This is a genomic window from Candidatus Polarisedimenticolia bacterium, assembly GCA_036001465.1.
Taxonomy (GTDB): domain Bacteria; phylum Acidobacteriota; class Polarisedimenticolia; order Gp22-AA2; family Gp22-AA2; genus Gp22-AA3.
Genome location: DASYUH010000056.1, coordinates 57,672 through 173,014 on the forward strand (window position 1 = coordinate 57,672; position 115,343 = coordinate 173,014).

Here is a 115,343-nt window from a genome sequence, read left to right on the forward strand (position 1 = left end):
GAGCAGCCCCTGCGCGTCGCCGCCCGCAAGCACGACGTGATCGCGGTCACCATCACCGATCCGCGCGAGGAGGACCTGCCTCCCATCGGGCTCATCGATCTGGAGGACGCGGAGACCGGCGAACGCGTCCTGGTCAACGCATCGGATCGGCAGACGCGCGAGCGCTTCCGGACCTGGGCGGCCGGGAGGCGGGCGGCGCGCGCCGCCCTGTTCCGCGCCAACGCCATCGACGCGCTGGAGCTGTTCACCGACCGCTCCTACGACGCGCCCCTGGTCCGCTTCTTCCACAGGCGGGCGCGACGGATGAGCCGGTGAGCCGCGGGCGGGTGGCCGCGATCGCCTGCGCCTGCGCCCTGTGGGCGGGCGCCGAGGGGGTGGTCGCCGAGGAGCCGGGTCCGCCGCAGGAAGCCGGCCAGGTCCGAATCGACGTGGCGGTCGATCGGACCGAGGTGACGATCGGCGATCCCATCGCCGTGACCGTCCGTCTGACGCACCCCGAAAACGTCCGGATCACGACATTCGATCCGGAGCGCTCGCTCGGAGAGCTGGCGCTCCTCGATCGCGGAGAAGGGAAGCCGGAGAAGCTCCCCGACGGACGGATCCGGGAGACGCGGATCCTGCGCGTGGCGCGCTACGAGACGGGCCCCGCGGAGATCCCGTCGTTCGGGGCCGAGTTCGTCGGTGCGGACGGCAAGCAGGGCCGGGTCGCAAGCCGACCCATGGCCTTCACGGTCTCCTCCGTCCTGGCGGAAGGTGACAAGGGGCCGGCGGACATCAAGAAGCCGGCCACCATGCAGGAGCGCGCCCTCTGGCCCTTCGCGGTGGCCGCCGCGGTGCTTGCGGTGGCGCTGGCCCTCTGGCTGCGGCGAAGGTGGCGGGCGCGCCGGGCGCAGGTCGTGGCCCCCCCGGAGCCGGCGGCGCCGCCGCGGCCGCCGCACGAGATCGCCTACGCCGAGCTGGAGCGACTGCTGTCCTCCGGTCTTCTGGAGAAGGGCCGGCTCAAGGAGTTCTACATCGAGCTGGCGGAGATCATGAAGCGCTACCTGGAGGTCCGTTTCGGCGTCGACACGTTCGAGCGGACCACCTCCGAGATTCTGGAGGCGCTCCGCCTGGCGCGCCTCCCGGTGCGAGGCATGGCGTCCACGGCGGAGTTCTTCGGCGCGTGCGACATGGTGAAGTTCGCCCGTCACGCGCCCCCATCCGAGGAGACCCGCGCCACGGTCGAGCGGGCCTATCGACTGATCGACGAGACGCGCGCGCCGAAGCAGTCGGCGGAGGCCCCCGCCGCAGCCGCCGCGGGAGGGGGAGGATGATCCTTCGCTTCGCCGCCCCGTACGCGGGGGGCATCATGGCGTTGGGGCTGGCGCTCCTCGTCTGGCACCTGGTGCGCGGCCGGCGGAGGCGGGCGAGCCTGATCTATTCCCTGACCTCGCCCTTCAGGGCCATGCCGCGCGGCTGGCAGGTCCGCCTGCGCCACCTCCCCCTCGCCCTCCGCGTGCTCGGCCTCGCGCTCCTGGTCGTCGCCTTCGCGCGGCCTCAGACGGCGCACCGCGAGGAGGAGGTCCTGACCGAGGGGATCGACATCGTGCTGACGGTGGACATCTCCGGCAGCATGCGCACCGAAGACTTCAAGCCGAAGAACCGCCTGGTCGTCGCCAAGAACGTGGTGGGACAGTTCGTCAAGGGCCGGCGGAACGACCTGATCGGCCTGGTGGTGTTCGCCGCCAACGCCTACACGCGCTGCCCCCTGACGCTCGATTACGCCGTGCTCGTCGATCTCCTGGATGGGGTGGACTTCGCGACGCGCGAGGAGGACGGCACCGCCATCGGCATGGGCCTGGCCACCGCGGTCGGCCGTCTGAAGGACGCGAAGGGGAAGAGCAAGGTGATCGTCCTGCTCACGGACGGGCGGAACAACCGCGGGCAGATCGACCCGCTGAGCGGCGCCCGCCTGGCGCAGGCGCTCGGGATCAAGGTGCACACGATCGGCGTGGGGACGGAGGGGGAGGCCCCCTACCCGGTCGACGACCCGATCCTCGGACGGCGCTACATCAACGTGCAGGCGGACATCGACGAGGAGACGCTGCAGCAGATTTCCGACGCGACGGGAGGCCGGTACTTTCGCGCCACCGACGCGCAGGCCCTGCAGCAGATCTTCGCCACCATCGACCGGATGGAGAGGACGGAGATCAAGGTGCGGGGGTACACGCGCCACACGGAGCAGTTCGCCTGGTTCCTCTATCCGGGCGCCCTGCTGATTCTTCTGGAGCTGGCGCTGTCCGGCACCGTCTTGAGGACGATACCCTGATGCGCTTCGCGGCCCCCGAGTACCTGTGGCTCCTCTTCGGACTGCCGGTCCTGGCCCTGGCCTTCGTCCTGTCGTTCCGGCGCCGCCGGCGCGCCCTCGAGGCGCTGGGCGAGCTGCGTCTGGTGCGCCGCCTCACCGCCAGCGCCAGCACCGAGCGGCGGATCATCAAGGCGGTGCTCGTGGGGGGGGCGGTCCTGTTCCTCGTCCTGGCGCTGGCGCGGCCGCAGTGGGGGGCCAAGCTCGAGACCGTGACCCGGCGCGGGGTCGACGTGATCATCGCCGTGGACACGTCGACGAGCATGCTGGCGGAAGACGTCAAGCCGAGCCGCATGGCGCAGGCGCGGGCCGCGGTCGCTTCGTTCGTCGACCTGCTGCGCGGCGATCGCATCGGGCTGGTCGCCTTCGCGGGCACGGCCTACGTGGCCTGCCCGCTGACGCTCGACTACACGGCCGCGGCGATGTTCGTCGAGGTCCTCGACACCGACCTGATCCCGATCCAGGGGACGGCCATCGCCGCGGCGATCCGGGCCGCCACCTCGGCGTTCCGGCAGGGGGAGAGGCGCCACAAGGTGCTCGTCCTCCTGACCGACGGCGAGGATCATGAGGGGGACGTCATGGCCGCCGCCCGCGACGCCGGCGCGGAGGGGATCACGATCTTCACGATCGGCGTCGGCAGCTCGCGTGGCGAGCCCATCCCCCTGCGCAACGAACGGGGCGATATCATAGGGTATAAAGAGGACCGGAAGCACCGCAAGGTGACCAGCCGGCTCGGCGAGAGCGACCTCGAGGCGATCGCCCTTCAGACCGGCGGGAAGTACTTCCGCTCGACGCCGGACGGAATCGAGCTGCAGCGCGTCTACGAGGAGATCTCCCGGATGGACCAGAGGACGATGTCGGGCCGGATGATGAGCGTGTACGAGGAGCGCTACCAGATTCCGCTCCTGGCCGCGCTCATCCTGCTGGCGATCGAGGCGGCGCTGCTCGACCGGCGCCGGAACGCGGCCGCCCCGGAGCAGCGCGCGCCCGAGAAGGAGGCGGCCTGATGAAAGGGTTCGGCTGCGCCTGCGTCCTGCTCCTGGCGCTGTTCCGGCCGGCGTTCGCCGATCCGGCGGCCTCCCGGAACAACGAGGGGAACCGGCTCTACAACCAGAAGCTCTTCGACGAGGCGCTCAAGATGTACACCGACGCGCAGACGTCCCGCCCCGACGCACCGGAATTGCACTACAACATCGGCAACGTCCTGTTCCGGAAGAAGGAGTATGACAAGGCGGTGGAGGAGTACCTGCGGGCCCAGGCGGCGCCGGACCGTGCCCTGTCGCAGGCGGCGACCTTCAATCGCGGCAACGCGCTCCTGATGCAGGGCCGGCCGGAAGAGGCGATCCAGGCGTACGTGCAGTCGCTGCGCGCCCGGCCGGACGACGCCGACGCCAAGCGCAACCTCGAGCTGGCGCTCCGGCTCCTGCAGGAGAAGAAGAAGCAGCAACAGAAGCCGCAGCAGGACAAGGACCAGAAGCCGAACCAGCCTCCTCCGCAGCAGACGCCGCAGCAGGAGGGTTCCGGCGACAAGAAGCCTCCGCAGAAGCGTCCCGGGGAGATGTCGGAGCAGGAGGCCCGGCAGGTCCTGCAGGCGCTGCAGCAGGAGGAGAAGGAAGGCATCAAGAAGCACGCCCGGGCGGCGGCCGGCGACCGGCCCGAGCCGGAAGAGGACTGGTGAGGAGCATGAAGCGGCTTGCCGCGTGGGCGGCGGTGGCCGGCGCGTGGCTCGCCATCGCGACCCCGGCCGCCCTGGCGCAGGACATCAGCGTCCGCGCGCGCGTCGACCGGGCGCGCGTGGGGGAGGGCGGCCAGGTCATCCTCACGGTCGATATCGCGGGCCCGACCCTGGGCGAAGTCGCTGCGCCCGATGTGTCGGGCCTGGTCGATTTCGACATCGTCGGCGGCCCGATGCCCTCGTCGCGGTTCCAGTGGATCAACGGCAGGACCTCCGCGACCAAGTCGTTCGCCTACGCCCTCCGCCCGCGCTCGACCGGGACCCGGACGATCCCCGCCCTGGGGCTTCTGGTGGGCGGCCGGACCTATCGCACCCAGCCGATCGACATCGAGGTGGTTCCGGGAGGCGCCGGCCCCTCGCCTCCGCAGGGCGGCTCCCCTCCGGGACCCGGCGTGGGGGGGCGGCCTGGGCGGCCCGGCGGCACGCAGCGGCCGCCGACGGAGCCCGAGGCCGCCCCGCGCGTGTGGGTGGCCGCCGAGGTGGACACGCGGACCGCGTACGTCGGACAGCAGGTGACGCTGCGCGTCCTGCTCGACACCCAGACGGAAATCCTCAACCTGGGGACCAAGGATGCGCCGACCTTCCCCGGCTTCTGGGCGGAGGAGATCAAGCTGCCCGAGAACCTCGAGCTGCGGCGCATCCAGCGCGACGCGGAGGCCTACAACGAGTACACCCTGATGAAGCGGGCGCTCTTTCCGACCGGGAGCGGCCCCCTCGTGATCCCGCCGATGACCTATCAGGTGCAGGTGCGGCGGCGCAGCCAGGACCCGATCGAATCGTTCTTCTTCACCCCGACCGAGACCCTGACCCGCCGCACCGAGCCGATCACCCTTCACGTGCAGCCGCTCCCGGCCACGTCCCGGCCGGACGACTTCACCGGCGCGGTCGGGGCCTTTTCGTTGAGCGTGATCGCCGATCGCAACGAGTCGCGGGTCAACGACGCCATCGGGTTGAAGGTCAAGATAGCCGGTGAGGGGAACCTGAACGCGGTGAACGCCCTGCCGCTCCCCGAGCTGAGCGACTTCAAGCAGTTCGCCCCGAAGGTCTCGATGTCGACGGCGGTCGTGGGCGACCGGCTGCGCAGCGAGAAGGTCTGGGATTACGTCCTGATCCCGCTGGCGCCGGGGACCCAGACCATCCCGCCGGTGCGCTTTTCGTTTTTCGATCCGAGGGCCGGCGCCTATCGCGCCGTCGCGAGCGCGGCCGTCCCGATCCAGGTGGCCCGTGGGGGAGAGGGGACCGGCGGCGGCCCGGGCACGGCGGTGGCTCAGAGCGACGTGCGCCAGCTGCGGAGGGACATCCATTTCATCAAGCAGGCGCCGGACGGGCTCAAGGACCGGTCCCGGCCGTTCTACCGCACCCCCCTGTTCGCCGTGCTCCTGCTCCTGCCGGTGGCCGCGGACCTGGGTGTCTTCGTGGTGGCGCGGACGCGCGACGCCCAGCGGGCCAGCGTGGGCCAGAGGCGCCGCCGGCGCGCCCGCTCCCTGGCCCTGAGGCGGTTGAAGGAGGCCAGACGGAGGGGAAGCCACTCGAGCGCGAGGGCGTTCTACGCCGAAGTCGCCAGCGCCCTCAGCGAGTACGTGGCCGCCAAGTTCGACATCCCTGCCGCCGGACTGACCCACGACCGGATCGAGGAGCTCCTCGCCGGACGGGGAGTGCCGGAAGACGCCCGCAGGGCATTCCACCGCTGCCTGGAGGCCTGTGACTACGCGCGCTTCGCTCCCGCCTCCTCGGGCGCCGAGGAGATGCGGCGCACGGTCGCCGACGCCGAGGAGATCGTGGCGCGGCTCGAGCGGACGCTCGGCGCATGAGGCCCCCCGCTCTTGCCATCACGCTCCTGATCCTCGCCTGCGGCGTGACCACGGCGCATGCCTCGACGGCGCGGGAGCTGTTCGAGAAGGGCAATGGAGCCTACGAGCAGGGCCGCTATGAGGAGGCGGCGGCGGCCTACGAGAAGATCCTGGGATACGGAGTGATCGATCCGCGCGTGTTGTACAACCTGGGCAATGCCCATTTCAAGATGGGGCGACTCGGGGCGGCCATCCTCAACTACGAACGCGCCCTGCGTCTCGACCCCGCCGACCGGGACGTGCGCGACAACCTCGAGTACGCCCGCGGCCTCATCAGGGACCGGGTCGCGGAAGCGGAGATCCCGTACCCGGTGCAGGTGGTGAGGAGCTTCATCGATGGCCTTCCGGCCGATCTGCTGACCGTGCTGTTCCTGATCGTCCTCTACGCCGCGGCGGGGCTTCTCGGCCTGCTGCCGCTCACGGAGTCGTACGGGGCGCGGCGGGCGCTCGGCTATGGCGCCGCGTGCGCCGCCCTCGCGACCGTCGTCATCGGCACGGCCCTCGGTTACAGCATCGATCAGAAAACCGCGGGGCGCGCGATCGTGATGGAGGACAAGGTCGACGTCCTGAGCGGGCCCGCGGCCGACAACACCGTCCTGTTCACCGTCCACGAAGGGGCGAGGCTGGAGCTGAGGAACCGGCGCGACGGCTGGTACCAGGTCAGCCTGCCGAACGCCATGAGCGGCTGGGTTCCGTCGGCGGCGGTGGAGAAGGTGTGATCGGCCTCTACGTCCACGTCCCCTACTGCAGCGTGCGCTGCTCCTATTGCGACTTCTACCTGGTCACGACGCGCGGGCGCGATCTGGGGGCCTTCGTGGACGGCCTGTGCGGAGAGATCGCCGCGGTCGGCCCGCCGCTTCGCGGCCGGGAGGCCGACACGGTTCATTTCGGGGGCGGCACGCCATCGCTCCTGACCGTCGACGCGCTCGACCGGGTGCTTCACGCCCTCCGCGCCTCGTTCGTGATCGCCGGGGAGCCTGAAATCACCCTGGAGGTCAATCCCGAGGACGTGTCCGATGCGCGGCTCGAGGGCTGGCACGCGCTCGGGGTCAACCGGCTGTCGATTGGCGTGCAGTCCCTGGACGACCCCCTCCTGGAACAGATGCGCCGGCCGCATGACGCGCGCCGCGCGCTGGCTGCGGTGGCGGCGGCGCGACGCTCCGCGGTGCGCAGCATCGGGGTGGATCTGATCCTGGGCCTCCCGGGCCAGACGACCGCCGGGACCCTGGAGGGGGTGGCGCGAGTCCTCGATCTCGGCGTGGACCATGTTTCCCTCTACGCCCTCGAGGTGCACGAGCGGACCGCCCTGGGGAGGGCGATCGCGCTGGGGCGGCGCGCGGCGATGGGGGACGACGCGCTGGCGGCGCTCTCCGACGCGGCCGCCGACCTGCTCGCGGCTGGGGGGCTCGCGCAGTACGAGATCTCCAACTTCGCCCGTCCCGGCCACCGGAGCCGGCACAACCTCAAGTATTGGACGGACGAGGAGTACGTCGGTTTCGGTCCGTCGGCGCACTCGTATGCGGGGGGCGCCCGCTGGTCGAATCCCGCACGACTGGACGACTACATCGCCGGGAGGGGCGCGGCCCTCGGCCGGGTGGACGAGGATCCCTCGCGCGTGCACCGCGCCTCCGAGGCGCTCCTCGCGGGCCTGCGGCTCGTGGACGGCGTGGACCTCGGTTTTCTGCAGGCGCGCTACGGGACCGACTTCAAGCGGCCGGGCGGGAGGACCCTCGACGACATGGAAGGGGCCGGCCTTCTGGAGAGCCGTGGCGATCGACTGCGGCTCACCCGCCGGGGCCGCTTGGTCTCGAACGAAGTCCTGGCGCAGCTCATCTAGGAGTGCGTCCGAGTCACAGGGTGGGTCGCGTTCCGGACGCCCTGGCGTCCCGGCGTCAGTTGACGTAGCCGAGCGAGCGGAGCCTCTGGAGCTCCTCCGGATCGATGTCGCGCGGCGCGCCCTGTTCGCCCGTCCCATAGTCGACGAAGCGCTGCAGCTCGCCGAGGAGCCGCACGCGGATCCCGGACTCCCTTCCTTCCTGGACCAGGTTGCGCGATTCGGTCGGATCCCGCTCCAGATCGTACATCTCCAGGAAGGCGCCCCCGGGCTTTGGAATCTGGATCAGCTTGTAGCGGCCGTCGAACGCCGACGACCACCTGCCCGCGGGCCCCGGAATGAAGAAACGGGGGTTTTCCGGGTGGATGAGCTGGTAATCGCTCTCGGCGAACACGACCCTCCGTCCCGGGGCAGGGGCGAATCGGACCCCGCTGCCGGTCCCCGTCGCCGCGCCGGCTACCAGGAGCGGCCGTCCGTCCACCCCCTGCATCCGGCTGATCCCGGCGAGGGCGAGGAGGGTCGGGGCGACATCGACGTTCTCGGCCAGGGCGTCCGCGCGGGTCCCGGCGGCGAGGCTCCCGGACAGGGCGAAGATCAACGGGATGCGCAGCGTGTCCTGATACAGGAACTCTCCGTGGGCGAAATGGTAGTCGTGCTCGCCCAGGCTCTCACCGTGATCGGAGGTGAAGACGGTCAGGAGGGGCCGCGTCCCGGTTCCCCGGAGGGCCTCGAGAAGCTCGCCGATGGCCGCGTCGGACTGGGCGATCTCGCCGTCGTACAGCGCCTTGACGTGCTCGACCTGGCGGGGTGGCAGACGGTTCTCGAAGATCACCTGCCCCTTGGTGATCCGGTTCGACTCGAGATCGTCGTACAGCGTGAAGGGGCCCGCGAAGTCCGGGTCGAACCGGCGGTCGAACGGGGGAGGAGGCTGGTAGGTCCAGTGGGGATCGAGGTAGTGCACCCAGAGAAAGAAGGGACGATCGGTCGGGCGCGAGCGCAGCCATTCGACCGCCGCCCGGCTGATGGCGGCGGACGAGTTCCCCTCCCAGCGCTGCGGCGGGTTGTCGTAACGGTCAAACCCCTGCTCGAAACCGCGTCCGGGGCGCAGGAAGAGGTTGGAGGAGAATGCGGCGGTGTCGTACCCGTCCTCCCGCAGGATCTCCGCCACGGTGAGATTGGCCGGCGACAGGGACGCAAAGAGCCCGCGTGCTCCATGCACCTTGGGGTATCGGCCGGTCATGATCGAGGCCACGGACTGGGTGGTGCGGGGGAGGGTGGTGAATGCGCGCTCGAACAGGACGCCGCGCGCCGCCAGACGATCGATGTTCGGAGAGGTGGCCCGGGCGTAGCCGTAACAGCCGAGGCGGTCGGCGCGCAGCGTGTCGACGGTGATCAGGAGGATATCCGGCCTGGGGGCGCTGGAATGACAAGCGGCCAGGAGCAAGGCCGCAGGCGCCAGAAGCCGCAGTGTCAACATGCGGGGCATTATAGAGCGCCCACCCGATGCGGGCCGCGCGCAGAGTGCGGTCCAGCCCGGAGTCATGTAGGATCCGCGCCATGAAGGACGCCCACGGACCTCCCATCGATCTCCGATCCGACACGGTCACCCGGCCGACCCCCTCGATGCGGCGAGCCATGGCCGAGGTGGGGGCGGTGAGGGGATCGCGCGGGCGTGCGCCAGCCTGGAGCACATCCTGGGCGGGCACAAAAAAGGCGCCGGCCCGAGGGCCGGCGCCGTCTGAACGAAGCGGCGTTACTTCGCGGCATCCGCGCCGAGGATCTTGATCTTCTTCGGCTTCACCTCGTCCGCCTTCGGAACGACGACCTCGAGGACGCCGTCCTTGCAGGTCGCCTTGATCTGCTCGGGATTGATCCGGGTGGACAGGACGAAGCTGCGGGAGAACGTGCCGTAGAAGCGCTCCAGCCGATAGGAGTTCTCGCCGTCCACGACGTTCTCCTGCTTCTTCTCGCCACGCAGGGTGATCGTGTTGTTCTCGACGCTCACGTCGATGTCGTCGCTGCGGACGCCGGGAATCTCGGCCCGCAGGACGATCCGGTCCGCTTCCTCGTGGATGTCGACCGGGGGGAACCAGCCGCTCACCGGCTCGGCTGGCGTGAGGACGCGAAACGAGGCGTCGCCCAGCATGCGGTTCATTCTGTCGGAGAGAGTCAGCACATCGCGGAACGGGTCCCAACGAGTCAGGTTCATCTTCCAGGCCTCCTTCTGTGAAATCTGGCTCACGGCCGGCTCCATTGAAGCCTTCCCGATCACCAGGGACGCTGGGAATATATAACTTGAGTGTATTGATGTCAAGTTATCTTAGTTTAATTAGATAATATTTATTAAGTATCGTATTATCATAATGTTATAGGTGTACGCGAGTAATGATTGCGGCGCAGCGTGAACATTCTGGGTGAGTTGGGCCCCCGTCTTCTTGATCGGGGATCGAGGCTGAACTAGAATCGCCCTCTCGTCCCGGTTTTCCTCCGGAGGATGGATTGGATTTCCTTCTGACCGAAGAGCAGAAACTCACGCGCCAGACCGTCCGTGAATTCGCCGAACGGGAGATCGCCCCCGGGGCGATCGAGCGCGATGAGTCCCAGGAATTCCCGCGCGACATCATGAAGAAGCTCGGAGAGATGGGGATGCTCGGCGTGGTCTTCCCGCCCCAGTACGGCGGATCCGGCCTCACGTATCTCGATTACATCCTGATCATCGAGGAGCTGGCGCGCGTGGACGGCTCCATCGGACTCTCGGTGGCGGCGCACAATTCTCTCTGCACCAACCACATTTTCATGACGGGAAGCGAGGAGCAGAAGCGGCGCTTCATGGTGCCTCTGGCCAGGGGAGAGAAGATCGGCGCCTGGAGCCTGACGGAGCCGACGGCCGGCAGCGATGCCTCCGGGACCCGCTCGACCGCGGTGCGCGCCGCTGGCGACTGGGTCCTGAACGGCAGCAAGACGTTCGCCACCCACGGCTCGGTCTGCGACGTCGCCGTGGTGTTCGCGGTCACCGACAAGGGGCGGGGCAAGCACGGGATCTCCGCCTTCATCCTGGAGTCCGGGATGAAGGGATTCCGGGCCGGCAGGAAGGAGAACAAGATGGGCTGCCGCGCCTCGGACACGGCGGAGATCGTCATGGAGGGGTGCCGCGTGCCCGACGCCAACCGTCTCGGCGAGGAAGGGCAGGGATTCATCGACGCCCTGCGAATCCTCGACGGGGGCCGCATCGGAATCGGGGCGCTCGGCGTCGGCATCGCCCAGGGGGCATTCGAGCAGGCCACGGCCTACGCCAAGAGCCGGCACCAGTTCGACCGCCCGATCGCCGATTTCCAGGCGGTGCAATGGATGCTCGCCGACTCGGCGACGGAGATTCACGCCGCGCGGCTCCTGGTCCAGCGTGCCGCGTTCCTGAAAGACACCGGCCAGGACGTCACCCGGGCGGCGTCGATGGCCAAGCTGTACTCTTCGGAGACCGCGGTGCGCGTCGCCGGCCGGGCGGTCCAGATCCACGGGGGGTACGGATACGTGAAGGAGTACCCGGTGGAGCGCGCCTATCGCGATGCCCGCATCTGCACCATCGGGGAAGGGACCTCGGAGATCCAGCGCCTGGTGATCGCGCGCCTCCTTCTGGGAGAGCCGCGCGAACGGGCGACCTGATGGACGATCTGGCGCGTGCGGTGATCGCCGGAGACCCGGCCTCGCTCGCGCGCGCCATCTCCCTGGCCGAAGAGGGGAGCGCGCGCGGGGAGCGCATCCTTGCCGAAGTCTACGCGTCCACGGGACGCGCCTCCCTGATTGGCATCACCGGTCCTCCCGGAGCGGGCAAGAGCAGCCTGGTCAACCACCTTCTCGCCTTCTACCGCTCGCGCGGCGCCTCGCTCGGCGTGGTGGCGGTGGATCCCTCGAGCGCGTTCAGCGGCGGCGCCGTCCTCGGCGACCGGATCCGCATGCAGCAGCACACGCTCGACGAAGGAATCTTCATCCGATCCATGGCGACCCGCGGTCAGTTCGGAGGGCTGAGCCGGGCGACGCGCGATGCCGTCGATCTGATGGATGCCGCGGGGCGCGATCCGATCCTGATCGAGACCGTCGGTGTCGGGCAGGACGAAGTGGACATCGTCCGGCTGGCCGACACGGTGCTGGTGGTCCTGACACCCGGCCAGGGGGACGACGTCCAGGCGATCAAGGCGGGGCTCCTCGAGATCGCCGATTTGTTCGTGGTCAACAAGGCGGACCATCCGGGCGCCGACCGCCTGGCGTCCGACCTGGAGGGCATGCTGGCCCTGGGAGGGGTGCGGGCCTGGACTCCCCCCATCGTCAAGACGGTGGCCACGGAAGGGAAGGGGATCGAGGATCTGGGGCGCGCCGTCGAGGGGCACGGCCGGTTTCTTCGAGAGGGAGATCGGCTCAAGACCCGCCGGCGCGCCGCCGTCTCGGCCCGATTCGCCGAGATCCTGCGCGATCGGCTGATGGCGCGGCTGATGGCGGGAGAGTCGGACGGGGCCGCCTGCGAAGCGTACGCCGGGCGCCTCCTGGACAGGGTGATCGATCCGTACAGCGCGGCGCGGGACGTCCTGGCCACGCTCGGCGATCGGAAGCGTGGGGCCGGCGGGGCCGGAGCCGGCGTCGTCCTCGACCATCTCGGCGTCGCGGTGCGGCGCATCGAGGACCGCCTCGCCCTGTACCGCGACGTCCTGGGCCTCGACCTGGAGGAGATCGAGGAGGTGGCCGGGGAGGGCGTGCGGGTGGCGCTCCTGCCGGCCGGCCGCGCGCGGATCGAGCTCCTCGAGCCGCTGGCGGGCGCCACCACCAACGTGGCGAAGTTCCTCGAGACGCGGGGCGAAGGGATTCACCACGTGTGCTTCGAGGTGGAGGATCTGGACCGGACGCTCGAGCGCTTCAGGAGCGCGGGACTCCGGGCGACGGGGAGCGGCTCGGGCGCAGGAGACGATGTGCGGACCGGGGCGGAGGGCTCGCGCATCGCCTTCATCCATCCCCGCTCCGCCGGCGGCGTGCTGATCGAGCTGCGGGAGACGGGCAGGGGGAAGCGATGAACAAGGTGGTGCGGGACGCCGACGAGGCGATTCGGGACATACCGGACGGCGCGACGATCATGGTCGGAGGGTTCGGACTCTGCGGCATCCCCGAGAACCTGATCGAAGCCCTGCGGCGCCGGGGAACGAAGAACCTGACGGTCATGAGCAACAATGCCGGCGTGAGCGACTTCGGTCTCGGTGTCCTCCTCAGGACCCGGCAGATCCGCAAGATGATCGCCACGTACGTGGGGGAGAACGACGTGTTCGAGAAGCAATTCCTCTCCGGCGAGCTGGAGGTCGAGCTGGTCCCCCAGGGGACTTTTTCCGAGCGCATCCGGGCCGGCGGGGCCGGCATCGCCGCCTTTTACACCCCCACCGGCTCCGGGACCCTCGTCGCCGAAGGGAAGGAGACGCGCCGATTCGGCGACCGGGACTACGTCCTGGAGTCCGCCCTCACGGCCGACTTCGCGCTGATCAAGGCGTTCCGAGGGGACCGGATGGGGAACCTGGCGTACCGCAAGACCGCGCGCAACTTCAATCCGATGATGGCGACCGCCGCGCGGGTCACCATCGCCGAGGTCGAGCGCCTGGTCGCCCCGGGCGACATCGACCCGGAGCAGGTGCACACGCCGGGGGTCTTCGTGACCCGTATCTTCCAGGGGAAGGACCATGAAAAGCGAATCGAGCAGAGAACTCATCGTGAGGCGGGCGGCCGCTGAGCTGCGGGACGGCTTCTACGTGAACCTGGGCATCGGCATGCCGACGCTCGTCGCCAATCACGTCCCGGAGGGCATGCACGTCACCTTCCAGTCGGAGAACGGCATGCTCGGCGTCGGCCCGTTCCCGCTGGCCGGCGAGGAGGACCCCGACCTGATCAACGCCGGCAAGCAGACGGTCACGGAGACTCCCGGGTGCTCCTACTTCAGCAGCGCCGAGTCCTTCGCCATGATCCGGGGCGGTCACATCGATCTGACCATCCTCGGGGCCCTCGAGGTGGATGCGGAGGGAAACTTGGCCAACTGGATGGTCCCCGGCAAGATGGTCAAGGGCATGGGGGGGGCGATGGACCTGGTCGCGGGCGCGAAGCGGGTCGTGGTCATGATGACGCACGCGACCCGGGAAGGGGAGGCCAAGATCCTGCGGCGCTGCCGGCTGCCTCTGACCGGTGTGCGTGTCGTGCACCGGGTCATCACCGACCTCGCGGTGATCGACATCGGGACCGGAGGGCTCCTCCTGCGCGAGATCGCCCCCGGCACCACGGTGGACCGGGTGCAGGCGCTGACCGAGGCGGCGCTCGTCCCGGACCCGGCGGGCGTCCGCATCATGCTCGAGGCGGGGGCCTCTGCGTGAGCCTGCGCGCCTCCCCGCTCGGCCCCGGCGCCATCGTCATCGCCTATCTCCAGAATCCGCGCGAGCGCTTCTGGGGCGTCGTGCGACGCCTGGATGCGACCGGGCTGGTGATGGAGGGGATCGAGCTCGGCTCGTTCGACGACTGGGTGCGTCAGGTCGGCGAGGGGGGCTCGGGCCTGGACCTGTCGACCGTCTTCTACCCGCTCCTCCGGGTGGAAAAGGTCCTGCTCGATGCGGACGACGGGGCGGTCCCTTCCATGGCCTCGCAGTTCGAGAAACGGGTGGGTCGATCCCTGCGCGAGGTCCTGGGATGGTCGGGAACGGACTGATCCGGCCCCACGGCGTCCGGAACGCGGCCCGGCCCGCGACCCGGACACACCCTTATCGGGCGCGGCGCGCGGGATCCGACTGGGCGCCGGTGGAGATGACGCGGTCCCGCCCCGTCTGCTTGGCGAGGTACAGCGCCTGGTCCGCCTTCTCGATGAACCCCTGAATCGTTCCGGGATAGTCGGCCGGATAGGCGGCGATGCCGACGCTGATGGTCGTCTTGAGGACGTCCTCTCCGGCGCGCGCCTCGAGCTGGCTGACGCGGGAGCGGATCCGCTCCGCGATGCGCATGGCTCCGTCCAGGTCGGTCTCGGGAAGCAGGACGCAGAATTCCTCGCCGCCGTACCGGCAGGGAATGTCCGCGGCGCGCATCGTCTCGCGGATCACTTCGCCGACGCGCTCCAGGTAGCGGTCTCCCGCCAGGTGCCCCATCCGGTCGTTGATCTCCTTGAACGAGTCGAGGTCCAGCATCAGCACGGTGAAGGTGCTGCCGTAGCGCCGCGCACGGGCCTGCTCCTCGGACAGCTTGCGGTAGAAGAAATCGCGCAGGTACAGGCGCGTCAGCTGGTCGACCGTCGCCATCTGGAAATTGCGGGCGTTTTCCAGGGCCACGGCCGCCTGCTGCGAGATGGTGCTGAAGACCGAGAGATGGTCCACGGTGTACGCCCCGGATCGCGGGCTCTCGACGCACAGGACTCCGATCGACTCTCCGTTGAACAGCAGGGGCGAGGACATGATGGACCGGACATCCGGGGCCAGGATCACCGGCGCGCATGGCAGGGAGTCCCGATCCAGCTCGAGATCGTGGACCAGGAGGGGCCGTCGGGCCTCGACCACCCAGGAGGTGAACCCCTGCCCGAGCGCCCGGTCGGGGCGCGGCTGCACCAGGCCGTCCCGCGCCACGTATTCGAGGTACGACTCGTGCGGAGCGCGGTGGTAGAGCGACAGGAACAGGTGCGGCGCGTCGAGGATGCGCAGCATGTGGCGTCCGATCTGCGCGAACACCACTTCCGGATCGAGGCTGGAGTTGATCTCCCGGCCGATGGTGTTCAGGATGCGCAGCTCCCGAGATCGATCCTGCAGCTGCTCGTTGGCATGGCTCAGCTCGTTGCGCGCCTGGTTCAGTTTCTTGAGCAGGCCGCTCGCCAGGAGGATGGTCGCCGCCAGGGGGACGAACCCCCAGATCCCGGCCGCCGCATAGAGCAGCGCCAGCCCCAGGGTGAGGGGCATCGTGAACACCTCGAGCGACCCGAGGTAGCGGAAATAGGTCACGAGATGGGAGCGCACCGGCTCCCCCTTGAGGAACATCGCCGTCACCATGATGGCGACGTTCGTCAGGTTGTAGGCCAGGAAGAGCCCGACCACCGCCTGGACGGTGCTCCACGTCAGGACATCGAACGTCCAGTGCCGGGCCATGAGCAGGGACAGGTACTGGCCCACCAGCGCCGTGGTGACCATCCCGCCGGTATTCAGGCTCAGAACCTGAAAGAATGGATTCTGCCCCCGCGATTCGCGCACGCGCAGGTGGCATCCGAGGACCGCTCCGCCAAAGGCCACCATGATCGGCAAGGGGGGGGGCAGCACGCACAGCGCCGTCATCAGGTACGACATGTCCAGAGAAATCGACAGACTGGCGCGCGGGTAGATCGTGAAGCTGAAATACCAGGCGAAGCCGATGAACATCGAGAAGACGAGCAGCGGCAGGAGCTCGGCGCGCATCAGCTCGCGGCTGTAATAGGCGTGCCACGCGACCACCGTCGCGGCGCACGCCCCGAGCGTGTACGTGTAAATCCGGAAGCTTTTTTCGCGGCGCTTGGCGGACAGGCGCTGCTCCATCCTCTCCGTGTCCGTCATCGATCTCGAAACCGACACACGTCCCCCTAAGTCCCTGAAAGCACAAATCTAGGTGCCGCACCCGGGGTGCGCAACCCGGCCGATTGACAGGACCGCCCGGCGATCCCTAAACTGCCGTCGATTCAAACGTTTCAAGCCCCCGGCGCCGCGGGGGCGGGCGACCGGAGACGTGGGGGGGCCATCCTGGATACACGTCGCTGCACCGCCGGATGTCAGGGGGGGGCCGTGAGATCGGCCGGGCGGGAGACCCTGGTCTTCACGCTTCCGGGCGACCCGGCCCTGTCCCGCCTCGCACGGCTCGTGGCCTCCCACTTCCTGCGACAGAACGGGATCAAGACGGTCGCCGCGCGCCGCGGGGCTCTTGCCGTGGAGAAAGGACTCCGGAAGATCCTGAAGAGCGCCGCCCGTTCGGGACGGAGCGGTCGCGGCGTCGTTCTCGTCCTGCAGCCACGGCCTGCCGCCATCGAGGTCACCGGAAGGGCCGTGGGGGGCCCGAAAACCCGTCTCCTGCGGCTCATGCGCCCCCGGCCATCCTGATCGGACCGGCTCATGAGACATGCGGCAGGATTCACGCCGGGGATCACGCTCGTGCTGGGAGCCGGGGGCGCCCGCGGGGTGGCGCACGCCGCCGTGCTGCGCGGTCTGCGCCGCGAGGGGATCCCGATCGACGCCATCCTCGGCTGCAGCGTGGGCGCCATAGTGGGCGGCATGTACGCGGCGGTCGGAATGGAACCGGACGACATGCTCCAGGCGTCCCACAGGCTCACGGCCGGGTCGCTCCTGGCCTTCGCCCTGTCGCGCTGGCGCGTGCCGGGCGTTTCGGCGGCGGCAGGCCGCCGCGCGGGGGCGATCCCCGAGTACCTGGCGCGCCTGGATGCCGCCTCCTTCGAGACGCTGCACCACGGCGTGCGGCGTCTCGGGATCCTGACCTTCGACATGGTGCGCCGCGAGGAGGTCCTGGCCCTGGGTGGCCCCGGCCTCCCCGCACCCCTGCCGCTCGCGTCGGCCGTCAAGGCGTCGGCGGCCATCCCGGTCCTGTTCCCGCCCCTCCGCGCGGACATCGGCGGGAGGCGGCGGTATCTGGCGGACGCCGGCTGGTTCACCGCGGTCCCTGTCGAGCGCGCCTTCGCGCCTCCGCTCCGATCGCGCCGGGTGATTGCGGTCGACCTGTCCCTCCTGGTGTGCCCCAGGCAGGCGCGCCGCTCGTACTGGCAGCGCCTCCAGGAAAGCTGCGGCGACAGACTGCTGGTGCTTCGTCCGAACGTGCGCGGCTGCGGCACGATCTTCTCGCGGTCCGGCGATCCCGCCCGGCTGGCCGAGGCCGGCGAGGCCGCCGTGGCCGGCGCGCTGGGTGTCCTTCGGGCCTGGCGCGTCCCGGCGACGCCCGCCCCGACCCGCGTTCCTTGACTCCCTCCGGACCGCTTGCTAGCATCGGCTCCCTTTCTTGGAGCAGCCCATGAGCGCCCTCGGGGTCATCGGCGGCAGCGGTCTGTACCAGATGGCCGGCCTGGTGGATCGCCGCGAGGAGAGAGTAAGGACTCCGTTCGGCGACCCCTCCGACGCCTATGTCCTGGGCCGGCTGGCGGGCCGCGACATCGCCTTCCTGGCGCGACACGGTCGCGGCCATCGCCTCCTGCCCAGCGAAATCAACTTCCGGGCCAACATGTACGGGTTCAAGGCGATCGGGGCCTCTCGCATCGTGTCGGTCAGCGCCGTCGGCAGCCTCAAGGAGGACATCCGTCCGCTGGACGTCGTCCTGCCGGACCAGTTCATCGATTGGACGCGGCAGCGGATATCAACCTTCTTCGGCGGCGGCATCGTGGCGCACGTCTCGCTGGCGGATCCGATCTGCGGCGCGCTCCACGGGTTCCTGTCCGAGGCGGCCGGAGCCTGCGGCGCCCGGGTGAGGCGCGGCGGAACCTACCTGTGCATCGAGGGGCCGCAGTTCTCCACCCGCGCCGAGTCGCATCTGTACCGGCTGTTCCAGGCGGACGTGATCGGCATGACGAACGTCCAGGAGGCGAAGCTGGCGCGCGAGGCGGAGATCTGCTACGCCACGATGGCGATGGTCACCGACTACGACTGCTGGCGCCCCGAGAGCGTCCCGGTCACGGTCGAGGAGGTCGTGGCGCGGCTCAAGGACAACGCCGACATGGCCGCGTCGATCCTGGCGCACGCCGCCCCGCGCCTGCCCGAGGCGCGCGCCTGTCCCTGCGCCGACGCCCTGAAGAACGCCATCCTCACCGACCCCGCGGCGATCCCCCGCGAGTCCCGCGAGCGGCTCCGCCTGCTCGTCGGGAAGTACCTGGACTGAGGCATGTCCCTCCTGGTCATCGGATCGATGGCGTTCGACACGGTGAAGACCCCCTACGGCGAGGCCAGCGAGGTTTTGGGCGGCTCCGCGACCTACTGCGCCGTCGCGGCCTCCTACTTCACGGACGTGCGTGTGATCGCGGTCGTGGGACGGGATTTCGGGGAGGAGCCGATGCGCCTCTTGCGCGAACGGGGAATCGACGTGTCGGGAATCGAGACGGCGCCGGGGAAGACCTTCCGCTGGTCGGGCGTCTATTCGGACGACCTCAATGAGCGCACGACCCTGTCGACCCACCTGAACGTGTTCGAGTCGTTCAAGCCGAAGATCCGCGAGGCGGACGCCGCCGCTCCCCACGTGTTTCTGGGCAACATCGATCCGGAATTGCAAGCCCAGGTGCTGCGGCGCCTGAATCCGCGGCTGAGCGCCTGCGACACGATGAACTTCTGGATCGAAGGGAAGAACGAGGCCCTGAAGCGGCTGCTCTCCGAGGTGCACGGGCTCCTGATCAACGATTCGGAGGCGCGCCTGCTCGCGGGGGAGCTGAACACCGTGGTGGCGGCGCGGCGCCTGCTGTCCCTCGGGCTCCGGTTCCTGGTGATCAAGCGGGGAGAGTACGGCGCGGCGCTCTTCGCCGGGGGGCACTATTTCGCCGTTCCGGCCTACCCGATCGAGCGGCCGGTCGATCCGACCGGCGCCGGGGACAGCTTTGCCGGCGGCTTCATGGGCCACCTGGCGCGAACCGGCGACCTCTCCGCGAGGAGCCTGAGGGACGCCATGGTGTACGGGAGCGTTCTGGCGTCATTCTGCGTCGAGGACTTCAGCCTGCGGCGTCTCGGCGCTCTGAACGCAAGGGAGATCGAGGCGCGGGCCGCCGAGCTGAGAGACTTCCTCAGTCTCGACGGCCCCGCGGCCCCCCGGTGACCGGGGCGACCCCGTCCGCCCCGGGGCCCCCCTCCGCCTTCGCGGCGGCCATCCTTCCGGCGATCCTGGCCCCTGCCGCCGTCCTGCTGGCACGCGCCTCATCGGGACCTGTCCTTCTCCCGATTCTCGCGACCCTCGCCATCTACCCGGTCCTGGCGCTCCTCGTCGTGCGACGCCGGCGCAGGGCGGCGGCCATCGCGACGCTCCTGTGGGCGGCCAGCCTGTCGGTCTCCGTGATCGGTCTGACGGCGCGCCGGCCCGAAGCCATGGAGCCGATCGTCTTCAACGGCGCGGACTACAGGGACGAGATGTTTGGCTTCATCCGGAGCGGCCACGGAAGGGAGGGCGACCCGAGCCGCTTCCTGCCACAGCATGTCCTGCATCTCGCCGCGTTCTGTCTTCTGGCCTGGCTCTCCGCCGGGCTCCTGGGGATTGCCCTCGGGGCCGTCCTGGTCGCGTACATGTCGTTCTACGTCGGATCCCTGGCGGCCGCGGGAGCGGCTCCCGCCCTGGCCTTCGCGATCGGCTGGCCGCCGTGGGCGATCCTGCGGGTGGTCGCCTTCGTCCTGCTGGGTGTGACCCTGGCCGAGCCACTTCTCCTCGCCGCGATGCGCCGGATGCGATCCACGGCAACAGGGACTCCGAACCGGCCCGCGCGGCCCGAGGGACGCCTCGACCCCTGGTACCTGACCGCGGCGGCGCTCCTTCTGGCGGACGTGGTCCTCAAATACCTGATGGCCCCGGGCTGGGCGGCGCTGCTGCGCCGCTGCCTCCAACCTTGACAGTCCGCTCGGCAGGCCGCTACGATGCCGGTCTCGCTGGAAATCCACAGGGAAAGGTGCGCATGACGGCGCGGGTCGTGAGCGGCAACCTGGACGGAAAGGGGCTCCGGATCGGCCTCGTCGTCAGCCGCTTCAACGATTTCATCAGCGAGCGGCTGCTCGCGGGGGCGCTCGACTGCCTCGGGCGCCACGGCGTGGCCGAGAAAGACATCCTGGTCGCGCGGGTCCCGGGCGCCCTGGAGATCCCGGTGGCGGCTCGCCAGTTGGCACTGTCCGGACGGCACGACGCCGTCGTCTGCGTCGGCTGTGTCATCCGAGGCGAGACCTCGCACTACGAGCAGGTCTGCGCCGAGGTGGCCCGCGGCGTGGCGGCGGTGGCGCTCGAAGCCGGATTGCCCGTGACGTTCGGCGTCCTGAGCACCGAGAACCTGCACCAGGCGATCGAGCGGGCCGGCGCCAAGGAAGGGAACAAGGGCTGGGACGCCGCCCTGGCCGCCATCGAGATGGTCACGCTGTTCCGGAGCCTCAAGCAGGCGTAGGAGCCAGAGATGGGCGCGCGCCATCGGGCGAGGGAGTATGCGCTCCAGATGCTGTACCAGGCGGAGGCCTCCGGTGCGGCCATGCACGAGGTCAAGGCGTCCTTCTGGGCCGATCGGGAGGTGCCTCCGGAGGTCCGGGCCTTCGCGGAGCGCCTGGCCGGGGGCGCAGCCGGGGCGCGACACGAGTGCGACGAGCTTCTGACCGGAAGCCTCGAGAACTGGCGACTGGAACGCCTGGCCATCGTGGACCGGAACATCCTCAGGCTGGCGGTCTATGAATTCCTGTACGAGCCCGAAACCCCTCCGATCGTCGTGATCGACGAGGCGATCGAGCTCGCCCGCTGCTTCGGAGGGGAGGATTCCTGGCAATTCACCAACGGGATCCTGGACGCCGTCCGCAAGAAGCTCGATGCGGCCGGCACATTCAAACGCTGACCCCCCCTGTTACAGTCCTGTAATTCAGTCTCTCGAGTGGCGATAGCCGCAATTCTGCCTAGATTTTATCCCGTGATTTCACCCCGCCGCGGGAACGGCCGTGCGGTCGCCGCCTGCCCGACGGGCGGGGTGCGCCGGATGGAGACACGTTGAGCGAGATCGTCAGCCACGGGGACCTCGCGCTGAAGCGGCGCCTGTCGGAGCGGTCGGCCGCGTCCGGGGGAGGCGGCGCGCATGCCTGACGATGGACTCGGCCGTCCCGAGAACGAGCGCAGCCGGAGCGATTTCGTCTCGGAGGCGGAGGAAATCCTCGAGACCCTGTCGGACCGCCTGCGCGAGCTGGAGAGCGTCTTCGCCGCCGGACGGCCCCACGCCGAGTCGATCAACACCATCTTCAGGGAAGTGCACTCGCTCAAGGGGTTCGCCTCGCTTCTCGGGTTTCCCGACATCGCGGCCATGACCCACGAGCTCGAGGATCTCCTCGCCCGGTTGCGCCTGGGCGGGAGGCTCGAGGGGCCCATCCTCGACCTGCTGCACGACAGCCTGGACGCCCTGCTCGAGGCGCTCCGACGTCTGAGGGCCGGGGGAGGGGCGGATCTCGAAGCCGTCCGGGAGCGCCTGCGGCGGGCGGCCGCCTCGATCCTCGTCCCGACGGTGCCTGCCTCCGCCGACCTCGATGTGCCGGCCGAAGTCCGCGCGGTTCTCACGGAGTTCGAAGAGCGCCGGATAGGGGAGCTCCGTCGGCGGGGTCGCCTGCTGTCACTCGTCAGGCTGCACTTCGAACCGGATCATCTCGAGTCCCAGCTCCAGGAGGCGGTGCGCCAGGCGGGGGAGATCGGCGAGGTGATCGCCCGAATCCCCCTTCCCGGCGTCGGAGGAGGGATCTCCTTCGATCTCATGATGGCCAGCGACCGGCCGCTCCGGGTGGACGATTTCCCCGCGGGGCGGTCGACGTCCATCCGGCCGATCGCGTCGGGGACCTCCGTCGCGGACGTGGCGTCCCGGGGGCCTGCAGGGGCCACGCAGGGGGATCTGGAGGACCTCGTGGGCCTGTCGGGCTCGCTGCGAGTGCCGGTGGCGCGCCTCGACGATGTCCTGGCCCAGGTCGGAGACCTGTCCATCGCCGTCGCGGCGCTGGAGCAGGGACTGCGCGCGGTACGCGAAGTGCATCCGGACGACCGGCGGGTGCGCGAGCTGGCACCGCGGATCCAGGGGATCGTGAAGCGGCTGCGCGGCCTGCAGCGCAGCGCCATCGAAGCGCGCCTGGTCCCGCTCGAGCAGATGTTCCGGGGCGCCGAGCGGCTGGTCGCCCGCACGGCGCGCGCCTCCGGCAGGGAAGTCACCTTGCACACCCTCGGGGCGAATACGAAGATCGACAAGGCGGTGATGGACGGGCTCGCCCCCTCCCTGATTCATCTCGTCACCAACGCCCTCGTCCATGGGATCGAGGCGCCGCGGGAGCGCGAGCGGGCGGGAAAGCCCCGGCAGGGGCGCCTGGTCCTCAGCGCCTTCCGCCGCGGGGGGGCGGTCGTGATCGATGTCATCGACGATGGACGGGGCATTTCCATGCCGTCGGTGCGCGCGGCGGCGGAGGCGCGTGGCCTGCTTCGACCGGGGGAGCCGTTCACCTTGGCGCAGGCCTGCGACCTGATCTTCCTGCCGGGCTTCAGCACGGAGACGAAGGTGAGCCAGCTCTCGGGGCGAGGGGTGGGGATGGACGTGGTGCGCCGCTCCCTGAGGCGCCTCAAGGGGACCATCGGAGTCCGCTCGATCGAGGGGAAGGGGACGACGTTCACGATGACCGTGCCGATCAGCCTGGCCCTGGTGCCTGCGCTCATCGTGCAGGCGCAGGGGCAGCGCTTCGCCATCCCGCTCGGATCGATCCGCGAGAACGTGCGGCTCCAGTGGTCGCGTCGCCGCCGGGACAGCGGCGGGGACGTCTACGACCACCCGGACGGCCCGCTCCGACTGGTCCGCCTCGACAGGCTCCTCGAGGGGGTCGGCGAGGACGGCGGCGACGAGCCCACCGGTCGATTCGCCCTGGTGACCCTGTCGGGCGGCCGGCGTGTCGGCATCGTCGTGGACGGGTTCCTGGGCCGCCAGGACGTCGTGGTCAAGCCGGTCGGGCGCTGGGTGCGCGACGTGACGGGGGTGGCGGGGGCGACCGATCTCGGCGACGCGAGCGCCGTCCTCGTTCTCGATCCCGAAGCCCTGGTGGCCGGAGCCCCGGAGGATCGCGTCGGTGCCTGACGCCGCCGCGGTCGAGACGGGACATCGGGAGCAGGGGAGGATCCTCGTCTTCATGGTCGACGGGCAGGAGTACGGTGTGTCCCTCCAGCCGATCGTCGAAATCGTGCGCCACCGGGGCGCCACGCCGGTGCCTTTCGCCGACAAGGCGATCGAGGGCATCGTGCCGCTGCGCGGGCGCATGGTGACCCTGTTCGACCTGCGCCGTTGTCTGGCCCGCCCGCCGCGTCCTCCCGATCGGCGCGCCCAGGTCGTGGTCGTCGAATCGTCGGGGGACCTCCTCGGGCTGGTGGTCGATTCGGTGTCGCGGGTGACGGCGGTGCCCGGCGACGCCCTGGAGCCTCTGCCGTCCGGGCTGCGCCACGGACCTCCCGGAGTGCTCGGCGGTGTCCTGCGCCACAAAGAGGGGTACGTGATTCTCCTGGAGCTCGATGCCATGGTGAAGAGGCTCTCATGATCGTGGCCTGTCCGGGCTGTGGGCGGCGTTACCGCGTCCCCGACGGCGGAGGGGCGCATGCCGGGCGGCGCCTGCGCTGCTCCGCCTGCCAGCGCGTCTTCGATCCCGTGTCGCCGCCGGGCGGCCAGCCGGACACTCGCGGCGAGCGCGCCGCGGGGCCGGTGCTGGTGCTGGTCGGGGACGAGGATCGCGAGTTCCGGCACCTGGTGCGGCGCACGCTCGAATCGTTCGGGTGCAGGGTCGAGGTGACCGACGATGGGGAGGCGGCCTTCCGCTATGCGGTGGCCCGCCGGCCGGCGCTCATGGTCCTGAATGTCTACCTGAAGCGGCTCCTGGGTGTGGCTGTGTGTGAAGGGGTGAAGGGGAGCCCGGATCTGAGGGGGACCCGGGTCGTCCTGGTCGGTTCGGTGTTCAAGTCCGGCCGGTTCATGCGCACTCCCGGGAACCTTTATGGCGCCGACGATTATTTCGAGGACGTCATTCCGGAGGCGCAGCTGCGCACCAGGCTGCAGGGGCATCTCGGCCGGCGGGCGGCGCCGCCGGGGAACGCGACGGGAGCGGAGACGCTGGGTTCGCCCGCGGTCGAGCCGGCGGCCCTGGCCCCGAACGGTGCCGATGAGCCGATCGACCCGCGCTCGGAGATCCGGCGCCTGGCGCGCATCATGATCTCGGACCTCCGGATCTACTACCCGGACGGGTTCGTCAGGGCGGTCCAGGAGCGACGCTTCTCGGAGGAGTTCCGCGAGGAACTGGCGCAGGCGAAGGATCTCATCGGCAGGCGCTTTCCCAGCCTGCCGGACAGGATGACGGTCCTGACGGAGGCCTTGAAGGAGCAGATCGCCGAAGTGCGCGCCGAGGCCGCGCCGCGCCGCGCGGGCCCGTGACCGTCTCCGACCCGCAGGATCTCATCGTGATCGGCTGCTCCACGGGCGGACCTCCGGCGCTTCAAGAAATCCTCCCCGAGCTGCCCCGCGAGACGACCGCCGCGGTCGTGGTGGCCCAGCACATGCCCCAGCGGTTCACCTCCCTGTTCGCCGGCAGGCTCCACCGCCTTTGCGCCCTGCCGGTCTCGGAGCCCAAGGAGGGGGACCGCCTGGCGGCCGGCCGAATCTACATCGCCGCAGGCGGGCAGCAGACGACCCTCGACAGGAAGGGGCGCGGCATCCTGTTCAGCGTCCGGCCGCGCGAGGCGTCCGAGCGATATGCCCCGTCGGCCGACCTACTGATGACGTCGGCCGCCGGCCTGTTCGGCGCGCGGATTCTGGCCGTGCTGATGAGCGGCATGGGGGGGGACGGGGTCGCCGGCCTGCGCGCCGTGAAGGAGAGCCGCGGCCGGACGATCGTCGAATCGGAGGAGAGCGCCGCCGTCTTCGGAATGCCGCGCGGCGCGATCCGCGCCGGGCTGGCCGATCGCGTGCTCCCCCGCCGGGACATCGCGCTCGAGATGGTCCGCGTCTGCCGCCGTCCCTGACCCCCGGTTACAGGATTGCACCGGCGGGGAGCGGGACCTATATTCTGAGCCATGAACCGGAGCCGCGACGCCGGCCCCCAGCCGGGGGAGCGCGACGACATCTCGGCGCGCGGCGAAGAACTGCGGAACATGTTCAGCCGGGCACGCGCCTTCACCGAGGAGCTCCTGCGCGAGAACGAACGGCTGCGCTTTCGCGTCTCCGGCCTGCAGCGCGAGGTGGAGCAGGCCGCGACCCAGGGATCGGCCGCCGGCTCTCCGGCCCTTGCCCAGTTGAACGAGCGGGTGCGCGCGCTGGAGGAGGAGCGGAACGAGCTTCTGGGCCGTTTCCGCCAGGTGGAGGAGATGAACCGGAGCGTCGCGGCGCGCTATGACGAGATCGACGCCCAGAACAACCACCTCGCGAATCTCTACGTCGCGTCCTACCAGCTGCATGCGACGCTGAACTTCGCCGAGGTCCTGGTCACGGTGAAGGAAATCCTGATCAACCTGATCGGGGCGGATGCCTTCGGCATCTTCTGGGTGGACGAGCGCCACCATCATCTGAAAACGGAAGCCAGCCAGGGGATGGGGGACTCGGTCCCCGAGACGATCCGTCCGGATCGCGGGCCGCTGCAACGGGCCGCCGCGGGCGAGTCCTACTACGCGGATCCGCTGCCGGAGTCCGGAGACATCGATCCCGCCCGCCCGATCGCCTGCGTGCCTCTGCGGATCGGCGCGCGCGTCATCGGCGTGATCGCCATCTACCGGCTGCTGACGCAGAAGGAACGCTTCGAGCCGCTCGACTTCGAGCTGTTCACCCTCCTGGCGGGCCACGCCGCCACGGCCCTGTTCAGCTCGAAGCTGTACCAGCGCTCGGAGAAGAAGCTCTCGGAAATCCAGGGGTTCCTGGACCTGCTGACGGCCCCTTCGCCGCAGAGGGCGGGGACGTCATGAGCGCCGCCACCTTCCTGATTGTCGAGGATTCACCCACCATGCGCCAGCTGCTGGCCTTCTCGCTCCGCCGCCTGAAGGAATGCCGGATCATCGAGGCGGTCGACGGCGTGGACGCCCTGAAGAAGCTGACCACGGAGCGTGTCGATCTGGTCATCACCGACATCAACATGCCGATGATGGACGGGCTGAAGCTGATCTCGCTGATCCGCGGGAATCCCCGCACCAAGACCCTTCCGATCATCATCGTGACGACGGAGGGGGCGGAGGAGGACCGCAAGCGCGGCCTGGCCCTCGGGGCGAACGCCTACATTCCGAAGCCGATTCAGCCCTCCGACCTCCTCAGGACAATCGCGTCCCTTCTCGAGTCGTCCCGCAACTGACCGCCGGCCTCCGCCGCGTCCTTCAGATGGATCCGGTGCGGGCCGCGATGCCAGTAGCACAGCGCGAACAGCGCCCACAGGACGGCGCCTCGATCGTGCAGGCGCAGCCGGTGGTCCTCGAGCCACCCCGCGGCCACCCGGTGATCCGCGCCGGCGAGGATGTCGAGCGCCTGCGGCGTCACCACCTCGCGGTACAGGCCCGCCAGGGGCCCGGCCAGCCAGTGACCGACCGGCACCTCGAAGCCGCGCTTCGGGGCGCGCCTCACGTGGCCCGGCACGATGCCGCGCAGCGCCCGGCGCAACAGGCGCTTTCCCGAGAAGGGAGAGAAGTGCTCGCGGCTCGGAAGCGACAGCGCCAGCTCGACCAGGGCCGGGTCGAGAAAGGGGGCGCGCACCTCCAGGGCGTGGCGCATGCTGGTGCGGTCGACCTTGGCGAGCATGTCGTCGACGAGAGGCAGGTCGATCTCCACCGCCAGGGTCGCGTCGAGTCCCCCCCCGAACCGCCGGTAGCGCTCCTCCACCAGGGCCCGTCCAAGGTCGTGGTCCACCGTCCCGGGGCGCAGGGCGCGACGTGCCGGTGCGTCCGTGGCCGACATCCAGAGCGCATGGGCGGCGGCCAGATCGGACGACAGTCCGGACAGGAGGCGGCGCGCCCGTCGCGCGGCCCCCGCGGCCCCGCCGCCGTGTCGCGCGGGGAAGGGGGCGAGGAGCGCCGCCAGGGCGGAGACGGCCTGGGCCGGCAGGGCGTGCAGGAGCCGGTGCGCCGACAAGGCGCGATACAGGCGGTATCCTCCGAAGACCTCGTCCCCTCCGTCGCCCGACAGGGCCACGGTCAGGTCGCCTCGGGCTTCGCGCGCGATGATCGACGAGGCCAGGGCGGAAGAATCCGCAAAGGGCTCGTCGAGGCGATCGAGGACGAACGGAATCTCCGCCTGCAGGCGCGCCGCATCCACCGGCACCTCGCGATGCACCGTGCCGAGGAGAGAGGCGGTGCGCCGGGCACGCGGCGACTCGTCGAAGTACTCGAGGCCCGGGACCGCCATGGAGTAGGTGCGGGGGGGCGCCTTGCGCAGCTGCGCCATCAGCGCCACGACCGCGGACGAGTCCAGCCCGCCGGACAGGAAGGCCCCGAGCGGCACGTCGGCTTCCAGCCGGCAGGCGACCGCGGCGCGCAGCGTGTCGCGGACCGCCTCGTCGACCTTCGGCGGGGCGGGCAGCCGCAGCCGCTCCTCGAGCCGATAGTAGCGCGCGAGGCGCGGCTCGGCGTGCGGGCGCGCCTCGAGATAGGACGCGTGCGGGAGCTTCCTGATCTCGCGATAGATGGTCCAGGGGGCCGGAATGAAGCCGAACGTCAGGTACAGCTCGATGGCCTCCGGATCCACGGTCAGGGCCAGCCCGCCGTGACGCACCAGCGCCCCGATCTCGGAGGCGAAGATCAGGAGACCGCCGGCGCGCGCGTAGTAGAGCGGCTTCTCGCCGAATCGATCGCGGGCCAGGATCAGCCGTCGTTCGCCGGGCCGCCAGTAGGCGAGGGCGAACATGCCGTTGAACCGTGACAGCGCCTCCGGCCCCCAGGCGGAGAGGGCCTCGAGGACCACTTCGGTGTCGGACCGCGATCGGAAGCGTACGCCGCGGGCCATGAGGTCGCGACGCAGCTCGGAGGTATTGTAGAGCTCGCCGTTGTAAACCAGCCAGCCCGTGCCGCCGGCGGCGCGCATCGGCTGCGCCGCGGCGCCGCTGAGGTCGATCACCCTGAGCCGGCGATGCCCGAGCCCGACGATCGCAGCGACCGATCCGGCAGGCCGGCGCTCGTGGGCGTCGGGACCTCCGGTCACGGCGCCCCTCTCCGGCCCCAGAAGGACCACGGCCCCTTCGTCCGGCCCGCGGTGCAGGAGGGCCTGCGTCATGGCCTTCACGGCGAGGTGCCGCACCGGAGACCCATCCAGGCTGAAGGCGCCGGCCACGCCGCACATGAGCGATCAGCCTCCGTTTCCGAGAGAGCGCAGGCAGCGGGCCGTGGCCTCCCAGGGATGAGAGGCCGCCCAGCGGCGCGCACCGTCGGCAAGCCGCTTCAGCTCCACGGGACGGGAGAGGAGGCGCTCCACCTGGACGGCGAACGTCTCCACGTCCTCCGGAGGGACCAGGAGGCCGCTCTCCCCCTCGGCGACCGCCTCCGATACGCCCCCCGTGCGGCCGGCCACGCTCGGCACGCCGAAGCTGGCGGCTTCCAGGAGGCTCAGGCCGAACCCTTCCAGACCGTCATAGCGCCCCGTTTCGCGGCTGAGCTGCACGAAGAGCGTCGCCAGCGCGTAGTGCGCCGGAAGCGCTCCAGGCGGGACGCGGCCGGCGAAGATCACGCGCGCCGAGACACCGCGGGCCCGCGCCAGATCCTGGAGGGCCGCCCGGTTCGGACCGTCCCCGACGATGAGGAAGGACAGATCCGGGAACCGCCCGAGCAGGCGGGGGAGGGCCTCGATCACGATGTCGTGCCCTTTCATCGGGATCAGGCGGGACACCGAGAGAAGGACCGGCCCCTCGCCGAGCGCGTACTCGCTGCGCAGCGCCCGGACCCGCTCGGGGGAGACGGTCGGAGCGGGATCGACCCCCATCGGCAGGACGATGATCCGCCGCGCCGCCCCCGGGAGGAGCCGATCGACCAGCGAGGCGGTGAAGCGGCTGTTGGCGACCACGGTGTGGGCATGGCTCAGGATGAAGCGCGCCAGACGTCGCCAGGGCTCCCGGTCGGCGTAGTCGGCCAGGTCGGCCCCGTGCACGAGCACGGCATAGCGGACGTGCCACAGGCGCGCCAGGACGGCCATGGGGGCGCCAATCGAGAGGAGCTGGCCGCAGACCAGATAGTCGAACCGCCGCCTGAGGAGAAGCGCCGTCAGGTGGATCCCGCCGAACAGGGCGCGAGCCACTCGTCGGATCCCGCCGCCGTGACCGGGGAGCCAGCGGCGCACGACCTCGATCGGCAGCCCGGCGTCGATCGCCTGATCGCCGGCGGCGCGGGGCGCCAGGACGAGCGCTTCCTCCCGCCCGAGGTGCCGGGCCAGGCCGTGGTAGAGGGTGGCCTCGCCCCCCAGAAGCGGCGGAAAGTCGTTGACCGCCAGGAGCAGCATGCGGCTCACCGGCCCTCGCGGCCCGAAGCGCCGCCGGGTGACGGCGGCGATCGCCGCGATCCGGTGCGCGCGGCCGACCCTTCCAGCACGGCGACCACCAGGAGCACCAGGGCCCCGTGCACCAGGAAGATGAACGCCACGGGGCCGTCGCCCCGGCGCAGGCCGAGCGCCGAGAGCCCGAGGCCGAGCGCCAGGGCCAGGATCAGCGCCAGGGCGCGCTTCTGGTTCCCGAGGAGGTCGGCGAATCGATGGTGGATGTGGTCGCGCCCCACGAAATCGATCCACTGGCGGAAGCTCCGGACCCGCCCCGAGGCCACGCGCGACACCGTGGTCTGGATCATGTCGTAGATCAGGACGCTGAAGATCAGCACCGGGGTGGCCAGCGCGACGAGGGGATCCCCCTCGGCCCAGTCTTCCTTGATCGCCAGGGAGGCGAGGAGGAAGCCGACGCTGGCGCTTCCGGAGTCGCCCAGGAAGATGCTGGCGGGACGGGTGGCGCGCAGGTTGTGCGGGAGGAACCCGAGAAGGGCCCCGGCGAGCGCCGCGCACGCCGCCGCCAGCCCCCCCTGGCCCGAGGACTGGGCGACCAGCCCGAGGAGCATGGCGATGAGCGCCCCCAGGGAGGCCGCCAGGCCGTCCATGCCGTCGATGAAGTTGTAGGCGTTCGTGATGCCGACGATCCACACGATCGACAGGAGGACGTTCGCTGCGGCGCCGGCGGCCCCGGGGAGGAGATTGAGCCGCACCCCCGCGCCGATCACCAGGAGGGCGCACACGAGCTGCAAGCCGAGACGCAGGCGGGCCGAAAGCCCGCGCGTGTCGTCCACCGCCCCCGCCAGCATCAGGGCGAGCGCCGCCGCCGCGATGCAGAGCATGGTGCGGTCGATGGTCGAGGTGCGTCCCATCGCCAGGACGAAGGCCGAGATCACCGCCACACCGCCGAGCTTGGGGGTCGGCGCACCGTGCTTCTTGCGCGCATCCGGAAGGTCGAGGGCGCCGCCGCGCCGCGCCACCAGGCTCACGAAAGGCGTCAGGCCGAAGGCCGCGAGAAAGGCGACCAGGGCGATCTCCGGGGCGCCGCCGCCGGGCGGGCGCGCCAGGAGCCACACCCCGACCGCGAGGAGAGCTAGGACAGGCACTGCCGCACCTCCGTGATGACCCGCTCCACCTCCCGATCGGTCAGGGCGGGGAAGATCGGCAGGGAGACCATCTCCCGCTGCGCCCGTTCGGCGTGGGGGAACGGCTCCCGCAGGCCGAGCAGGACGTGCAGCGGCGTGTGCACAGGTCTTCGGGCCACGATGCCGCGCCGGTTCAGCTCGCGGAGACAGCGATCGGCGTCCGGGAGGCGCACGCCATACCGGTAGACCAGCGGATCGATGCCGGGAGGGGAGGGAGGGCGGGCGAGTCCGAGCGGGGCGAACGCCTCGTCGTAACGCCGGGCAATGGCGGCGCGCCTGTCGCGAAACGCCCCCAAGCGTCCCAGCTGCACCCGCAGAATCGCCGCGTGCAGGTCCCCCATGAGGCCGTTCACCCTTGGACGGTCGTCGGGCTGCTCGTCGTGGGACGCCAGATCGACGACGGACGCCAGGAGGCGAGCCGGCGTGGCCGCCACGCCCCCTCCCGGACCGCCGCAGGTCAGGGGCTTGGTCGGGCCGAACGAGAAGACCGCCAGGTCTCCGCGCGAGCCGACCGGCGCTCGATCGACGGAGGCCCCGATCGCCTGCGCGCAGTCCTCGACGACCCGGATCCCCCGGGCCCTGAACGGCTCGATCCGGACCGGCACGCCGAACGGATGCACCACGATGGCGGCGCCGACCGGCCCCCGGGCGCGCCGATCCAGGTCTTCGAGGGACAGGCCGAGGGTCTGCGGGTCGATGTCGCACACCAGGGGGCGCGCCGGGACGGCCCGGACCGCGTGGAGGAGGGCGGCGCAGGCATAGCTCGGCAGGGCCACCTGATCGCGCGGCTGGACGCCGATCGCCCGCAGAGCCAGGGTCAGCGCCGTGGTCCCCGAGGAGAGCAGCACCGCGCCGGTGCAGCCGGCCAGGCCGGCGAGCCGCTCCGCGGCCGCCGCGGCCTGCGCCCCGGGGGCCAGCCAGCCGGAGCGCAGGACGCCCAGGGCGGCCCCCTCCTCCTCCCGGCCCAGGCAGGGGCGCGCATGGGGCACCGGCGTCTCGGCGTGCGGTACCCGGAGCGCCTGCCGCATCAGCGCCCCCGCCTGCGGCGAGAGAGGGCGCGATGGGCCGCCGGGGTCTCCGTGACGTTGATGAACAATCGCAGCGGCGCGAACCCTTCGGCCCAGCGCACGCGTCCCTGCACGCCGCGGAAATGGGCGGAGGCCTCGGCGATCTCGCAGATGGCGGTCCCCTCGATGCGGGTCTTCATGACCTGGCTCCGGTGAGTCTGGAGCGCGCGGATCTTCCCGCGGATCTCGTCGGCGATGTCGATGAACACGGTGGGGGTGAATTCGACGGTCGTCGGCCCTTCATAGAAGAGGACGTTGCGCGCGTGGCGTGTCGCCGACACGGCGGCGCGCGCCACCTGGCGGTGATCCTGGTGGGTGTCCTCGGGGTAATTGACGAAGATGAAGTCGGGCCGGACCGCCGCCAGGGCGCGCTCGATGCGGTCGATCAGGTGCCGCACCGTCGGGAGCAGGGTGTCGCGATAGCCGCCCCAGTGGACCCGCCCCGCCCCCAGCACGCGCGCCGCCGCGAGCTGCTCGCGGCGGCGGATGCGGGCGTCGCCGCCGCGCGAGCCGTCGGTCATGACCAGGAGTTCGATGCGGGCCCCCTTCCCCGCATACTTCATGAGCGTGCCGCCGCAGCCGAATTCGACGTCGTCGGGATGGGCGCCGATCGCCAGGATGTTCACGCCGCCTCCCGGGTGGCGCGGATGCGCGCGATGCTGCCGGGGCCGCAATTGCAAAGCAGATCGAGGGCGGAGAGATGCGGCTCGAATCCGGGGTACGACTGCGGGTACACCGGATGACGGAAATCCTGGAAGTCGACCCGGACATCCGCCCGCCGCCAGGCCTCCAGATCCATGTAGGCCGCCCCTCCGGCCCCCGCCAGGTACTCGGAGCAGGCGAAATGGCGGCAGAGCGCGATCAGCCTCTCGTCCGCCCCGTCGGGGAGGCCCGGGACGTCCGAGGCGAGGGAGATCGGAGTGCGCGCGCCGAGCAGGTCGGCGAGCAGCCGCACGGTGCGCTGGTTGAGGTGCGCCAGGCTCGGGTGGGTCTCGTCCAGGAGGGCCTCGAGCGCCGGCATCACCGCCGCACGATAAGGGGAGCGGGCGTAGTGGGTGCGCAGCGCCTCGCGGTGCTTCCGGCGCCACCGGCCGCCTTCGTCGTCCAGCGTGACCTCGCGGATCGACATCGGGAAGCGGTAGTGGACCGGGACCGTCAGCCACTGCCAGCCGTCCCGCGTGCGGATCCGGTTGCGGTTCTGCCACTCGTTCTTCTTGTACTGCACGACATCGAGCAGGACGAACCTGTCGACGCGATCCAGCTTGTCGAAATACCCCAGCCACGGCAGATACTGCGGCTGGTGCGCCGCCAGCCTCATGCCCCCTCCTCGGCGCCCCGAACGACGAAGATCGGATTGCTGATCAGCCGGTAGGGATAGGCCCCCTCGACGTCCAGGCGGTACGACGTCGCGCCCGGTGTGTCGTCCTCGACGGCCGCCTCGAACGGGGGGGACGCGCGGTTCGACCAGATGACGCGTCCGTCGCGCACCAGACGCGCCATGGCGGGGGCGCCGTCGCCGCCGGACACCGCCAGGCGGATGGTCACCGGCCCGCGGGAGCGCAGGGTCGCTCCGGCGATCGCTTCCGCTTCGTCGGACCTCACGCTCCACTCCGTCAGGCCGAGGGGAGGCTTCCGGTCGGGCGTCCAGCGCCCGTACATTCTTCCCTCCTTCATGGCTTCCAGGACGCCGGCGTGCGTCCGCTCCTGCACCTGCATGACCGTCTGCAGGATTCCCAGGTCGATCGCCCCGGCCGCGCGGTGCTCGTCGAGCTCCGCCAGAGCGAACGGCGCGCTCCTTCGCCGGCCCTGGAGATGGTCGCGGAGCGCCTGGTCCCACAAGCCCCCGGCCGGCAGGAGCGATTTCACCCCTTCGGGCATGGCGCCGAAGGCGTCCGCGTCCGTCTTCAAGAGCAGACCGCCGTAAGACTCCGTGGACAGGCGGACCCCCAGGAATTCCTTGTCAGCCGCCGCCTCCGGGTGGGCCCAGGCGATGAAGCCTCCGAGATCGTGGACCCGATCCTCCAGCAGGCGGAACGGCGCCTCGCCGGGATCCCCGGCCACCGGGCTGAAGCGCTCCACCTTGAATGGGAAGCCGAGGACGAGCAGCACGAGCGCCGTCGACCCCAGGAGGGTCTCGCCGATCGGCAGCCGCCTCCGCCGCAGGCGGAACTGTCGTATCCGGGTTTCGTGGTAGACGGGCCGCAGGGCGCGCCGGCCCGACCAGGCGAGGGCGATGGCGGGCAGCAGGTAGAGGAGGGACCAGGCGGCATAGCGCCCGCCGGAGAGATTGCCGGCCACGGGAAGGCGCGCCAGCTCGCCGGCGTTCTCGATGCCAATCACCAGAGCGTGGCGGTGCCAGCCTTCCAGGCGCAGCGTGCGCGTCAGGAGCGAGCCGCTCCAGCGGGCGTACGGACTGACTTCGATTCCGGGCAGGACCAGGATGCCGGTCTCCGCTTCGGCCGCGGCGAGGGACTTCAGGTAGCTCGCGATCCCACGCGACTTCACGGAGGGGCGGGACAGGGCGACCCCCGTGACGTTCCCCAGGGGCCAGGGGGCGTAGGCCACTCGCTCCAGGAAATGGTCGGTGACGATCAGAGCGTCGACCCCGGCGAGGCGCGCCGCGCGCGCCATCTCGACCGGCGTGGCGAGACCGTCGCTCAGGGTGGTGTGCAGGTGCACCACGGCCACGAGGTCGGAGTACCTCGCGCCGCCCGCGCGGCCAGGCGCCTCCGCCGCGCGGGCGTCGAACATGGCGCACGCCGTCAGGAGGGCCAGCGCCAGGCCCCGCAGCGCGCGGGGGCGCCGGTCCCGGGGGGAACCGCCGGAGGCAGCGGTCATCGGATCACCTTGCGGTAGATCTTCAGGAGGGCGTGGTTCATTCTGCCGGCGCCGAAGGCCACCGCGCGGGACCTGGCGCGTCGCCCGTAGTGGGCCGCCAGACGCTCGTCCGCCGCCAGCCTCGAGATCGCCGCGGCCAGCGCCTCGGGGTCGCCCGGGGGGACCAGGATGCCGGCCCCTCCCTCCTCCAGGACCTCCGGAACGCCGCCGACCGCGGTGCCGACGACCGGGAGGCCCACCGCCATGGCTTCGATGAGGGCCCTTCCCATCCCCTCGTTTCTCGATGCGAGCACGAACAGGTCGAGGGCCGGGAGGACGTCCTCGGGCCTCACCCACGATCCTCCGACCACCACACGCTCCGCCATGCCGGCGTCCCTTGCCCGCTCCAGGAGGCGGCCCCGCAGGGGCCCGTCCCCGCCGACCACCAGGCGCAGACGGGGCGTGGACGATGCCGCCAGGAGGAAGGCGTCCAGGAGCTCTGCGACCCCCTTCACGGGCTCGAGCCGGCACAGCGTTCCGACCACGAAATCCTCGGGGGAAAACCGCCAGCGACGCCGGCATTCGGGCCGGCGGGCACGGGCGCGTCGATAGGGCCGCAAATCGATCCCGGAGCGCACGACGGTGAAATCGCCGGGACGGCCGATGCCACGGCACAGGTGCTCCTCGGCGCCGCGCCAGGACAGGGCGATCTGGCGACTTGCCAGAGGCGCGAGGAGGCGCTCGGCCAGGACCACGAGCGCCGTCCCGATCGGTCCGTGGTAGCCGTAGAACAGGTGTCCGTGGGGCTGGTGGACGAGCGGCGGGCGGCCGCCCAGGAATGCCGCCAGGCGGCCGAGGGCGCCGGCCTTCGAGGTGTGCGTGTGCACGACGTCGAAGCGCCGGTCGCGCACGAGCCTCCGGATCGCGCCGAGCGCCCTCAGGTCCTGCAGGGGGGACGGCCGGCGCACCAGGAAATCGATCTGGAGAATTTCGAGACCGGGCTGCGTCCGGGCTGCGGCCAGAAGGGGGCTGGGGATCGCGGACGGTCCGGAGACCAGGGTCACGCGGTGACCGCGCCGCGCGGCCCCCATCGCCTGCAGCAGCGTGCAGTCGGAGGAGCCGCCGCGGTCGAGCCGTGTGATGACATGCAGGATGGCGAGGGAACGCGCACGGGCGCGCGGGCGCGGGACACGGCGCGCGGGCACGGCCGACGCGGCTGCCGGGCGGGGCGCGACGGCGCTCATCGGGCCTCCTGCTGCGGCAGGAGGGCCGCCACGACCGCCTCCGCCTGCGCCAGGACATCCTCGGGCTCGATCGAGCGCAGGCAAGTGTGGTGCCAGCAGCGCCCCCTGTGGCACGGGGAGCACGGCAGATCACGGCGCACGACGCGATCGGCCGGCCCGCGCGGCGCGAAGCGCAGGGGATCGGTCGGCCCCATCACGGACACGGTGGGAAGCCCGAGCGCCGACGCGATATGCAGAGGCCCGGAGTTGTTGCCGATGAACAGATCGCAGGCCGAGAGGACCGCCATCATCTCGCGCACGCTCAAGGGTCCGGTGGACAGAGCGTCCGGCGTGGCGGCGCAGATGCGCTCCACGAGGTCCTGTTCATCCGGTCCCGCCACCACGATGCACGCCGCCCCGATTCTTCCGGTGAGACCGCTCACCAGCTCGGCGAAGCGCTCTGCCGGCCAGCGCTGGCTGGGGAAATGGCCTCCGGGGTGGACGGCGACGCGCGGTGCGGCCGCCCCGAGCGCGGCCAAGTGGGCCTGGGCGGCGCCGCGCTCCTCCGGGGTGACGTGGATCACCGGCCGTCGATTTCCCGGCTCGATCCCGAGCGAGGCGATCAGATCGCGATTCAGGTCGACGACGTGCCGGCGCGGATCGGCCCTGGGACCGCGCAGGCTGAAGAACGCCTGCCGCCCGAAGGCGCAGAATCCGGCGCGGAGCGGCGCGCGGGTGGCGCGCGCCAGGAGAGCCCCGCGCAGGTCCTCGTCGGGGGTGAAATCGATGACCAGGTCGAATCGTCCGAGGAGGTCCGCCGGCAGCCGCCGGTCGATCAGGGGCGCCCGCCGGTCGACTGCCGGGTGGGCCTCGAGCAGGGCCAGTGCCCCGGGGGGCGCCAGGACGGTGATCTCGGCGCGGCGAAAATGGTCCTTCAAATCCTGAAGGGCCGGGGTGGTCAGGGCCATGTCACCGAGCCGGTCGCACCGGATGACCAGGATGCGGGAGACCCGCGACGGCGACGGCATGCGGCGGACCCGACGCCGCAGGAGGCCGAGGGGCAGGAGGACGGCCGAGCGCAGAGCCAGCCAGGCGAGGCGCGCCGCGCGCCGCGCGCGGTCGGCGATCATCCGGTCGGGGGGCCGCACGACCTCGAGACGGATCCGGGCATCCGAAGGGATCATCAGGGCCTCCGGCAGAACGCGACCATGGCGTCGGTCAGAAGACGGCGCGACACGATCGACAGGAAGGCCGCCAGGGCATCGATCCCCCGCTTCGGCAGAGTCAGGGCGCAGCGGTCCGGCCGCAGCTCGACGGTGGTGAAGCCCCGGCGCGCGAGGAATGCGGGAAGCGTCCGGGGATCGAAATGGCTGATGTGCGGCTCGCGCGCGCCGGTCTCGTACAGCGGCAGAGGCCGGCCGCGCGCCAGCCGGTAGGCGGCCCGCATCGGAAGGTTGTCGAGGTTGGGCACGGCCACGACCAGCAGACCCCCGGGGCGCAGACGGGCGCGCGCGGCGTCGAGCATCGTCCCCGGATCCACCAGGTGCTCGAGGACGTGCCACAGCGTGACCACGTCGAACGGGCCCCGCAGGCCCCGCTCGCGCGCCAGGTCTCCGACCGCCACCGGCCGCCCGAGACGCTGGGACGATCGTCGCGCCCCTTCGGGGGAGAATTCGATGCCGTCGACGCGCCACCCCGCCTCGCGGGCCACGCTCAGGAAGAGCCCGTCGCCGCAGCCGACGTCGAGGAGCGTCCCGAGACGCGACCGCGCTTCGATCAGGCCCAGGCGCCGTCTCCAGAGACGCAGGCGGGATCGGGCCTCTCGCCCCTGCCACGGCTCGTAGTACACGGGGCCGTAAGACTGGTGCGTGATGGCCTCCGCCGGGACGGGATCGATGTAGACCAGGCGGCATTGCAGGCAGCGGACGGCGTGGCTCTCGGAGGGGAGGGACACGGGGCCGCGCGCCCCGCAGCCCGGGCAGGGGCGCGCGGGGGAGGCCGGCGGTTGGATGTCCGGTACCCGTCGCCCTGCGGCGTCCACGGGCGCGGGCTGTGGGCCCCGATCGGGATCGGTCATGGCATCACCTCCCGGGCCCGGCCCCCGACCTTCCCGCCCGGCCCGGCCAGGGTGGGGGCCTGGCGCGGCCGCAGCAGCTCGTCGTAGACGGCGGTCGTTTCGTCGATCATCCGCTCGATGCCGAAATGGGTCCGCGCCCGCGCGACGCCGGCGGTCGCGAGGCTGCGGCCGAGCTCCGGACTGGAGGCGATCCTCGCCGCGGCGCGTCCCAGGGCATCCGGGTCCCCGGAAGGGACCAGGAGCCCGCTCAGGCCCGGTTCGATGATCTCGGGGATGCCACCCACGGCCGACGCCACGACCGGCACCTCGGCGAACAGCGCTTCGATCACCACCCGGGGAAGCGCCTCGTGACGCGACGGGTGCAGCAGGAGATCGAACGCCCGAAGGAGCCGTCCCGCGTCGGGGCGGTCGCCGGCGAGACGCACCGCGCCGGCCGCCCCGGCGGCGGCAGCGCGCAGCGAGCAGGTGTGGGCCCACCGGCCGTCGACATCGAGCGGGCCGAGGAAGGTGAGAAGGGCAGACGGAGCGACCCGCCGGATGGCGAACAGGGCCGCGAGGGCATCGTCCCGCCCCTTGTCCTCCTCCACCCGGCCGACCACGCCGCAGACGAACGGATCGGGCGGCAGGCCGAGGGCGGCGCGGGCGTCGGCCCGCGGCAGGAAGTGGATGTCCGGAAGCCCGGTGCGCACGACGCGCATCGCGGGGGAGCGCCGCACCGCCGCGCTCCGCTCGGAGGCGGCGCGGGAGACGGAGATGATCCTGTCGGACAGCGACACCAGAAGGCGATCGGACACCGCGGATGAAGGACGCGAAGCGCGCACGTGCCAGACGTGCGGGCGGCGCAGGAATCGCCCGGCGAGGCCGCCGTACACGGCGGTGCGAGGCGAGTCGCTGTGCAGGAGGTCGGCCCCCAGCCGGCGCGCCAGCCGGACCAGGCGCTCCAGGGCGATCAGGGGGCCGAACCCGCCCCGGGACAGCAGCGGCGGCAGGGGCAGGGCCGCCCACTCCGTCCCCTGGCCTTCCAGGGCGTCCGTGAGAGGTCCCGGCCCGGGGACGACCGCCAGCGGCCGCAGGCCGCGGGGGCGCAGCCGGCTCGAGAGATCGCACAGGCTCCGCTGCCCCCCGCCGTAGAGATCGGAGCGCTCGCTCAGGAACAGAATGGTCCTCTCAGGCCGCGCGCCGCTCACTCAGGACCTCCTCGTACACGCTCTCCACCCGCCTCGTCATCGAGGCGGCCCGGAAGCGCGACTCGACCCGTCTCTTCCCCGCCGCCCCCAGCGCGCGGCGTTCCGCCGGACTCGCCAGCAGGCGCCCGATCGCCAGGGACAGGGCCCGGACGTCGCCGGGCGGCACCAGGAGTCCCGTCCGGCCGTCCTCCACGGCTTCAGGCAGCCCGCCCAGGCGGCTTGCGATGACCGGAAGGCCGGCGTCCATTCCCTCGAGCGCCGCCAGACCGAACCCCTCCCGCTCGATGGAGGGCGCGACCAGGAGATCGAAAGCCGGCAGGAGGGCGCGGGCGTCGGGCCGCTCGCCGGCGAAGACAACCCGGACCCGCCCCTGCAGGGTGACGGCCTCCGACTCGAGCCTGGGGCGCTCGGGGCCTTCGCCGACCAGCACCAGGGTCGGGCTCGGCGGCCCGCCGGAGAGCTGTCCCGCGGCGTGCATCAGGATGAGCTGCCCCTTGTGGCGCGACAGTCCTCCCACGCATCCGACGATCGGACCGGCTCCCGGATTCAATCCGAGGCGCTCGAACGCTTGGGCCCGGCTGGCTGGCGGAGGGGGATCGATGCCGTTCGGAATGACCGACAGGAGGTGGGGCGGCGCATCCAGATCCCGCCTCGCGTGGCGGGCCACCGATTCCGAACAGCACACGACACGCCGGGTCAGGCGGAGGAGGAAGTGCTCGCGCCGGCGATGCCTCGCCTCGAAGGTGGAATCGACCGTGTGCAGGTGGTGCACGGCAACCGCTCCGCCCGCCCACCACCTCGCGACCCGTCCCACGACGCCGGCGAAGTGACCGTGGGAGTGCACCACGTCGGCCCCCGATTCCCTGATCGCCCGGGCCGCCGACAGAATGTCGCGCGGACCGTAACCGCGCCCGCCCAGGATCCGCACCCGCGTTCCGAGCGCCTCGATCTCGCGCGCCACGGGGCCCCCCTTCACCGCGCAGAGGACCTCCACTTCGAAGCGACGCCCGTCGGCGTGCCGCACGAGCGCCTGCACCACACGCTCCAGACCGCCCGTCCCCAGCGCCTCCACCAGGTGGACGATGCGCACGACCCTCATCGGGATCCTCCCGCCGCCCCGGACCGCGCCGGGGGCCAGGTGGCCGCCGCCGGGACGAAGTCCTTCGCCGCCGGATCGAGGAGGACGCTCGCCCGGTGCCCGTAGGTGTGCCGGGCCAGTACCTCGGCCCGCCCCGCCCGCGCCACGGCCAGGCGGAGGGCGTCGTCTGCCAGCGCCTGCTCGACGCGGGCGCGCATCTCCTCGCCGCTCGAGAACACGGACAGATGCTCCCCGTCCCGGAACAGGCGCAGGACATCCCCCTGCCGGTTGACGACCTGGAAGGCGCCGCACGCCAGGATCTCGAAGACGCGGGTACTGGCCAGATCTCCCGACGCCTCGATCGGCCCGAACGCGCCGTAATGGATATTCAGGACGACCTTGGATCGCGCGTAGAGCCGGCGCCAGGCGGCGGGCCTCAGGGGGCCGCCCCGGATCATCGGGCGCACGATGGGATCGTCCGCCGCCCGCTCCCAGCCGGGTCCCCAGACGCCGACGGACAGGCCGCGCAGGAACCTAAGGAGAACCTGGCGCTCCGGATAATGTGAGCCGATGAAGACGACCGGCGGCACCGTCTCGGGGCCCCGCCACGCGGGGGCCGCCTCCACCGCTTCGGGACGGTGCGCCTCCGGGTCGCAGCCGAACGGGAGCCAGAAGGAACGCGCGAGGCCGGCCTCGCGATGCCGGGCCGCGGCGAACGACGAGCCGAGAAAGAAGGAGTCGTACGCGTCGGCCATCCGGAGCCCCGCGTGGAATTCGGCCGGATAGTCCGAGAACCAGTTCACGCAGCGGACGCCTTGGTCGCGCAGCCGCTCGATGGTCCTCCGGGTCAGGACGGCCCCTTGATTGACAATCAGGAGATCGGGCCGCACGCGGCGCGCCAGCCGAAGGAGGCGCGCGTTCAGCCGGTCCCGATCGAGCCGATCCAGGGTGGGCCAGCGCTGGCGCAGGCGGCCGGGCAGGAGGAAGTCGCGGTGATCGAACCGCGTCACCTCGTGACCGAGGCGCGACAGCGCGGCGGCGAGATAGTCCGGGAGCGCCTCGAAGCGGGGGTTGGAGGCCCCAGACAGGATGGTCTTCATGTTCGCCCCGCCGCGCCGAGCGCCGCGTGCGGGCCCGCCGGCCCGGAGGCGCGCGGGCCGGCCGCGCGGCCGGCGCCGGGCAGCGCCCCGGCGAGCGCGGCGAGATCGTCGCGCGTGAACGCCCGCAGCCAGACCGCGAGCAGGAACGCGGCGGACACGAGGACGATCCCCTCTGGGAGGAGGCGCGTCAGCGCCGCGGTCCGCGTCGCGACCGGCAGGTGCGCTCCCAGCACGGCCAGGCGCAACGCACCGCCGGCGAGCAGGCCGCCGAGCCCGGCCAGGACGGGAGCGGGGACGGCGAGACCGGTGGGACGAACGAGACGTGGAGCGATCCGGAGCGCGCCCCGGGTGAGCAGGGCCGCGGCCAGCGCCGCCCCGAGAAGCGCCGCGGCGGCCACGCCGGGGGCCCCGTACGGGGCCGCCAGGCCCGCGGCCAGGCCGACGTGCACGAGCGACCCGCCGAGCGCGGCGCGGGCCTCGGGTCCCGGTCGGCCCATCCCCCGCAGGACGAGACGAAGCGGCGACACCATGAAGCTCAGGGCCGCGGCCGCGGCGAGCAATCGCGCCGCGGTGGCCGAGGCCTGCGGAATGTCGCGTCCCGTCCAGGCCCTGAGGACCGCCTCGGCGTCGAGCAGGACCAATGCGAGACAGGGGACGGCCAGAAGCGCCACGTAACGCGTGGCACGCTCGACGAGGGCGCGGACACTCTGATCGTCGCCGCGCGCATCGAGCCGCCCCGCCAGGGGCTGGATGACAGGCAGGGGCAGGGCCGCGATCTGCAGGATCCCGGCGATCTTCGCGCCCAGATCGTAGAGGCCCGCGGCGACGAATCCGGACGCTCCGGCCAGGAGAAGGCGGGGGAGGTGCGCGCCGAGGATCTCCGAGACGCGCACGATCTGGATGCGCATGCCAAACGACAGGAGCTCCCGCCATTCGGCTCTCCCTGCCGCGAACGGCACGGGCCTCAGACCCGGCACGAGACGGTGCGCCGCCGTCGCTTCGAGGAACGACGCCAGCCCGGCGGCCAGAAGCGAGTTGAGCGCCATGCCACGAAGCCCGAAGCCGCCAGAGAGCGCCAGGGCGGCGCCGCACCCCTCCAGCAGAGAGACGGTCGATCCGATTCGTCCGAGCCGGTCCAGGCGCTGCGCCCCGGCGACCACGCCGCGGTAGCCCGAGAGGACCGTGCGCAGCACCACGGTGGCCAGCGTGCAGCCGAAGACGGTGGCGGCCTGCCCCGCGAGGGGTCCGCCGGGCACGACGAGCCCCAGGGCGCGCGGACCGCACACCAGGGCGATCGCCGACAGGAGGATCCCCAGGCCCAGGTGGAATCCCATTCCGGCCCCCAGAATCCGGTTGAGGCCGGCCGTGTCGGAGATCGCGATCGCCTTCGACGTGAACCGGCTGTAGGACGCCCCGACGCCGAGATCCAGGAGATGGGTCGTGTGGGCGAGCGACCAGGACGCCCCCCAGAGCCCGAGCCCCTCGATCCCGCAGGCGCGTACGACGAAGGGGGTCAGGACCAGCCCGACGAGCGCCGAGGTGGCCGACTCGATCCCGCCCCAGGCGACCCCCCTGGCGGCCGCGGTCTTCTCGCCGTGCGCGTCGAGTCCGCGAGCGTCGGGACGGCCCGTGCGCTCCATGCTCAGGCCTCCTGCGCCGGCGCCGAGGCGGCCACCACGAGACCGGTCAGGAGCCAGAACGGCTCCATCACCCGGATCAGCATGAAGGTGTTGGTGCCGACGGCATGCACCAGGAGACCCGCGAGTCCGGCGGTCATCCCGAGGCCGAGCCCGCGCACCAGGGGATCGGCCTGGCCCGTGGCGACCCGGTAGAACAGGGCCGCGGCGCTCCCGACGAGGAGGGCGAAGGCGGTGAAGCCGATGGCGCCGATCTCCACCAGGAGGCGGAAGTACTGGGCGTCGAGGAACCCGTATCCCGTGACGCCCCATCCCGCGACGGGGTGCTTCACGAAGGCCCGCAGCGCCTCGCCCCACGACGTCAGCCTGGCCGAGGCGGAGGGATCGAGCTTCACGTGGCCGACCTGCACCGAGTCGTCCTCTCCCTGAAAGGTGTACAGGATGCGATCCTCGACGCTCGCGGGATGGACGAAGAACAGCAGGGCCGCCGCCAGGGACGCCGCCGCGAACAGCCGCCGGCGTGCCGGCGACAGGGCCATGAGCGTCGCCAGGGAAGCGGACAGACCGATCCACGAGCTCCGCGACAGGGTCGCCAGAAGCGGCGGGATGACGAAGAGGGCGAGCGCCGCGCAGCCTCGCTTCCAGCGCCTCCACCCGTCCGGCAGGGTCAGGGCGATGGCGCAGGACACGCTGAACACCAGCACCAGGTACCCGCCGAGGGTGTTCGGTTCTCCTTCCCGGCCCTCGAACGGCGCCGACGGGCGGGTCCCCGAGGGGATCTGCCACCAGCCGTAGGCGGCGATGAGGGCCGCGGTGATCAGGGCGGCGGCGAGCAGGCGCCGGAATCGATCGCCGCCGCGCACGTAGTTCAGCGTGATGAAGAAGATGATGAAGTACTCGAGGTACTTGGCGACGAAGCACAGGCCGACCATCGGCCGGACGCGGTCCGCCTCGATGCCGATCAGGGTGGAGAACAGGCAGCAGGCGGCGTAGGCGAAGATGCACGTGTTCAGAGTGTTGCGACGGATGGCTCCGAGGTCCTTGTGGATCGCCATCCGGGCGATCCAGGCGAAGCCGACCAGGAGGAGAAGCAGGTCCTCCGTTCGAAGCATGACCTCGCGGGTCCCTTCCAGGCCCGCGCCGCCGCCCCCCCCGATCGAGATTTCGGGGGAGAGCAGCATCGAGAGGATCAGGATGATCAGGCCCGCCTCGGCGCGCAGGATCGTGGCCAGGAACAGGATGGCCGCGACCGCGGCCACGATGGGAAGCTTCAGCGGCGCGCTGGTGATCCAGAGCGCCAGAAGGACGAGGGCCGTCGCGACCCCCGCGAGCAGGGCCGCACTCCGTGCCGGAAGGACACCGGCCGTCCCCGGAGAGGCGTTCATGGGAGGCTAGCGTTCGCCGCCGGCGGCTCGGATCCCGGACCGCGTCCCGGTGGCCTCCGTGACGGCTGGCACGGCGTCGACCGGCTTGCCCGCGTAACGATGGTAGATGTACTGCATCTCGGGGCTGTACGTGCTGACCTCCGCCTTCACGTCGTTCAGCACGATGCCGCGAATGGCGGCATGGACGTTGTCCAGGTGGGTCTTGGCGCGCTTCAGCACGGCACGACCGATCCGCCCGAGCTGGTAGACGAGCACGACCCCGTCGACGCGCGTCGACAGCACCACCGCGTCAGTGACCGGCAGGATCGGCGGCGCGTCGATCAGGATGACGTCGAAACGCGAGGCCACCTCCACGATGAAATCGGTGAACAAAGGGGACGCCAGGAGCTCCGACGGATTGGGGGGCAGCGCCCCGGCGGTCAGGATGCGCAGGTTTTCGAGACCGGCCGAGGTCAGCATCGACTGCATGTCGACACGCCCGAGGAAGACCTCCGAGAACCGGTGCAGGACGTCGTCCAGCCGGTTCATGCCGAGCGCGACGTGCGTGAATCCCGGCTCCCGGGGCACCCCGAAGATGCGGTTGAGCGAGGGGCTTCTCAGGTCGCAGTCCCACACCAGCGTCTTCATCCCCATCTGGGCCATGGCGACCCCCAGGTTCGCCACCGTCGTCGACTTCCCCTCGCTGGGAGACGCGGAGGTGAACAGGAAGGTGCGGCCCGCCTTGCCGATGCGCGAGAACTCGATGTTGGTCCGGAGCGATCGGAACGCTTCGGCCGCCGGAGACTGGGGAGCGAACTGGGTCACCAGAGCGCCCAGGCCCTCCAGGTTCGGATCGGACGCCAGCGTGGGGTTGCGCTGCAGGATCTCGCGGCGCGTGGAGTCCGGGTCGATGTGCGGGACGACGCCGATCACGGGCAGTCCCAGATACTCCTCGACGTCCTCGATGCTGCCGATGGAGGTGTCCAGGGTCTCGGCCAGGAAGGCGGCGACCAGCCCGAGGAGGAGACCGACAATAAGCCCCACCAGGGACCTCAGGATCCGGCCGGGGGCGTGGCGCGGGATGGCGGCCGTCGACTCCTCGACGACGCTGAGCTCCTGCACCTTGTCGGCCTCCTTGATCAGCGCCTCCTGGTGCTTGCGCATGAGCATCTGGTAGGCCTCGGTGTTGACCGCCACCTCGCGTTGCAGCTCCATCAGCGTCTGCTCGGCGCGGGGGAAGCGCGCCAGCTTCGAATCCAGGTCCCGCTTGCGGGCGCGCGCCAGGCCGAGCGCCGAGTGCGCCTCGCGCCTCAGGCGGGCGGTGAGCAGGTCGATCTGCTCCTTGATCGACTTCACCTCGGGGGCGTCCTCTTTCTGGAAGGACAGGATCTGGCGCTTCCGATCCTCGAGCTTCGCGAGCTCCAGCCTGAGGCCCGCGAGCCCCTCCTCGGGCAGGTCCACCAGGAGGAGCTCGGGGGACGAGCCGGGGTCGCCGGGATGGTCCAGGAGGTCGACGAGCTGCTGCATCGACGAGAGCCGGGCCTCGGTCCGGCCCGCTTCGTCCTGGAAGAACTGGATCTCCTTGGCGTCCGGCATGCTGGCGCCGACGTTGGCCTCCTTGAATCGTGTCAGGCGCTCCTCGGCCGCGCGCAGGCGGGCGCTCACTTCGGCGACCTGGCGCTCCACGAACTCGCGCGCCTCGATCGCCTGGCGATTGCGCTCGAAGGTGTGGCGGATGATGTATTCCTGCATGACGGCATTGACGAACTGCACCGCCTCCTCGGCGGTCGGGCAGGCGCTCCGGATCTCGATCAGGCTCGTGTTGTCGATCGGCTTGGCGGTGTAGGTGGCGAGCATCGCGTCGAGAGCCGCCGCCATCTTGGGGTCGGCCAGGACGGTCTCGATCGTCGCGGACACCGGGATGCGGCCGAGCCGCTGCGCCGCCTTCAGGGCGACCGGCTTGCTGGTGATGATCTGCGCCTGGGTCGCGAGATCGTCCCCCGGGCTCCAGGTGAATGCCTCGAGGAACAGCCCCGTGACGCTGTCGGTCCGGCTCCACTTGACGCGGGCGTTCGCCTCGTACACCGGCCGGGCCCGCGGCGTCATGATCAGGGTCAGGGCCCCCAGCGCCAGGCAGCAGCCCGCCACGATCTTCCAGCGCCGGCGCAGGATGCGGAGGTAGTCCTGGAGGTTCAGGTCGTACTGGGCGGCCATGTCAGTCCTTCTGGAAGTTGTCGATGATGTAGATCGACTCGATGATCCCGAGGGCGGGGGCGATGATCGACATGACCTCCTGGAGCGTCGCGATGGCGCGGCGGGGCACGAACACGATGTCGCCCGGAGCCAGCGGCACGTCCGCCTCGAGGTCCCCCTCCTTGAACATCTCCTTGAAGTTGGCGATCTTCATCTCCGCCTGGCCGCCGTCGCCGCGTTTCAGCACCACGACCCCCTTCATGTACCCCTTGGAGCTGAACCCTCCGGAGCGGGAGATCGCCTCGACCAGGCCCATCTTGTCGATGATGTTCACGACCCCCGGCTGGTTGACTTCCCCGAGGACGAACACCTTGCGGTTGCCCATCGAGAGGGACGGGACGAACACGAGGTCGCCGTGGCGCAGCCACGGATCGTCGCTCTCGTTTCCCTGAAAGACGGCGCGAAACAGGTTCAGCTCGCGGCGCGGCGACCCCGGCCGGATAACCTGGATGCGCATCACGTCCGCGTCCTGCGAGGGACCGCCGTGCGCCGAGAGGAACTCCACGAGGCGGGTCGGGCCTTCGAGGGCCCAGGAGCCCGGGCCGCTGTCGTTTCTGGCGGTGGTCTTCACCTCCCCCATCAGGCTCACCCGGTGGCCGGCGTACTTGGTGATCAGGAGCTCGACGTGCGTCTCCCTGTAGATCGCCTGGAAGCGCTTCTCGATGTCCTTCTTGAGGTCGACGACGGTGCGGCCGGCCACCGGCAGCGCGCCGATTCCCATGACCGGAAGGAAGGCCTCTCCGTCGCTCTGCACGGTCAGCTTGAGCTCGTCGATCTTCTGTCCGTTCCAGATCCGGAGGCTCAGGACGTCGCCCGGTCCGAACAGGTAGTCGGCGGCGGGGGCGATGGTCTCCTCCTGCGCGACCCCGGTGGCGGGCGCCTCCTGCGCGGCCACGACACCGAACAGGCAGAGAATGGCCAGGATGACGATGCCGGCGCCGCGCAGCATCCGGCGGGCGCGGCGGACCGCGGCGAGGCGCCGCGCCCCGGGCGAAGGAGCGAAGCAGGGATCGTCGATCGGCAACCGGCGTCCATTGCGCACGACCGCGGTCACGCGCCCGAGCAAGTCCTCCCGAAGCACCCCCGCGTCGGGTCCCCCCTCCGCGTCCCCCTGGAGACGGTAGACGCGACGGCCGGCGCGCATCTCCACGAGGACCAGCCGGTGCACCACGAGGAGATCCGGAGAGGAGCGCGCCAGGACGATCTGCCCCGGTCGAGGCAGGCCGAGGAACGGGGAGACCACCGCCACATCTCCCTGGACGAGGGCCGGTCGCATGCTCGCGCCCCTGACCGGAACCAGCGCCGCGTGCCCCCCCAGGAGCAGCGCATCGAGGACCGGTGCGGCCTCGCGCTCGACCTCGGGCAGGGACCCTCCGGGCGTTGCGCCGGGGCCGCGGCCGCGTGCGGCGGTCATACGGCGACCTGCGCGGGGGGCGCGCCGACGCCCTTCACCCGGTGCCGGATGTGGAGGAACGGAGCGCGCGCCAGGTCGATGACCCGTCTCTCGCCCGGGTCGTGCCCGCCGGCCGAGGCGGTGATCTCGACGCGCGGCCGGAAGTGGTTGTCTTCGTTCAGAGAGACCACGCACGCCAGGTCGCCGCTGCTGAGCTCCACCAGGGCGCCGATGGGGAAGATTGGGATCGCCTTCAGGAGGGCGCGGAACAGGGCGGGAGAGAATCGCCGGCCGTGCTGCTCCATGACCAGCGAGGTCACGTCGTGAAGGTCGGACTCCGGACGATCGTCCGATCCGTGCGTGTGCATCTCGAGGAGGCTCGCGAGGGCGACGACCTGGGCGGCCGTGTCGGCGCGGGAGCGCTCCGAAGGGGTCGGCAGGTCGAACCGCAGGAGACCGTGCACCTCGCGGATCGACTCCAGGAGCCCCGCGGCGTCCGCCCCGAGGACCTTCAGGATCGGCCCCGGATTCTCGCGCTCCCCCTTCGGGTCGAGCGCCTCCTCCGAGCCGATGGACGGAAGTTCGGCATCCGGATCGATCCCGGCCCGCATCAGGCCGGCATCATGGAGAAGCGCCAGGAGGCCCACCCGAGGGTCCGCCTCGAGTCCGAGCGCGCACCAGATGCGGGCCGCGATGAAGGCGACGTTGACCGAGTGGGTGGCCAGGCGGAAGCCGCCGACGGCGGCCAGCAGGTCCGGCAGGGGAGTCGTCGATCGGCCGCTCGCGACGATCGAGCCCGCCAGTTCCGTCAGTCCTTTCGCGTCGACCGGTCTCTGGACGTGCGCATCCCGGAGGATCTTCGACAGGGTCTGCGCGCCGTCCACGGCGGCCGCCGGGCGCGGCCCGGAGACGACCGCGGGCCCCTTCAGGAGTGCGACCGCGGGGGCGCTTCCCGAAGCGGCGGGGGAGCCCTCCGCGACGACCGGTGCCACTCCCGCGTGCACCATGATCTCGCGCAGGCTCCGCATGCCCCGCTGCGCGCCCGGCAGGGTGGCCACGTCGTCCACGCAGGCGTGACCCTGGATCGCCTTCCGCCAGCCCTCCTCGCGCAGGCGCGGAAGGGAACCGGGGCCGGCTTCGGGGTCGACCAGCTCAAAGACCCCCGTCAGCCCGGAAGCGCCCGTGCCGGCGCAGTCGTTGCATCCCTGTGCCCGGGCGACGGACAGGCCACCCCGCCCCTCCATCGATTCGACGTCGCGGCGATGGAAACCGAAACGGCGCGCCTTCTCGGCCGACAGCATCGACCAGCCGATGCAGCCGCGGCAGACCGTCCGGACGAGAGTCTGCGCCAGGACCGCCACCGGAACGGCGGGCGCCGACCCGGCTTCGAGCGCCCGACCGACGCTTCTCGACAGGGACTCCGGGTCGGCCGCGGGGGCCCCGGCGAGCACCAGGCAGCCGCTCGCGGCGAGGCGCGCCGCCAGGACCAGGTCGGCGGCCCCCTCGAGGCTCTCGACCAGCACGAACTCGGGCGCGGCCTGCAGCAGGCTGTCGGGGAAAGGCCAATCGGACAGGGTCCCCGCCAGCCAGGGGAGCTCGGGCCGCGCCTGGCGGGCTCGCGGGCCGATGCGCCCGCCGGCGTGGCCGCGGGACACCAGCGTCTGGGCCATGAGGTCGAGGGTCGTGGTCCTCCCAGTCGCCGGCCCCCCGGAAACGAGCAGGATGCCGGCGCGACGATCCAGGCTATCGAGGAGAAGCTCGAGGACCGCCGGCGAGAACCCGATGTCGGCGAGCGTGGCGGGAGACGCCGATTCGACGACGCCCGTCACCCGCACGCGGTACTCCTGCGGTCGCGGAGCCGGTCGCACGCTGAGGAGCACCCGCCGGGCCCGCCCTCCGGCGGTCTTCACGACGCCTCGCGGCACCTGCTGGAAGACCGCCGCCAGGAAACCGAGGGCATCCTTGGGGGCGACCGGAAGGGGCTGCTCCTCGCCCGAGGAGGTGAGGAGGGTCGCGCGCAGCCCGTCGCGCCCCGGCTGCAGGCTGAGCTCGACGTGCTCGCCCCCCATGAGCCGGGACAGCGCCGGCGCCAGGGCGTCCGGCCGCGTCACCACCCGCGGCCAGGTCCCGGCCTCGGAGGCGGGGAGGACTTCCGTTCCGCGCACCTCCTCGTCGCTCACCGGGATCGCCACGACCCCGACCTGCATGCCCCAGTAGCGCCGGGGTACACGCAGGCTCTCGATGCCGCGGGGCGTCGCCACGAAGACGACCTCCTGGCGATCGGCGAGCAGGACGGGCAGGGCGAGTGGCGCCTTACCGCGACCGGTGTCCGGTGCGTCGTCCGCCTTCACCATCCGTCTCCCTGGCCGCAGACTCGCCGGCCTCCGGTTCGAGTGTCACGATCTTCGCGAGCAGCGTCCGCTCCAGGTAGCGGAAATCGAGGGGCTTCTGGATGAAATCGTAGGCTCCGAGATCCAGGGCCTGCAGGGCCATGTCGTTGTCGGCGTGGCCGCTGATCATGATGACCGCCGCCTGGGGGATCTCCTGGCGCAGCTTCTTCAGGGTCTCGATCCCGTTCATGCCGGGCATGGCGATGTCGAGGAGGATGATCTGGGGCCTGAGCGTCCGGACCATCATGAGCGCCTCGCGACCGTTCTCGGCGCCGGTCGCCGCATACCCGTGGTCGGAGAGAAACTCGATCAGGACATCGCGGATTGCCGCCTCGTCGTCCACCACCAGGATCTGGTTCATTCGTCGTCCCTCATCCGGACAGACCGCGCCTCGTCCGCCCGGCCCCGTGCGGGCAGGTCGCCGCCCTGGAGGGATTCCAGGACGCAGTCCACCGCGGTTCGGTCCGGGAGAAACTGCAGGCGCCTCACCGGGACTCTGCCCGTGAGGTCGGCCAGGAATTTCACTGCGAACTCGAGACCCTGCTGATCCCACATCGCCGGGAAGGCGCGCACCATCATCTGGGCGACGGCCGTCGAGGGGGTCATCTCCTGGATCCGGTTGCGCGGAGCCTGGTCCAGGATGAACACCGCATCGAGCCTCGCCGAGGACGGGGTCTCCCAACCGTCCTCTCCATGCCAGGGCGTGCCGTAGATGCGATAGCCGTCCCCTTCGGACCGGATGACGATGCGGTCGTCCGAGAGGATGGTCACGCCGCCGCGCTCTTTCCACAGGCGGGCGGTGGTGCTCTTGCCGGCCCCCGAGGTCCCGAGGAACAGCAGACCGCGCCCGCCGATGACCAGACCGCAGGCGTGCACCAGAACGCCGCGCCCGCGCGACAGCCGGGCCAGGAAGACGACCTCGTCGAACGGATAGACGAAAGGGTGGAGCTCGTTCTGGTTGAGGATCGGGCCCCCGACGAGGGTCTCTCCCTCCCCCCGGGTGTATTCACGGTCGAATTCGACCGCCAGATACGGCTCCCGTCCGAAAATGGCCGAACGGAAGGTCAGCAGGCGCTGCTCGCCGACCTCCTCCAGCCGCCAGACCGATCCGGTTTCGAACAGGGTGCGGCCGGGCTGCCGTGCGGCCCTGCCGGAAGCCGGCCCGAGCAGCACCCGGGCGCAGTCCTCCACGGACGCCTCGGCCAGGAACGGCACGTGCGCCGGCTCGGCGACCAGGCGGATCGAAGGATCGGCCGTGCGCACCTCGAGGCCGATGCGGGCCACCTCCAGGACCAGCGGGCGCACGCAGTCAGCTGGCATTGTGCGAGCACAGCGCTGGATTGGCCGAGCACTTGTTGATCGGGCCGCCGGGGCCGGCCGTGACGTTGCTCTTGCAGGACGCGAGGACCGCCTCGTCCGGCACCAGCCGGACGCGGCTCAATCTCGGTGTCTCGTAAGGCCTGCGGGCCGCGTGGCCCCGCCGGGAATCATTGTGGTTCGTCATGCGACCTCCTCAAGAGAGCCGGCTGTTGGTGTCGTGGGACGTTCAATCTGAAGCAGTCGTTTCGCCGTCTTCGTGCCGGTGGCGGCCTTGGTGCATCCGCCCGCGGCGCAGCCCCCTGACGCGCAGCCGCCGGCGGCCGATCCGATCGCCGAGGCACGAGGCAGGATGGCCCCCTCGGGCGTCCAGCCGGAGCGCACCCGGTCGGCGTGCTCGCGGTATCGCGCCGCGGTCTCGGGGCGGCCGATCTCCTCCTCGAGAAGGGCGGCGCGCCGGTGCGTGACCTCGCAGTAGTAGGGGATCCAGCCGTCGGGGCTGCCGGTCTCGAGCGTGGCGGTGGCCGGGCAGCGATCGCACATGGCCCGCAGCTCGCACGAGGCGCAGACGTTGGCCGCTCCCGCGGGGCGGCGGCGGATGTCCCCGACCGGGCCGTACCACCCCTCGCGGAAGCTCCCGTTCCTGAGGTCGTACCCGTTCAGCGGGAGCGCCTCGCACGACAGGAGCGTTCCCTGCGGGGTGACGTGGAAGCTGTTGATCCCCGCCCCGCAGGACATCAGGTAGGCGGACGGCTGCGTCGGCTTCACGAACTTCTCGTAGAAGGCCTTCCAGTCCTTAAGCCGACCCGGGTCGGAGGCGTCGTACCCGACGACCGTCTCGGGCGCCGATCGAACGCTGGTCGGGGCGAGGGACCCGTCCAGGCGCCCGTGCACCATCGCGTCGTACCGGAAGCGCACGCCGAGCGACTCGCTCCAGGCGGCCATCTGCTCGATCTCGCCGGCGAGGGGCTCCATCGCCACCGCCTTCAGGCTCAGCGGGACCCCACGCTCGAGCAGGAGCTCGATGGCCCGGCGCACCCGGGTGAAGCGTCCCGGGAACCCGGTGGTCTTGAGATAGGTCTCGTCCGACATGCCGTACAGGGTGAACTCGATGCCGAACGGCGGGTACTCCGCGAGCAGGTCGGCGACCCGCTCGTCCACGAGCGTGCCGTTGCTGAACACCGTCAGGAGAAACCCGAGCCGCTTGGCGTGCAGGTAGATCTCCGGGAAATCGCTGCGGCACAGGACCTCGCCGCCGGTGAGCAGCATCCACAGGCAGCCCTCGTCCGCCGCCTCGCTCAGGATTCGCTTGATCTCACCGGTGCTCATCTCGTTGCGCCCGGAGTAGTCCGGGATGTAGCAATGGACGCAGCGCAGGTTGCACTTGAAGGTGATCTCCATCGAGCCGGACAGGGGCACGCGCTCCGCCGCCCCGGCCCGCATCAGCCGGGACCCCAGCTCGGCGTAGGACAGCTCGGGAAGCGTCATGGTCCCTCGGTCGCTATGGCGGGGCGCGCCAGGCGCGCCTCGACGAGTCCGCGTAGGAACTCGATCACCTCGTCGTAGGCGCGCTCCTCCTCCACGTCGTACTCCAAGCTGACCAGGCGGGCGATGGTGCGCGCGTCGCGACGCCCGTCGAGAAGGCGGAAGATGTGGCTGCCGATCTCGTTGGCGGTGAAGATGAAATCCATTTCCGCCGCCCCCTTGAACACCGGCACCAGCAGGTACTCGCCTGCCACGCGCCTCGCCACGACGTCGGGGGAGGGCACGAGCGGCAGGGTGACCATCGTATCGAGGTTCATCGCGCCCTCCTTCTCGCGGCGGCCTGGCGGGTCCCGCTCACGGCAAGATCGAAGACCCTGCGCGGCAGCGCCTTGGCGCGTCTCCAGCCGCGCGGTTTCACCTCTCCCGCGGGCCAGAAGGCGTCGACCAGAAAGCGCAGCCGGGTCCCCAGACCGCGCGTCGCGAGCATCATGAGAATCTCGCCTGACCAGGGGAGCGGGCGCAGCGCCATGGCGCGGGCCATCAGGTGGCGCTCGAGGGCTCCATCCGCCTCCGTCGCCGGTCGGTCGATGGCGCGCACGCCGACACCCAGGATGCCCGCGGACTGCAGGGCCCAGCCGAGGAGCTTCGAGGCCCCGCAGGACTCGGAGCGCCGTCCCAGGACGCTCCAGTCGAGCAGGCCGCGTTTGTGGAACACGAAGTGGGACAGGTCGGCGATCCGGACGAGGCGGTCGAAGGAGTGCTTGATCAGGTGGATAGCCAGGAGGAGCAGGCTGTCCTCCGGCTGGAGAAGGAGCGCGGGCGCCCCCGCGACCCGGCCGCGCGAAGCCCGCGCGAAGAGGTCCGGCACCGAGACGGGAAAGGCCGCCCGGCGCGTGGGCCGACGGCGGGCGCCGAGCGGGTCCGTGTGCAGGTCGAGAATCACTCCGCCGCGGCGGAACAGAGTGCGGGACTGCTCCGCGAACCGGAGCCTTTCGAGGGCACGGCGCGCCCCGGGCTCGTCCTCCGGCAGGACCAGCAGATCATGATCCTCGAAAGGTCGGAGCGACGGGTCGCCGTAGACCGTCTCCACCGTCTCGACGCCGCGCATCACCATGACCGGGATGCGGCTGCGATCGAGCTCTTCGAGGACCTCCGCCAGAGCCAGCGCCTGGGAGAGGGTCGCGGCCGTGAACCGCTGTGCGCGCCTCTTGAGCGCCGAGCGCAGCCACGGATCGATGTTCCGCTGCGGCAAGCGGGAAACCGCCCGGTAGGCCAGGCCGTCGATCCGGTGGAAGGCGATTCGATCGAGCAGGGCGGCCAGGGCGGCCGGCTCGAGTGTCCGTAGCGATTCGCCGAGCCGGTCATCCTGGGGGATGGGGGACGCCAGCAGACCGAGCACGCCGATTGCGGGGGAGATCGTCCCTTCCACGACTCGCATGCCTGGTGAGGTCGCCGCGTTATGCACCGGACGCTCCGTTCCCTGCCCGGACGGCCCGCCCGCCGCCTGTCGAACGGGCCTCTTCCCGCCGGGCGGAGCGAATATAGGTTCCCGGCGCATCACCGCAAGTTCGCGGTCTACCTGTATTTGCGGGTTACGAAAGTGCAATGCTCTCGGCCGCATCACGCGGCCGGCGGGTGAGGATCCTGCTAGAATGGCCGCCCGTTTCAGGAACGCGAGGAGGACTTCGGACCATGCACGGGGAGTACCGCGGGCAATTCGACGCCATCGAGCGCAAATGGCAGGACCACTGGCGCCGGGCGGACGCCTTCGGGGCCGGTCCCAGGCCCCGGGGAATGAAGTTCTACTGCCTGGAGATGCTCCCGTACCCGTCCGGGCGGCTGCACATGGGTCACGTGCGGAACTACTCCATTGGCGACGCCGTCGCCCGCTTCCAGAGGATGCGCGGACGGGATGTTCTTCATCCCATGGGATGGGACTCCTTCGGCCTGCCGGCCGAGAACGCCGCCATCAAGCACGGCATCCACCCGGCCCGCTGGACCAACGAAAACATCGACCACATGGGGCAGCAGCTCCGGCGTCTCGGACTGGCGTACGACTGGCGCCGCGAGATCGCCGCACACCGGCCGGACTACTACCGCTGGAACCAGTGGTTCTTCCTGAAGATGCTGGAGCGCGGCCTGGCCTACAAGAGCCGGCGCTGGGTGAACTGGTGCGGCTCCTGCCGGACCGTCCTGGCGAACGAGCAGGTGGAGGGGGGACGCTGCTGGCGCTGCGAGTCGGTGGTCGGGCGCACCGAGCTCGATCAGTGGTTCCTGAAGACCACCGCCTACGCCGAGGAGCTGGATCGGGAGCTCGACGCCATGGTCGGCTGGCCGGAGCGCGTGCGCACCATGCAGCGCAACTGGATCGGCCGGAGCGAAGGGGCGGTCGTCCGCTTTCCGATCGTCGAGCCCGCCACAGGGCCCGGAGAGGGGATCCTCGAGGTGTTCACCACGCGCCTCGACACGATCTTCGGCGCGACGTTCTGCGTCGTCGCCCCGCGCCATCCGGTCCTCGGGCGCATCCCCGCTTCAAGCCCCGCGCGTCCTAGGCTGGACGACTTCCTGCGCCGGATCGACGCCCGCGACGTGACACGCGCCGGAATGGAGCCGGAAGAGAAGGACGGGATCGACACCGGCCTGCGGGTGCGCAATCCGTACAATGGCGACATCCTGCCGGTCTGGACCGCGAATTTCGTCCTCATGGAGTACGGAACCGGGGCCGTCATGGCGGTGCCGGCGCACGACGAGCGCGACTTCGAGTTCGCGACGAAGTACGGCCTGCCCATGCGGACCGTCGTCGTTCCGGACGGCGGGGGGACGGGCGACGTCAGGCCGCAGGCCGCGATGGTGGCCGACGGGAGGCTGGTCGCCTCGGGGGCGTTCTCCGGCCAGGATTCGGCCACCGCCCGGAGTTCGATGCTCAGGGACGGCGAGGCCGGCGGCTATGCGCGCGGCACGCTGCACTACCGGCTGCTGGACTGGGGGATCTCCCGGCAGCGTTACTGGGGCACGCCGATCCCGATCATCGAGTGCGCGGGATGCGGCACAGTCCCCGTTCCCGAGGCGGACCTCCCGGTCCTGCTGCCCGAGGACGTGCCGCTGACGGGGGAAGGGGGATCGCCCCTCGCCCGCGTCGCGTCGTTCGTGAACGCCCCCTGCCCGCGCTGTGGCGGACCCGGGCGGCGCGAAACCGACACCATGGACACGTTCGTCGATTCGGCCTGGTACTTCTACCGCTATGCCGATCCGCGCAATTCGAAAGCCCCGTTCGACCCCGGGATCATCGAGGCATGGTTCCCGATCGATCTGTACATCGGGGGGATCACCCACGCCACCATGCACCTGATCTACTGCCGCTTTTTCGCGAAGGTGCTGCGTGACCTGGGCCTTACGCGCCTGGACGAGCCGGTCAGGAACCTCCTCTGCCAGGGGATGGTGCTCAAGGGGGGGACGGCGATGTCCAAGTCGAAGGGGAACATCGTCGACCCGGACGAAATGGTTCGCCGCTATGGCGCCGATACGACGCGCCTGTTCACCCTGTTCGCGGCGCCGCCCGAGAAGGACCTGGAGTGGAACGAGAAGGGGGTCGAGGGCTGTTTCCGGTTTCTGGAACGAATCTGGCGGCTGCTGGAGCCGCGCGCCCCCGCGCTCACGAGCGCGTCCCTGCCCGGAGACCAGGACGGTGCGGACGACCCACGCAAGGCCGCGCTGCGCCGCCGGGTCCATCGGACCATCGAGCGGGTCACCATCGACATCGACAGGCGCTTGCACCTCAACACACCCGTGGCCGCGCTGATGGAGCTCCTGAACGATCTTCAGGACTTCTGCCGGGACGCGACGGAGCCGGATCTGCCCTACATCAAAGAGGCCGGTCTCGCGATGGCGCTTCTCCTGCAGCCGTTCGCGCCGCACATCTCGGAGGAGCTGTGGGAAGGGCTCGGCGGCAAGGGGAGCGCCGTCCGCCAGGCGTGGCCGGCCCCCTCGCCTCGCTGGCTGGCCGAAGACGAGGTGGAGATCGTCGTGCAGGTCAACGGCCGGGTGCGCGGCCGCCTCCTGGCCCCCCCCTCCCTGTCCGAGTCCGATGCGGTGGCACAGGCTCGCGCCGATGCCCGCGTCGCCCCCCACCTGGAAGGGCGCGCGATCCGCAAGATCGTCTTCCTGCCCGGCCGGCTGCTGAACCTGGTCGTCGGCTGAACCGCCCCGACCCGGTCTCGCGGCCCAGAATGGCCTTGCATGATCCAGGCCATCGGAGTACGCTTCCGGGCAAGCGCCGCTCTGTGCCCCGCGGTTCGGGATGAGTTGTGTAACATGTCGTCTCTCTTTCAGTTAGGCCGGATTCTGATCCGCGCGCTCGTGCTGTGCGGGCTCACGGTCTTCCCCGTCCAGGCCCAGACGACCGGCTTCCTGCACGGGCTCGTCAGCAGCGACAAGGGGGACCCTCTTCCGGGGGTCGTCATCCTGGTCACGAGCGGCGGCGAGGGAGTCGCGGGCCGGGGCGCGGTGACGGACAAGTCGGGCACCTTCCAGATCGCCGGAATGCCGCCGGCCCATGACTACTCGGTGCGTGCCAGCCTGCCTGGATTCGCGACGGTGACCCTGTCCGATGTCGATGTGTCGGCCGGCGAGGTCAGCAGGATCCACATCACCCTGTCCCCCGAGACCGCCCTCAGGGAGCACGTGGAGGTGCGCGCCAAACCGGGGATGATCGACCTCGCCGAGACGACGACGTCGACGCAGATCACCTCGGAGTTCATCGACGCCCTGCCGCTGTTCGGAAGGAACTACCAGGAGGTCCTGACGCTGGCGCCGGGAGTGAGCGACGACGACGGGGACGGCAATCCGAACATCCACGGGGCCCGCGACACCGACATGATCACCTTCGTGGATGGCGTGAGCACGACCGACCCGCTCACCGGAAAAGCCGGCGCGCAGCTGAACCTGGAATCGATCCAGGAGATCGAGATCAAGACCTCGGGAGCCACGGCGGAATTCAGCCGGGCCCAGGGGGGCTTCGCGAACATCATCACCAAGTCGGGAGGCAACGAGTTCGAGGGGGCCTTCAAGATGTTCTGGCGGGGCTCCCTCCTCGACGGCAACGGCGCCGGCATCGACGACGCGCGCCTGCACGCCGGGGTGGGGGAAGTGGAGCTGCGCGATCTGCGGTTCAACGATTACCTTCCGTTCATCTCTCTCGGCGGGCCCCTCGTCAAGGATCGCGCCTGGTTCTTCGTGACCAGCGAGTACATCCAGAAGCAGGACCCGGTCAACGCGTTGAGCTCGTCGTTCGTCCGTGAGCTGCGCGAATACCGCCAGTTCGTGAAGCTGACCTGGCAGGCGACCGCGACCCAGCGCCTGTCGCTGTCCTTGAACTACGACCCGCAGGAGTTCCTCAACGAGGGACTGAACGGCTTCACCCGGCAGGAGAGCGGCTACTCGACGAAGGCGGGGGGGACGGTCCTGACGCTCAAGGCCACGTCGATCCTGAGCCCGATGATCGCCCTGGAATCGTCCCTCTCGAGCTTCGATGGACGGCCGGCCCTCGTGCCGAACCTCGGCCGGGACACCAACGGCAACGGCCTCCTGTACGACGACCGCAACAACAACGGGTTCGCGGACGCTTCCGAGCGCGATTCGGGGTCTGACTACGACCAGGACGGCGCCTGGGACGTCTTCGAGGACCTCAACCAGAACCACAGGCTCGATCCCGGCGAGGACCGCGACGGCGACGGGCGCGTGACGCCGGACTTCGGATGCGAAGGGGATGCGCGGGAAGACACGGACTGCGACGGCCATCTCGACAACATTCCTGAGGTGGAAGGTGAGTACGGCTTCTTCCATTCATGTTATTGCGACTTGAACAACGATCTCGATCACGATCGACGGCAGGACCCCGGCACGGAGGACCGGAACAACAACCGGATCCTGGACGACATGGCCCGGCCGACAGGCATCTATCCCTACGGTCGCCTGGTGCCTGTGCTGCCCGATCGCGACTACAGCTACGGCCAGTCGATCGGCATCATCAGCGGGCCGTACTACAAGGACCTCGACGATCGCCGCAGGCGGGTGACGCTGCGCCAGGACCTGAGCATGTACGTGCCCGACGCGAGCGGAAGCCACGACGTCAAGGTAGGCTGGAGCTTCGAGCGGGAGCAGTTCAAGAGAACCACGAAGGCGGGAGATATCCTCGCGACCATCGACGACGTCTGCGGCGGTCAGGCCACGGTCACGCCGTCCGACTCCGTCGGCGATCCCTCGATCACCTGCATCTCCTCGTATCAGCCGACGGTGAAAGCGCTGCTGCCGACCGAATCCAGCGTCGACAACAAGGCGACCGGGATGACCGGCGGGCTCTACGTCCAGGACGGCTTCAAGCCGCTCCCCAACCTGAGCCTGGGGTTCGGCCTGCGGTTCGACCGCGAAAGGACCGACTCCTTCGGCTACACCTCCTTCGACCCCGCCGCCCAGCGCGCCCCGTTCGATCGCATCGGCTCCCTGATGGGTACCGAGAAATACCTCGATGATTTCCTGCAGGGGAACAACGACAAGCTTAGGAACTTCGGCATCCTGGCGGACCCGATCTTCCAGGGATCGACCAGTTCGGAACAGGCCACCGCCTATCTCACCGATCCCATGCGCCTCGCCGCCGCCGGGCGGCTGACCAGGCACCACAGCGAGAACTCCTTCCTGTCCTCGCGGCTCGGGGCCCTGTTACCCGAGATCTTCAGCGGCGGAGAGATGAATCTGCAGCAGCTTCATGAGCTGGGGATCCTTCCGCAGCTGCGCGAGTCGTTCGCGATCACCAACAACAACCTGGCGCCGCGGCTTTCCGTGTCGTGGGATCCGCTGGCGGACGGGCGGACCAAGCTGTTCGCCACCTGGGGGCGTTACTACGACAAGCTGTTCCTGGGGACCATCGTCGGCGAGGAGGGACCGGACTACCTGGGGCGCTACTACGACTTCGCGCCGTCGGGTATCTCGGTGCAGTACGACAATCCATTCAACCCGAGGGCGCTTGGAGCCGTGCCGAACCACTACATCGGCCGGTACCTGTCGAAATCGGCCCCGTCCGCCACCCAGGTCGATCGCAGCCTTCAGACGCCGTTCAGCGACGAGCTCACGCTGGGGTTCGAGAGGGAAATCGCTCCGGAGGTGGCCCTGTCCGTCTCCTACATCAGCCGCAGCTACCGCGACCAGATCCAGGACATCGACGTCAACCACGCCCTTCGAATCGATGATGAGACCGGTGAGCCTTTCGATGACTTCGGCCAGATGCAAGTCCTTCCCGGAGGAAGCCGGCGGCCCATCAAGGATGGCCGTCCGGACCTCTTCCTCCTGAATCCCTTCTTCAACCAGGTGCTGCGGATCGGCAATTCCAACGAGGCGCGGTACAAGGGGATCGAGGTGGCGCTCAAGAAACGGCTGTCGCGCCGCTGGCAGATGCAGGGTTCCTACACCTATTCGCGGGCGATCGGCGCCGCCGAAGATTTCCAGTCGCGCCTGGGGAACGACCCCTCGACGGTCGAGTCCGAGTTCGGCTACCTCGACTACGACCAGCGACATGTGGTGAAGCTCTTCGCCACGACCTACCTGCCGCGCGACTGGCAGGTCGGCTCCTCGATGACCTGGGCCTCCGGCCTGCCGTACTCGATCGTGTCGCGCTTCTTCGCCCTGGACAACGAGGGCTTTCAGCAGTTCAGGACGCGATTCGGATACACGGCGATCGATCCGGACTCGGGGCCCCGTTTCGTGCAGATGGCGAGGAACAGCGAGCGCAACGAATCGACGCTCGATCTCAACCTGAATCTCCGGAAGAGCTTCGTGATGGGGCGGACGTCGGCCGCCGCCGTCCTCGAGATCTTCAACGTCCTGAACACGGACGACCTGCGCGTCTTCACGTACGAGCCGAACAAGGGGGAGTTCAAGCCGGGGGAGGGGATCCTCCTGGCGACTCCGCTCCAGCTCGACGCCGAACGGCGGTTCGGCCGGCGCTTCCAGATCGGTCTCCAGCTGGAGTTCTAGGGCGTCCGGGGCGCCGCCGCATCATCTATAATGCGGGCGATGACGCCGGCGCCCCGCTCCGAACGCAACCCGGGATCGACCAGGAGAGTGTCCGGGCGGAATGGCGTCGCGTCCGTCCTGGCCCTGGCGCCGCTCCTCGCCGCCTGCGGGTACCACCTGGCCGGCCACTCGACCACCCTGCCGCCCGGCATCACGACGATCGGCATCCCGACCTTCGTGAACCGCACCAACCGGCCGGAGCTGGAGCAACGGGTGACCGAGCACATCATCGACGAATTCACCACGCGGGGCCGGGTGCGCATCGTGCCCGGGGAGGAGGGGGCGCAGGCGATCCTGCGCGGGGAGATCCTGAGCTACGTCGTCACGCCGGTGGTCATCAGCCAGCTGGGTCGCGCCACCCGCTACGAGATCCTGATCACCGCCCACGTCGCCCTGAGCGAAACCACCACGGACCGGGCCCTGTGGGAGGACGACCACTTCCTGTTCAAGCGGCAGTACGACGTGCAGAGCGATCCGCAGGCGTTCATCGACCAGGAGATCGTGGCGATCGACGACGTCGCCACCGACTTCTCTCGCAGCGTCGTCACGTCGATCCTCGAGGGATTCTGAAGCCGCCGTGCCCGCGTCCCTGAGCTTCGAAGGGTTCCAGGAGAGCCTGAAACAGGGGAAGGTGTCTCCCGCCTACCTGTTCGAGGGGGCGGAGGCCCATTTCCACGACGAGGGCATCCGCCTGCTGGAATCGGCCTGCGTGCCCGGCGAGGCGCTGTCGATCGATCGCGAGTCCCTGCGCGGCAGCGAGATCTCCCTCGCGGCGATTCTCGACCTGGCTTCGACCTACCCGATGGGAGGCGGCCTCCGCCTGGTGATCGTCCGCCAGGCGGGGGAGGTCCGGTGCGACGACGCCGCGCCGATCAAGGCGTATCTGAAAGCGCCCAACCCGAAGGCCTGCCTGGTGTTCAGCGATCCCGGGTTCGATCGGCGCCGGACCTTGTACCGGACCCTCCTCGACCTGGCCGTGCGGGTCGACTGCTCTCCCCTCGACGAAACGCGGACGGCGACCTGGGTGCGGGAGCGGCTGCGCGGGCGGGGATTCGGCCTCAGCCCCGACCTGGCCGCGGCGGTCGCCGCGGGCCTGGCCGGCGCGGGGCTCGCGCGCGTGAGCTCCGAAATGGACAGGCTGATGAACGCCATCGGCAGTCCCCGTCCCGTCGAGGCGTCCGACCTGGTGCTCGTGGCGGACGTGCCGCGCGTCGAGGACGCCTTCCGTCTGGCGGCCCACCTCGTGCGCGGCGAGAGGGGAGAGGCGATCGGCATCGCTCGCGCCCTGCTCCGGTCGGGCGAGGAGCCGGTCAAGCTCCTGGGAGGCATCTCGTGGTACGTCCGGAACGCGCTCCGGGCGCGCGCCGCCGAGACTCGCCGGCTTCCTCCCCACGAATCCACCCGCCTGTACGGCATCGACCGGGGCCGGATCGAGCGCTTCTCCCGCGAGATGGGCCGGGCGAGCGTCGACGATCTGCGGGACGCCCTGGCCCTCTGCCTGCGGACCGATCGCGAGCTCAAGGGGCGGGGCGCGAGGGACCCGCTCCACGCCCTGGAGCGCCTGGTGCACCACGCCGGGCGGCGCCCCCGGAGATCGGCATGAGTCGCGCCGCCGCTCCGGCGCGCGAGACGATCGTCGTCCTGGACTTCGGCGCGCAGTACTCCCAGCTGATCGCCCGGCGAGTGCGGGAGCTGTCCGTGTACAGCGAGATCCTGCCCTTCGACACCCCTCCCGAGAGCCTGCGCGGGGCGCGCGGCATCATCCTCTCGGGCGGCCCCGACTCCGTCGACGCTCCGGGCGCGCCGCGGCTCGATCCGGCGCTGTACCGGCTCGGCGTGCCGATCCTGGGGATCTGCTACGGCATGCAGCTCATGGCGCACGATCTCGGCGGCAAGGTCGTCCGCGCCCGGGAGCGCGAATTCGGCCCGTCGCATCTGCGCGTCCTGCGCTCGAGCGGCCTGTTCGCCGGGCTGCCGGCCGAGCAGAGGGTCTGGATGAGCCATGGGGACGAGGTGATCGAGGTGCCCTCCGGCTTCGAGCGCACTGCGACCAGCACCAACTCCGACTGCGCGGCCATGGCCGACGAGTCGCGCCGCATGCACGCCATCCAGTTCCATCCCGAGGTGGCGCACACCGAGCATGGCCGGGAGATGTTGCGCCGTTTCGTCCTCGGCGTCTGCGGCTGCGCGGGGACATGGAAGATGTCGTCGTTCATCGAGGAGTCGACGCAGGCGGTGCGCGAGAAAGTCGGCTGCGGGCGGGTGGTGGCCGGGCTCAGCGGCGGGGTCGATTCCGCCGTCGCGGCGCTCCTGATCCACCGGGCGATCGGCGACCGGATGCACGCCCTGTTCGTGGACAACGGCCTGTTGCGCCGCGACGAGGCGGCGGCGGTCCTTCAGACCTTCGAGCGCTCCTTTCATCTGCCGGTCCGATCGGTCGACGCCTCCGCGCGGTTCCTGAAGTCTCTCAACGGGGTCGCCGATCCCGAGGAGAAGCGGCGCATCGTCGGCCGGGTCTTCGTCGAGGTGTTCGAGGAAGCGGCCCGGGCCCTCGGACCGGTCGAGTTCCTCGCGCAGGGGACCCTGTATCCGGACCTGATCGAGTCCACCTCGCACAAGGGCCCCTCCGCCGTCATCAAGACGCACCACAATGTCGGCGGCCTGCCGGCGCACATGAAGCTGCGGCTGGTGGAGCCTCTGCGCGAGCTGTTCAAGGACGAGGTCCGTGCGGTCGGGCGGGAGCTGGGGCTGGATGACCGTATTCTGATGCGCCATCCCTTTCCGGGTCCCGGCCTGGCGGTCCGCGTCCTCGGCGAGGTGACCCGGGAGCGCCTCGATATCCTGCGCGCGGTGGATGCCATCTTCCTCGAAGAGCTGCAGGCGGCCGGACTCTATGGGTCGACCTCCCAAGCGTTCGCCGTCCTGCTGCCCGTGCGCAGCGTCGGCGTGATGGGGGACGGGAGGACCTACGAGAACGTCGCGGCCCTGCGAGCGGTGTCCACGGACGATTTCATGACGGCCGACTGGACCCGCCTGCCGCAGGACTTTCTCGCCAGGGTCAGCGCCCGCATCGTCAACGAGGCGCGGGGAGTCAACCGGGTCGTCTACGACATCAGCAGCAAGCCTCCGGCCACCATCGAGTGGGAATAGGGGCGATGGCCACCCGGAGCTTCGTCCACCTGCATAACCACTCGCAGTACTCCCTCCTCGACGGCGCCTCCAAGCTGGAGGAGCTGGTGGAGCGCGCGGCGCGTTTCGAGATGCCCGCCGTGGCGATCACCGACCACGGCAACCTGTTCGGCGCGATCCCGTTCTTCGAAGCCGCCGCGGAGAAGGGGATCAAGCCGATCCTTGGGTGCGAGACGTATCTCGCCCCCGGCAGCCGCACCGACAAGACCCCCTCGGCAGGCAGGAAGCCTTACTACCACCTGCTTCTCCTGGCACGCGACGCGGAGGGATACCGGAACCTCATGCGCCTGTCGACCGCCGGGTTCCTGGACGGGTATTACTACCGGCCGCGCATCGACCGGGAGCTCCTCGCGAGGCACGCCGGCGGGCTGATCGCCACCTCCACCTGCCTCGGCGGGGAGATCCCCCAGCTGATCCTGTCCGGGCGGCGGGCCGACGCGGAGCGCGTCGCGGGCGAGTACCGCGAGCTGTTCGGCGCCGACAATTTCTTCCTCGAGATCCAGGACCAGGGGATTCCCGAGGAGAAATCCCTGAACGAGATCCTGGTCCCGCTCGGGCGGCGGCTCAAGATCCCGCTCCTGGCCACCAACGACTGCCACTTCCTGTCGCGTGAGGACCATTTCGCGCACGACATCCTGATCTGCATCCAGACCGGGAAGACGGTGAAGGAGGCGGAGCGGATGCGCTTCACCGCGGAGCACTACTTCAAGTCGCCGGAGGAGATGTGGGGGACCTTCCGCGACCTTCCCGACGCCGCGGAGAACACGCTTCGGGTGGCCGAGCGCTGCAACCTCACGATCGAGAAGGGGGGCAACCTCCTGCCCCACTTCCGGGTGCCCGAAGGAAAGACCGTGGAAGCCTACTTCCGCGAGGTGGCCGGCCGCGGCTTCGAGGAGAGGCTCGCGGCCTGGAGCGAGCTCGAACGGAAGGGAAGGCTCCGCGTGCCGCTGGACGAGTACCGCCGCCGGCTCGAGAGCGAGATCGAGATGGTGGTGCGCATGGGGTTCGCCGGCTACTTTCTGATCGTCTGGGACTTCATCAAGCACGCGCGCGACCGCGGCATTCCGGTCGGTCCGGGACGCGGCTCGGCGGCCGGATCCCTGGCGGCCTACTGCCTGCGCATCACGGACATCGATCCGCTGGAGTACGACCTCCTGTTCGAGCGCTTCCTCAACCCGGAGAGGGTCACGATGCCCGACATCGACATCGACTTCTGCATCCGCGGGCGGGGCGAGGTGATCGATTACGTGCGCGACAAGTACGGGCGGGACAACGTGGCGCAGATCATCACGTTCGCCACCATGGGCGCCAAGGCCGTCATCCGCGACGCCGGCCGCGGGCTGGACGTGCCGTACGGCGACTGCGACCGGATCGCCAAGATGATCCCCGCCGAGCCGGACATGACCATCGACAAGGCCTTGCAGCAGGTGCCGGCGCTGCGCCAGATGCACGAGAAGGACGAGCGCATCCGGCAGCTCCTGGACGTGTCCCGGAGGCTGGAAGGACTGACCCGGCACGCCTCGGTGCACGCCGCCGGAGTGGTGATCTCGCCCCGGCCCATCGTCGAATTCTCGCCCCTGGCGCGCACCCGCGACGACGAGATCGTCACCCAGTATGCGATGGACGAGATCGGCAGCATCGGCCTCCTGAAGATGGACTTCCTGGGGCTGAAGACGCTGACCCTCATCCACGACTGCGTGGCGAGGCTGCGTGAGGAGGAGGGGGCCACCATCGACATCGAGGCGCTCCCCCTGGACGATCCGGGAACGTACGCGCTGTTCCAGGCCGCGCGCACGGCGGGCGTGTTCCAGTTCGAGTCCTCGGGCATGCAGGACATCCTGCGCAAGCTCAAGCCCGATCGGTTCGACGATCTCATCGCGCTCAACGCGCTGTTCCGGCCGGGTCCCATCGGATCGGGAATGATCGACGACTACATCGAGCGCCGGCACGGGCGCAAGGCCATCGAGTACATCGTGCCGCAGCTCGAGGAGATTCTGGGCGTGACGTACGGAGTCATCGTGTATCAGGAGCAGGTGATGCAGATCGCCTCCCGCCTGGCGGGTTTTTCCCTGGGTGAGGCCGACATCCTTCGCCGCGCCATGGGGAAGAAGAAAAAGGACGTCATGGCGGCGCAGCGGGAGGCGTTCATCAAAGGGTGCCGCGCGCGCGGAGTCGGGGACAAGGACGCCCGGCGCATCTTCGAGCTGATGGAGTATTTCGCCGGGTACGGGTTCAACAAGGCGCATTCGACCGCCTACGCCCTGATCGCCTACCAGACCGCCTGGCTCAAGTCGGGCTACCCGAGGCACTTCATGGCGGCCCTGCTGACCGCCGAAAAGGACAACACCGACAACATCGTCAAATACATCGGTGAGTGCCGGGACATGGGGATTGCCGTGTTGCCGCCGCACGTGAATCGATCCGGAGTCGATTTCTCGGTCGAGGAGGGGGGGATCCGGTTCGGGCTGGGAGCGGTCAAGAACGTCGGGGAGGGGGCGGCGCGCATGATGGTCGAGACTCGCGGGCGGGTCGGCCCCTTCGGGTCGCTCGCGGCCCTGTGCCGCGAGGTCGATCTCAAGACGGTCAACAAGCGCACCCTCGAGTCGCTGGTCAAGGCGGGCGCCCTCGAAGGCCTGGGCCCCAACCGGGCGACGCTGTGCGCGGGCGTGGACGCGGCCATCGACGCCAGCCAGAAGGCGACCCGCGACCGCGAGAGCGGTCAGGCGGGTCTGTTCGGGGGCGGACACGGACCGGCGGACCCGCGCGCGCCGAACCCTCTTCCGGAGTGGCCCGAAAAGGAGCTTCTCGCCTTCGAGAAGGAAACGCTCGGCTTCTACATGGCCGGCCATCCCTTCCGGGAGTACGCGACGCGCATCGGCGGCCTGGTGACCCACACGTCGCAGACCCTGAAGGAAGTCCAGAAGCCGCGCAAGGCGACGATCGCCGGCATCGTGTCCTCCCTGAAGCGCCGCAAGACGCGCCGCGGCGACATGATGGCGGTGATGAACCTGGAGGATCTCGACGGGGCGGTCGAGATCGTGGTGTTTCCCGACCTCTACGCCCGCCACAAATCGCTCCTGGCGGACGAGGCGGCCCTTCTGGTCACCGGAAACGTCGAGATCGCGGACGAGCAGCGGCGCCTGATCGCGGAAACCTTCCTCCCCCTGGATCGGGCCGAGGACCGGGTCAGGGAGATCGTCATCTCCATCCCGTCCGCCGGCCTGGAAGAGTCGGCCGTCGGGCGCGTGCGCGACCTGCTGCGAGATCGGCCCGGGCCATGTCCGGTCTTTCTCGAGGTCACGCAGCCGAGCGGCTTTCGGGCCACCCTGAAAGCGTCCCAGGCCCTCAAAGTCTCGCCCAGTCCCGATCTCACCTCGGCCCTGGAGCAGCTTCTCGGGAAAGGAGCCGTAAGATTCCGTTGACTTCAGCCCGGAACCCCCGTATTATGTACACTTTCCAAGACCAAGTGGAACGCACGAAAAGGGGCGCACCGTATGGGGACCGTGCATGACGAAGGGTAGATTCCTGTTCACTTCCGAATCGGTGACCGAGGGTCACCCGGACAAGGTCGCCGATCAGATCTCGGACAGTCTCCTGGATGCCGTCCTGGTCCTGGACCCCCAGTCGCGCGTGGCCATCGAGACGCTGGTGACCACCGGCCTGGCGTTCGTGGCGGGCGAGATGACGACCAGCGCCTACATCGACATCCCGATGGTGGTGCGCGACACCATTCGCGAAGTGGGATACACCAAGGCCGAGTACGGCTTCGATTGCGACAGCTGTTCGGTGATCACGGCGATCGACAAGCAGTCGCCCGACATCGCCATGGGCGTGGACACGGGTGGCGCCGGCGACCAGGGAATGATGTTCGGCTTCGCCTGCCGGGAGACTCCGGAGCTGATGCCGATGCCGATCCAGTTGGCGCACCGCCTCGGGCAACGCCTGTCCGAGATGCGCCGATCGGGACGCCTGCCCTTCCTGCGTCCCGATGGCAAATCGCAGGTCACGGTCGAATACGTGGACGGCCGCCCGGTGCGCATCGACACCGTCGTCGTGTCGACCCAGCACTCCGATTCGATCGGCACCGAAGACCTCCGCCGCCAGATCGAAGAGCATGTCATCCGACCGGTGGTCCCGGAGGGATTGCGCGACCGGAACACCCGCGTGCACATCAACCCGACCGGTCGCTTCGTCATCGGCGGACCGCAGGGCGACACCGGCCTGACCGGCCGCAAGATCATCGTCGACACCTATGGCGGGTACGCGCACCATGGCGGCGGCGCCTTCTCCGGCAAGGATCCGACCAAGGTCGACCGCTCCGCCGCCTACATGGCGCGCTATATCGCGAAGAACGTCGTCGCTGCGGGTCTCGCGGACCGGGTGGAGGTGCAGCTGGCCTATGCGATCGGGGTGGCCGATCCGGTCTCGGTGATGGCCGACACCGCCGGTACCGGGCAGATCGCGGACGAGGCGATCGTCCGGTTGATCCGCGAGCATTTCGGCCTCAAGCCGCGCGAAATCATCGAGACGCTCGACCTGCGCAAGCCGATCTACCGCCGCACCGCAGCCTTCGGGCATTTCGGGAGGGCCGATGCGGGATTCACCTGGGAAAAAATTGACAAAGCCGAGGCGCTCCGCAAGGCGGGCCGGGCGTAACGGACCGACTGGGGCCGCCGGAGAGGAAGCACACGTGGTAGCCAAGAAGTGCGACGTCAAGGATCTGGGGCTGGCCGCACGCGGGAAGACGCGAATCGACTGGGCCGACAGCCAGATGCCGGTCCTGCGCAGCATCCGGGAGCGCTTCGCGAAGGAGAAGCCGCTCAAGGGGCTGCGCCTGGCCGCCTGCCTCCATGTCACGTCTGAGACCGCCAACCTGGCCCGGACCCTCGCCGCCGGGGGAGCGGACGTGGTCCTGTGCGCCAGCAACCCTCTGTCGACTCAGGACGACGTGGCGTCGTCCCTCGTCGAGCACGACGGCATCGCGGTGTATGCCATCAAGGGCGAGGACAACGAGACCTACTACCGCCACATCCTGCAGGCCCTCGACCCCGGGCCGCACATGACCATGGACGACGGCGCCGATCTGGTGTCCGTCCTGCATTCCAAGAAGCGCGATCTCCTGCCCGGGATCATCGGCGGCACCGAGGAGACCACGACCGGTGTCATCCGCCTCACGAGCATGGCCAAGGAAGGGGTCCTGACCTATCCGATCATCGCGGTCAACGACGCGATGACCAAGCACTTCTTCGACAACCGCTACGGCACGGGCCAGAGTACGCTGGACGGTATCATCCGGGCCACCAATCTTCTGATTGCCGGGCTCAAGGTCGTGATCGGCGGCTACGGCTGGTGCGGCCGAGGCGTGGCCCTGCGGGCGCGCGGGCTGGGCGCGCACGTCATCGTCACCGAGATCGATCCGGTGAAGGCCCTGGAGGCCGTCCTGGACGGTTACGAGGTCATGACGATGGAGGAAGCCGCCAGGGTCGGCGACATCTTCGTCACCCTGACCGGAAACAAGCACGTCCTGGCGCGCCGGCATTTCGAAACCATGAAGGACGGCGCGGTCCTGTCGAACTCCGGGCACTTCAACGTCGAGATCGACATCCCGGCCCTGGAGGAGCTCGCTTCCGGACGGAAGGAGCGCCTGCGCGATTACGTGGACCAGTACACGCTCCCGGGGGGCCGGCGCATCAACCTCCTGGGAGAGGGACGCCTGATCAACCTGGCGGCGGCCGAGGGGCATCCGGCGGCTGTGATGGACATGTCGTTCGCCAACCAGGCCCTGTCCGCAGAGTACATGGCGCGGGAAGGGAAGGGGCTCAAGAAAACGGTGCACCCCGTGCCGATCGACATCGACCGCGAAATCGCGCGGCTGAAGCTCCTGACGATGGGCGTGCGGATTGACACTCTCACGGGGGAGCAGCAGGCCTATCTGTCCAGCTGGTCCGAAGGGACCTGAGAGGATCCGCCTTCCCGGCCCCATGACCTTCGAGACGATCAGGCGGCACAGGGTCCCGCTGGGCCTGGGCCTTTTGCTCGTTGCGGTCTGGGGTCTCCTCGGCCTCACCCGCACGGACGCGGGACGGTGGCTGGCCGTCCTCGACTCCCCGCTGGGCATCCTGAAGCCGCGCCTGCTCCAACCGGGATGGCATCTGGCCCCCCCGGGTCTCCTGCGCATCAGCCTGTACCCATCCGAGCCGGTCACGCTGTCGTTTCGTGCCGGGGAGCGGGATGAGGGCCCCCTGGTCACGCGCGAGGGGGTCGAGGTCGGGGCGGACGGTACGATCCGCTATCGGGTCGATCCGGATCGAGCGCTGGAGGTGCACCGCGCGATCGGTCCCGCCTACGATCGTGTCCTGGCTCTCTGGGTCGAGCAGGAGCTGCGGCGGGCGATCGGCGGGTCCGTATACAGCGACATCTCCGGTGCGCGCATCGAGGACCTGCGATCGGGACTCGGGCAGGCGCTGGCCGATCGCTTCCGGACGTCCGGTCTCGAGCTCCTGTCGTGTGACGTCGGCAGCGTTCGCATCCGCGCCGCCGTCCTGAGCGCCAAATCACCCCAGCGGCTCTCGACCGGCGCCAGGGTGATCCTGATCGGCCTCGACGGTGCCGACTGGAACATCCTGGATCCGCTCTTCGCGGCCGGGCGTCTTCCCCATCTCGCCCGCCTGGCGCGGACGGGGGTGCGCGGGCGCCTCCACTCGATTACCCCCATGCTGTCACCGGTCATCTGGACCAGCGTGGCGACCGGTGTCCTGCCCGGAAGACACGGGATCATCGATTTTCTGGCGACCACGGAACGCGACGGAGAGCGCGTTCCCGTCACGTCCACCCTCCGTCGCACCAAGGCCATCTGGAACATCCTCAGTGAAAACGGACTGAGGGTCGGCGTGGCAGGGTGGTGGGCGAGCTTCCCGGCGGAAAACGTGAACGGTTTCATCGTCTCCGACCGGGTCGCCTATCAGCTGTTCGGCGTGCGCGCGGGACGGGAGCAGGTGTCGGAAGGGAAGGTCCACCCGCCCGAGCTCGCCGGACTGGTCGCCTCCATGACGGTGGCTCCCGAGACCATCGGGGTCGGTGAGATCGCCCGCTATGTCAGGATTCCGCCCGACACGTCGTCCCTGCCGGCGGATCAGAACAAGCTCATCGACGACCTGAAGACGCTCATCGCGGCAGGGGACACCTATACCGCGATCAGCCTGGCGCTGCGGGAGCGCTACCATCCCGATTTTCAGGCGGTCTACCTGGAAGGAACCGATACGGTGGCGCACCTCTTCATGCGCTACGCGCCCCCGCTCCTGCCCGGGGTGACGCCTCTCGAGTCCGAGCGGTTCGGCCGCGCCGTGGACGAGTACTACCGTCATGCCGACGAGATCGTCGGACGGCTCGTCGAGGCGGCCGGTTCGGACACCTCCATCATCATCTGCTCCGATCACGGGTTTCGCACCGGGGAGAACCGGCCGCTGACCGACTCGCGCATCGGATTCGGACAGGCGGCCGACTGGCATCGGAAGTACGGTGTGATCATTCTCAGCGGCGCTCCATTCCGCGCGCGCCACGAGCTGAACGAGGCCTCGGTCCTGGACATCACGCCGACGGTTCTGGCCCTCCTGGGCCTTCCCGTTGCGGAGGATATGGACGGTCGACCGATCCTTGAGGCCTTCGAGCCGCGGTTTCTCGAGGAGCATCCGATCCGCTACGTGCCAACTTATGAAACCGGGCCGGTTGCGTCCTCACCGGCGGCGGGGGATCGCGGTGTGGAACCCAAGCGAGGAGACCAGCCTGCCCCAGTCGATCCACGTGGAGACCGAGACCTCAAGGAGAAGCTCCAGTCGCTCGGATACCTGAGCCAGAACACGGCAAATTCCCACAACAATCGCGGCATGCTCCTGCTCGGCCAGGGAAAATACGACGAAGCGATCGCAGAATTCCAGCAGGCTGTCCGCGCCTCCGAAGATCTCAAGATCGCGCGGATCAATATCGCGCGCGCGCTGTTCAAGAAGCGGGACTTTCAGGGCGCCACGGCGGAGCTCAACAAATTCCTGACCCAGCAGCCGCGCTCCAAGGAGGCCGAGAATCTCCTCGGAAACGTGGCCATGGAGCAGCGGCAATACCAGGAGGCGGAGACCCACTTCCGCAAGGCGCTGCAGTACGAGCCGAACTTCACCGACGCCCGCAACAGTCTGGGAATCCTCTTCAACAAGCTCGGCAGGACCGACGATGCGATGGAGGCATTCCAGGCCGTGATCGCCACCGATCCCGAGTACGCCGAGGCGCACAACAACGTGGGTATCATTCTCAAAGAACGGGGACGGGTCGAGGAGGCGATTGCCTCCTTCAGGAAGGCGATCGCAGCCGACGCGGAGTTCTCCGGCTCGTACAGCAATCTGGCCCTTGTCCTCGAGCAGAAGGGCGACCTCAAGGGGGCGGAGGAGCAGTATCGAAACGCCCTGCGGCGAGATGCGTCCAACGTCCAGGTGCGGACGAACTATGGCGGCCTGCTCTACGCCATGGGGCGATTCGAACAGGCGCGCGTGGAGCTGGAAAGGGCGGTCGCCCTCGATCCACGGGATGCCTCCGCGCTCAACAATCTGGGGGCGGTCTACGGCCGGCTCCAGCGAACCGCCGATGAGATTGCCTCGTACCGCAAGGCGATTGCGGTGGACTCGAACTACGCCGACGTGCACCACAATCTCGGTCTGGCGCTGGTCAAGAAGGGGGATTGGGAAGAAGGGGAAGAAGAGCTCAGGCGCTCCCTTTCGATCGACCGGAAATACGCCCCTGCCTGCCTGAACCTGGCGCGGTCCCTGATGGGACGGGGACGCCTCGAGGACGCGGTCGATGTGCTGGCCGCAGGCATCCGTGAAGTGCCGGGGAACGCCGATCTGCACGGCATGCTCGGCGAGGTCTATCTCCGGCTCGGGCGGAAGGACAGGGCCATCGCGGCATTCGAGCAGTCCCTCAAATTGATGCCGAACCAGGCCGAGTTACGGGCGCGCCTGCAGTCGCTGACGGCCGGCTCGCCATCCCCGGGCGAGACTCCGCCCCCGACGGGGGGAAAGGACGGGCCGTGAGCGGGAGGCGGCGCGGGCGTCCAGCTCCAGCAGTAATCGCGTGTCTGGTCGCGTCCATCCTCGGCGTTTCCGGAGCGGGCGCCCAGTTCGGCCCGGTCCCCGAGACACTCAACCTCTTCCAGATGGTGGCGCGATCCGACCTGGTGGTCCGCGTCCAGGTCCAGAGCGGCAGCCTGAAGTACGCCATCGTCCATGTGAATGAGACCCTGAAGGGAACGAGTCCCACACCGGTTCTGCGAATCGCCTTCCGGGAATTCAACTTCACGAGGGCGCCTGGAGAGGACGCCATTGTGTTCCCGGATGGCCAGGACGAGATCCTGTTCCTCGCGCCCTACGGGCGAAACGCGCGCCGCAGAAAGGACCGCGAAAAAAACAAGGACCTCTACACGCTCTATCGCGGCAGGCAGGGCCGGATGACCGTGCCCGCCGAAGGCCCCGCAGTGACCGTGGAGGCGATTCGGCGACTTTCGGAGGTTAGCCGTCTCGATCCACGCAGCCAGAGTGAGGATCTGGAGGGCCTCCTCGACAGCCCGAATCCACTCCTTCTCCACACCGCCCTCACGGAGATCGAACGACTGCGGGATCCACGGCCGGCGCTCCTGACGCGGCTGATCGGCTTGTTGGCTTCCGCGTCCCCCCCGATCCGAATCGGCTCGCTCCGTGTGATGGCCCAGATCTTCAGTTCGGGAATCATCGGGGACGACTCTCTCGATGCGGCTCAGGCAGCCCTCGGGGGGGTCCTCGAGCGGGCGCGGAATGACTCCAACGATGAAGTTCGGACACAGGCCGTTCTGACCATGGCGGCCTGGCCCAATCGTCGCGAGGTGCAAGGGGAGCTGAAGGCTATCGCCGGTACCGACAGGGCCCAGGAGGTGCGGTACGAAGCGGAGAGGGCGCTCCTGAAGCCGTAGCGATCCGTTCCTAGGTTCCGGTCCGGAGCAGCAGATACATCCCGGTACCCGCGAACAGGACGTTCGGGCCCCAGGCGGCCAGGAAGGGAGGCATGAGGCCGATCCCGCCGAGCGCATTGGTCGTCGAAAAAACGAGGAGAAATACCGTGACGAGAAAAACCGCAATGCCAACGCCGTAGAGCGATCCACGCTTCCCCATGCGGAAGCAGAAGGGGATGCCCAGGATCACCATGGTGAGCGAGACGAGAGGTAACGCGGTCTTGTCGTACAGGTCCACCTGGAGCTCCTGGACGTCGTAGCCCCGCCGCTTCAAATCGATGACGAAATGCTTCAGCTCGGCGAAGTTCATCTGCGCCGGGGTCTTCCACTCCTTGATGAAGTAGCCGGGCCCCTCCGGAAAGTCGAACCGCTTCTCGGCGAAGGTCTCGAAGGACTCCTCGGCTCCCTCGAAGGAGCGTGTCCAGCCGTCTTTGAGGAGCCAGCTTCCGCGATTGAACGAGGCGCTGCGGGCGTACGTCCGCTCATGGATCTCGAAGGTGGACGGGTCCAGTCGGTAGGCCGAAAATCCCTGGAATTCTCCGCTGCCGGGGGCGGCCAGAACCGGGACGGGGGAGGCCACGAAGTTCCGGAAGTTGTACAGCCGGCCCCCGTCACCAAAGACCCAGCGACGCTCCCCCGCGCCATAACTCCGAGGGCTCCGTCCGCGAATCACATCCTTGATCTGCGCGGCACGCTGGTTGGCGTACGGCTCCAGATAGTCCTGATTGATGTATGCCAGCGCGCTGATCGCCACGGTCACGATGACCACCGGCGCCGCGATGCGGTAGATGCTGGTGCCGCTCGCCTTAAGCGCCGTCACTTCGTTGAAGCGCGCCATGATCCCTATGGCGAGAAACGTCGCGACCAGGCAGGACATCGGCAGTATCTGGGACAGGATCCACGGCGAGCGGTACTTGAGGTAGTTAAGCACGAGCGAGAAGGGAAGATTGCGCTCCGCGAGGTCGTCGATGAGATTGATGAACTCGTAGACCGCGAACAGGGTAAGAAGGGTCACGGCGCACCCGGCCAGGATCGAACCGAAGCGGCCGAGGATGTAATGGTCGAGTCGAGTCCGGAAGATCAGGAGAAGCGCCAGCAGGATGAGCCCGACGAGCAGGAAGGGGAGCGGGAGGGAAGGACTGTCCGAAGTTGACAGAAGGGCCACCAGGAGCGCGAATGCAACCCCCAGGATCAAACGGATACGCAAGGTCAGGCGGCGCGTGGGGGTCTCCTCCTCAACCATCTCCCCCGGATCGAGAGGGTCGACCGGGAGGACCGCCTCCGGATTCACGGAGCGCAGGGCAGGGCGGGTCCCCGCCGGAGGTGCGCCCGATCCGCCTCCGGCTCGCCGCCTCTTCCATCGACCGGGACGTCCCCTGTGCCGTGACTCCGATTCGATCTCACGCCTGCGACGCAGGGAGGCCAGGGTGCGCTGCACGCTGGCAGGGAAGAGGATGGACAGCTGCAATCGCTCAGAGCGCTCACGCAGCAGAAGGAGTACCACGCCGATGAGCCCGAGAAGAACATTGCCTACCCAGAGACCAACGTGGGGAGAAAGGTTTCCCTGGCTGACCATGTTCCTTCCCGCCGAGTAGAGAATCCAATAGACGATGGATATGCCGATGCTCAGGCTGAAGCCGGAAGCCTTGCCCCCGCGTCGGTTCATGATTCCCAGCGGCACCCCAAGGATGGCGAAGACCAGGCAGGCCGCAGGCAGGGCGAAGCGCTCGTGCTTGATCGCCAGGATTTGACCGATGACCCGGTTCCGTGTCTCCGCATGGTCGATGCTGCCGGCTCGGGCGATCGAGTTGGACAGCTCGCCGAGATCCTGATCCTGGTAGCTCTTCGGTAGCGGTCGGCTGAGGATGGTGCTCCGCAGCCGGAACGACTCGTCGGGCTCCTTGACGATCATCTGGCGCTGGAAGCTGCTGAGCTGATAGCTCTCGGAATCGGCAGGTGTGGTGCTGTGCGTGACCCCGCTTTCCAGGTAGAAGCGGGCGATGCCGTTCGTCCGGTCGTAGTCGATCTGGGCCCGTCTCGCGACCGTGACCAGCTCCTTGCCGCCTTCCTCGCTCTGATAGATGAACACGCGCTCCAGAAAATCGCCTCCGCTGTGGACCTCGTCCGCGTAGAGCAGCATCCCGGGGATTTCCTCGAAGAAAACCCGAGGCTTGATTTCCCGTCGCAGATCGGTGGAGTACATCATCTTGCTGGTCAGCCTGTGGAGCTTGTAGTTGGCCCCGGGTTCCAGGCCCAGCAGGAGAACGCTCGAGATGCCCCAGCCGGCGATTCCCAGGCAGAGCACCGGGTACAGGACCTTCCAATAGCTCACGCCGCTGGCCCGCATGGCAATCACTTCACTGTCCGTGGAGAGGCGTCCAATCCCGACGAGCACTCCCAGCAATATCGCCATCGGAATGGACAGCTTCAGGACCTGTGGCAGGTAGAGGAAGAGAATTGTCAGGACAGTTCGGAGGGCCAGGTCCTTCTTGATCGCCAGCTCGGCGAGCTGGAAGAGCGCGTTCATCAGGAACACCAGGACGTAGACGCAGAGGCCCAGGATGCTGGGTGACATGACCTCCCGCATCACGTATTTCCAGATGGTGTCGATGCCGAGAATCCGCATGGCGGGCACGATGGTAGGACCTGTCGAGCCCGGCGTCAACGGAACGATTCGACGCCTGCCGCGCAGAGTCCGATAAGATATCTTATGTAAACCTGGACCACGGCCAAGAAAGGTGGGCCGGGAACGGTCCAACGCCTCCAGATCGGCGACGATTCCCAGCTCACTGCACTCGACTCGATCCCCTACACGAGCTCAGCGCCTGGCCTGATGTCGGCGCGCCGACATTACCCGGCCAGCAACCACGCGAGCTTGATTCCTAGGATTGCGACAAGCTGTCGAGAAGCTCTCGAAGGGTTGCGATGATCTCCTCCTTCGAGATTTCCGATCGCTTGAATTTCAAATTGAGGGTGAACTTGTTGTCCGGCGGACGGAAATGAAAGACGAATCCCTTCGGCCGTCCGGGACCTTTCTTGTCATGTTGCAGCTTTCTGACGTCATCCCTGGTCAACCCCGACTTCTTGATCTCCTCGATCATCCTGAGCATCGCCTCGCGGTTCGGCTGACGCGCAATCTGCAGCAGCGTCGACCGCGCCGTGATTCCTGCCTCTCGGGTCTTCTCCCGCAGGTCAGTTGGGATGTTGTTGAGGGTCAGTGTCTCGGTGACTGACGTCCTCGACTTTCCCAGCTTCTTGGCGACCTCCTCATGGGTGTACAAAAACTTTTCGCACAGCTTCTCGAGCCCTTCCGCCTCTTCGAACGAGCTCAGATCGCGCCGCTGCAGGTTCTCGATGAGGCTGATCTCCAGGACTCCCCTGTCGTCTACGTCGATCTCGACGCACGGGATCTGGGAGAGACCGGCTTCGACCGAGGCGCGATACCTTCGCTCCCCTGCGATGATCTGGAACTTCTCACCCGTTGGTCGAACGAGGACCGGCTCCAGTACGCCCTTTTCCTTGATCGACGAGACCAGGTCGGTCATGTCTCCGAACGAACGACGCGGCTGATCGGGATTGGGCATCAGCAGCGAAAGCGGAATCATCTTTCCGACACTGGGGACAGGTCCGGCGCTGAGGTTATCGACGAAGTGAAAATCGTGTCGCATCTTGCGCTGAACAGGAAGACCACGTTGCTTAGACACGTCCTATGACCTCTTCCGATAGTTTGTAATACTCCAGCGCTCCGGTGGAATGCGGCGCGAAGCTGAAGATGGATTCCTTGTATGCCGGGCTCTCTTCGAGGCGCACGCTCCGCGAGATGATCGTCCGGAAGACCTTGTTCCCGAATACCTCCTTGATGTGGTTCCGGATGTCCCTGCCCAGGATGGTCCTCTTGTCGTGAAGCGTGATCACAACGCCTAGGAATTCGAGTGTGGGGTTCGGCCTTGCCTTGATCTTCTCCACTGTTTCCAGAAGGTCATCCGTCCCTTCGAGTGCGAAATAGGAGGACTGGATCGGCACGAGCAGATGCGAAGCCGTCACCAGGGCGTTGACCGTCAGAAGGCCGAGTGTCGGGGGTGTATCCATGATGACGTACTGGTAGTCCTTCGCAAGCGGTTTCAGGCGGTCCTTCAGTCGAAAGTGGCTGTCGATATCCCCGAGGAGCTTGCTCTCGAATTTGGCCAGGCTGATCCGGGCGGGAACCAGGTCGAGCATTTTGATGTTGGTCTTGTGGACCGCATCCTTGAGGGTTCGATTCTCCTCAACGAGCGCCTCATAGACGGACAGGTTGAGCTGTTCCGGATCGAGGTATGAAAGGGTTGCGTTGCCCTGGGGATCCAGGTCGACCAGGAGCGTCGAGAAACCTTTTTGGGCGAGGGCCGCTGCCAGGTTGATGGCGGTCGTCGTCTTGCCGACTCCACCCTTTTGATTAGCGATTGCGAGAATCACGATCCGGCGTTCTCCCTTTCACGTCGGGAACTTCCGGCCAGCATGTGCGGTGCCGGATGGAGCGCTGCGAGGCGACCGCTGATGACGCTTTATACTGGAGGCCCCTCCCGGGTGTCAAGTTGGGAGCGGCTCGGGAAAGCTCATCGATAACTGCGTAAGTAACTGATAATAAAAGTGTTGTTAGAGAAGCAGGATCTGAATCGCAGCTGCTACATCTCGTACTTCCCCATCTCGTCGGGGTCGAGGTTCTCGAGCCATTTCCGGATGCGCTCCGATTCACCGGCGTCCTTCGTCAGGTCCGTGTTCTTGGCTTTCTCGATCACGTCACTCTTGACGAAGATGGGAGAGCCGGTGCGGAGGGCGAGGGCGATGGCGTCGCTCGGCCGCGAATCGATGGGAACGACCTTACCGTCATAATTGAGGAAGATGAGGGCGTAGAACGTGTTCTCCTTGAGATCGGTGATCACCACCTTTTCGACCGTGGCGTGCATGTTGACCAGCATGCTCTTCAGCAGATCGTGGGTCATCGGGCGGGGCGTGACAATCTTTTCGATCTGGAGCGCGATGGCGTTCGCCTCGAAAATGCCGACCCAGATCGGCAGGACGGCCGAGCTCCCCGGATCGCGCAGAATGATGATCGGCATGTTGGTGATCGGGTCGATCATCAGCCCCTTGATTTTCATCTCGAGTTCCATTGCGCCCATCGTCTCTCCCGGAAGCGGTTATATCCCGGCCCCTGCGGCAAGTCAAGCAGCGCCGGGCGCCGCTGGCTCGCCGATCAGCGAGTGGGCGTTCGCCCGGATGATGGTCACCGATTGAAACATTCCGCGGGCCACGACCGCCGGGAAATGCACGATGCGGTTGCAGCGCGTACGCCCCCTGGCCAGGCCGTTGTCGAGACGTCCGGCGCCATCCACCAGGACCTCGAAGGTCCGTCCGACCAGGGCCGCGTTGCGCCGCCGCTGAATCCCATCCTGAACGCTCAGCACTTCCTGGAGTCGGGCCTGCATGACCTGCTCCGGAAGCCTGCCCTCCATGCCGGCGGCCGCCGTGCCGGGGCGCGGCGAGTAGGCAAACGCATAGACCTGGTCGAATTCCACCTCCCGCAGAAGGCCGAGGGTCGCTTCGAGGTCGGCATCCGTCTCGCCGGGGAAGCCGACGATCAGGTCGGTGCTGAACGCCATGTCCGGCACCGCGGCCCTGAGGTACTCGATGCGCGACAGGTAGCGGGCCCGTGTGTAGCCGCGGTTCATCGCCCGGAGCACCCGGTCCGATCCGGACTGGGCCGGCAGGTGCAGATGATTGCACACGGTCGGCACGTCGCGCATCGCGTTCATGATGCCCGGCTTCAGGTGACCGGGGTGGGAGGTCGTGAAGCGCAGGCGGCGTATTCCCGGGATGCGATCGGCCATGTGGAGCAGAGAGGCCAGATCGTGGCCTCTTGAATGATAGGCGTTCACGTTCTGCCCGAGAAGCTCGATCTCGCAGTAGCCCTGCGCCGCAAGCCCGCGCACCTCACTGAGTATCTCGCCGGGATCCCGGTACGCCTCGCCGCCGCGCGTGGTCGGCACGATGCAGAAGGTGCAGGACTTGTTGCATCCCTCCATGACGGTCACATAGGCTCTCGGTCCCGCGGCCCGGGCCGTGGTGCCGGAGGGGAACTCGATGGGATCCTCGTCACGCGCCAGGCTGATGGAGCGGCCGTCGCGCCGCGCCTCCTCCAGAAGCTCCCCGAGCCTCGCCAGGTTGCGCGGGCCCATCACGACATCGACATACGGCGCGCGCCGGAAGATCGCCTCCCCGGCCTGCTGGGCGACGCAGCCCACCACGCCGATCACCAGCTCAGGCCGGTCGACCTTCATGCGACGCAGCCTCCCGAGGCGCCCGAACACCTTGCTTTCCGCCTTCTCGCGCACGCTGCACGTGTTGAGGAGGATCACGTCGGCGAGCGCCGCGTCGTCCGTCGACGTGAAACCCAGGCTTTCCAGAATCCCGGCCATCTTCTCGGTGTCATGCTGGTTCATCTGGCAGCCCCAGGTCTCGATGAGGTAGCGCTTCATCGGCTGCTCCGCCGCGCGCGCGTCCGGGGCCGGCGCGTCCGGGGTGGTGCGGGCGCCCACCTGCCACGGCCTTTCAGTCCGCCTGCCAAAAGCAGCGGCCGAAGCCGCCTATACGTCTTCTGGAGGGACTCGGGGAGGACGCGCGTGCCGTGGACCACGGACATGAAATTGGTGTCGCCGTCCCAGCGCGGGACGACGTGGAGATGGAGGTGCCGGTCGATCCCGGCCCCGGCGCTCCGGCCCAGGTTCATTCCGAAGTTGATCCCGGTTGGGCGGTAGGCCCCCCGCAGGGCGGTCTCGCAGACGACGGCCAGCCCCATCATCTCGTTCAAGGCCTCGGGGGAGGCCTCGGCGAGAGTCGGCACGTGGGCGTACGGCACGATCATGAGATGGCCGTTGTTGTAGGGATACTTGTTCAGGATGATGAAGTTGTTCCGGCCGCGGATCAGGACGAGATTCTCGCGGTCGCGCCGGCCGCGTGCGGCGCTGCAGAAGACGCACCCCCGGCTGCGCTCGTGCACCGAGGTGATGTAGCGGAGGCGCCACGGGCTGAAGAGTTTTTCCATGGGGCCTGGCCCGCGGGGCGCCGCGACGGCCGGAGACGGTACCGCGATCAGGGCTCCGCGCCGGACGACGAAAGCGAGGATGCCGCCGACTCGGGGGACTGGACCGAGTTGTTGATCAGCTCCTTGAGCTCTTTGCCGGGTTTGAAATAAGGGATGCGCTTGGCCGGAACGTCCACCTTGTCTCCGGTCTTGGGATTGCGCCCCTGCCGCGACCGCCGCTGCCTGATGCGAAAGCTCCCGAAGCCGCGCAACTCGATCTTCTCGTCCTTGCGGAGGGCGTCGACGATCGAATCGAAGACCGTGTTGACGATGATCTCGGAGTGCTTCTTCGTCAGCTCGGAGACCCGGGCCACTTCCTCAACAAGCTCGGCCTTAGTCATGGACTCGTCCTGCCTCCTTGTTACGGCTCGCCGCGAGGTGCGGCGCCCCCTGCCGCCGCGCTCCCCTACTCGTCGTCGCTCTCCTCGAAGCTGTCGCGACCCCGGCGGCGCTTCTCCTCGCGCCTGCGGCCCGAATGCCCGGCTACCTCGCCGAGGTTGATCCCGCCGGTCCCCTGCGTCTTCATGTAGTTGCGGAACTCCTCCCGGTTCTGTTCCTGGGCGGCGGCCTTGATCGACAGGCCGATCTTCTGCTCGGCAATGTCCATCTTGATGATCTTGGTCGTGACCGCGTCGTCGATGCGCAGCTTGTCGGCCGGCTTTTCGACGCGCTCCTCCGCGATTTCGGACACGTGCACCAGGCCCTCGATGCCCTCGGAGATCTCGACGAAGGCGCCGAAGTCGGTGAGGCGGACGATGCGGCCGGTGACCAGGTCGCCGACCGAGTAGGTCTTGAAGAACTCCTCCCAGATGTTGGGCTGCAGCTGCTTGATGCCGAGTGACAGCCGCTGGTTCTCGGAGTCGATCTTCAGGATCACCGCCTCGACGTCGTCCCCCTTCTTCAGCATCTCGGAGGGGTGCTTGAGGCGCTTCGTCCAGGACATGTCCGAGATATGCACCAGACCGTCGATCCCTTCCTCCACCTCGATGAACGCGCCGAAATCGGTCAGGTTGCGGACCTTCCCGGTGATCCGATCCCCCTCGTGATATTTCTCGCTGATGGTCTGCCAGGGATTCGGCTCGGTCTGACGGAGACCCAGGGAGAGTCGGCGCGCCGCCTTGTCCACGTCGAGCACGACCGCCTCGACCGTGTCGCTCACGGTCATGACCTTGGAGGGGTGCTTGACCCGCTTCGTCCAGGACATCTCGGACACGTGGATCAGTCCTTCGACCCCCGGTTCCAGCTCCACGAAGGCGCCGTAATCGGTGAGGCTGACCACCTTCCCCTTCACCCGGGACTCGCGCGGGTACTTTTCGTCCACCGTCTCCCAGGGATCGAGGCTGCGCTGCTTGTAGCCGAGGGAGACCCGCTCCTTCTCGGGGTCGAACTTGAGCACGACCACTTCGACCTCGTTCCCCACGTTGAACATCTCGGTCGGGTGGTTCACGCGGCCCCAGGACATGTCGGTCTTGTGCAGCAGGCCGTCGATCCCGCCCAGGTCGATGAAGGCGCCGTACTCGGTGATGTTCTTCACCACGCCCCTCACGACCTTCCCCTCGGTCAGGCCGCCCAGGGTGCGGCGCTTCTTCTCGGCGTTCTCCTCCTCGAGAACGGCCTTGCGCGACAGGACGATGTTGCCGCGCTTGCGGTTCACCTTGATGACCCGCATCTGCAGCTCTTTCCCCTTCATGGCGTCGAGATTGCGAACCGGGCGCAGATCGACGAGCGAGCCGGGCAGGAAGGCGCGCACGCCGATGTCGACGGCCAGCCCCCCCTTGATCCGCTCCTTCACGACCCCGGTGACCGGGCGACCGTCCGTGTAGGCCCGCTCGATCTCCTCCCAGATCTTCATCTTCTCGGCCTTCTCCTTGGAGAGGACGACGTAGCCGTCCTTGTTCTCGGTCTTCTCCAGGAGAACGTCGATCTCGTCTCCAACCTGGACGTGGTACTGACCATCCGGGCCGCGGAACTCATCGAGGTCGATGATCCCTTCGGACTTGTACCCCACGTCCACGATGACCTCGCTCGTGCTGATGCGCAGGACGCGGCCGCGGACCACCTCCCCTTCCGCCAGGGTGCGCAGCGACTGGTCGTACATCTCCAGGAGCTGCTCGTATTCGCCACCGGCGAACTCGGCGTCGACGCCGTCCATCACTCTGAGACGCTCTGTCCGTTTGGGTCGGGGGGTGGGGGTCAGGTCTTGCGAGGCCGCGTCAAGCGGCCCGAGGGCGGGGTCGTCTTTCATCTTCTGCAAATCCATGCAGGCAGGTACCTCCTTGTGGTTTCGGCCGCCGGCTGCCTTTGAACCGGACGGTCCGTGGTGTGGACGCCCGGGGGCATCTCACAGGGGTCTTCGTGCCGGAGAGTCCGGGCGGCCCCAGAACCCCGCTCCCCGACCTGCCAGATCAAGAGATGGAACTCACAACAATCCTGGAGTGCTCTCGACTCTTGCGGCAGGATTCTGGAAGCATACTGACCGGCCCCCCGGCTGTCAATAGGAAAAACCGTATTTTCATCGGATTACGAGGAATGGGAGGCCCGGCTCTTCCGCCCCTGATCCCCGAAAGCCGGCCGATCCCAGACTTCCAGGAAGCGCTCAAGTTCATCGTGGGTCCCGATCGACACGCGCACCGCATGGCTGAAACCGTAAGCTTCCATCGGGCGGACGATGACCCCCTCGCGCAGAAGCGCCTGATAGGTTTCTTCTCCCCGGAGCGGGGTGAAGACGAGAAAGAAATTGGCCACGCTCGGCACGAATTTCATGCCCCGGCGTGTCATCTCCCCTGCAAGAAATCGGGCTTCGCGGCTGTTCTCATCCCGGGACCGACGGGTGTGTTCTTCGTCCTCCAGGGCGGCCACGGCCGCGGCCTGAGCCAGGACCGAGGTGTTGAACGGCGAGCGAACAGCCTCGAGGGCCTGTGCCACTTCCTTGACGGTGACGGCGTACCCGATACGCATTCCCGCGAGACCGTGAATCTTCGAGAAGGTCCGAAGCAGGACGACGTTGCGCCCCTGGCGCAAGTCGTCCAGACCGTCGGGGTAGTCCGCGAGGTCCACGTAGTCGCGATAGGCCTCGTCGATCACCGTCAGGACGTGCCCCGGGACGCGGCGGAAGTACGCCTCGAACCCGGCGCGGTCCACGGCGGTCCCCGTCGGGTTGTTCGGATTGGCGATGTAGACCAGAGACGTCCGGTCATCGCAGGCTGCGGCCATCGCCCCGAGGTCGTGACGGTGGTCCTTGAGCGGCACCAGGCGGAGGGGCGCACCCATCGTCCGGACGGCGATGGGGTACATGATGAACGACTGGTCGGCGACAATCGCGCCCCGTTCACGTGACAGGAAGGCCTTGGCGAGGAGCTCGACGATTTCCGTCGAGCCATTGCCGAGCACGATCTGGTCCGGCGGAACGCCCAGCCGGCCCGCCAGCGCCTGCCTGAGGTCGTGTCCGTGGCTGTCGGGGTAGCGGTGAACCCGCGAGGCCGCGTCCCGTATCGCCTGGACCGCCCGTGGCGAGGGGCCGAGCGGATTCTCATTGCTCGCCAGCTTGACGACCTGGCGCAGGCCGAGCTGCCTCTGGGCTTCCTCGATCGGCTTGCCGGGAATGTACGGCGCGATCTGGAGAATGTGATCGGGGACGCGCACCTTCACGAGGCCTCCCTCAACCGCCGGACCTCCTCGGGCGTGAGCCGCCGCCACTCCCCCGGCTTCAAGGCGCGATCGTGGATCGGCCCGATGGCGATCCGCTTCAGCTTCTGGACCCGGTGTCCGAGACGGTCAAGCATGCGGCGGATCTGGTTCCGCCGCCCCTCGTAGAGCGTGATCTCGAGCCAGGTGTTCGCCTGCCCGGACACGCGCTCGACGCGCGCCGGCAGGGTCTTGCGGCCTTCGAGGACGACCCCCTTGCGGAGCGCTTCCACTTCGGCACCGCTGACTCCCCCTTTGACCTTGACCCGGTAGATCTTGGGGATGTGGTTGACCGGGTGCGTCAGCCGGTACGTCAGGTCGCCGTCGTTCGTCAGGATCAGGAGCCCCTCGCTGTTCCAATCGAGCCGGCCGACCGGAAAGATCCGCTCGCGCACTCCCTGGAGGAGATCGAGGACCGTCGGCCGGCCCTCGGGATCGGAGGCCGAGGTGATGAACCCCTTCGGCTTGTGCAGCAGGTAGTAGACCCGCCGCCCGCCCCCCTGCACCCTCCGCCCGTCCACGCGCACCACGTCGCGCTCCGGGTCCACGCGCGTTCCCTGGGCCGTGATCACCTTCCCGTTGACCTCGACCCGGCCCGCCTCGATCAGGCGCTCCCCTTCGCGGCGCGAAGCGACCCCGGAATCGGCGAGATATTTCTGCAGCCGGGTCCCGGCGGGGAGATCAGGAATCGTCGCCGTCGTCCTGCCGCTCGCTCTCGTCGTCATCGTCGTCGCGGGGATCCTCTCCGTTCCCGCCGTCATCCTCCCCCTCCTCTTCGAACGGACCCTGGGCGGAAACCTCCGGCCGGGTCGGCTCCAGCCGGTCCGCCCCGGCCCCGCCGGCACGCCCTCCCGCCGCCAGCACGCCGAAATCGGCGACCTCCGGAAGGTCCTGGAGAGAGTTCAGCCCGAAGTGCGTCAGGAACTGGGGCGTGGTGCCGTACAGGATCGGCTTGCCGACCACCTTCTTCCGTCCCAGGACCCGGACCAGGTGCTTCTCGAGCAGGGCCTCGAGGACCGATGTCGGGTCGGTCCCCCGGATCGCCTGGATCTCGGGCGTGGTGATCGGCTGCCGGTAGGCGATGATCGCAAGCGTCTCGAGCGCCTGCGAGGAGAGGCGCCGGCGGTTGCGCGAGCGGAACAGGGCCCTGACCCAATCACCGATTTCAGGCCGGGTCCCCATGCGGTAGCCCCCGGCGACCTGCTGCACCATGAGCCCGCGATCGTCCGCCTCGCAGTTGCGGACCAGGCTGTCGAGAGCCGACTGCAGCGTCTCCTTCCCGGCCGCCGGAAACAGATCGACCAGGTCGTCGAGGGTCAACGGCTCCTCGGCGGCGAACACCAGCGCCTCGACGATCGCCCGCAGCCGGTCTCCGGCAGGTGTCTCGGGGGCTTCACGCATCGGCGGTCCCGTTCCCCTCGTGAGGCGGCGGGGTGGCCGCATCCGCCAGCACGATCAGGATGTCCTCATGATGGTGGCTGCTGTAGGCGCGCACCAGGCGCAGCCTCACCACCTCGAGAAGCGCCAGAAAAGTCAGGATGCAGGCGACGCGATCGGAGAGCCCGAGGAAGAGCCGCCGGAAGTGGATGCGGCGCTCCCTCTGCATCGTGTCCATGAGCCAGTGGATCCTCTCCACCAGGGTGATCCGCTCGCGGCTGATCGGGGCCGCCTCGCTCCCGGTGCGGGACAGGATCTCCCGGAAGGCGCGCAGGAGCGCGAAGAGATCGGCGTCGATCCCCTGCTCGCCGGTGTACTCCGAAACGGCGGCGGACGGTCGGAAGTAGATCATCTCCATGACCGCTTCCCTTTCCTGGAGGTGCTCCGCGGCCACCCGCAGCACCTGTCCCCGCACCGCCCCGTCGTCCGGCGGGCCCGCCTCCGAGCCGTCCGCCGCGGCAGCCAGCGCCTCCGGGTCCGGCGGCAGGAGGCGACGCGATTTCATGTGGATGAGCGTGGCCACGCCCACGACGTGATCCCCGGACGCCTCGGGATCGGCGCCCCTCGCCTGCGCAAGATACTCGTTGTACTGCCGGGCGATCTCGGCGATCGGGATGGCGGTCACATCGATCGCCTCGGTGCGGATCAGGTGGAGGAGGAGATCGAGCGGCCCCTGGAAGGCGGGCAGGCGGACCTCACCGGGGCCGGCGGGAGAACCTCCCGATGGCGCCTCGGCAGGGGCCGTCGTCGCGTCCGGAGGATGAACGGTTTCGCTCATCCGGACGCCCTCGTGTCGATCTTCATGGCCGTCCTCACTCTGCTCATGGTCACCGCCGCCTCCGCGCGGGCGCGGCGCGCCCCGTCCTCGAGGACGGCGCGGACGCGCTCGCGGTCGTTCATGAGCCGGGCCCGGCGCTCCTGGATCGGGATCAGAACCGGCTCCAGGTGCCTCAGAAGATGGTTCTTGCAGTCGATACAGCCGATCCCCGCCCGCCGGCATTCCAGGTCAACCAGGTCGATTGTCGCCCGGTCCGAGAACGCCTTGTGCAGATCATAGACCGGACAGACGTCCGGATTGCCGGGGTCCTTGCGGGTTTTCCTCGCCGGGTCGGTGACCATCTTCAGGATCTTCTGCCGGGTCTCCGGGAGCGGATCGCCCAGGTTCACGGCGTTGCCGTACGATTTGCTCATCTTGCGGCCATCCGTGCCTGGAACCCTGGGTACGCGCGTCGTCAGGGCCTGGGGCTCCGGGAAGACCTCCCCGTACAACGAGTTGAAGCGCCGGGCAATCTCCCGGCAGAGCTCCAGGTGGGCCAGCTGGTCCTCTCCGACGGGCACCCTCTCCGCGCGGTAGATCAGGATGTCGGCCGCCTGCAGGACCGGGTAGCCGAGAAAACCGTAGTTCGTCAGGTCGCGATGCGTGATCTGCTGCTGCTGCTCCTTGTAGGTCGGGACCCTCTCCAGCCAGGCCACCGGCACGATCATCGAAAGCAGGAGGTGCAGCTCCGCGTGCTCCGGAACATGCGACTGCACGAAGATCGTGCAGCGGTCGGGATCGAGTCCGGCCGCCAGCCAGTCGATCGCCATGTCGAGGACATGGTCCTTGAGCGGCGAGGTGTCGGCGTATTCGCTCGTGAGGGCATGCCAGTCACAGATGGCGAAGAAGCAGTCGTGCGTGTCCTGCAAGCGGACCCAGTTCTCCAGGGCGCCGACCAGGTGCCCGATGTGCATCGGCCCGGTCGGCCGGAAGCCCGACAGGACACGCAGGCGCCTGCCGGTCGCCGGCTCTCCGGCGGCGCTCAAGACGTCTTCCTGATCATCGCGTGGTGGATGATCTGCAATGCCGTCGTGATGCGGCCGAGCTTCCGTCCGCGCTTCTGGATGGCCTGGATATCCTCCGCGCCGGGCTGATCGGCGCGCGCCTCCTTCTGGAGCTTGTCCAGCTCGAAGGCAAGCTGTTTCATTTCGGAGGGTTCGAACTTCTTGAAGGTGTTGGCGTTGACCAGGATCAGCCCCTCGCCGATGTCGCGCGCCATCGCGTAGGCCGATCCCCCCATAAAGTTGCCCATCCTGACTCCTCCATGACCGGGCGGTCCCGGCCGAATCCCCGGCCTAGCCGATGCCGTACTTCGGCCACTTGCTTTCGATCAAGGCCAGCGTCTCCCGCGTGTGGCGGATCTCCTCAGGCCACTCGCGGGCGAACCCCTCGGAGGGCCACTTGCGGGTGGCATCGACGCCCATGTGCGAGCCGTACTGCGGCAAGCGCGACGAGTGATCGAGGACGTCCACGGGACCCATCACGAACTCGATGTCCCTCTCCGGATCGATGTGATTGAGCGCCTTCCAGGTCGCCTGGCGCACGTCCTGCACGTCGACATCGTCGTCCACGACCAGGATCACCTTGCTGAACATGGCCTGGCCCATCCCCCAGATGGCATGCATGACCTTGCGCGCGTGGCCGGGGTATCGCTTGCGCAGGGACACCAGGATCAGGTTGTGGAAGATCCCCTCCGCCGGCATGTTGATGTCCACGATCTCCGGCAGCTGCCTCTTCATGATCGGCAGGAAGACCCGCTCGATCGCCTTGCCGATGTAATAGTCCTCCATGGGAGGCGGGCCGACAATGGTGGTCTGGTAGATCGGCTGACGGCGGCGCGTCAGGCAGGTCAGGTGGAAGACCGGGTAGTCGTCGGGAAGGGAGTAGTAGCCGGTGTGGTCGCCGAAGGGCCCCTCGCGGCGTCGTTCCGCCGGGTCCACGTACCCCTCCAGGATGATCTCCGCGGACGCCGGTACCTCCAGGTCCACGGTGACCCCCTTGACCATCGACACAGGCTCGCGCCTCACGAAACCGGCAAGAAACATCTCGTCGACATCGTCCGGCAGGGGGGCCGCCGCCGCGAACACCAGCGAGGGATCGGCGCCGATGGCGCATGCGACCTGGAGCCTCCGGCCGCGCTCTTCGGCGCGCCGGTGGTGGTGCGCGCCGTGCTTGTGGATCTGCCAGTGCATCGCGGCCGTGGTGTCGTCGAAGACCTGCATCCGGTAGATCCCGCAGTTGCGTTTGCCGGTTTCCGGGTCGTGGGTGAACACCAGGGGCAGGGTGATGTAGCGTCCCGCGTCCTTGGGCCAGCACTTGATCGCCGGCAGGGCCAGGAGCGAGGGGCGATCGCGCTCGATCACGTCCTGGCAGGCCGCCTTCTTGACCACCACGGGAAACAGGTCCGCCAGGTCCTTCAGCTTGGGCAGCATCTTGATCTTGTCGAGGAAGGATGCAGGGGCCTTCCCTTCCAGAAGCGCGTCGACCCGCTCGCCGAACGCATCGAGGGAATCGACCTCGAGGGCGATCTTCATTCTGGGAATCGAACCGAGGGCGTTGATCAGGACGGGGATATCGTGCCCCTCGGGCCGCTCGAACAGCAGGGCGGGCCCTCCACCGGGAGACTTCGAGACGCGATCGGTCACCGCGCTGATCTCCAGGTCGACGCTGACCGGCTCGCGCACGCGCCGGAGCTCGCGGCGCGCCTCGAGCGCCTCGATGAAGGCCCGCAGGTCGGCATGTGGCACGCAGGGCTCCTCAGGCCTGGCCGGGGCCGGCAGGCCGGCGGGCCGGAGATCGGGCCGAGGTCTTGAAGGTCAGGGACACCATCCCCAGCCCGACCTTGTCGCCGCTCACGATCGGCGCGGGCGTGCCCGTCGCGAGGCGCTGGCCGTTCACGAAGGTGCCGTTCAGGGCGCCGACCTCCTCCGACAACAGAAAGGTGTCGTCCTTGAGCACGATGCGGGCGTGGCGGCGCGACACGGAGCGATTCATGTCGACCTGGGTCAGGTCGATCTCGGGACGCATCCCGGTCACCGGGTCGTACCGACCGATGAGCGACGTTTCGGTGGTGATCGGGAAGTGGCGCGAGCCGCCGTCGAGGACGAGGAGCGCCAGCGCCCCCTCGGGAACCTGGACCTCCGCGATCGGTTTCGGGGCCGCCTGCACGCCGTCCGCCGGGGGCGCTCCCGCCGCCGGGGGCGGGGCCTCGGACGGCTGATCCATGTCGACCGCCGCGACGCGGGCGGTCGGGGGCGCCTGCCGGCCGGACGCCGTCGCCCTCCCCAGGATCTCGATCTTCCGGTTGGCCTCCTGCAGGCGGTTGCTCAGCTTGCGCAGCATGCGCACGGCGATCTCGATGTTGCCGCGGATCATTTTGTCGAACGTGGCGCTGTTGATTTCGATCAGCTCGCAGGCGTCCAGGGCTTCGGCGGAGGCCGTCCTGGGCAGCCCTTCCAGGACCGCGATCTCCCCGAAAAAGTCTCCCTTCTCCATGATGGCGAGCTCCTGCTTCACGCCCCCGAGAGCACGGAAGATGCGGACGACGCCCGACTGGACGACGAACATCTCCGTGCCGAGATCCCCCTCGACATAGATCGTCTCCCCTTTCTTGCGCTTGACTGTGAACTCTTTGAAGGGATCGCCAGCCATCGGATGTTTGTCCGGCCGCCATGGAGTGTTGGGCCGAGAGGCGGCGATGATAATGGAAGGCAAAAGACTAAGTCAAACATTTGCCGCTACAATGCGAACCCGATGCGGCCCTGGCTCAGAGTCCTGCGACACCGGCGCGGCCCACTTCTTCTCGTGGTGTGCGCCTCGCTCCTCCCCCTGGCCCCGGCCGGCGCGGCCCTCCTGTGGCCTCTGGAGATCCCGGGCGTGCTCCTCTCGACGTTCGGCGAGTACCGCTACGACCACCTGCACGCCGGCATCGATATCTCGACCCACGGCGGCACCGGTTACAGGGTCCGCGCCGCGGACGCCGGCGTGGTGTTCCGGCTCAAGGTGGAATGGCGCGGCTATGGCCGGGCGCTCTACCTGAGGCACCCGAACGGCCGGGTCAGCGTATACGGGCATCTCGAGAGATACGAGGACGCCGTGCTGAAGCTCGAGCGCCGGGTCGCGCGTCGCCAGGCGGAGGCGCATACGCGCTATCCCGGCGACATCTACCTCGACCCGCCCGTCCGGGTGCGCCGCGGCCAGATCATCGCCTATTCCGGGGAGTCGGGGGTGGGCCTGCCGCACCTCCATTTCGAGGTGCGCGATCGCGGTGACGCGCCGATGGACCCGTTCGACGCGGGCCTGCCATGGCCCAAAGACAGTCGGCCGCCGGTTCTGGAATCGCTCACCATTACCTCGGTCGCCCCCTCGACCTTCATCGACGGCGAGAAGCGGGAGGAGGTCTATCCCCTCCGGGCAGGGGGAGACGGGGCGCGGACGACGGGGCACCCGGTCCGGGTGAGCGGTCCCTTCGTCGCCGCCGTGCGCGCCTACGACCCGGCCGGCAGCAGCGGCCGCTCCGGCGTGCGCTGCGTCGACATGGCGATCGACGGAGGCGCGCGCTACCGCCTCGAGTTTCACTCATTCGGCTTCGGGCAGTTTCCGCAAGCGGGCCTGATCTATGACCATCGCACCAGCCGTCTGGGACCGGCCGCATTCACGTACCGCCTGGTCCGCCTTCCCGGAAATGAGTTGTCCCCCGCGACCGCTCCACCGGAGAGCCGGCCCGCCGCCGGCTACCCCGGAGCCCTCGATCTCGAGCCGGGCCCCCACATGATGGACGTCTCCGTCGTGGACAGCGCCGGCAATCGATCGCGCGCCCGCATCTGCATCCAGGTCGGCCACCCGGCCGCGGCCGAGAGCCTGGCATGGGACGAGGAAGATCCCGGCCACGCGTCGGTGATCGTCCGGTTCCCTGCCGGCGAACCGGCTCGACCGGCGACGACTCCGACCCGAGCGGGGGCCCCCGGATGTCCTCCCTCGCCGGCGCGAACGGTCGAGGGGGAGTTCTGGGACGACGAGCAGAACGACTTCAGAACGATGACCTGCAGCCAGGGGGAGGCCCGCTGCCGCCGTGACGCCGCCCCGGGGGCGCGGTCGCGTGCGGTGCGCGTGCGGGAGACGCGGGACGGCGTCCCCGGCCCGTGGCGCATCCTCGCCGGCCCTCCGGCGCGGCCCTTGAGTCCGCCCGACGAGCCGCCCCGGTTGGACGCTTGGCCCTCCTTCCTGGACATCCTGGCGCAGGCCGACATCCTGGCCAACCCCTCCCTTCGCCTCGTGGCCGGAACCGCCACGACCCCGGTTCTGCCTCTCACCTACCGCTCGGACCGGCTCTGGGGAGCGGCCGTCTCCTATGAGGAGATCGCCGGACGGTCGCCTCTCACGGTCGCAGGCGGCGACCCAGGGCCCACCATCCCCCTGGTTCTGGACGTCCGCTGGGCCGGTGTGGATCGCCCGCTCCAGTACGAGGGACCCGGGTTCGCTCTGACCCTGCCGGCCGGCGCCAGGTTCTTCACAGGGCCGCTCGTGGTGCGGACCGAATCGATCGCCGGACCCGGACTGCTGCCGGCCGTCTCCGAGGCGGTCGATCTCCTTCCTGACGGGGAGGCGCTCAAGGATCCGGCCACACTGGCGTTCGATCTCATCCCGGGAGCGGTGCCGCCGGAATCGCTCGGCATCTATCGCTATGATTCGGGCCGGGAGCGTTGGGGTTTCGAAGGGGGGGACATCGATGCCGGAGGGGCCCGCATCGCCCTTCGGTTCAGGCGCTACGGGCGGTTCGCCCTCCTGCAGGACGCTTCGCCTCCGGAGATACTCGAGGTGCGGCCGGCGCCTGGTTCGCGCGGCCTGCCGCGGCGGGTGGCCGTGCAGGCGCGCGTGGAGGACGAAGGGAAGGGGCTGAACTTCGACGGGGTGACGTTTGCGATCGACGGCCTTCCTCAGGACGCGGAGTTCGATCCCGATCGCGGCCTGGCCAAGGGCCTCGACCCGCGGAGCCTCCGGCCCGGCCGGCACCACATTCGTGTCGAAGCGACCGATCGCGCCGGCAACCGATCCGCCGTCGTGGAGGGGGACTTCGAGGTTCGCTAGGAGGCTCCTAGCGCACGATCTCCTCGTAGACCGAGCGCACGGCGGCCGCATGCCTCCGGAATGCATCTTGAAGGCTGCGGGCGCGCTCCGGACGGCCAGCCTCGGGGTCCCCTTCGAAGGCCAGCGCCAGCTCCGCGAGCCGCATGGGATCGTCCGGCAGGCTCTTGAGCGGCCTCTGCCAGATCAGGCGCATTTCGTGATCGAGAGCCCGGAAAAAGAGGTACGCCTCGTACAGGACCTGAAGTTGACGGTCGTTGAGGTGACCCAGCCGGTGCAGGTGGGTGAGCAGGCGCAGGGTGTCCTTGTCGGACGGGCTTCTCACGCCGTGGCGCAGCTGCAGGAGCTCGATGATGAAGTCCAGATCGTAGAATCCCCCTTCGCTCAGCTTGACGCTCGGCGTCGCCCCGTCCTCCGCCAGCTCCGCCAGCCGGCGGCGCATCGCCTCGACGTCGGCCGCCAGCGTCCCCGGCCCGCGCCCGCGGACGGACTCCAGGAGAGCCGATTCCACCGTCTCGCCCGCGCGCGCGCCGACGACAGGGTCTCCCGCCACAGGCCTCGCCTTGAGGAACGCCAGCTTCTCCCACACATCGGCGGCGCCGTGCAGATAGTCCACGATCCCCTCGAGCGAAGCGACGAGCTCTCCCTCCCCGCCCGATGGGCGGAGCCTGAGGTCGACGCTGTAGAGCTGTCCATCGCGACTGAGCGTCGAGAGGATGCGGACCACACCTTCGCACCAGACGCGGGCCGCCCGGCGGAGATCGGGCCGATCTTCGGGCGCGTCGAGGAGGAAGACCAGATCCAGGTCCGAGCCATAGTCCATCTCGCGGTATCCGAGTCGACCGAGTCCGAGAACGGCCACGCGCAGACCGCGCGGGCCGCCCCGTCTCCCCCGCGCGAGTTCCTGCCGGGCCAGGCTGAAGGTCGTGTCGAGGATCGCCTCCGCCAGATCCGACAGGCTCTTCAGGACTTCGCGGAGCGTCGCCTGCCGGTTGATGTCGCGGATGGCGATGGTCGCCAGCGCTTCCTGGTGGCGGCGACGCAGGTCGGCGGCCCGGGCCCGCCCGTCCCCCGGGAGCCGCAGCACCGGCCGGAACAGCCTCAGATACTCCTCCCTGCCCGGCGCGCGGACGATCCGGCGGCGGTCTTCCAGGGCGTCCAGGATTCCGGGCTGTCGGATCAGGATGCCGGCGAGCAGGTCGCTCCGGCCCAGCAGACGAACGGTCGGCGCGAGGATGTCGCGCCGGCTCAGGAACCGCAGGAGGCCTCCGTCCTGCTCGGCGAGCGACGAGAGGAGGCGTTCCAGGTTCTGAAGGGCTCGCCTCGGATTGACCGAGCGGACCACCGACGTCAGGAGCTGGGGTCCGCTTCGTCGCATGGCCCGGCGGATTTCGATGGCGGCGGCCGCCGCCTGGAGGTGCTTCCGGATCAGCCGGACCGGCTTCAGCACGGTGATGGGATCGTCGATCCCGGACCGCCGCAGCAGGTCCATGAGCGACTCGTCGTCGAGCCGATCGAGCCAGGGATCGGCGCTCTCCTCGTCCAGCCGCACCTGCGCCGCCTGCCCGGTCACCGAATCGTAGAAGCGCCGCACCGCTTCGCGGTGCGCCTCGAGGATCCCGAGGAGCGTCTCGACCTCGCGGCCTGGAGCCGCCTCGTGCAGGCGCATCCTCCGCGCCACCAGGCCGATCTCGCGGGGGCTGCTTGGCAGGCTTGCCGTCTGGCGGTTCTCCCCCAGCTGCAGGCGGTGCTCCAGATCGCGCAGGAACACGTAAGCCTTGCTCAAGGACGCATGCTCCTCATCGTGGACGAACCCCTTGTCCGCGAGCCGGTGGAGCGCCAGGAGGGTGTTCCCCTGCCGCAGCCAGAGATCCCTGCCTCCGTGCTGCAGCTGCAGGGCCTGAACGCCGAACTCCAGCTCGCGGATGCCGCCGCGTCCCAGCTTGATGTCGCTTTCCGAACGCCCTTTCGATCCGAGCCGGGCGTCAATGCGGTCCTTCATTTCGCCGATCTCCAGGATCACGTAGGGATCCGGGACGGACGCGTACACCAGGGGCTCTACGCTCTCCACGAATCGGCGCCCCAGGAGGAGGTCGCCCGCGGCAGGCCGCGCCTTGATCAGGGCCTGGCGCTCCCACGTCTCGGCCCAGTTCCGGTAATAGGCCGCCGCGGCAGCGAGCGGGATGACCATCTCTCCGTCCGCGCCGCCGGGACGCAGCCCGAGGTCGACGCGGAACACCTGCCCCTCGGGTCCACCGCCCGAGACGAGTCGCGTCACGTCCGTGGCGAGCCGCGAGAAGAACTCCTTGTTGGAAATCGAGCCCCGCCCGGACGTGTCGATGCCGCCGGTCTCGCCATCTCGCGAGAACAGGTAGAGGAGATCGATGTCGCTGCTGTAGTTCAGCTCCTCCCCTCCCAGCTTCCCCAGCGCGACGACGGCGAACGTCGCCTCCTCGGGGTGGCCCTGGTCGTCCCTGCAGGCGGGCCGGCCGAACCGGTTCTCGAGGCCCAGGCGCGCTATGCGCACCGCCTTATCGACCAGCACGTCGGCCAGAAGGGAGAGGGCCCGCGTCACGGCGGGAAGATCGAACTGGCGCAGGATGTCGGCGAGCACGATGCGCAGCAGCTCGCGCTTCTTGAAGCGCCTCAGGACGAGCGAGGGATCCTGTGCCGCATTCAGATGGACGAAGCGCGCCAGCTCCTCATCAAGATCGGCGCGGGTCGGCGAGGCGCGAGGCCCCCCGCTCGCCGGGAGAGCGTCCAGAAACTCGGGATTCTGGACCAGGAGGGACGCGAGGTAGGGGCTGAAGCCTGCAAGGGTGATGAAATTCAGTATTCGGGATGGTTCGAGGGGCCGGCCGCTGTCCTCCCGGACCCTGGCCAGCGCGCGCAGGGCGGAGTCGGGATCCGGGAGCCGGCGCACGTGCTCCACGAGACGGGCCGCCTCGTCCGCCGGCAGGAGCGCCCCGAGCACCCTGTCGATTCCCGTATCAGCCACGCACAGCCCCCCCGCGACCGTCGCCCGTCCTGCCGCTCAAGGGGCTCCGCCGCGGGAACAGAGCACGCCCGGAATCAGATATCGAAGTACAGGGCGAACTCGTAGGGGTGGGGACGCAGACGCATCGGGTTGACCTCGCGCTCCCGCTTGTACTCGATCCACATGCCGATGTTGTCCTCGGTGAACACGTCCCCCTTGAGCAGGAAATCGTTGTCCTTCTCGAGGTGGCCGAGGGCCGCCTCCAGCGATCCGGGAAGGGACGGAATTTCCTTCAGCTCCTTGGGACCCAGGCCGTAGATGTCCTTGTCCAGGGGCTTCCCCGGATCGATCTTGTTCTCGATGCCGTCGAGGCCGGCCATCAGCATCGCGGAAAACGCCAGGTAGGGATTGCAGGAGGGGTCGGGGGGTCTGTACTCCAGCCGCTTCGCCGCAGGGCTGTTCGAGATCATCGGGATGCGGATCGCCGCGGAACGATTGCGCCGCGAGTAAGCCAGGTTCACCGGCGCCTCGAACCCGGGCGTCAGGCGCTTGTAGGAGTTGGTGGTGGGGGCGATGATCGCCGCCAGCGCAGGCGAGTGCTTCAGGAGCCCCCCGATATACCAGAGCCCCAGCTGCGAGAATCCGCCGTACCCGTCCCCCGCGAACAGGTTCTTGCCCGCCTTCCACAGGCTCTGGTGACAGTGCATGCCGGAGCCGTTGTCCCCGAACAGCGGCTTGGGCATGAAGGTCACCGTCCGGCCCCGCCGTGTGGCGGTGTTCTTGACGATGTATTTGTACATGACCAGGTGATCGGCGGCACGCGTCAGGCTGTCGAAGCGCATGTCGATCTCCATCTGGCCGCCCGTGGCCACCTCGTGATGGTGCGCCTCGACGGTGATGCCCGCACGCTCCAGGTTCAGCACCATCTCCGTGCGCAGGTCCTGAAAATGGTCGTGCGGCGGCACGGGGAAGTACCCTTCCTTGTGACGCATGCGGTAGCCCAGGTTCGGCTTGTCGTCCTTCCTCCCCGAGTTCCACTGCCCCTCGATCGAATCCAGGTAGTAGTAGCCGCAGTGGGCCTGCTGGTCGAATCGCACATCGTCGAAGATGAAGAACTCGGCCTCCGGGCCGAAATAGGCGGTGTCGGCGATCTTCGTGTACTGGAGATAATTTTCGGCGCGCTGCGCGATGCCTCGCGGATCGCGAACGTAGCGCTGCTTGGTGACCGGATCGACGACGTTGCAGATCAGGTTCAGGGTCGGCACGTCCGTGAACGCGTCTTCGAAGGCGCTCTCGGGATCGGGCACGACCAGCATGTCGCTCTCATGGATCGCCTGGAAGCCGCGGATGGAGGACCCGTCGAAGCCGAACCCTTCCTCGAAGCTGCTCTCCGTCAGCTCGTGGGAGGGCACCGAGAAATGTTGCCACAGCCCGGGCATGTCCATGAACCTCAGATCGATGATCTTGATGTCATGGTCCTTGACCAGTTTCAACACGTCCGCCGGCTTTCGCATGTGGTTTGACGTCTCCTTCATGAGAGGGGTCCGGAACACGATGAGGGCGCGGATTATAGCACGCGCTTCCAGGTCGTCAACTCGGCGACCGGACCGTGCCGGCGCCTCCCGGTGTCTCGACGGAGACGGGAGCGGGTGCTATAGTCGAAGCTGATGGCCGGACGCTGCGGCATCCTGATTCTCCTGATCGCCGGGATCGTCTCCGGAGCGCGCGCTCAGGATGCCGCGCCTCCGGGTCCGGCGCCCGGAGAGGGGCCGGCCGCCGCCGCGACACCCGCCGCGACCCCGGAATCCGCGCCGGACTGCAGCGCCAGGCCGCTCGATTCCTCGGAGCGTGACACGCTCCTGCGCCTGGCGTGGCGGACGCTGGCCGGTCATCTCACCAACCATCCGATCCAGGACGCCGATCTGGAGGCTTACGCGTTCACGCCGTGTCTCACAGCCGCGCGGGGCCTGTTCGTGACCCTGAAGAAGGCAGGGCGCGTCCGGGGCATGCAGGGGGACATCGAGTCGTCGCGTCCTCTGTACCAGCAGGTCATCGTGTTCACGCGCCGTGCCGCCACCCGGGATCCGCGCTTCCTGCCGCTGACGGACATCGATCTGGGCGAGACCGTCATCGAGCTCGACATCATCGGAGCGCGCACCAGGGTTTCGGGGCCCGCGGAGATGCGACTCGACGGCCGGGGCGTGTTTCTGGAGAAGTGGGGACGCCGGGCGCTCTTCCTGCCGGCGCTCCTGGCCGGGAAGGGCTGGACGGCCGAAAAGACCCTGGATGAGCTCTGCGCGCAGGCCGCCCTTCCCCGTGGATCGTGGTCGGAGTCGGCGCGCATCGAGGTGTTTGCAACGGAGAACGTCGCGGGGCCGCAGCCCGCGCCCTCCCCTGTGACCCCCCCGCTCCCGGAGGGGCCCGCTCCGTCCCCCGCCGCGTCGCCCCGCGGCGTGCCGGGCCGGACGGGGTCCCAGGACAGGCTCCTACCGGTGTCGCTCGTAGGAAAGCGGGACGATCGAGGACTTGAAGGAATCCAGGATCTGGTCGATCTCGGCGGCGAGTTGCGCCTCTTTCTCCGGACTGGGGTTGGCGCTGTCGGTCCCGAGAGTGCGGCCGTGGGCCAGTGCCAGGACGTAGTATTCAACGTCCTCGCGGCCGCCCCAGAAGACCTTGGCCTTGAGCGGCCCCTCGCCCAGCCTGTTCTTGATGGTGTCCACCCAGCGTCCGTCGATGGTCCAGGCCTCGGCGTATTTCTTCCACTCGCCACGATTGACCTGGAGTCCCTCCTGTGAGACATCGAACTCCCCGCACCAGCGCAGGTACTCTCGCAGCTTCTTGAGGAGCGCCTCCTTGTCCTCCAGCCGCTCGTTCTTCTGGGCAGGCCTGTAGATGACCACGAGCTGGATGTTGTCCCCGGGGGGACCGCTGCGAAGCCGGAAGTGTCCGCTGTACTGGTTCTCTCCGGGAAACGTCCCGATGACCCCCGTCGGGAAGCGTCCCTGCGCGCTGGCGGCGACGGGAGCGAACTCCCATTCCTTGCGATTCGGCACCGCCTTGGCGAAATTGAAGGTGATGTTGTTGTACTTGTTGAGAAAGCGCTCCAGGCCGCCGACCACGTTCGAATAGATGAACAGGTCGTACGTGTTGTCCGGCATCTTGGCGGTCTGACGTTGTCCGGCGGCATCGGCGTACGAGATCTCTACGCCCGGGAAGGTGATCTCGTTCAGCCGCCGGGCGAGCACCAGCTCGTTGGGGATCACGGCGTACATGCGGTTCTTGAAGGTGGGCATGCTCGCGTAGAACGCGTTCCCCTCGACCTTGCGCGAGGACGATTGCTCGCCCGTGGCCTCGGTGCCGATGTCGCGCTGGTAGGTCTCCTTCACGCTCACGCCATCGGGGTAGGTCTGCTTGAAGGTCACGTCGCTGAACGCCTGCCCGCTGATGTTGTAGACGACCATGTTGGTGACCAGGGAGAATTTCCCCGAGCCGATGTCGAACTTCGCCCCGTAGGAGGGATAGACGCTGAACAGGAGCCCGTCCGACATGGCGGGACGGGAAGCGACACACAGGAAGGCGGCTGCCACGAAGGCCGCGGCGCGGGCACGCGTCATGATCCAGGATCCTCCTCAGGAATTCGCAAAAGGGAAAGAATTATAGCATGGGCCCGGGCGACCACCGGTGCCGCGGGCGCAGGAGGAGCGCCGCGCCGGCGAGGCATGCGGCCGAAGCGACGTGCACCCAAGAGGAATGGAGCAGGACGGCCTGCGAGCCGGCGTCCAGGCCGGCCAGGCCGAGGGACAGGCCGTTGTTGAGCGCGTGCGCCAGCATGGCGGGCAACAGGCTCCCCGTCCGGTGCACCAGGAAGCCGAGGAACAGGCCGATCACCAGGAGCACCGAGAAACGCCACGGGTTCAGGTGAAATCCGGCGAAGACCACGGCGCCCGCCACGATCGCTTTCGGGGCGCTCTCGAACTCCCGCAGGAGCCCCGCATGAACGAAGCCCCGGAACAGGATTTCCTCGCACACGGAAGGAACCACGGCGACGACGACTAGGAGAACGAGAAACTCTCCGGGGCCGTCGAAGGATGCGAGGTCCTCGAAGAGCGTCTTCCACAGGCCGGGAAGCGGAAAGAAGCGGTCCTGCCAGAGGACCGCGTAGTTCAGGACATGGTTCATGCCGGCCGTCCCCAGCACGGCGCCGCAGAGGTCGGAGGCTCGCGGCCGCCGCAGCGGCAGAATGGCCCGGCCGTCCAGGTAGAAGACGCGGATCGCCAGGAAGACCGGTGCGGCGATGAAACCCAGCTGGGTCACGAGAAGACCGAAACGCAGGTTGGCGAGCTGAAGCATGCCTCCCGGGATGTTGAGCAGCAGAATGATCCCGAGGAGGAGCGCCACTTCGCGCCGCTCGGGCGCCCGTCGGAGGGCCCGCGCCGACGGAGGTGCGGCGTCCGGTATCATGCGGGCGGAATCAGCGCGACAGGCGAATCGTGACCTTCAGGTTGAGGCGCACCGTCCTCCCGTCGACCGTCGCCGCCACCGGAACGTCGATGGTGCGCTCCTGCCCGGGAGACAGGGCGCCCACGTCGATGGAAGGCCGGTCCGGACCGCCCGGGGACGGGTCCCAACCCTCCTCGAGGTCGATCGGCTCCTCGAGGTCCAGGGGCTCCTCCGCCACGGACGGCTCCCCCACGACGCGCAGGCCCGCGGGGGAACGGGGCGCCGGCCGGCCGGCGCCCGCGCGTGCCGCCACGGGCATGGGCTCATCCTCCAGCTCCTGCAGGAGGTCGGATCCCAGATCCACCGAATCCCCTTCCGACTGGACCAGGTCGGGCAAGTCGATGTCCTCGACCAGCTCGAGGAGGTCCTCCGACGGGGGCGCGACCGCCCGCGGCGGCGCGGGGACCGGGGTTCCCCGACCGGGCCGCGGGGCGCGCACGGGAGGCGGTGCGGGGGCGGGCTCATCCGTCTCGAGGATCTCGAGCGCCAGGTCATCCGGCTCGAGAGCGGGCGCCGGACGCGGGGGGACCACCGGCCGAATGGCCGGCGACACCCCCCTCGGACCCGGTGCGGAGGGCCTGGCGGGTGGCGCGGCGAGGTCGGCCGCGGCCGGCCCGCTGCCCGCGCGCGACGGCGATTCGGCCTCCGGGGCCATGCCCGCGCCGTCGAGCTTGTACTTCGCGGCCAGGTTGTTCAGCACCAGCTTGGTGATCGCCTTCAGAGTATCCTCGACGCCGATTCCCGTCGTCGCCACCGCCTCGTAGAACGGCGCGTTGTGGCGGTTGATCTGCGTGTTCATCTCCTCGATCGAGGCGAGATGAGGCAGGTCCCTCTTGTTGAATTGCATCACGAGGGGGGTCTCCTCGATCCGCAGTCCCATCTCGCGCAGGTTGTCCTCGAGGTTCTTGTAGCTCTCCACGTTGGCCTCCACCATCTTGGCCTGCGAATCGGCCACGAACACGACGCCGTCCGCACCCTTCAAGACGAGCTTGCGCGTGGAGTTGTAGAACACCTGTCCCGGCACGGTGTAGAGCTGAACACGAGTCTTCATGCCGCGGATCTTCCCCAGCTCGATCGGCAGGAAATCGAAGAACAGCGTCCGATCCGTCTTGGTCGCCAGGGACAGCATCTTTCCTTTCTTGACGTTGTCGGGAAGGGATTCATAGATGAACTGGAGGTTGGTGGTCTTCCCGCAGAGCCCCGGCCCGTAGTAGACGATCTTGGCCGTCAGCTCGCGGGTCGAATAGTTGAAGAGGACCATTCAACCTCCGCTGGGCGGGCGAATATAACACCCGATCCGGGGGGTGTCAACGAACCGGCCCGCGCCGCCTGAAGCTGAGGACCAGGGGAGAGCGGAAGATCCCGAGACGGGCGCGCAGGCGGCCCGCCATGAAGCGGCGATAGGGCTCGGGGACCTGCCTTCCATTGCCGAAGACGAGGAATCGGGGAGGCGCCCCTCCCACCTGCGTCATGGAGTAGAAGCGCACCTCCCTCCCGCGGTCGGCGGGGGGCTGCTTCTCGCTCAGGATCTCCTGAAGCGCGCGGTTGAGATCGGCGGTCGAAAACCGCTTCTGGCTTTCCTCCCGGATCCCCTGGAGCGCGGACAGAAGATCCCCGACTCCCTCGCCCGTCAGGGCCGACACGGAGACGATGGGGACATGCGCCGAGAAGCCCATCGCCGCCCGGATCTCCCGCAGCCGGGACTCGACGGACCCCCGCTGACGGCCGACGAGGTCGATCTTGTTCGCGGCCACGACGGCGGGGACGTGCTGCAGGCCGATGAGGCCGACGATCGCGAGATCCTGATGCCCGATCGCGACGCTGGCGTCCACCATGGCGACGGCGAGCTCGGCCTCCTCGAGGGCCTGGCGCGCCTTCAGGACGCTCACCCATTCGATGTCCTCTCCTCGGCGGGCGCGCCTCCGGATCCCCGCCGTGTCGATGATCCGGTAGGTCGTGCCGGCATGCACGAACGTGGCGTCGATGGGATCGCGCGTGGTCCCGGCCACCGGATTGACCAGGACACGGTCCTCCTTCACCAGGCGATTGAACAGGGAGGACTTGCCCACGTTCGGGCGGCCGACGATCGCCACCGGCACGCCCGTCTGCCCGGCCTCCGCGGGGGCCTCGGGTAGAGCGCGAACGATTCCGTCCACGAGCTCATCCAGGCCCCGCCCCTCCTCGGCGGAGACGGCCACCACGTCGCCGAGACCGAGACGGTAGACCTCGAATTCGATCCCTTCCAGCCGGGCCGCGTCAACCTTGTTTGCGACGGGGATGATCGGCTTCTCCGCGGCGCGCAGAACCCGTGCGACCTCGAGGTCGAGCGGCGTCAGGCCTGCACGCGCATCCATCAGAAACAGGATGACATCCGCCTCGTCGACCGCCTTGAGGGCCTCCTCCCGGATCCTCCCCGTCAGGCCGTCCGTCGATCCGCTCACCATTCCTCCGGTGTCCACCAGGGTGATCTTCCTGCCGAACAGGTCGCACTCCGCCGCGAGACGGTCGCGCGTGACCCCCGGCATGTCCGAGACGATCGCCTTGCGTCGACCGAGCATGCGGTTGAAAAGAGTGGACTTGCCGACGTTCGGCGCACCGACGATAGCGACCACGGGAAGCGGCACGGTTCAAACTCCCAGGAGCCCGGCGCAAATTGTTGAAGCCCAACGGAATATAGCACAGGCGGCCCTTCGCGCCCTCTTGACAGCCCTCGTCGTAGCTGCCTATAATTTCAGCAACTTACGAATGTTTCCGGGTGGAATCGATCGGGGGGGCGTGGAATGATCAAGACCGACATCATTAATAATGTCGCCAAGAACGCCGATATCACTCGCGTCAAGGCGGTTGTGGCCGTCGAAGCGATCCTCGACGCCATGAAGGAATCGATGCGCCGGGGCGACCGGATCGAGCTGCGGGGATTCGGCGTCTTCCAGGTCAAGCCTAGAAAGAAGGGGATTGGGCGGAACCCTCGTACCGGGACCGAGGTCCGAATCCCCCCCGGAAAAACGATCCGCTTCAAGCCCGGAAAGAACCTCCGCAACCTGAGATAGCCAAGCCCGCGGTAGAATGCCGTGGCGATGGATCACGAGCCACGGATTCTCGAATACGGGACCCTGCCGGCCAGCTCCTCGGTGCCTCCTCCGTCAGCCTCCCGCCCCGATCGAGCCCGCCGCCCTTTCCCCCCTTCCGTCAACGTCGCTTGTTTCCTCCTCACGGTCCTCACGACCCTGATTGCCGGCACGCTCCTGACACTCGACGACTTCACGCTCCTGAAGGACGTCCTTCTCAGTCCTTCCCTGTGGGGCCTCGGATGGCCGTATTCGGCCAGCCTCATCCTGATCCTCGGGGCGCACGAAATGGGGCACTATGTCGCCTGTCGGATGTACGGCATCGACGCGTCGTTGCCGTTCTTCATCCCGGGTCCGCCGCTCATCGGAACGTTCGGGGCGCTCATCCGGATCCGCGCGCCATTCACCTCGCGGCGCGCCCTGTTCGACATCGGCGTGGCCGGGCCGATTGCCGGATTCGTCGTCGCACTGCCCCTGCTCGCCTACGGTCTGTCCCTCTCCCGCCTTCTTCCCGAGGGATCGCGGCCGGGAGGGATCGGGTTTCCTCCCTGTCCGCTGCTGAGCCTCGCGTTGATCCTGCACTACCCGGGCATCGGTCCCAAGGACGTCGTCGAGATCCATCCCGTGGTCGTGGCGGTCTGGGTCGGGCTCCTGGCGACCTTCCTGAACCTGCTGCCGATTGGACAGCTCGACGGAGGGCACGTGCTTTACGCGCTCTCCCGGCGGGCCCACCGGACGGTCTCGCGGGTCGGGACGGTCCTCCTGGTCGTCCTGGGAGTGTTCCTGGGCGGCTACCACCTGGTCGTATTCGGTGTGATCTGGGCGATCATCGGCACGGGGCACCCACCCGTCCTCGAGGAACAGGAGGGCCTCGGCGCGGCGCGCGTGGTCGTGGCCGTTCTCGCCCTGCTCATCTTTCTGCTCTGCGTCATTCCGACCGCTCCGACTCTCTGAGAGCCCTAGGCCCTTCGTCCCCCTCCGCGGTCAGGAGCCGTGCGGTCCAGGGGACATGCCCATTGGTGGAGAATCGGACCGCTCCGTCGCGATCGGTGCGCACGATGGCGATCCCCTCCGTCTCGAGCCGATCGATCACCTCCCGATCGGGGTGCCCCCACGGGTTGGCGGATCCCACCGAAATCGCCGCGATTCGGGGTCGGACGCGAAGCAGGAACGCCTTGGTGGACGACGTCCTGCTTCCGTGGTGCGGAATTTTGAGGAGCTCGGCCGTCAGGTCCCGTCCCACGGCAGCCAGCGTCGCCTCCCCCTCCCTTTCGAGGTCTCCGGTGAGAAGCGCATGCCTCGCGCCGAGCCCGAGGCGCAGGACGAGGGAGTCATCGTTCGAGACCCCTGACGCGGGGCCGGCGTGCCGTCCGGGGTTGTGGACCTCGACCACGGACCCGCCCATCCCGACCCTCACGCCGCTCCGCGGGTAGATGACCGGGATGCGGAGGCGGGCGGCGAGATCCAGAAGGCCGTCGACCGCCGAGTCGTCCCGGGGCATCCGGCCGAGCCAGATCGCCGCGGGACGCAACTGGCGAACGATGGCCGGCGCCCCCCCGAGGTGATCGCGGTGGGCGTGCGTGATCGCCAGGACGTCCAGCCGGAGAATTCCCATCGCTCTGAGAGCCGGCGCCACCAGCCTGGCTCCCACGTCGAAGCTCGATCGAGCGAAGCCCCCGGCATCGACCAGCATCGTCGAGCCGTGAGGGAAACGCACGACGATGGCGTCCCCCTGGCCGACGTCGAGCACGACGATCTCGAGACGTCCGGTCGGCCGGGGCATGCGCCCTCGCACCGCGGTCAGCGCCATCGCGGCGAGGAGAAGGGCGAGCGCCGCGCGCCGCGTCGCCGTCCCTCCGAAGGCGAGACCGGCCAGGGCCGCGAGGCCGAGGACGACCAGGGACCAGGACGGCGGCATGACGTAGAACGAGCCCCAGGGCACGAGAGCCACGGCGGCGCAGAGCCTCTCGAGCCCCAGGGCCATGAAGTCACAGGCGGTGACCAGCCCTGCCGCGGCTTGGTGCCAGAAGCCCTCGAGGAGCGCCGCACCCACCGAGAGCACCAGGAGCGCGGACGCCAGGGGAACGGCGATCACGTTGGAAGCCAGGGCAATCGGCGTCAGTGTCTGGAAGTGTCGCGCCGACAGGAGCGCCGTGCCGGCCAGGGCAGCCGCCGAGATCCGCAGCGACGTGGCGAGTCCTCGACGGGCGGCCCCCACCGATCGGGCGATGATCCCGGCGCCAGGGGGCGTTCTGCCGCCCCCCCATGCTTCCCGGGCCGGGGCGGCGACCAGGATGCCGAAAGTTGCGGCGAAGCTGAGCTGGAAGCCGGCGTCGTCCATCCACATCGGGCCGGCGGCCAGCAGGATCACCAGGGCGGACGACATGGCTCCGATTCCCGGGACGCGCCGTCCCAGAGCCGCTCCTCCGATCTGGAGGATCGCCATCAGGGCGGCGCGGGACATGGAGCCGCTGGTGCGGGCGACGGCCCAGTAGGACAGAACGACGATCCCCAGGAGGAGGCGCCGCGACCAGGGAGGAACATGCAGCAGGCGCAGAAGGCCCGACACGATGCCGGCCAGGAGCGCCACGTTGAAGCCGGACAGGGCGATGATGTGGTAGACGCCGGCACGGACCAGGGATTCCTGGAAGTCGGCGGGCAGGTCGTCCCTCTCCCCCACCAGGAGGGCCGACAGGAGGGCGACCGTGCCCTCACTCTGCCCGGCCCCGGCCCTGCCGAGTGCCGCCACGACCGCCCGGCGGATTTCGGGCAGAAAGCCGGCGAGGACGCTCCGGCGATGCGGATCGGTCCGGACGAGACGGATGCTCTTGACGCTGCCGACTAGGGCGATTCGACGGGCACCGAGATACGCGGCATAATCGAACGCCCCGGGATTCCTGAAGGTTCTCGGCGTCCCAATCCGTGCCGTCAGCTCGACGAAGTCGCCGGGTCGTGGCACCGGCAAGGCCCGATCATCCGAGACGGGAAACGTCACGCGGGCCACGATCGCCCGCAGCGCAGCGATCGGCTGCGCCTCCCATCCCGGGAGCGTGGCCCGCTCCAGCCTGAGGAGCAGCGCGACGCGCCCGTCGGCCGGCGTCTCCACCTCGATGGCGCGGCCCTGGAGCTCCACCGGGACAACATGCTCCTCGAACCCGCGGGTCCGCCATGCGGCCAGAAGACCGGGGAGCGGGTCGGCCGCCCGATGGGCCGCCGCCACCGTCATGCCGGCTCCCAGGGCCGCCATGACAGTCAGAACGCGGGGCAGCCCGGATCGACCGGCGAGGATCACCGAAGCAGCGAGGAGGAGGAGGAGGAGGACGGCCGAGCGGCAGGGCCAGGAGGCCCCCGGAAGAACGATCCCGGCGGTGAATGAAGCCGCCGCCAGAAGAGACAGGCGTCCGGCCGCAGTCGTGGGCGAGGTCCAGGTGGACGGCACGATCGCCTGCAGGCGACGCCGGCTCTCCGCGGGGTGACTCTCATGGTACCCCGCCCGGCGACGGTGAGGCAACCGGGGCGAACGAGGATCAGTCGAACAGCGTCAGGCGTGGCAGGGCGCAGACTTCGCGGATCCTTCGCGCCTCGTGCAGCCGTCTCGTCCGGTCACGAGCCTCGGGCGTCATCCGCCCGAGGGCCGGACCGACGCCCGCCGGCGAGGCCCGCTCGATGCTCCCGAGCGTCTCCGGTGGAAGCGTCGCCCGGGCGGCCGCGAGCGTCTCGTCATCGAGCCGGCGCAACTCCTCCTCCAGCCCCCGCGGATCGAAGACGCCGCCGCGGATCTCCTTGCGCAGCCTCTTGAGCTCCGAGACGACGCGCGCCAGCCCGCTCACGAGGGGATCGCGTCCCGCCCCAGAGGCCACCGCCATGGCGGAGCGCAGCTGGCGCTGGAGCCTGCCCAGGTGCCGGGCGACCGCGGCGGTTCCGGAGGCGTCCGGAACCGCCGTCGGTGGCCGACCCGCCTCGACGGCATGCACCATCTGGTCGATTTCGTTGAGCGATGCGACCTCCTGCCGGCAGTAGGACAGCGAGTTGATGCGCCGGCCCTTCGCGGACCGCCGCTCGAATGCGTCGAAGACGTTGCGGATGGATTGGAGAACCACGCGCAGCGGGATCCCCGCGGCTTTCCACTCGGCGATGAGGTTCCAGTCACGCGGCGACAGGAGCATCGCCGCCCCGCGACGACGGACGAACTCCTCTTCGATCGACTGGAAGTAGGGGTCAGGAGCCTCGTCCGCGCTCATCGGTTCCGTTCGTAGATGAGGCGCAGCCCCTCCAGAGTCAGGTTGGGGTCGAGATCGTCCAGGAACGTCTTGAGCTCCGTCTCGAGCGGCGCCACCAATCCGCCCGTGCCGATGGTGCGCACCGGCGGGGTCATTTCCCGGCGCATCTTCTCCAGGATTCCCTGGACCAGAGCGACATAGCCGTGGAACAGGCCGGCCTGGAGACTGTGGGTCGTATTGCGGCCAATGACGGCCGGGGGACGCCTGATGTCGACGCGCGGCAGACGCGCGGCACGCTCGAACAGCGCCTCTGCCGAGATCGACAGGCCCGGGGCGATGGCGCCTCCCAGGTACTCGCCCTTCGCGGAGATGGCGTCGAACGTGGTCGCCGTTCCGAAGTCGACCACGATCGCGGCGCTCCGGCAGCGCTCGAACGCGGCCACGCCGTTGACGATCCGGTCGGCCCCCACTTCCTGGGGATTGTCGTACAGGATGGGCATCCCGGTCTTCACGCCCGGCTCCACGAAGAGAGGCTTCATCTTGAAGTAGGCGCGCGCCATCGCCTCCAGGACGCCGTTGAGGGGGGGAACGACGGAGGCGATGATCAGGCCGTCGATCTCGGACGCTTCAATCGAGGCCAGGGACAGAAGGTTGCGGGAGAGGATCCCGTATTCATCCACCGTCCGGTCGCGGACGGTCGTGAGGCGCCAGTGCGCGACCAGGCGGGTCGTCTCGAAGACCCCGAGCACCGTGTTCGTGTTGCCGACGTCCATGACCAGGAGCATGCCGCCTCCTCCGGGACTAGGACCAGTAGGACTGGACGATTTCACCGAACGGCACGCGCCGCGGCGCGCCCTCCCCGGTCCCGTCGAGGAGGAGCGCTCCTTCCTCGTCCACCCCCGCCACGGTCCCTTCGCAGCGCCCGGAGGGACCGTCGACGGTGACTCTGCGGCCGCGCGGGATCGCCGACATGGACTCCCATTCCTGGAGCAGATCCGCGCTCTGCCCCCGCAGCACGGCCCCGTAACGTCGCTCGAACCCCTCCAGGATCGCCGCCAGGACGGGGGCCCGATCCACCGGGGTTCCGAGCTCGATCCGGGCCGAGGTGGCGCGCTCGCCGAGGGAGCCGAAATCACCCGGAGCCTGGTTGACGTTCACTCCGATGCCCATCACCATGTCCCGGATGCGAGGGCTCGATCCGCGGCTCTCCGCCAGGATTCCGGCGATCTTCCGGCGCCCGACCACGACGTCGTTCGGCCATTTGATGCCGGCCTGCACGTGGCATGAATCGCGCAGCGCCGCGGCGACGGCGACCGCCGCGGTGAACGTGAAGAGAGGGGCCCGGGGGGCGGGAACCTCCGGCCGAAGGATGAGCGACACATAGATGCCCATCCGGGGCTGCGAGCTCCAGGTCCGGTCGCGCCGTCCGCGTCCGCTCGTCTGCTCCTCCGCGAGGACGATGACCCCCTCCGGCTCCCCCGCCGCCGCGAGGTCCAGGGCGCAGTCGTTCGTCGATCCGATGGTCGGATAGTAGACGATGCGATGTCCGAAGACGGCGGAGCGCAAGTGCCTCTGCAGGGAGGCGGGCGTGAGAGAGGAGGCCGCCGGGTCGAGGCTCACAGCGGCTCCAGGTCGAGCGCCAGATCCACGGCACGCACGGAATGGGTGAGCGATCCGAGGGAGATCCGGTCCACGCCGAGAGCGGCCAGGGTCGGGACATCGTCCTCCCGGACTCCGCCGGACACCTCGAGGAAGGCCCGGCCGCGCGCGAGGGCAACGGCCCGGCTCAGCGTCTCGCGGTCCATGTTGTCGAGCAGGATGGCGTCGGCCCCGGCATCGAGAGCCTCCTGGACCTCGCCCAGTGTGGAGGCCTCGACTTCCATGCCGGTCGCGCCGGCCGCCTCGCCCTTCAGGCCCTGCCGCGCGCGGCGCAGCGCGGGTCCCACTCCTCCCGCCAGGCGGCTGTGGTTGTCCTTGATGAGGATCGCGTCGTAGAGGCCGCTGCGGTGGCTGGTCCCGCCGCCGCTGCGCACGGCGTACTTGTCGAGCGCCCGCAGCCCCGGGGCCGTTTTCCGCGTGTCCGAGATCTGCACGCGCGCTCCGCCGAGCCGCGCGACGGCCCGCCGCGTCGCCGTGGCGATGCCGGACATCCGCTGCAGAAAATTGAGCGCCGTCCGTTCACCCGCGAGGATCGCGCGGGCCTGCCCCTCGACCATCGCAATCGATTCTCCCGGCGTCCGCGCCTCGCCGTCCCGGCAGTCCTCCCGGAACCCCAGGGCGGGATCCAGCTGCCGGAAGACCTCGCGCGCGACCGGCAGGCCCGCCACGATCAGGGGTTCCCGCGCCACGAGCGTGCCCCTCGCCCGGACGCCCGGGTCGATCACGAGGCGCGACGTGAGGTCTCCCGGGCCCAGATCTTCCTCGATGGCCGCGCGCACGGTGCGACGCACGATCTCCGGATCCAGCATGGATGATCGGATTCTCCCACACGCTTCGGAACGCGGTCAACCGAGCCGCAGAGACTCGACGGTGGCGGTGAGGCGGTCGATCGTCTCCTGCAGCTCGCGGTGGATGCGGCGGGCCTTGGCGACGGCCTCGGGCTTGGCCTTGCCGACGAACTCGGCGTTGCCGAGCTTGCGCGCGTGGGCTTCCCTCTCCTTCATAAGCTTGTCGATTTCACGCAGGAGCCGGCGCTTCTCGTCTTCGAGGTCGAGGACGCCGGCGAGGGGGACGGCCAGGTCGAGGCCCGGGACCACGGCGCGCGCCGCCGGTCCCAGGGCCGTCAGATCGGGCGCCGCTTCCACCGACTCCAGGCGCCCGAGGGAGGCGATCGTCGCCGCGTTTCCGGCGATCACCTCCCGCGCCTCCCGGTCGTGCGCCCGGTATCGGAGGGGCAGCCGGCGGCCCGGGTCGATGTTCAATTCGGCGCGGATGTTGCGGACCCGGACGACGACCTCCATGATCCGCTCGATCTCCCTCTCGGCCCTTTCGTCGATCAGGCCGGGATCGGGCGCCGGATAGGGGGCGAGGGCGATCGTGTCCCCCCGATGCGGAATCCTCTGCCAGAGATCCTCGGTCAGGAAGGGCATCACAGGATGGAGGAGCCTCAGGACGGCGTCCAGGACGTGCAGCAGGACGGCCCGGGCGCGCTCCGCATCGGCGGGATCCGCTCCGGGCTGCAGGTTCGGCTTGGCGATCTCGAGGTACCAGTCGCAGTACTCGTGCCAGAGGAACTGGTACAGGGTGTTGGACATCTCGTCGAAGCGGAAGGTTCCGAGGCTGGCCTCCACGCTCAGGGCGAGACGCGACAGACGGCTGAGAATCCACCGATCGGCCACCGACAGGCGGTCGCGGGCCGGCAGGGACGGAGGGGACGTCCCCGTCTCCCCGCCTCCCCGGTTCAGGAGGACGAAGCGCGCCGCGTTCCAGATCTTGTTGGCGAAGGCGCGGTATCCCACCATGCGCTCCTCCGCGAGCGGGAGGTCGGATCCCGGGGTGGCCATCGCGGCCAGGGTGAAGCGGAGCGCGTCGGCGCCGTAGCGATCGATGAGTTCGAGGGGATCGACGACATTGCCGCGGGTTTTGGACATTTTCTGCCCTTCGGCGTCGCGCACCAGCCCCGTGATGTAGACGCGGCGGAACGGCACCTCGCGCATGAAATGGAGGCCCATCATGATCATCCGGGACACCCAGAAGAACAGGATGTCGAATCCCGTGACCAGGACGGTGGTCGGATAGTAGCGCCTCAGGTCCGCCGTCGGCTCGGGCCAGCCCAGCGTGGAGAACGGCCACAGGCCGGACGAGAACCACGTGTCCAGGACGTCCGGATCCTGCCGCAGCTCCCGACCGCCGCAGCGCCGGCAGATGGAGGGAGCCTCCCGCGCCACGTGGATCTCGGCGCACGTGCCGCAGTGCCAGGCGGGGATCTGATGTCCCCACCAGAGCTGCCGCGAAATGCACCAGTCGTGAATCTTCCCCATCCACTCGTTGTAGCTGTTGACCCAGTACGGCGGCGTGAACGTCACGCGCCCATCGGCCACGGCCCGCATCGCCTCCTCCGTCAGGGGCTGAACGCGGACGAACCACTGGGTCGAGAGATAGGGCTCGATGACGGTATGGCAGCGCTGGCACCGGCCGACGTTGTGCAGGTGGTCCTGCACGGAGACCAGGTGGCCGCCGGCCTTGAGATCCTCGATCACGAGGCGCCGCGCCTCGAACCGATCGAGGGAGCGGTAGCGCTCCGGGACGTTCTCGTTCATCCGCCCCTGGTCGTCCATCACCACCCGAGGCGGCAGACCGGTGCGCCGGGCCGCTTCGAAGTCGTTCGCATCGTGTGCCGGCGTGATCTTCACCGCCCCGGTACCGAACTCCTTGTCCACGAAGGAGTCGGCGACGATCGGAATCTCGCGCCCGGACAGGGGCAGGACGACACGGCGCCCCACCATGGACCGGTAGCGTGCGTCGTCCGGGTGCACGGCGACCCCGGTGTCGCCGAGCATGGTCTCGGGACGGGTGGTCGCGACGTCGATCCCCCCTCCGCCGCCGACGAACGGGTAGCGCACGGTGTACAGGTGTCCCTGGGTCTCCTGCGGGATCACCTCCAGGTCGGAGATGGCGGTCCGGCACCCCGGGCACCAGTTGACGATGTACTTGTCGCGGTAGATGAGCCCGGCCTCATGCAGCCTGACGAAGGCCTCCCGGACCGCCCGGGACAGCCCTTCATCCATGGTGAACCGTTCGCGGGTCCAGTCACACGAGCACCCGAGCCGCTTGAGCTGGCCGATGATCGCCCCCCCGTATTCCTCCTTCCATCGCCAGACCCGCCTGACAAACTCCTCGCGACCGAGTGACTCGCGGCTCGATCCCTCGCTCTGGAGCTGGCGGTCCACCACCATCTGGGTGGCAATGCCCGCGTGGTCGGTCCCCGGCAGCCACAGAACGTCGTCTCCTTTCATCCGCCGCCAGCGGGCAAGAATGTCCTGGAGCGTGTTGTTGAGGGCGTGTCCCATGTGGAGGCGGCCGGTGACGTTCGGGGGTGGAATGACCATGGAGAACGGAGGGCGGGCGGAGCCGGCACGCGCCGTGAACACACCCAGCCGCTGCCAGTGGTCATACCAGCGGGTCTCGATCGTTCCTGGTTCGAACGCTTTCTCGAATTCCATGTTCGTTCCGATTCGTGCGTGCGGGATCCGGGGGGAGCGGCCGGGCGGGCGGAGGCCCTGGGGCTATCCTGAGTGGCTGTCCTCCAGCTCCTTGATCCGGCGTCTGACCAGCGTTTCCGCCACGCCGGGGACCACCTCCCAGGCAATTTCACGCACGACCCGGTCGGCCAGGCGCTCGACGACCCGGTCGGCGATCAGATCGATCATCTCCGGGGTCAGGGCGACGCCCTTGCCGGCCACCGTCGGCGCCATGGGTGTCGGCGACGGTGCCGGCGGGGTCGAACCCGTACCGGCGTCCGGCCCTTCGCCGGCGGACAGGTCGTCCATCGACTGCCAGGTTTCGGCGGGAGGCGCTTCCGGAGGGGGAGTCCAGGCAGGCCCCTCGTCCTCCCCGGCCGTCGCGGGCCCGCCGGCCGGCACCTCGTCGACGAGGTCGAACTCCTGCTCGAACGATCCGTGGAACGCATCCTCCGTGCCCAAGGCGCCCGAAGCCGCCCCGATCGCGCCCCCCGCTGCCTTTGCGTGGTCTCCGCGCGACCGCGCGGCCTCATCGCGCCTCAGGCTCCGGGTCGTTGCCGATTCCGGATCATCGAAGCGATCGGGGACGACCTCTCCGTCCATGCCGGCCGCCATGCCGAGGTCCGCGAAGCCGACGTAGGATCCGCCGGCGGCCGGATCGGGCGGCGCCATGGCGGGGTGCGGACGCGTGCCCTCCTCCCGATCCTCCGCCTCGCGATCCGGCGCATGGGCGGAATAGGGCGGCAGGGCGGGGGCCAGCGGGGAGGGCGGGAGCACCGATTCCCCTGGCGCGGGTGCGTCCGGCCCCGGCGTGGAGGCGGTCGGGGCCGGATGCGACGCGCGCAGGCCGTCGGCCGCGCGGCCCGGATCGACGTGGTAGATGTCGCCCCCCGAAATGATGTCCATCTGTCCCCCCTGATCATCGGTGGAGACGGCGGGGGTTGCCGCGATCAGCTCCTCGACCTTTCCCACCAGCACCTGGGACTCGAAGGGCTTGGTCACGTGGCCGTTCGCCCCGGCCGCGTCGGCCCTCTTCTTGTCGAAGGGCTCGAACGTTCCGGTCAGCAGGAGGACGGGAATCCCCCGGGTCGAGGGATTGCGCTTGAGCTGTTCGCACACCTCGTAGCCGTTCTTTTCCGGCATGATGACGTCGAGCAGCACGATGTCGGGGCGCGTCTCGGCCACTTTCTTTATCGCCTGACCGCCGGTGCTGACGCAGATCACCCTGTAGTCGGCCTCGGAGAAGGTCAGCTCCACGACCTTCTGGATGGTGATGCTGTCGTCGGCCAGCAGGATCGTCTTCACCGGCTATCCTCCACGGCGCGCGGCGGACCCGCCGCCGGCACGCCCAATGACGCGAACAGCGTTCCCGGATCGAGGACAATGACCGAGTCCTCGTCCCGGCGCACGACATCGCTCACGAATTCCCGGTTCACCGCCCAGCGACCATCGTGCCCCTGATCGGAAAGGGCAACGCGCCCG

95 protein-coding genes and 1 pseudogene (2 of these 96 cut by a window edge) are annotated in these 115,343 nt (G+C 69.0%); 39 read left to right on the forward strand and 57 right to left on the reverse strand.

Annotated features, from left to right (window positions below):
* The 8 genes in view from VGV60_11460 to hemW are tightly spaced (at most 5 nt apart) and all read left to right on the forward strand, a layout consistent with a single transcriptional unit that may run on beyond the window.
* A protein-coding gene (locus VGV60_11460) for a DUF58 domain-containing protein (protein ID HEV8701878.1) crosses the window boundary here: on the forward strand, positions 1 to 315 show its 3' portion. Its footprint begins 567 nt before the window's first position; the window shows 315 of its 882 coding nt (coding positions 568–882); its start codon lies off the left edge, out of view; its stop codon occupies positions 313 to 315.
* Positions 312 to 1,313, forward strand: a complete 1,002-nt coding sequence (locus VGV60_11465) for a hypothetical protein (protein HEV8701879.1) — start codon at positions 312 to 314, stop codon at positions 1,311 to 1,313. Before VGV60_11460 ends, VGV60_11465 begins: the two co-directional genes overlap by 4 nt.
* Positions 1,310 to 2,308, forward strand: coding sequence for a VWA domain-containing protein (locus tag VGV60_11470; GenBank protein ID HEV8701880.1), 999 nt, complete (start codon positions 1,310 to 1,312; stop codon positions 2,306 to 2,308). The genes VGV60_11465 and VGV60_11470 overlap by 4 nt, the downstream gene beginning before the upstream one ends.
* Entirely contained in the window at positions 2,308 to 3,351 is a 1,044-nt protein-coding gene (locus tag VGV60_11475) for a VWA domain-containing protein (protein ID HEV8701881.1), read from the forward strand. The genes VGV60_11470 and VGV60_11475 overlap by 1 nt, the downstream gene beginning before the upstream one ends.
* Positions 3,351 to 4,022: a tetratricopeptide repeat protein gene (locus tag VGV60_11480; GenBank protein HEV8701882.1), complete on the forward strand. Its 672-nt coding sequence runs from the start codon at positions 3,351 to 3,353 to the stop codon at positions 4,020 to 4,022. The genes VGV60_11475 and VGV60_11480 overlap by 1 nt, the downstream gene beginning before the upstream one ends.
* Before the next feature lie 5 nt (positions 4,023 to 4,027).
* Positions 4,028 to 5,890, forward strand: a complete 1,863-nt coding sequence (locus VGV60_11485; GenBank protein ID HEV8701883.1) for a BatD family protein — start codon at positions 4,028 to 4,030, stop codon at positions 5,888 to 5,890.
* On the forward strand, positions 5,887 to 6,648 hold the full coding sequence (locus tag VGV60_11490; GenBank protein ID HEV8701884.1) for a tetratricopeptide repeat protein: 762 nt from the start codon (positions 5,887 to 5,889) through the stop codon (positions 6,646 to 6,648). The genes VGV60_11485 and VGV60_11490 overlap by 4 nt, the downstream gene beginning before the upstream one ends.
* Positions 6,645 to 7,766 (forward strand): radical SAM family heme chaperone HemW, encoded by a 1,122-nt coding sequence (hemW, locus tag VGV60_11495; GenBank protein HEV8701885.1) that lies wholly within the window; start codon positions 6,645 to 6,647, stop codon positions 7,764 to 7,766. Before VGV60_11490 ends, hemW begins: the two co-directional genes overlap by 4 nt.
* 55 nt (positions 7,767 to 7,821) lie before the next feature.
* On the opposite strand, the gene VGV60_11500 is transcribed toward hemW, so the two are convergent.
* Positions 7,822 to 9,240: a sulfatase gene (locus tag VGV60_11500; GenBank protein ID HEV8701886.1), complete on the reverse strand. Its 1,419-nt coding sequence runs from the start codon at positions 9,238 to 9,240 to the stop codon at positions 7,822 to 7,824.
* A gap of 276 nt (positions 9,241 to 9,516) precedes the next feature.
* A complete protein-coding gene (locus VGV60_11505) occupies positions 9,517 to 10,005 on the reverse strand; it encodes an Hsp20/alpha crystallin family protein (GenBank protein ID HEV8701887.1) in 489 nt (162 codons plus the stop codon).
* 257 nt (positions 10,006 to 10,262) lie between these two features.
* On the opposite strand from VGV60_11505, the gene VGV60_11510 reads away from it, so the two are divergent.
* From VGV60_11510 to VGV60_11530, 5 genes are read left to right on the forward strand one after another with little or no spacing between them, the layout of a single operon-like run.
* Entirely contained in the window at positions 10,263 to 11,423 is a 1,161-nt protein-coding gene (locus VGV60_11510) for an acyl-CoA dehydrogenase family protein (GenBank protein HEV8701888.1), read from the forward strand.
* Complete coding sequence (gene meaB, locus VGV60_11515) at positions 11,423 to 12,820, forward strand: methylmalonyl Co-A mutase-associated GTPase MeaB (GenBank protein ID HEV8701889.1); 1,398 nt, start codon at positions 11,423 to 11,425, stop codon at positions 12,818 to 12,820. Before VGV60_11510 ends, meaB begins: the two co-directional genes overlap by 1 nt.
* Positions 12,817 to 13,521 carry a CoA transferase subunit A gene (locus VGV60_11520; GenBank protein ID HEV8701890.1) on the forward strand — a complete coding sequence of 235 codons (705 nt, stop codon included), beginning with the start codon at positions 12,817 to 12,819 and terminating at the stop codon, positions 13,519 to 13,521. Before meaB ends, VGV60_11520 begins: the two co-directional genes overlap by 4 nt.
* Entirely contained in the window at positions 13,472 to 14,152 is a 681-nt protein-coding gene (locus tag VGV60_11525) for a CoA transferase subunit B (protein HEV8701891.1), read from the forward strand. The genes VGV60_11520 and VGV60_11525 overlap by 50 nt, the downstream gene beginning before the upstream one ends.
* On the forward strand, positions 14,149 to 14,481 hold the full coding sequence (locus VGV60_11530) for a hypothetical protein (GenBank protein ID HEV8701892.1): 333 nt from the start codon (positions 14,149 to 14,151) through the stop codon (positions 14,479 to 14,481). The genes VGV60_11525 and VGV60_11530 overlap by 4 nt, the downstream gene beginning before the upstream one ends.
* 52 nt (positions 14,482 to 14,533) lie before the next feature.
* Here the strand turns inward: VGV60_11530 and VGV60_11535 are convergent, their stop codons facing one another.
* Entirely contained in the window at positions 14,534 to 16,333 is a 1,800-nt protein-coding gene (locus tag VGV60_11535; protein HEV8701893.1) for a sensor domain-containing diguanylate cyclase, read from the reverse strand.
* Between the two features lie 225 nt (positions 16,334 to 16,558).
* On the opposite strand from VGV60_11535, the gene VGV60_11540 reads away from it, so the two are divergent.
* The 13 genes from VGV60_11540 to VGV60_11600 all read left to right on the forward strand — a co-directional run bounded on the left by VGV60_11540 (position 16,559) and on the right by VGV60_11600 (position 26,812).
* The gene (locus tag VGV60_11540) at positions 16,559 to 16,870 is read left to right on the forward strand and encodes a hypothetical protein (protein ID HEV8701894.1); all 312 of its coding nucleotides are present in this window, start codon (positions 16,559 to 16,561) and stop codon (positions 16,868 to 16,870) included.
* Between the two features lie 12 nt (positions 16,871 to 16,882).
* Positions 16,883 to 17,740, forward strand: a complete 858-nt coding sequence (locus VGV60_11545) for a patatin-like phospholipase family protein (protein HEV8701895.1) — start codon at positions 16,883 to 16,885, stop codon at positions 17,738 to 17,740.
* 49 nt (positions 17,741 to 17,789) lie between these two features.
* The gene (gene mtnP / locus VGV60_11550) at positions 17,790 to 18,647 is read left to right on the forward strand and encodes an S-methyl-5'-thioadenosine phosphorylase (protein HEV8701896.1); all 858 of its coding nucleotides are present in this window, start codon (positions 17,790 to 17,792) and stop codon (positions 18,645 to 18,647) included.
* A 3-nt stretch (positions 18,648 to 18,650) separates the two neighbouring features.
* Positions 18,651 to 19,568: a PfkB family carbohydrate kinase gene (locus VGV60_11555; GenBank protein ID HEV8701897.1), complete on the forward strand. Its 918-nt coding sequence runs from the start codon at positions 18,651 to 18,653 to the stop codon at positions 19,566 to 19,568.
* The gene (locus tag VGV60_11560) at positions 19,565 to 20,350 is read left to right on the forward strand and encodes a hypothetical protein (protein ID HEV8701898.1); all 786 of its coding nucleotides are present in this window, start codon (positions 19,565 to 19,567) and stop codon (positions 20,348 to 20,350) included. Before VGV60_11555 ends, VGV60_11560 begins: the two co-directional genes overlap by 4 nt.
* Before the next feature lie 62 nt (positions 20,351 to 20,412).
* Positions 20,413 to 20,889: a 6,7-dimethyl-8-ribityllumazine synthase gene (gene ribH / locus VGV60_11565; protein ID HEV8701899.1), complete on the forward strand. Its 477-nt coding sequence runs from the start codon at positions 20,413 to 20,415 to the stop codon at positions 20,887 to 20,889.
* Positions 20,890 to 20,898: 9 nt separating this feature from the next.
* On the forward strand, positions 20,899 to 21,324 hold the full coding sequence (gene nusB / locus VGV60_11570; GenBank protein HEV8701900.1) for a transcription antitermination factor NusB: 426 nt from the start codon (positions 20,899 to 20,901) through the stop codon (positions 21,322 to 21,324).
* A gap of 234 nt (positions 21,325 to 21,558) precedes the next feature.
* Complete coding sequence (locus tag VGV60_11575; GenBank protein ID HEV8701901.1) at positions 21,559 to 23,574, forward strand: ATP-binding protein; 2,016 nt, start codon at positions 21,559 to 21,561, stop codon at positions 23,572 to 23,574.
* Positions 23,567 to 24,028, forward strand: a complete 462-nt coding sequence (locus tag VGV60_11580; protein HEV8701902.1) for a chemotaxis protein CheW — start codon at positions 23,567 to 23,569, stop codon at positions 24,026 to 24,028. Before VGV60_11575 ends, VGV60_11580 begins: the two co-directional genes overlap by 8 nt.
* Positions 24,025 to 24,912 carry a zinc-ribbon domain-containing protein gene (locus VGV60_11585; GenBank protein ID HEV8701903.1) on the forward strand — a complete coding sequence of 296 codons (888 nt, stop codon included), beginning with the start codon at positions 24,025 to 24,027 and terminating at the stop codon, positions 24,910 to 24,912. The genes VGV60_11580 and VGV60_11585 overlap by 4 nt, the downstream gene beginning before the upstream one ends.
* A complete protein-coding gene (locus VGV60_11590; protein HEV8701904.1) occupies positions 24,909 to 25,499 on the forward strand; it encodes a CheB methylesterase domain-containing protein in 591 nt (196 codons plus the stop codon). The genes VGV60_11585 and VGV60_11590 overlap by 4 nt, the downstream gene beginning before the upstream one ends.
* 51 nt (positions 25,500 to 25,550) lie before the next feature.
* Positions 25,551 to 26,432 carry a GAF domain-containing protein gene (locus VGV60_11595; protein HEV8701905.1) on the forward strand — a complete coding sequence of 294 codons (882 nt, stop codon included), beginning with the start codon at positions 25,551 to 25,553 and terminating at the stop codon, positions 26,430 to 26,432.
* On the forward strand, positions 26,429 to 26,812 hold the full coding sequence (locus VGV60_11600) for a response regulator (GenBank protein ID HEV8701906.1): 384 nt from the start codon (positions 26,429 to 26,431) through the stop codon (positions 26,810 to 26,812). The genes VGV60_11595 and VGV60_11600 overlap by 4 nt, the downstream gene beginning before the upstream one ends.
* Here VGV60_11600 and asnB read toward each other — a convergent pair.
* The 24 genes from asnB to VGV60_11720 are packed head-to-tail and all read right to left on the reverse strand — an operon-like array spanning position 26,755 to position 54,965.
* Complete coding sequence (gene asnB, locus VGV60_11605; protein HEV8701907.1) at positions 26,755 to 28,785, reverse strand: asparagine synthase (glutamine-hydrolyzing); 2,031 nt, start codon at positions 28,783 to 28,785, stop codon at positions 26,755 to 26,757. The genes VGV60_11600 and asnB overlap by 58 nt on opposite strands.
* 6 nt (positions 28,786 to 28,791) lie before the next feature.
* Positions 28,792 to 29,934 carry a glycosyltransferase family 4 protein gene (locus tag VGV60_11610; GenBank protein HEV8701908.1) on the reverse strand — a complete coding sequence of 381 codons (1,143 nt, stop codon included), beginning with the start codon at positions 29,932 to 29,934 and terminating at the stop codon, positions 28,792 to 28,794.
* Between the two features lie 5 nt (positions 29,935 to 29,939).
* Positions 29,940 to 31,073, reverse strand: a complete 1,134-nt coding sequence (locus tag VGV60_11615; protein ID HEV8701909.1) for an MraY family glycosyltransferase — start codon at positions 31,071 to 31,073, stop codon at positions 29,940 to 29,942.
* Positions 31,061 to 32,140, reverse strand: coding sequence for a DegT/DnrJ/EryC1/StrS family aminotransferase (locus tag VGV60_11620; GenBank protein ID HEV8701910.1), 1,080 nt, complete (start codon positions 32,138 to 32,140; stop codon positions 31,061 to 31,063). The genes VGV60_11615 and VGV60_11620 overlap by 13 nt, the downstream gene beginning before the upstream one ends.
* Positions 32,140 to 32,805 carry a PIG-L deacetylase family protein gene (locus VGV60_11625; GenBank protein ID HEV8701911.1) on the reverse strand — a complete coding sequence of 222 codons (666 nt, stop codon included), beginning with the start codon at positions 32,803 to 32,805 and terminating at the stop codon, positions 32,140 to 32,142. Before VGV60_11625 ends, VGV60_11620 begins: the two co-directional genes overlap by 1 nt.
* Positions 32,802 to 33,497 (reverse strand): WbqC family protein, encoded by a 696-nt coding sequence (locus tag VGV60_11630; protein ID HEV8701912.1) that lies wholly within the window; start codon positions 33,495 to 33,497, stop codon positions 32,802 to 32,804. Before VGV60_11630 ends, VGV60_11625 begins: the two co-directional genes overlap by 4 nt.
* A complete protein-coding gene (locus VGV60_11635; protein HEV8701913.1) occupies positions 33,494 to 35,017 on the reverse strand; it encodes a hypothetical protein in 1,524 nt (507 codons plus the stop codon). Before VGV60_11635 ends, VGV60_11630 begins: the two co-directional genes overlap by 4 nt.
* Positions 35,014 to 36,240 carry a glycosyltransferase gene (locus tag VGV60_11640; protein ID HEV8701914.1) on the reverse strand — a complete coding sequence of 409 codons (1,227 nt, stop codon included), beginning with the start codon at positions 36,238 to 36,240 and terminating at the stop codon, positions 35,014 to 35,016. The genes VGV60_11635 and VGV60_11640 overlap by 4 nt, the downstream gene beginning before the upstream one ends.
* Positions 36,237 to 37,403: a glycosyltransferase family 9 protein gene (locus VGV60_11645; protein ID HEV8701915.1), complete on the reverse strand. Its 1,167-nt coding sequence runs from the start codon at positions 37,401 to 37,403 to the stop codon at positions 36,237 to 36,239. Before VGV60_11645 ends, VGV60_11640 begins: the two co-directional genes overlap by 4 nt.
* Positions 37,403 to 38,296 (reverse strand): class I SAM-dependent methyltransferase, encoded by an 894-nt coding sequence (locus VGV60_11650; GenBank protein ID HEV8701916.1) that lies wholly within the window; start codon positions 38,294 to 38,296, stop codon positions 37,403 to 37,405. Before VGV60_11650 ends, VGV60_11645 begins: the two co-directional genes overlap by 1 nt.
* Positions 38,293 to 39,483: a glycosyltransferase family 4 protein gene (locus VGV60_11655; GenBank protein HEV8701917.1), complete on the reverse strand. Its 1,191-nt coding sequence runs from the start codon at positions 39,481 to 39,483 to the stop codon at positions 38,293 to 38,295. The genes VGV60_11650 and VGV60_11655 overlap by 4 nt, the downstream gene beginning before the upstream one ends.
* Positions 39,464 to 40,582 carry a glycosyltransferase gene (locus tag VGV60_11660; GenBank protein ID HEV8701918.1) on the reverse strand — a complete coding sequence of 373 codons (1,119 nt, stop codon included), beginning with the start codon at positions 40,580 to 40,582 and terminating at the stop codon, positions 39,464 to 39,466. Before VGV60_11660 ends, VGV60_11655 begins: the two co-directional genes overlap by 20 nt.
* Positions 40,579 to 41,661, reverse strand: coding sequence for a glycosyltransferase (locus tag VGV60_11665; GenBank protein ID HEV8701919.1), 1,083 nt, complete (start codon positions 41,659 to 41,661; stop codon positions 40,579 to 40,581). Before VGV60_11665 ends, VGV60_11660 begins: the two co-directional genes overlap by 4 nt.
* Positions 41,658 to 43,301: a lipopolysaccharide biosynthesis protein gene (locus VGV60_11670; GenBank protein ID HEV8701920.1), complete on the reverse strand. Its 1,644-nt coding sequence runs from the start codon at positions 43,299 to 43,301 to the stop codon at positions 41,658 to 41,660. Before VGV60_11670 ends, VGV60_11665 begins: the two co-directional genes overlap by 4 nt.
* A 2-nt stretch (positions 43,302 to 43,303) precedes the next feature.
* Positions 43,304 to 44,683, reverse strand: coding sequence for an O-antigen ligase family protein (locus VGV60_11675; GenBank protein HEV8701921.1), 1,380 nt, complete (start codon positions 44,681 to 44,683; stop codon positions 43,304 to 43,306).
* A gap of 6 nt (positions 44,684 to 44,689) precedes the next feature.
* Complete coding sequence (locus VGV60_11680) at positions 44,690 to 46,876, reverse strand: polysaccharide biosynthesis tyrosine autokinase (protein HEV8701922.1); 2,187 nt, start codon at positions 46,874 to 46,876, stop codon at positions 44,690 to 44,692.
* Between the two features lies 1 nt (position 46,877).
* Complete coding sequence (locus VGV60_11685) at positions 46,878 to 48,329, reverse strand: SLBB domain-containing protein (protein ID HEV8701923.1); 1,452 nt, start codon at positions 48,327 to 48,329, stop codon at positions 46,878 to 46,880.
* A complete protein-coding gene (locus tag VGV60_11690; protein HEV8701924.1) occupies positions 48,326 to 50,659 on the reverse strand; it encodes a hypothetical protein in 2,334 nt (777 codons plus the stop codon). Before VGV60_11690 ends, VGV60_11685 begins: the two co-directional genes overlap by 4 nt.
* On the reverse strand, positions 50,622 to 51,059 hold the full coding sequence (locus tag VGV60_11695; protein HEV8701925.1) for a response regulator: 438 nt from the start codon (positions 51,057 to 51,059) through the stop codon (positions 50,622 to 50,624). Before VGV60_11695 ends, VGV60_11690 begins: the two co-directional genes overlap by 38 nt.
* Positions 51,056 to 52,003 carry a hypothetical protein gene (locus tag VGV60_11700; GenBank protein HEV8701926.1) on the reverse strand — a complete coding sequence of 316 codons (948 nt, stop codon included), beginning with the start codon at positions 52,001 to 52,003 and terminating at the stop codon, positions 51,056 to 51,058. Before VGV60_11700 ends, VGV60_11695 begins: the two co-directional genes overlap by 4 nt.
* A gap of 4 nt (positions 52,004 to 52,007) precedes the next feature.
* A complete protein-coding gene (locus tag VGV60_11705) occupies positions 52,008 to 52,202 on the reverse strand; it encodes a hypothetical protein (protein ID HEV8701927.1) in 195 nt (64 codons plus the stop codon).
* Positions 52,199 to 53,503 carry a radical SAM protein gene (locus VGV60_11710; protein ID HEV8701928.1) on the reverse strand — a complete coding sequence of 435 codons (1,305 nt, stop codon included), beginning with the start codon at positions 53,501 to 53,503 and terminating at the stop codon, positions 52,199 to 52,201. Before VGV60_11710 ends, VGV60_11705 begins: the two co-directional genes overlap by 4 nt.
* Positions 53,500 to 53,817, reverse strand: coding sequence for a PqqD family protein (locus VGV60_11715; protein HEV8701929.1), 318 nt, complete (start codon positions 53,815 to 53,817; stop codon positions 53,500 to 53,502). Before VGV60_11715 ends, VGV60_11710 begins: the two co-directional genes overlap by 4 nt.
* Positions 53,814 to 54,965 (reverse strand): nucleotidyltransferase family protein, encoded by a 1,152-nt coding sequence (locus VGV60_11720; GenBank protein HEV8701930.1) that lies wholly within the window; start codon positions 54,963 to 54,965, stop codon positions 53,814 to 53,816. Before VGV60_11720 ends, VGV60_11715 begins: the two co-directional genes overlap by 4 nt.
* A gap of 227 nt (positions 54,966 to 55,192) precedes the next feature.
* Between VGV60_11720 and leuS the strand changes: the two genes are divergently transcribed.
* The 10 genes from leuS to VGV60_11770 all read left to right on the forward strand — a co-directional run bounded on the left by leuS (position 55,193) and on the right by VGV60_11770 (position 74,738).
* Entirely contained in the window at positions 55,193 to 57,697 is a 2,505-nt protein-coding gene (gene leuS, locus VGV60_11725) for a leucine--tRNA ligase (GenBank protein HEV8701931.1), read from the forward strand.
* 114 nt (positions 57,698 to 57,811) lie between these two features.
* Positions 57,812 to 61,525 carry a TonB-dependent receptor gene (locus VGV60_11730; protein HEV8701932.1) on the forward strand — a complete coding sequence of 1,238 codons (3,714 nt, stop codon included), beginning with the start codon at positions 57,812 to 57,814 and terminating at the stop codon, positions 61,523 to 61,525.
* Between the two features lie 39 nt (positions 61,526 to 61,564).
* Positions 61,565 to 62,134 (forward strand): LptE family protein, encoded by a 570-nt coding sequence (locus VGV60_11735; protein ID HEV8701933.1) that lies wholly within the window; start codon positions 61,565 to 61,567, stop codon positions 62,132 to 62,134.
* 7 nt (positions 62,135 to 62,141) lie between these two features.
* Positions 62,142 to 63,167, forward strand: a complete 1,026-nt coding sequence (gene holA / locus VGV60_11740; GenBank protein HEV8701934.1) for a DNA polymerase III subunit delta — start codon at positions 62,142 to 62,144, stop codon at positions 63,165 to 63,167.
* Complete coding sequence (gene guaA / locus VGV60_11745) at positions 63,164 to 64,714, forward strand: glutamine-hydrolyzing GMP synthase (GenBank protein ID HEV8701935.1); 1,551 nt, start codon at positions 63,164 to 63,166, stop codon at positions 64,712 to 64,714. The genes holA and guaA overlap by 4 nt, the downstream gene beginning before the upstream one ends.
* Before the next feature lie 5 nt (positions 64,715 to 64,719).
* Positions 64,720 to 68,175 (forward strand): DNA polymerase III subunit alpha, encoded by a 3,456-nt coding sequence (dnaE, locus tag VGV60_11750; protein HEV8701936.1) that lies wholly within the window; start codon positions 64,720 to 64,722, stop codon positions 68,173 to 68,175.
* A gap of 85 nt (positions 68,176 to 68,260) precedes the next feature.
* A complete protein-coding gene (gene metK, locus VGV60_11755; GenBank protein ID HEV8701937.1) occupies positions 68,261 to 69,409 on the forward strand; it encodes a methionine adenosyltransferase in 1,149 nt (382 codons plus the stop codon).
* A 34-nt stretch (positions 69,410 to 69,443) separates the two neighbouring features.
* Positions 69,444 to 70,712 (forward strand): adenosylhomocysteinase, encoded by a 1,269-nt coding sequence (ahcY, locus tag VGV60_11760; GenBank protein HEV8701938.1) that lies wholly within the window; start codon positions 69,444 to 69,446, stop codon positions 70,710 to 70,712.
* A 22-nt stretch (positions 70,713 to 70,734) separates the two neighbouring features.
* Positions 70,735 to 73,827, forward strand: coding sequence for a tetratricopeptide repeat protein (locus VGV60_11765; protein ID HEV8701939.1), 3,093 nt, complete (start codon positions 70,735 to 70,737; stop codon positions 73,825 to 73,827).
* A complete protein-coding gene (locus VGV60_11770) occupies positions 73,824 to 74,738 on the forward strand; it encodes a hypothetical protein (protein HEV8701940.1) in 915 nt (304 codons plus the stop codon). The genes VGV60_11765 and VGV60_11770 overlap by 4 nt, the downstream gene beginning before the upstream one ends.
* A gap of 10 nt (positions 74,739 to 74,748) precedes the next feature.
* On the opposite strand, the gene VGV60_11775 is transcribed toward VGV60_11770, so the two are convergent.
* From VGV60_11775 to VGV60_11850, 16 genes are all read right to left on the reverse strand, one after another.
* Positions 74,749 to 77,403 carry an LptF/LptG family permease gene (locus tag VGV60_11775; protein HEV8701941.1) on the reverse strand — a complete coding sequence of 885 codons (2,655 nt, stop codon included), beginning with the start codon at positions 77,401 to 77,403 and terminating at the stop codon, positions 74,749 to 74,751.
* 256 nt (positions 77,404 to 77,659) lie between these two features.
* Positions 77,660 to 78,382: a ParB/RepB/Spo0J family partition protein gene (locus VGV60_11780; GenBank protein ID HEV8701942.1), complete on the reverse strand. Its 723-nt coding sequence runs from the start codon at positions 78,380 to 78,382 to the stop codon at positions 77,660 to 77,662.
* A gap of 91 nt (positions 78,383 to 78,473) precedes the next feature.
* Positions 78,474 to 79,229, reverse strand: a complete 756-nt coding sequence (locus VGV60_11785) for an AAA family ATPase (GenBank protein ID HEV8701943.1) — start codon at positions 79,227 to 79,229, stop codon at positions 78,474 to 78,476.
* Between the two features lie 209 nt (positions 79,230 to 79,438).
* On the reverse strand, positions 79,439 to 79,933 hold the full coding sequence (locus tag VGV60_11790; GenBank protein ID HEV8701944.1) for a bifunctional nuclease family protein: 495 nt from the start codon (positions 79,931 to 79,933) through the stop codon (positions 79,439 to 79,441).
* Positions 79,934 to 79,975: 42 nt separating this feature from the next.
* Positions 79,976 to 81,289: a tRNA (N6-isopentenyl adenosine(37)-C2)-methylthiotransferase MiaB gene (gene miaB, locus VGV60_11795; protein HEV8701945.1), complete on the reverse strand. Its 1,314-nt coding sequence runs from the start codon at positions 81,287 to 81,289 to the stop codon at positions 79,976 to 79,978.
* Positions 81,286 to 81,855, reverse strand: coding sequence for an HIT domain-containing protein (locus VGV60_11800; protein HEV8701946.1), 570 nt, complete (start codon positions 81,853 to 81,855; stop codon positions 81,286 to 81,288). Before VGV60_11800 ends, miaB begins: the two co-directional genes overlap by 4 nt.
* Before the next feature lie 47 nt (positions 81,856 to 81,902).
* Positions 81,903 to 82,235, reverse strand: a complete 333-nt coding sequence (locus VGV60_11805; GenBank protein ID HEV8701947.1) for an integration host factor subunit beta — start codon at positions 82,233 to 82,235, stop codon at positions 81,903 to 81,905.
* Between the two features lie 65 nt (positions 82,236 to 82,300).
* Positions 82,301 to 84,154 carry a 30S ribosomal protein S1 gene (locus VGV60_11810; protein HEV8701948.1) on the reverse strand — a complete coding sequence of 618 codons (1,854 nt, stop codon included), beginning with the start codon at positions 84,152 to 84,154 and terminating at the stop codon, positions 82,301 to 82,303.
* A 260-nt stretch (positions 84,155 to 84,414) separates the two neighbouring features.
* Positions 84,415 to 85,542, reverse strand: a complete 1,128-nt coding sequence (hisC, locus tag VGV60_11815; GenBank protein ID HEV8701949.1) for a histidinol-phosphate transaminase — start codon at positions 85,540 to 85,542, stop codon at positions 84,415 to 84,417.
* Positions 85,539 to 86,339, reverse strand: coding sequence for a pseudouridine synthase (locus VGV60_11820; protein ID HEV8701950.1), 801 nt, complete (start codon positions 86,337 to 86,339; stop codon positions 85,539 to 85,541). Before VGV60_11820 ends, hisC begins: the two co-directional genes overlap by 4 nt.
* Complete coding sequence (gene scpB / locus VGV60_11825; protein HEV8701951.1) at positions 86,260 to 86,979, reverse strand: SMC-Scp complex subunit ScpB; 720 nt, start codon at positions 86,977 to 86,979, stop codon at positions 86,260 to 86,262. Before scpB ends, VGV60_11820 begins: the two co-directional genes overlap by 80 nt.
* Entirely contained in the window at positions 86,972 to 87,793 is an 822-nt protein-coding gene (locus VGV60_11830) for a segregation/condensation protein A (protein HEV8701952.1), read from the reverse strand. Before VGV60_11830 ends, scpB begins: the two co-directional genes overlap by 8 nt.
* Entirely contained in the window at positions 87,790 to 88,818 is a 1,029-nt protein-coding gene (gene trpS / locus VGV60_11835; protein HEV8701953.1) for a tryptophan--tRNA ligase, read from the reverse strand. The genes VGV60_11830 and trpS overlap by 4 nt, the downstream gene beginning before the upstream one ends.
* On the reverse strand, positions 88,815 to 89,051 hold the full coding sequence (locus VGV60_11840; GenBank protein HEV8701954.1) for a hypothetical protein: 237 nt from the start codon (positions 89,049 to 89,051) through the stop codon (positions 88,815 to 88,817). The genes trpS and VGV60_11840 overlap by 4 nt, the downstream gene beginning before the upstream one ends.
* A 76-nt stretch (positions 89,052 to 89,127) precedes the next feature.
* Positions 89,128 to 90,579, reverse strand: coding sequence for a menaquinone biosynthesis decarboxylase (locus VGV60_11845; GenBank protein HEV8701955.1), 1,452 nt, complete (start codon positions 90,577 to 90,579; stop codon positions 89,128 to 89,130).
* A 10-nt stretch (positions 90,580 to 90,589) separates the two neighbouring features.
* Positions 90,590 to 91,483, reverse strand: coding sequence for a cyclic nucleotide-binding domain-containing protein (locus VGV60_11850; GenBank protein ID HEV8701956.1), 894 nt, complete (start codon positions 91,481 to 91,483; stop codon positions 90,590 to 90,592).
* A 102-nt stretch (positions 91,484 to 91,585) separates the two neighbouring features.
* Between VGV60_11850 and VGV60_11855 the strand changes: the two genes are divergently transcribed.
* The gene (locus VGV60_11855; GenBank protein ID HEV8701957.1) at positions 91,586 to 93,919 is read left to right on the forward strand and encodes a peptidoglycan DD-metalloendopeptidase family protein; all 2,334 of its coding nucleotides are present in this window, start codon (positions 91,586 to 91,588) and stop codon (positions 93,917 to 93,919) included.
* Between the two features lie 7 nt (positions 93,920 to 93,926).
* Here the strand turns inward: VGV60_11855 and glnE are convergent, their stop codons facing one another.
* From glnE to der, 6 genes and pseudogenes are all read right to left on the reverse strand, one after another.
* A complete protein-coding gene (gene glnE / locus VGV60_11860; protein ID HEV8701958.1) occupies positions 93,927 to 96,914 on the reverse strand; it encodes a bifunctional [glutamate--ammonia ligase]-adenylyl-L-tyrosine phosphorylase/[glutamate--ammonia-ligase] adenylyltransferase in 2,988 nt (995 codons plus the stop codon).
* 74 nt (positions 96,915 to 96,988) lie between these two features.
* On the reverse strand, positions 96,989 to 98,407 hold the full coding sequence (gene glnA, locus VGV60_11865; GenBank protein ID HEV8701959.1) for a type I glutamate--ammonia ligase: 1,419 nt from the start codon (positions 98,405 to 98,407) through the stop codon (positions 96,989 to 96,991).
* A gap of 972 nt (positions 98,408 to 99,379) precedes the next feature.
* The gene (locus tag VGV60_11870) at positions 99,380 to 100,507 is read right to left on the reverse strand and encodes a hypothetical protein (protein ID HEV8701960.1); all 1,128 of its coding nucleotides are present in this window, start codon (positions 100,505 to 100,507) and stop codon (positions 99,380 to 99,382) included.
* Between the two features lie 40 nt (positions 100,508 to 100,547).
* On the reverse strand, positions 100,548 to 101,291 hold the full coding sequence (locus VGV60_11875; GenBank protein ID HEV8701961.1) for a CPBP family intramembrane glutamic endopeptidase: 744 nt from the start codon (positions 101,289 to 101,291) through the stop codon (positions 100,548 to 100,550).
* A gap of 796 nt (positions 101,292 to 102,087) precedes the next feature.
* Positions 102,088 to 102,654, reverse strand: a pseudogene (locus VGV60_11880) (GTPase domain-containing protein).
* Positions 102,655 to 102,700: 46 nt separating this feature from the next.
* Entirely contained in the window at positions 102,701 to 104,017 is a 1,317-nt protein-coding gene (der, locus tag VGV60_11885) for a ribosome biogenesis GTPase Der (protein ID HEV8701962.1), read from the reverse strand.
* A 156-nt stretch (positions 104,018 to 104,173) separates the two neighbouring features.
* Here der and VGV60_11890 point away from each other — a divergent pair, with 156 nt between their 5' ends.
* Positions 104,174 to 104,443, forward strand: a complete 270-nt coding sequence (locus VGV60_11890; GenBank protein HEV8701963.1) for an HU family DNA-binding protein — start codon at positions 104,174 to 104,176, stop codon at positions 104,441 to 104,443.
* Between the two features lie 27 nt (positions 104,444 to 104,470).
* Positions 104,471 to 105,415: a site-2 protease family protein gene (locus VGV60_11895; GenBank protein ID HEV8701964.1), complete on the forward strand. Its 945-nt coding sequence runs from the start codon at positions 104,471 to 104,473 to the stop codon at positions 105,413 to 105,415.
* Here the strand turns inward: VGV60_11895 and VGV60_11900 are convergent.
* The 8 genes from VGV60_11900 to VGV60_11935 all read right to left on the reverse strand — a co-directional run.
* A complete protein-coding gene (locus tag VGV60_11900; GenBank protein ID HEV8701965.1) occupies positions 105,390 to 107,900 on the reverse strand; it encodes a DNA internalization-related competence protein ComEC/Rec2 in 2,511 nt (836 codons plus the stop codon). The two genes, VGV60_11895 and VGV60_11900, sit on opposite strands and share 26 nt — an antisense overlap.
* An 88-nt stretch (positions 107,901 to 107,988) precedes the next feature.
* On the reverse strand, positions 107,989 to 108,702 hold the full coding sequence (locus VGV60_11905; protein HEV8701966.1) for a hypothetical protein: 714 nt from the start codon (positions 108,700 to 108,702) through the stop codon (positions 107,989 to 107,991).
* On the reverse strand, positions 108,699 to 109,466 hold the full coding sequence (locus VGV60_11910) for a type III pantothenate kinase (protein ID HEV8701967.1): 768 nt from the start codon (positions 109,464 to 109,466) through the stop codon (positions 108,699 to 108,701). The genes VGV60_11905 and VGV60_11910 overlap by 4 nt, the downstream gene beginning before the upstream one ends.
* Before the next feature lie 16 nt (positions 109,467 to 109,482).
* Positions 109,483 to 110,301 (reverse strand): biotin--[acetyl-CoA-carboxylase] ligase, encoded by an 819-nt coding sequence (locus tag VGV60_11915; protein ID HEV8701968.1) that lies wholly within the window; start codon positions 110,299 to 110,301, stop codon positions 109,483 to 109,485.
* The gene (nadC, locus tag VGV60_11920) at positions 110,298 to 111,149 is read right to left on the reverse strand and encodes a carboxylating nicotinate-nucleotide diphosphorylase (GenBank protein HEV8701969.1); all 852 of its coding nucleotides are present in this window, start codon (positions 111,147 to 111,149) and stop codon (positions 110,298 to 110,300) included. Before nadC ends, VGV60_11915 begins: the two co-directional genes overlap by 4 nt.
* 36 nt (positions 111,150 to 111,185) lie before the next feature.
* Positions 111,186 to 113,843, reverse strand: a complete 2,658-nt coding sequence (locus VGV60_11925; protein ID HEV8701970.1) for a valine--tRNA ligase — start codon at positions 113,841 to 113,843, stop codon at positions 111,186 to 111,188.
* 63 nt (positions 113,844 to 113,906) lie between these two features.
* The gene (locus tag VGV60_11930) at positions 113,907 to 115,166 is read right to left on the reverse strand and encodes a response regulator (GenBank protein ID HEV8701971.1); all 1,260 of its coding nucleotides are present in this window, start codon (positions 115,164 to 115,166) and stop codon (positions 113,907 to 113,909) included.
* Positions 115,163 to 115,343, reverse strand: partial view of a chemotaxis protein CheW gene (locus tag VGV60_11935; GenBank protein HEV8701972.1) — the end only. The gene runs 326 nt beyond the window's last position; only the last 181 of its 507 coding nucleotides appear in the window; its start codon lies off the right edge, out of view — the gene reads right to left on this strand; the stop codon is at positions 115,163 to 115,165. The genes VGV60_11930 and VGV60_11935 overlap by 4 nt, the downstream gene beginning before the upstream one ends.

Excerpts from the sequence above, each read along its gene's own strand:
- VGV60_11470 (HEV8701880.1), top strand. The coding sequence starts at position 1,310 with ATGATCCTTCGCTTCGCCGCCCCGTACGCGGGGGGCATCATGGCGTTG.
- VGV60_11475 (HEV8701881.1), top strand. The coding sequence starts at position 2,308 with ATGCGCTTCGCGGCCCCCGAGTACCTGTGGCTCCTCTTCGGACTGCCG.
- VGV60_11480 (HEV8701882.1), top strand. The coding sequence starts at position 3,351 with ATGAAAGGGTTCGGCTGCGCCTGCGTCCTGCTCCTGGCGCTGTTCCGG.
- VGV60_11485 (HEV8701883.1), top strand. The coding sequence starts at position 4,028 with ATGAAGCGGCTTGCCGCGTGGGCGGCGGTGGCCGGCGCGTGGCTCGCC.
- VGV60_11490 (HEV8701884.1), top strand. The coding sequence starts at position 5,887 with ATGAGGCCCCCCGCTCTTGCCATCACGCTCCTGATCCTCGCCTGCGGC.
- VGV60_11500 (HEV8701886.1), bottom strand. The coding sequence starts at position 9,240 with ATGTTGACACTGCGGCTTCTGGCGCCTGCGGCCTTGCTCCTGGCCGCT.
- meaB (HEV8701889.1), top strand. The coding sequence starts at position 11,423 with ATGGACGATCTGGCGCGTGCGGTGATCGCCGGAGACCCGGCCTCGCTC.
- VGV60_11520 (HEV8701890.1), top strand. The coding sequence starts at position 12,817 with ATGAACAAGGTGGTGCGGGACGCCGACGAGGCGATTCGGGACATACCG.
- VGV60_11525 (HEV8701891.1), top strand. The coding sequence starts at position 13,472 with ATGAAAAGCGAATCGAGCAGAGAACTCATCGTGAGGCGGGCGGCCGCT.
- VGV60_11535 (HEV8701893.1), bottom strand. The coding sequence starts at position 16,333 with ATGACGGACACGGAGAGGATGGAGCAGCGCCTGTCCGCCAAGCGCCGC.
- VGV60_11545 (HEV8701895.1), top strand. The coding sequence starts at position 16,883 with ATGAGACATGCGGCAGGATTCACGCCGGGGATCACGCTCGTGCTGGGA.
- mtnP (HEV8701896.1), top strand. The coding sequence starts at position 17,790 with ATGAGCGCCCTCGGGGTCATCGGCGGCAGCGGTCTGTACCAGATGGCC.
- VGV60_11555 (HEV8701897.1), top strand. The coding sequence starts at position 18,651 with ATGTCCCTCCTGGTCATCGGATCGATGGCGTTCGACACGGTGAAGACC.
- ribH (HEV8701899.1), top strand. The coding sequence starts at position 20,413 with ATGACGGCGCGGGTCGTGAGCGGCAACCTGGACGGAAAGGGGCTCCGG.
- nusB (HEV8701900.1), top strand. The coding sequence starts at position 20,899 with ATGGGCGCGCGCCATCGGGCGAGGGAGTATGCGCTCCAGATGCTGTAC.
- VGV60_11575 (HEV8701901.1), top strand. The coding sequence starts at position 21,559 with ATGCCTGACGATGGACTCGGCCGTCCCGAGAACGAGCGCAGCCGGAGC.
- VGV60_11585 (HEV8701903.1), top strand. The coding sequence starts at position 24,025 with ATGATCGTGGCCTGTCCGGGCTGTGGGCGGCGTTACCGCGTCCCCGAC.
- VGV60_11595 (HEV8701905.1), top strand. The coding sequence starts at position 25,551 with ATGAACCGGAGCCGCGACGCCGGCCCCCAGCCGGGGGAGCGCGACGAC.
- VGV60_11600 (HEV8701906.1), top strand. The coding sequence starts at position 26,429 with ATGAGCGCCGCCACCTTCCTGATTGTCGAGGATTCACCCACCATGCGC.
- asnB (HEV8701907.1), bottom strand. The coding sequence starts at position 28,785 with ATGTGCGGCGTGGCCGGCGCCTTCAGCCTGGATGGGTCTCCGGTGCGG.
- VGV60_11610 (HEV8701908.1), bottom strand. The coding sequence starts at position 29,934 with ATGCTGCTCCTGGCGGTCAACGACTTTCCGCCGCTTCTGGGGGGCGAG.
- VGV60_11620 (HEV8701910.1), bottom strand. The coding sequence starts at position 32,140 with ATGCGGCAGGCGCTCCGGGTACCGCACGCCGAGACGCCGGTGCCCCAT.
- VGV60_11630 (HEV8701912.1), bottom strand. The coding sequence starts at position 33,497 with ATGAGGCTGGCGGCGCACCAGCCGCAGTATCTGCCGTGGCTGGGGTAT.
- VGV60_11635 (HEV8701913.1), bottom strand. The coding sequence starts at position 35,017 with ATGACCGCTGCCTCCGGCGGTTCCCCCCGGGACCGGCGCCCCCGCGCG.
- VGV60_11640 (HEV8701914.1), bottom strand. The coding sequence starts at position 36,240 with ATGAGCGCCGTCGCGCCCCGCCCGGCAGCCGCGTCGGCCGTGCCCGCG.
- VGV60_11645 (HEV8701915.1), bottom strand. The coding sequence starts at position 37,403 with ATGATCCCTTCGGATGCCCGGATCCGTCTCGAGGTCGTGCGGCCCCCC.
- VGV60_11650 (HEV8701916.1), bottom strand. The coding sequence starts at position 38,296 with ATGACCGATCCCGATCGGGGCCCACAGCCCGCGCCCGTGGACGCCGCA.
- VGV60_11660 (HEV8701918.1), bottom strand. The coding sequence starts at position 40,582 with ATGAGGGTCGTGCGCATCGTCCACCTGGTGGAGGCGCTGGGGACGGGC.
- VGV60_11665 (HEV8701919.1), bottom strand. The coding sequence starts at position 41,661 with ATGAAGACCATCCTGTCTGGGGCCTCCAACCCCCGCTTCGAGGCGCTC.
- VGV60_11670 (HEV8701920.1), bottom strand. The coding sequence starts at position 43,301 with ATGGAGCGCACGGGCCGTCCCGACGCTCGCGGACTCGACGCGCACGGC.
- VGV60_11675 (HEV8701921.1), bottom strand. The coding sequence starts at position 44,683 with ATGAACGCCTCTCCGGGGACGGCCGGTGTCCTTCCGGCACGGAGTGCG.
- VGV60_11680 (HEV8701922.1), bottom strand. The coding sequence starts at position 46,876 with ATGGCCGCCCAGTACGACCTGAACCTCCAGGACTACCTCCGCATCCTG.
- VGV60_11685 (HEV8701923.1), bottom strand. The coding sequence starts at position 48,329 with ATGACCGCCGCACGCGGCCGCGGCCCCGGCGCAACGCCCGGAGGGTCC.
- VGV60_11695 (HEV8701925.1), bottom strand. The coding sequence starts at position 51,059 with ATGAACCAGATCCTGGTGGTGGACGACGAGGCGGCAATCCGCGATGTC.
- VGV60_11705 (HEV8701927.1), bottom strand. The coding sequence starts at position 52,202 with ATGACGAACCACAATGATTCCCGGCGGGGCCACGCGGCCCGCAGGCCT.
- VGV60_11710 (HEV8701928.1), bottom strand. The coding sequence starts at position 53,503 with ATGACGCTTCCCGAGCTGTCCTACGCCGAGCTGGGGTCCCGGCTGATG.
- VGV60_11715 (HEV8701929.1), bottom strand. The coding sequence starts at position 53,817 with ATGAACCTCGATACGATGGTCACCCTGCCGCTCGTGCCCTCCCCCGAC.
- leuS (HEV8701931.1), top strand. The coding sequence starts at position 55,193 with ATGCACGGGGAGTACCGCGGGCAATTCGACGCCATCGAGCGCAAATGG.
- VGV60_11730 (HEV8701932.1), top strand. The coding sequence starts at position 57,812 with ATGTCGTCTCTCTTTCAGTTAGGCCGGATTCTGATCCGCGCGCTCGTG.
- VGV60_11735 (HEV8701933.1), top strand. The coding sequence starts at position 61,565 with ATGACGCCGGCGCCCCGCTCCGAACGCAACCCGGGATCGACCAGGAGA.
- guaA (HEV8701935.1), top strand. The coding sequence starts at position 63,164 with ATGAGTCGCGCCGCCGCTCCGGCGCGCGAGACGATCGTCGTCCTGGAC.
- dnaE (HEV8701936.1), top strand. The coding sequence starts at position 64,720 with ATGGCCACCCGGAGCTTCGTCCACCTGCATAACCACTCGCAGTACTCC.
- metK (HEV8701937.1), top strand. The coding sequence starts at position 68,261 with ATGACGAAGGGTAGATTCCTGTTCACTTCCGAATCGGTGACCGAGGGT.
- VGV60_11765 (HEV8701939.1), top strand. The coding sequence starts at position 70,735 with ATGACCTTCGAGACGATCAGGCGGCACAGGGTCCCGCTGGGCCTGGGC.
- VGV60_11775 (HEV8701941.1), bottom strand. The coding sequence starts at position 77,403 with ATGCGGATTCTCGGCATCGACACCATCTGGAAATACGTGATGCGGGAG.
- VGV60_11780 (HEV8701942.1), bottom strand. The coding sequence starts at position 78,382 with ATGATTCCGCTTTCGCTGCTGATGCCCAATCCCGATCAGCCGCGTCGT.
- VGV60_11790 (HEV8701944.1), bottom strand. The coding sequence starts at position 79,933 with ATGGGCGCAATGGAACTCGAGATGAAAATCAAGGGGCTGATGATCGAC.
- miaB (HEV8701945.1), bottom strand. The coding sequence starts at position 81,289 with ATGAAGCGCTACCTCATCGAGACCTGGGGCTGCCAGATGAACCAGCAT.
- VGV60_11800 (HEV8701946.1), bottom strand. The coding sequence starts at position 81,855 with ATGGAAAAACTCTTCAGCCCGTGGCGCCTCCGCTACATCACCTCGGTG.
- VGV60_11805 (HEV8701947.1), bottom strand. The coding sequence starts at position 82,235 with ATGACTAAGGCCGAGCTTGTTGAGGAAGTGGCCCGGGTCTCCGAGCTG.
- VGV60_11810 (HEV8701948.1), bottom strand. The coding sequence starts at position 84,154 with ATGGATTTGCAGAAGATGAAAGACGACCCCGCCCTCGGGCCGCTTGAC.
- VGV60_11820 (HEV8701950.1), bottom strand. The coding sequence starts at position 86,339 with ATGACGGCGGGAACGGAGAGGATCCCCGCGACGACGATGACGACGAGA.
- scpB (HEV8701951.1), bottom strand. The coding sequence starts at position 86,979 with ATGCGTGAAGCCCCCGAGACACCTGCCGGAGACCGGCTGCGGGCGATC.
- VGV60_11830 (HEV8701952.1), bottom strand. The coding sequence starts at position 87,793 with ATGAGCGAAACCGTTCATCCTCCGGACGCGACGACGGCCCCTGCCGAG.
- VGV60_11840 (HEV8701954.1), bottom strand. The coding sequence starts at position 89,051 with ATGGCGCGCGACATCGGCGAGGGGCTGATCCTGGTCAACGCCAACACC.
- VGV60_11850 (HEV8701956.1), bottom strand. The coding sequence starts at position 91,483 with ATGGCTGGCGATCCCTTCAAAGAGTTCACAGTCAAGCGCAAGAAAGGG.
- VGV60_11855 (HEV8701957.1), top strand. The coding sequence starts at position 91,586 with ATGCGGCCCTGGCTCAGAGTCCTGCGACACCGGCGCGGCCCACTTCTT.
- glnA (HEV8701959.1), bottom strand. The coding sequence starts at position 98,407 with ATGCGAAAGCCGGCGGACGTGTTGAAACTGGTCAAGGACCATGACATC.
- VGV60_11870 (HEV8701960.1), bottom strand. The coding sequence starts at position 100,507 with ATGACGCGTGCCCGCGCCGCGGCCTTCGTGGCAGCCGCCTTCCTGTGT.
- VGV60_11890 (HEV8701963.1), top strand. The coding sequence starts at position 104,174 with ATGATCAAGACCGACATCATTAATAATGTCGCCAAGAACGCCGATATC.
- VGV60_11895 (HEV8701964.1), top strand. The coding sequence starts at position 104,471 with ATGGATCACGAGCCACGGATTCTCGAATACGGGACCCTGCCGGCCAGC.
- VGV60_11905 (HEV8701966.1), bottom strand. The coding sequence starts at position 108,702 with ATGAGCGCGGACGAGGCTCCTGACCCCTACTTCCAGTCGATCGAAGAG.
- VGV60_11910 (HEV8701967.1), bottom strand. The coding sequence starts at position 109,466 with ATGCTCCTGGTCATGGACGTCGGCAACACGAACACGGTGCTCGGGGTC.
- nadC (HEV8701969.1), bottom strand. The coding sequence starts at position 111,149 with ATGCTGGATCCGGAGATCGTGCGTCGCACCGTGCGCGCGGCCATCGAG.
- VGV60_11925 (HEV8701970.1), bottom strand. The coding sequence starts at position 113,843 with ATGGAATTCGAGAAAGCGTTCGAACCAGGAACGATCGAGACCCGCTGG.